The sequence below is a fragment of the Ferrimonas sp. YIN67 genome (assembly GCF_057219095.1).
The window spans coordinates 56,704-172,046 of sequence record NZ_JBXVVJ010000007.1 but is presented as its reverse complement, the minus strand read 5'-3'; the positions used below and the strand labels follow the sequence as shown (position 1 = coordinate 172,046).

The window sequence follows — 115,343 nt, the reverse complement described above, 5'->3', positions numbered from 1 at the left end:
ATGGACATCAATCGCGGTGGTGCCCGGGTACGCCTGCTGGAGAACGGCGCAGTGGCCTTTATTCCTGCCAGTACCCTGAGCGTCGATAAGAAGAAACTGGAGATCAGCGGGGATACCGGGATCGCCAGTTTCGACGGGACCGTGGCGCTGAAGGTGGCCGATCCCATCCAGGTGCAGATCGCCCAGGTGGATGTCGATCAGCGCAGCGTGCTGGCCAAGCCGGTGAGCCTGTTGGGTGCCTAAAGCCCTCACTCAGTCATAGGAAAGGTCGCCGCGTGCGGCCTTTTTTGTTTCCGGCGGGCGGCAAGCGGCAGATTAAGAGCGCGGTAAGCTCCAGGCTCCTGACGACGGGCGACCGCTTGCCGCTTGCCGCTTGCAGCTTGCGGCTTGCGGCTTGCGGCTTGCGGCTTGCGGCTTGCGGCTTGCGGCTTGCGGCTTGCGGCTTGCGGCTTGCGGCTTGCGGCTTGCGGCTTGCGGCTTGGCGGGGCAGGGGGGACGGGTTCTTCTGTCTTATGTGCCCGGTAAGCGCAGCGTCCCATTGGGGTCCAGGCGGGCGGTTGGCCGAATGCGAGTGACAAAAAAAGGCGAAGCCGGAGGGCTTCGCCTTTTTGTTCTTGCATCGAATCAGATCGCGATATCCAGGATCATCGCGGCAAAGCCCAGGTAGATCACCACGCCGGTGGCATCGACAATGGTGGTCACCAGTGGGCCGGAGGCGGTGGCGGGATCCAGATTGACCCGGGACAGCAGGAACGGCAGACACATGCCGATCAGTGAGCCGGCCAGCACTACGCACACCATCGCCAGGGCCACGGTCAGGGCGATCTCCGGACCGCCTCGCATCAGCCCTAAGCCAAACACGGCAAAGGCCATGGTCAGCCCCAGGGAGCCGGCGACAAAGACCTCTCGGCCCAGTACCTTGACCCAGTCCTTCATCTCCACCTCACCGGTGGCCAGGGCGCGCACCATCAGTGCCGCAGACTGGGAGCCGGCATTACCCCCACTGCCCACCAGCAGCGGCATAAAGAACACCAGGGCCACGTGGGACTCGATGATCTCTTCGAAATGGGCGATCCCGGCGCCGGACAGCAGGGCCCCAAAGACCAGTAACACCAGCCAGCCAACCCGTTTGCGGTACAGTTCCCAGGAGCCAACCCGATCCATGGTGGTTTCCAGGGCAGAAACCGAGCCGGCCTTCTGGGCATCTTCGGTGGCTTCTTCGACCACTGCGTCCATGGCGTCATCGTAGGTGACGATCCCGACCAGGCGTTCGGCGCTGTCGAGTACAGGCAGGGCCAGCAGATCATAGTGACGGATCTTTTCGGAGACCTCTTCCTGATCTTCGTCGACCCGGACAAACAGCACCTCGGTCAGCATGATGTCGGCGATCAGGGTTTCCGGGTTACAGAGGATCAACTCTCGCAGGGAGATGGTACCGACCAGGTGGCGATCACCATCGATCACATAGGTCTGGTAGATGGTTTCCTTGTCCGGGGCTTCCAGGCGCAGGCGCTGCAGTGCCTTGCGGACGGTCCAGTGGCTGCGCAGGGTCGCGTAGTCACTGCTCATCATGGCCCCGGCGGTTTTTTCCGGGTAGCTGGCCAGCTTGCGCACGTCTTCCCGCTCCGCCTGGGCCAGCCCAGGCAGCAGGGCTTGCTGCTGCTCTTTACTCAATTGATTGAACAGATCGGCCCGTTCGTCGGATTCCATCTGGGAAAATAGGGCGGCCAACTGATTGCGCGGCATGGTTTCGGCGATGTCCGCCTGCAACTGGTGATCCAGGTAGGCAAACACCTCTGCGTGGTCCGGCAGGGACAGCAGATCCAGCAGCTTGGCTGCAAGGGGGGCGTTAAATTCTTCCACTGCCAACGCAAAGTCAGCGGCGTGCATTTGATCCAACTCGGCGCGAATGGCGCGCTTATCGTTGGCGGTGAGCGCTTGGCTCAGGGCGGCAAAAAGTTGCTCTTTTTGCATACTCCACCTCCGTTAACCGGTGACAGAGTAGCAGGGAGGGTGTCCCTATCGGGTGTGGACTCTGAGCACCAGTTTATGATGTTGATTTGTGTAGTTATTCAAATCCCACCTGGGACTGGGAACGGGGTCCATAAAGGGCTTCCTGTAAAAATTTCCGCCGCGATCTTAGGCGCTTGTCTGGCGCTAAGCAAGACCTAATGAGAAATCCGCTCAAATTTCTCTTTTGCTTTGAACAATTAGCGAAAGTTATTGCTTTTTAGTTAGAATCTGACCAAGTGGAGACAGCCGCATGTCAAAGGATAGACTCTATGAAGCACCCCCTAGCGAGCTTATTGGTCATTTTCTCCCTGGGTTTACCCAGCCAGGCTGCCCAGCCGAAAGTGGATGAAACCGTGGATCCCCCCCGGGGGAGTAGTGAGATCTTGACCCTGTTGCCCGGGCCGTCCCAGTGGCGCGGTGAGCGGATCCTGTTACCGCCGGAGTTTGCCCCTGAGATGGCATTTCGTGGTGTCGAGGAGATGCGTTTTGCCCCGGGCATGTACGATCCCTTGGCCGAGGACTTTTTCACCTACCTGTTTGTGTTCGATCTTGAGCCAGGCCAGCGGCTGACGGCGGATCGGGTGGAACGCTTGCTGCTGGAGTATTACCGGGGCCTGTGTCAGACCGTCGCCGAGGATCGGGAGCACGTATGCCCCGCCGAGGGGGTCTCCCTGGTGCTGGATCCGGTTCTGGGTGGCTACCAGGCCCAACTGGACTGGGTGGAGCCCTTTGTCACCGGGGCGCCCCAGCGGCTCTACCTGGATCTGCAGCCCGGCGAGGTCGATGGCCGTTCACGCCTCTATGGTGTGGTTTCCCCTCAGCCCAGGGATCATGCCCTGTGGCAGCTCCTGCGTCCGCTCCTTAAACACTGAGCCCAAGAGCAAGTGCCAAACGAAAACCGCCCTGTCCATGACAGGGCGCTACAACCTCAGTTGGCAAATGGCGCGGGTCGTGGTGTGTTGCGATTGGAAGGTGGCAGGATCGGCAGGGTGATCTGTGGCTGATCGCCGGTCAGAGTCTTGAGGAAGGCGGCGATCTTCTCGGCGTCTTCATCGGACAGAGGCAGACCCAACTGCACCTCCTGCATCACCTTGACCGCTTCGGTCAGATCCCACACCGAGCCGTCGTGGAAGTAGGGGTAAGTCAGCTCGATGTTGCGCAGGGTCGGCACCTTGAACACCATCTTGTCGCTCTCCTTGCCGGTCACGTTGTAGCGACCCTGCTCCGGGTTGTCGGTGAGGTAGTCCTTCACCAGACCCATCTTCTGGAAGGAGGTGCCCCCCACAGCAGGGCCGTTGTGACAGGCGCTGCAGGCGTTTTGATTAAACAGCTCGTAGCCTTCCTTCTCAAACGCAGTGATAGCCTTTTCATCGCCCTGCAGGTACTGGTCAAAGCGGCTGTTGGGGGTCACCAGGGTCTCTTCGAACACGGCGATGGCGTCGGTGACGGTCTCCATGGTGATCCCCTGATCGCCGTATACGGCGGCAAACTCATCCTGATACTGGGGAATGGAGCGCAGTACTTCCAGGGCAATATCGTGGGGCAGGGCCATCTCCTTCGGGTTTTCGATGGGGCCAGCCGCCTGCTCCTGCAGATCGGCGGCGCGGCCATCCCAGAACTGGGCCAGCATGTATTTGGCGTTCAGCACGGTGGGGGCATTGATCGGGCCTTCCTGCCAGTGGTGGCCGATGGAGGTGGGGATCGCATCCACGCCACCCAGGCTCAGGTTATGGCAGCTGTTGCAGGAGAGGAAGCCGGACTGGGACAGGCGCGGTTCAAAGAACAGCTTTTTCCCCAGCTCAACCTTCTCCGGCTCGGTGATCACCGCCGGCTCGATGATCTGGATCGGGCTGGCAGTGGCCAGACTGGAAGCCAGCGCGGCAGCGATGGCGGTCAGGGTAACGGTGGTATTCATCAGCAGATCTCCCTCAAGAATTGCGCACAGGGTAGTGCGAAGAAAATTCACTGAAAAACCGATAGTTAAGATGGTCCCCATCGGTGTGCCAGATGCCTGATCTGTGACCTGCGACCTTGTTTTTGCAGAACTTTCAGCAGGGAGACGGAGTGTCTTCAGTGGGCATAAATTAAAACGCCCCGCAAATGCGGGGCGTTGTTTTATTCCTGTGAACCTAGGGATTACTCCGGCGTCACCACGATCATCCGGATGGCGTCCAGCTGGATCTGGGCACGGCCCAGGTGGGCGCGGGCCATATTGATCTGTTCGCTGATGGCATCGAGTTCGGCATCCCGAATGTTGGGGTTGACCGCCTTGAGGGCCTTGAGACGCTCCAACTCACCCCCCAGTTCGCGCTCCATCTTCTGCTCGGCGCTCTTGACCAGTTCGGCGAGCTGCTCGGCGACCTGGGTTTCGGCGGCGGCGATCAGTGGATGCAGCACGCTCTGGGAGGCATTGACCAGCTTGGAGCCGGTATGGCGGTTGATGGGACTCAGTTGACGGTTGAAGGCATCGAAGCTGATGTTTTGTCCCAGATCTTTGCCTGTCTTATCCATCAGCAGACGGATTGGCGTCGGCGGCAGGAAGCGGCCCAGCTGTACTTCGGCTGGGGCGATCGCTTCGGCGATGTAGATCATCTCCAGGAACAGGGTGCCGGCGGGCAGGGCCTTGTTCTTGAGCAGGGACACACCGGTACAGCCGGTTTCCGAGCTGGTGATCAGATCGATGCCAGCAGCCACCATGGGGTGGGCCGGAGTGATGAACTGGAAGTCATCCCGGGACAGGGCAGTGTCCCGATCAAAGGTGACGGAGACACCGTCATCAGGCAGACCCGGGTAGGAGTACAGCATCTGTTCGGTGGGACGCAGCACCACGGCATTCTCACCGCGATCGTCCTGATGCACGCCGAGTACGTCCCAGAGCTTGAGCATGAAGCTGATGAAGTCGGTGTCATCGTCCGCCTGATTGATGGCCTCGACCAGGTGATCGGCGGCTTTTCCGCCGTTGGAGTTGATCTCCAGCAGGCGGTCTCGACCGGCTTCCATGGCGGCCTTGTGCTCGGCGGCCCGTTCTGCGGTCTGGGCGATCAGCGGAGCCAGGGCATCGATCTCCCCCGCCAGCACGTCGATCAGCGTATCGGCAAATTCACCGTGCAGCAGATGGCCACCGGGACAGTTGTGTTCGAAGGCGTCCATTCCCTTATCGAACCAGTCAAGCAGGTGCTGTTGGGCGCTGTTTTCGATATAGGGGACATGGATCTGTACGGTTTGGGTCTGTCCGATCCGGTCCAGTCGGCCGATCCGCTGCTCGAGCAGATCCGGGTTTTGTGGCAGATCGAACATCACCAGATCGTGAGCAAACTGGAAGTTACGGCCCTCGGAGCCGATCTCTGAGCAGATCAGCACCTGGGCGCCGCCCTCGGCCTGGGCGAAGTAGGCGGCCGCCTTGTCCCGCTCCAGGATCGACATGCCTTCATGGAACACGCTGGCGGCGATCCCTTCACGGGTGCGCAGGGCCTCTTCCAGTTGCAATGCCGTAGCGGCCTGGGAGGCGATCACCAGTACCTTCTTGCTGCGGTTGCTCTTGAGGAAGTCCATCAGCCAGTCGATGCGGGGGTCGAACTGCCACCAGCTGCCGCCACCACTCTCCCCTTCAAACTGCTGATACAGTTTCTCCGGGTAGAGGTTATTCATCACCTTGGTCGCCGCCGGGACGGTACCGCTGCCAAACATGTTGTTGACCTTGATGGCGGTGGCATATTGCTTAGGCAGCGCCACGGGATGACGATTGAGTTTGCGTTCGGTGAAGCCGGTCACCCCGGCACGGGTGTTACGGAACAGCATGCGGCCGGTACCATGGCGATCCAGCAGATCCCGCAGCAGCTTGTCCCGGGCGGCCTCGTCACCGGCCTGGATCGCCGTGAGCTGCTCCCGAATGTCCCGCTCGGCCAGCAGGGCGGTCAGTGCCGAGATCTCCGGCTCAGAGAGGGCGTGCTGTTCCAGCAGGGACTCGGCGGCATCGGCCACCGCCTGGTAATCCTGCTCCTCCTTGAGGAAGGCTTCGTAGTCGTAGAAGCGGTCGGGATCCAGCAGACGCAGGCGGGCGAAGTGGCTCTGGTGGCCGAGTTGATCCGGGGTGGCGGTCAGCAGCAGGACGCCGGGTACCTCTTCAGCAAGGGCCTCGACCACCTGGTAGGCGCGGGAGGGCTTATCTTCGCTCCACTCCAGGTGATGGGCTTCATCCACCACCATCAGGTCCCAGGGGGCTTCGACAACCTGATCGAAGCGACGCTTCTTGCGCAGCAGATCCAATGAGCAGATCACCAGTTGTTCCGTTTCAAACGGGTTGTCGCAGTCGGCCAGGGCTTCGATGCAGCGCTCTTCATCAAACAGGGCGAAGCGCAGATTGAAGCGGCGCAGCATTTCGACCAGCCACTGGTGCTGCAGGGTTTCCGGTACCACGATCAGCACGCGTTCGGCTCGCCCGGAAAGCAACTGTTGATGGATGATGTGGCCCGCTTCGATGGTTTTGCCCAGGCCCACTTCGTCGGCCAGCAGGACGCGGGGAGCATGGCGGCTGCCCACTTCGTTGGCGATGTAGAGCTGGTGCGGGATCAGGCCGGCACGTGGGCCCTGCAGGGCCCGCAGCGGATTTTGCTGCATGGCGTGACGCTGCTGCTGACACAGATAACGGGTGACGAAGTGCTCCATGCGATCGATCTGACCGGCAAAGAGGCGATCCTGTGGCTTGTTGAAGCGGATCTGGTGATCCAGCATGGTTTCCCGAATAAAGGCTTCGTTGCCATCTTCGCTGTGGGTACCAAAGTAGGTGATCAAACCATTGGTTTCTTCCGTATCGGTGACCACCAGTTTCCACCCTTCGGCGGAGGTGATCTCATCCCCCTGGTTGAAGATCACCCGGGTCAGCGGGGCCTCATTGATGGAGAACAGACGGTTATCGCCGGTGGCGGGAAACAGCACGGTGACCATGCGGCCTTCCAGCGCTACGACGGTACCGAGGCCAAGATCCGATTCGGTATCACTGATCCAGCGTTGACCCAAAGCAAAGGACATAGAAATCACGACTCCTGAAGTGAAGCGGTAGGGCGGAAAAAGGCGCGTATATTACAGCAAATTACCCCTGTGAACACCTGCCCGGAACAGACAGAAAGTGGGCTGGTCAAAGCCTGTTCGATCTGTCATGTTAGAACTGCGAGGGGCGCATGAGTCGCCCTAGCCAATGGCGACAGATGTTGCCCCCGCCTGACGTATCTGAAGGTCAAGCATAGCGGAGGTGCCATGGTCCAGGTGGAGAAAAAATTGTTCGTGCTCGATACCAATGTATTGCTGCATGAACCCCTCGCCATCTATTCATTTGACGAGCACGACGTGGTGGTCCCCATGACCGTGCTGGAGGAGTTGGACCAGATCAAAGACCGCAAGAAGGACGTCTCCCGGGATGCGCGTGTTGCCATTCGCGCACTGGAAGATGCCGTCAGCGGCGCTTCACCGGAGCAACTGCTGTCAGGGGTCCCCCTCAGCGGCGTTGATCCTGACCAGCCGGCCGGAACCCTGGCCATATTTCCCGATCATCAAGTCGAATTTGACAACCGGGTGGCCCTGCCCGGTAACAGCAACGACAACGACATCATCAATTCTGCGCTCTACCTGCAAAAGACTCAGGGTGACAAAGCCGTGGTGCTGGTCACCAAGGACATTAATATGCGGATCAAGGCCAAGGGGGCCGGTCTGCGCCATGTGGAGGATTACCGGAGCGATCAGCTGGTGGATGATATCCGCTACCTGGCCAAGGGGTTCGCTGAACTGGAAGGGGAGTTGTGGCTGCGGGTCGGGGAGGTGGAAAGCTATCAGCATGGTCGCTTTACCGAGCATACCCTGGAGCGCTCACAGTTGGGTGAGGAGAGCCTCTACTTGAATCAGTATCTGATCGATGAGGGCGAGGACTTTTGCGGCCAGGTGAAAGCCCTGTCGGAGAGCAGTGTGACCCTGAGGGATCTGGGGCGGGATCGGCTGATGGGATACCATGCCTGGGGGATCTCACCCAAGAACATCTACCAGGGGATGGCGCTGCAGGCCTTGATGGATCCTACTATTGACCTGGTGATCCTGACCGGGCCGGCGGGCTCTGGGAAGACCCTGCTGGCCTTGGCTGCGGCACTGGAGCAGGTGGTGGAGCAGCGGCGCTATGATCGAGTGCTGGTGACTCGAAATACGCCGGAGATTGCCGAGTCCATAGGCTTCCTGCCGGGCACCGAGGAGGAGAAGATGATGCCCTGGCTGGCGGCGGTGACCGACACCCTGGAGGTACTGCACAAGCATGATGAGAGTCCCGCTTCCAGCCTGCAGTACATCATGGATAAGGCCAATATCCAGTTTAAGTCCGTCAACTTTATGCGGGGACGCTCAATCCAGAACAGCTTCGTGCTGCTGGATGAGTGTCAGAACCTCACGCCCAGCCAGGTAAAAACCATCATTACCCGGATGGGCGAGGGGACCAAGTTGGTCTGCTCAGGTAACCTGGCGCAGATCGACTCCAACTATATGACGGCGGTGACCTCGGGGCTGACCTATCTGGTGGAGCGCTTCAAGATGTTTGATGGCAGTGCCAACGTCTACCTCAATGGGGTGGTGCGCTCACGCCTCGCTTCCTTTGCGGAGGAGAATCTGTAGCGACGAGGCGCCGGGTAACAAGAAACTGCCGGGAAACGGGGGCTGTGAGGGAGCCCCCGTGTTTTGCTCCCCGTGAGCGCAGCCTCCTGGATCCGGCGGATCCCGGTGCTCGGGGCCAGATCGAGCATCAAGGACTGGCTTTTCCTAGCCCCTGAACGCCTGTTTTTTGTGCCCAGCCCCCTGGATGGCGCCGGGTCTCCCGCTGGGTATCTCGTTTTACCACCGGGTTTTTCGCCCGGTGGATTTGTTTTGATACACTGGCCCCACACCGAGAATCAACGGATATATAACCCTCGTGAAGTTGCCGATCCTACGCCGATACAACAAGGCCGTCTTTTCCACCTATCTGGTGGTCGTCCTGCTTTCCCTGCTGGTGGTCTGGTTTGTGTATGTGGGACAAAAAAATACCCTGCTCGCCGAGAAGCATGCCGATATCACGCGCCACAGTCAGCAGATCGAGATGTTGCTCGAGGCCAGTATCCGTGCCTTGGAATCCCTGAGGGATTTTGCTACCACCCATATGACCCTGGGTGAGGTAAGCAGTATCGACCGCTTTCCGGCCATCGGCCGTTTTGATGAAACCGGCAATTATTTCGCCCTCGAGCCGACGTACAAAGACACGGGTCTCAGCTTTGAAGCCATGGGCCGGATCAGCGGCTATGGCAAGCTCGAAAACCGTCAACTCTCCTTCTACCATGAGCTGGAGATGCTCTACCAGATGTCGATGTCTTTTCCGGTGGCCAAGCGCATGGCACCGAAGGCCTCTCAGATCTACTACATCTCCCAGAAACGCATGATGTCGGTGTTTCCCTGGCCGGAAACCGATGACAACTTCAATCGACGGATCCTCAATTCCCCCCTGTTCAAGCACGCCAAGCCGGAGAACAACCCGCACAGGGAGCTGTTCTGGACCGAGGTGCGGCGCAATGCCAAGGGGGAGCTGATCACCACCCTGGGGTTGCCGGTCTACTTCAACGATCAATTTATCGCATCTGTGTTCCTGGATCTGGAACTGGCGATGCTGGCACAGCAGATCGAACGCTACTTCGAGGTGCCAGGGACCGTGCTGCTTCTGGATGAAGACAACAATATTTTGACCTACCCGGATATGCACCTGGAAGGCCTGCCCCGTACCTACCAGCTGAGCCAGAAGATCCCCCCGGCCCTGCATAACCTGCCGGTGGAGAAACTGTTGGAGGCCACTGACGGGCGTCTGCTCAACGAGCACTATGTGCGCAGTGTGGTGTTGGAGAACGCTCCCTGGCGTCTGCTCTATATCCAGTCTGAGCAGGATCTGGTCAACGACGCCTGGGATAAGCTGGAGATCACCTTCCTGATGGTGATCCTGGCGCTGTCGGTGCTGGTGACGGCGGTGCATTACCTGACCCGCCGCGCCTTTGTCAGCCCAGCCGCCCGTCTGCTGCATCACCTGGAACTCAGTGCCCAGCATCCACAACCTCCGCCAAAGAAGCTTCAGTCGGGCTGGGAGCCATGGTTTGAGCTGATCTCGAGGATCTTCGAAGAAAATCAGCAGTATACCCACCATTTGGCGGAGCAGAATCGACGCCTGGATAAACTGGTGGCGAAGCGAACAAAACGACTGCGCCTGGCTAACGAGCGACGTGAGCGTGATTTTTCCCTGATGCGCAGCCTGATCGATGCCATCCCCGAGGCGATCATTTTCAAGGATACTCAGGGCCGCTATCTGGGCTGTAACAAGGCTGCGGAGCGGATGCTGGGTCATTGTGAGTCCGAGATCATCGGCTGCACGGTCACCGAGCTGGATCCGTCGGCACGGGCGGCACGGATCGCCCGGGAAGATAGGCGCCTGCTGGAGGAGCGCACGCCTGAGCGTTATCAGGAGCGACTGGATATCGAGGGTAAGACCCTGTTGCTGGACTCCCTGAACCTGCCCTTCTACAACCGCCGTGGAGAGTTGCTGGGGTTGATCTCCGTCTCCCGGGATATTACCCGGGAATCGGAGCAGCAGGAGCAGATCAAACGTTCCGAGGAGCGCTACCACCTGGCCATGGACGCGGTGGAAGATGGCCTTTGGGACTGGTACCTGGATTCGAATCAGCTGATCTGTAACCCGGCCTACTACACCATGCTGGGTTATCAACCCGATGAGTTTCCACTGCTGATCGACACTTACTACGAACTGATGCATCCGGATGACTGTCAGCGGGTAGAGCGCTATATCGACAACTATCTGGACCATCCCGACCAGGCATTTACCATCGAGTTTCGCCTGCGGGGCAAGGGCGGCGAGTACCACTGGATCCTTTCCCGGGGGCGGGCCGTGGAATTTGATGAACTGGGTGAGCCGCTGCGCCTGCTTGGGACCCATAAGGACATCACTCGGCAAAAAGAGAATGAAGTGGCGCTGTTGGAAGCCAAGCAGGACGCCGAGTTGGCTAACCGGACCAAGAGCGAGTTTCTGGCCAACATGAGCCATGAGATCCGTACCCCAATGAATGCGGTACTGGGGATGCTGCAGTTGACCCTGCGTACTCAGCTCGATGAGCGGCAGTCCGATTACGTTGATAAGGCCCGCCTCAGTGCCGAATCCTTGCTGAGGATCATCAATGACATCTTGGATTTCTCCAAGATCGAAGCGGGCAAGCTGGAGCTGGAGCAGACGGAATTTGCCCTGGACAAGGTGCTTGAGCATGCCCTTTCCATCAACGCCATCAGGGCACAGGAGAAGGGGGTTGAGCTGTTGTTGTATGCCCCGGTCAGTGCCGGCTTGCACCTGGTTGGGGATCCCCTGCGGCTGGGACAGGTCCTGGTTAACCTGCTCTCCAATGCGGTGAAGTTCACCAACGAAGGTGAGGTGGAACTGGGTTGCGAGGACATCAAGGAGGAGAAGGGGCGGATCACCCTGAAGTTCTGGGTCAGGGATACGGGGATTGGGATCTCGCCGGCTCAGAAGCGTCGGTTGTTTGATGCCTTTAGTCAGGCGGATGGCTCCACCACTCGCCAGTTTGGTGGTACCGGCCTGGGTCTGTCCATCTCCAAGCATCTGGTGGCCCTGATGGGGGGAGATATCGAAGTGGAGAGCACTCCGGGGGAGGGCACCACTTTCAGTTTTACCATCGACGCCAAGAGGGTGGCGGCGCCGGAACGTACCCTGCCAGCCCTGCCTGCCAACATTGGTGAGTTGACCGCTCTGGTGGTGGACGACAACCACAGCGCACTGCAGATATATTCCACCTTCCTGCGGGATTTCCGTTTCCATGTGGAGACCGCGGAAACGGGTCAGGCTGCCCTGGCAATTATGACTCAGCTTCAGCCCGATCTGGTGCTGCTGGACTGGATGATGCCGGGCATGGATGGCCTGGAGGTGGTCAGTGCCATCGATGACCTGGTTGACGAGGGCAAGTTGGAGCGCAGGCCGCAGATCGTCATGATGACGGCCTATTCCGGCCAGCCGGTGATGGAGAAGGTGCAGCAGGGGGAGATCGCCGCCCTATTGCAAAAGCCTTTCAAGGCCTCGGCCCTCTACGACGAGGTGGTCAATGCCTTTGCCGGTGAGATCAGCTCAGCCCCGGAGGCTCCGCAACCCGTGGAAGAACAGCCAGTGGCGGGTGCCCGACTCCTACTGGTGGAGGACAACCTGATCAACCAGCAGGTGGCCACCGAACTGCTCAAGAGTGCCGGCTACGAAGTGACCGTCGTTGATAATGGCCTGGAGGCGGTGAATATCATAGACCGAGAGGCGTTTGATCTGGTGCTGATGGATATCCAGATGCCGGAAATGGATGGCCTGGAAGCCACACGCACCTTGCGTCAGAAAGGGGTGACCCTGCCCATCATCGCCATGACGGCTCATGCCATGACCGGCGATAGGGAAAAGAGTCTGGCGGCGGGCATGAACGATCACATCACCAAGCCCATCGATCTGCTCCAGTTGTTTGATACGGTGAAGCGCTGGTTGACGGCGGATCAGGAGCGGTCGTCGTGACGGCGCCACTGCCTAAACAGGCCGGGATGGTCCGGGGCCCCCTGCGCTATCTGCTGCTCGCTGTGGGTTGCCTGGCCGTCGGCCTGGGGACCCTGGGTGTCTTTGTTCCTTTGCTGCCGACCGTGCCTTTTCTGCTGCTGGCCACCTTTTGTTTCAGTCGTTCATCGGCACGCATGCAGATCTGGCTGTTCAATAACCGGCTGCTGGGCCCATACCTGCGTAACTATCTGCAACGTAAGGGGCTGACTAAGCGTCAGTTGCTCTCATCGTTGTTGAGCATGTGGGCGGGGATGGCCTTGGCCATCTATATAGCTCCGGTGATTCCGGTAAAGATAGGCCTGGGTTTTATCTGCGCGGGAGTGACCATTCATTTGCTGCGGATGAAGCGAATTGAGGAGAACGAGGCCTAGGTTCTAGGGAAAAGCCTGGGCTCTAGGGTAAAGCTTGGTAAGCTCTTACCCAGCACCCAGCACCCAGCACCCAGCACCCAGCACCCAGCATCCAGCACCTAGAATCCAGCACACAGCGCCCAGCTCCTAGCGCCCAGTGCTCTTCCTAGTACCTGGCACTGCCCTTCCTAGGACCTAGTACCTGCTCTTCCTAGCGCCCAGCGCCTAGCGCCCAGCACCCAGCAGCTAGGAGCTAAGGAAGGGCCAAGGCGCTTGCCCATAGAACCTAGCAGGGCGTAGCCCGCCCTAGGCTCCTTCCTCGCAGGCCGAAAGGCCGCTCTAGCCCTTAAAGCGCAGCAGGCTTTTCATGGGGCAGCGGCGCACCTTGCCACCGTCATTGGCGGCCCCCACTGCATCAGATTTGAAACCACTGATGGGGCAGGCCTTGGGCACTTCCTGCTGCTCGGCATGGGCGGCTTCGACCACCTCTGCCGGGCACTCGGTCTGTGTGTCCGTTTTCAGCTCGAATGTGGTGCTGGTGTCATTCGGCAGCAGGGAGCCGTTGTCGATGTTGTCGCGCTGATCTGCGGCCATAAACTCGCTCTCCAGCGCATGGAATTTGGCGACCTGATCGGCCAACAGTTGACGTTGGTCATCACGGCCCAGGTAGATCTTGAAGCTACACTGGCCCTTGTCGTCAAACAGCCAGATGGAGCGGGTGTCCATGCGCATAAAGGGGCGCTGACAGAAGGCGATCTTGGCCACGGCCTTGGGGTTTAAGTGGCCGCGCAGGTGCTCGCCCTTGAGGTTATAGAAACCATGGCCATAGCTGCCTTCCGGGAAGCCCCCCTTGTATTCCAGGATCTGGCCCGCTACCTCGATCACCGTGGTGGTGGGGCCAAAGTCGGTCAGGGCCGCCATCAGGCGGTCGAAGTGACGGCCATCGACCACGCGGGCCTCCTCAAACGGCAGAGACTGGATGGTGGCCAACTCGGAAAGACCCAACTGACGACCCACCTGGGCCAGGGAGGACATAGGCTGCTTCTTGGACAGGGCGTTGATCTGATTTAAAAGGTCATTCATGGCTTGGGCTTGCTCACTCTCTTTGCTTTTCAGCTGGTTATCCAGGTAGGCGGTGATCGCCTGCTGCAGGTTGATGTTCCAGAATTGACCCGCCTGGGTCAGATTGAGGTAGCGGCCATCCCTTCGGATCAGGCCGTTGTGCTGCCAGGCCTCGAACAGGGGGGCGGTGCGGGTATGCAGATCCGTGTCGGTGCTGTTGGCCAGTTTATCCATGTCCAGGTAACCCAGATCGAAGCCGCCGCCAAGGGCGAAGCGCAATGCCTGCTCCGGGTGGGGACGGGTCATCATCACCAGCGGCTTTTCTCCGGCAGTGATCCGATCCAGGTAGTGGCACAGCTTACGTTCGGTCATCACGCCATGACCGGCAATGCGCCCGCCCGCCCCGGAGCCGAAGGGGATCAGATCGGCACCGGCTTTTGACAGATGGTTGTAGCGGTTGCGCTCGCGGCGATCCCGCCCCCAATGGCTGACCGACAGGCGATTGAAGTGATGCCGGCTCAGGGTCTCAACGCCCGCCTTGAACATTTGCGCCTTCTCTTCGGTGCCCGGTGGCGGTGTCACCAGCCCCTTGTTGACGCCACGGCCCAGTTTGCTCTCTGGCAGCAGGATCAGTTGATAGAGATCCGCGCCACCGACACCTGTATCGACCAGGGTGTCCAGATCGTCCTGCCAGTGTTGTACCGTCTGGCCCGGCAGGCCATAGATGAGATCGGCCACGATCACCGCGCGGTCCTGTGCCGTAAAGTGCTCCAGGCGTCGCCGAACGGTATCGCCGTCGTCGATGCGACCCAGCCGTTGACGTAGCTCGGTATTGAAGCTCTGCAATCCCAGGGAGAAACGATTGAATCCCGCGTCCAGACAGGCACTGAAACGGTCGTCGTCAAAGCCGTGGAAACGTGCTTCGAAGGTGATCTCCGCATCGGTCTTCAGTGGCAGCACATCCTGGATCGCCTCCCCCAGGGTGAGGATCTGCCGGGGAGACAGGTCGCTGGGTGTACCGCCACCGACGTAGATCCCATCAAAGGGGGCACCGACGATCCCCGGACTGTCCTTGGCCATGGCCAGTTCGGCCAGCAGGGCCTTGAGGTAACCGTCGATCTTCTCGTCGCTGGAACGGTTCTGGAAAAATGCACAGTAGCTGCAGCGAGTGCGGCAAAACGGAATATGGATATAGGCCAGGCGTGGCCCCGCCTGAGGGGGCTGCTGGCACAGGCTATTCCACAGGCCCGCTTGATCATCCGGCAACACGGGGGAGCCCATCACCTGGATGTGGGCGGTTTCTTTGCGGGTGAAGGCCCCAACCATGGGCTCGTTGCAGTGTCGTCCGGTGATCTGCTCAGTCAGTGATACAGGCGGCATTTTATAGAATCGCAATGGTAATGAGAATAACTATTAATTAGAATTGCACTTGTGAGGATGTGTGTCCGTGATAGAGATCGAAAACATGAAGGTGAAATGCGGTGATTGTGGGGCTAACTGCCTCGATGTTGACGAAAGGTTGATGAATGGGGGCGGGCTGGTACCCCCCTTGTTACGGCCCGTGCTGATCGGACTCGGTGGGCTTTCCATCGTGCTGGGCAGTATCGGGATCTTCGTGCCCATGTTGCCAACCGTGCCTTTTCTCCTGTTGGCCGCCTGGTGCTTCAGCCGAGCCTCACCCGAGTTGCGGGCCTGGTTGTTTAATCATCCACGGCAGGGACCCTACCTGTGCAACTTCCTGCAGCGAAACGGACTGACCCGAACCCAGTTGCAACGCTGCCTGATCGGCAAGTGGCTGGGGATCGGGCTGGCGATCTATCTGGCCCCGGTGCTGGCTGTCCGCATCGGCTTATTGCTGATTGCAGTGGCGGTCACTCTCTATCTGCTTCGCATGGATCGTCTGGAGGACTCGCTTGGCGATGTTGGCGAGGAGCCCAGAGGATAGGGACCAACATGCAGACGCAGGTGCGAAGTCGAGGATCGTCGGTGGGCGTGGAACTTTCGGTTCGCTCAGGATTTATCCTCTTGAGTCTATGGCTCTTGCCCAGTAGGTTGGAGCGAACATTGTCAAAACCGGGTCATTCCAATGGATTGGAAACCACTGTATCGCACCCTGCTGGGCATCACTCTCTTGCTGTGTGCCACATCGCCAGGTGCCAAGGAGGGCAGGGAGCTCTCTGCGTGGCTGGATTGGCGGTTGGATCGGGATGGGCAACTGACGGCTGCACTGCCGCCACTCAACACCCCGATGTTGCTGGTGAGCAGCCTGCCGTCGGGCCTTGGTTCCAATGAGATAGGGTTGGACCGGGGGCAGCTGGGTACCCGGCGTCTGGTGCAGTTCGAGCGTCATGGCGAGCGTCTGCTGTTGCGTCAGCTCAATAGCGATTTTCGGGCGGTCTCGAAGGAGGCGGCGACGCGGGAGGCGGTCTACCGCGCGTTTGCCGAACCTGTGCTGTGGATCGGTACCATCGATGATGAACGGATCGATCTGACCGAGCTGGTGATGGCGGACTGGCACGGGATCATCGAGCGCCTGGCCCAGACCGAACAGGGGCATTTCCGTCTCGACCGTGAGCGCTCGCTGATCCTCCATGACGGCGTTAAGGCGTTTCCCCGCAACGCCGATGTAGATGTGTTGCTGACCTTTGTCGGGGCGGATCCGGGGGGGGCGCTGCGCAGTGTGGCGGTAGACCCGACCCTGGTGAGCCTGCAGGTCCGTTATTCCCTGGTGGCGCTGCCTGAGGAGGTAATGGCACCTCGGCCATTTCATCCCGAGTCTGGTTACTTTGCCTATGACTACCTAGATTTCGCTCAGCCACTGGAGCGATCGATGCAGGTGCGTTACCTGCCTCGCCACCGACTGGAGAAGATCACCCCCGGATCTGAGCCCTCCAAGGTACGGCAGCCCATTGTCTATTACCTGGATCCCGCCACTCCGGAGCCCATGCGCAGTGCCTTGCTGGAAGGGGGAAACTGGTGGCGTGAGGCCTTCGAAGCGGCAGGTTTCCTAGACGCCTTCCGGGTCGAGATGATGCCAAAGGGGGTGGATCCCCAGGATCTGAGATACAACACCATCGCCTGGGTGCACCGCAGCACACGGGGCTGGTCCTATGGCGATACTCTGATCGATCCTCGCAGTGGCGAGATCTTAAAGGGACATGTCACCTTGGGAGCGCTACGGGTACGTCAAGATCACCTGATCTTCCGGGCCTTGACCGCCGGTTGGCCGGACAGGGCTGAGGCACGCAGGGCGACGGAGCGGGCGGCCCTGGATCGCTTACGGCAATTGGCGGCCCATGAGCTGGGCCATACCCTGGGTCTGGCCCATAACTTTGCCGCCTCCATGAGCGGTGATGCCTCGGTCATGGATTATCCCCATCCCGATCTGCGTTTGCGAGACGGGCGAGTCGAGCTGAGCCAGGCCTATGGCGAAGGGCTCGGTGACTGGGACCGGCACGCCATCGCCCTGGGTTATGGCGAGGATCACTCCCAAGCCGCCCTGCTAGCCCGGATCGAGCAGGCCCGGCGTGCAGGGCTGGTTTTTCTCTCGGATCCGGACGCCCGGGGGCTGGCCAGTGCCCACCCTTCGGCCCACCTTTGGGATAACGGTGGGGATCCATTGGCGCGCCTGACTGAGCTGCTGAAGATCCGCCGCAAGGCTCTGAGCGAGCTGGGTCCCCAGGCGCTGCTGGCGGGGGAGCCGGCCAGTGCCCTGGGGGCATTGCTGGTGCCTGTTTACCTGTTACCTCGTTATCAAATCGAAGCGGTCAGCAAGATCCTCGGTGGCGTGGAGTACGATTACCAGGGGCTGGGGCAGCATGTCCTGGCTCCTGAATGGCAGGAAGCGGCATTGCAGGCGTTACTGGCGCTACTGCAACCTGAGGTGATGCGTCTTCCGGAGCGCCTGCAACGGATCTGGGTGCCTCTGGCATACGGTGAAAGTGGGCACTCCGAGCGGTTTGCCGGGCGCCAGGGAGTGGTGGCCGATCCCTTGGGGCTGGCGGAGATCTTTTCCCAGGCAGTGTTGCAGGCCCTGTTGACCCCCGAGCGCCTCAACCGGCTATGGACGCAACGCTGGGTTGATCCAGAGCAGCTTGGAGCCCAGGAGTTGCTGAGTGCCCTGTCGGAGCAGGTGCTGCTTGGGGAGCAGGCGCGGGATCTGGACGCCGCCCTCCAGGCCAGGGTGCGTTCGGTCTTGGTGGACACCTTGTTGGCTTGTTACCACGATGATGCGCTGGCTCCGGAAGTTCGAGGGGTGATCCGAGCGCGCCTGTTGGCCGACGCCGAACAGTTGGAGCGGCGTGCCCGCCGGGTTGATGACCGCTTGGGGGCGCATCTTTTAATGCTGGCAAACGTGGCTCGCTCTGGATTGGAAGATGCCACGATCCGCATGATCCCGACCCCCTTGCCGATCCCGCCGGGGGGTCCTATCTAATGCCTTTGGCGGCGTCGACGAGGGCGGTTCATGTGCAGCCGCCGGGCTCGGCCTGCCAGTCATGCCGCCTGGGATCTTTGGGGTAAAAGCGAGGTGGTTGGCTGGCCTGGAATTCGAAGCGTCGGGTGTTCTTAAAGGGCAGCTTCATAAAGCCGGAGACGCCAAGATCCTCGATCTGACTCACCTGGGCCAGGATCCGTTCCAGGCAGGCGCGAAACTCCCTCTCCTTGCGGTGGTTAAGCAGCCTCAAGTAGGAGTGGATCTTCATATGATCCGGCAGTACCTCGAAGATGATGCAGCCGGTGTGGTGGATCAGGTTGAGCTTGGCCAGCTCGTTGAGGATCCCCGGAGGCAGGCGCAGATTTTCATCGGGATCCCGGCCATCCTCGAAGTAGGAGTGCAGTCGACTCCTGTCTTCGTGGCCGGTATCTGGCCCCAGTTCAAAGGTAAGTTGCTGTTGGGGAGTGGGCACAAAGGGAGTGTTGGGATCCTTACGCTCCAGGTGCAGGGTGGTACGAGCATCGAAGAAGCAGGCCTTGAATACGGCTTGGCTGTCTTTGGGGGTCAGGGCGCGGGCCAGTTGTACCAAGGTGTTGATGGCTTGGATCAGCGAGGCGCTCAAGGTCGGATCCTGCAGGTTCAGGCTGGAGTCGATCTCCACGCCCCCATGTCGCCAATGCAGTGCAAGCCCCCCCAGCAGGGGATAGTGACCCAGGCGGTTGACGGCGATCACGAAGGCTTTCTCCTTGTCGCCCATTCCCTCGAGAAAGTCCCGGTAGTAACGGGCAATCTGCAGATCCTGCTGGCGTTCGGCCGTGAGGGGGCGAGCCTGATTCTCCCTCAGGAAGGAGCGACGCGAGCTGTAGGTGACGGTTTCCACGGCACGGCTTGCTGGCTGATCCCCCAGGGGCAATAGCGGGGCCAGGGCCGGCAGGGGAGGAGGCAGCAACAGCCAATGGCGACTCTGTGGCAGGGTTTGCAGGAAATGGTCGCCTCCCTGGCGCTGGGTGAGGGGATCGTCCGACAGCATGGCGTCCAGGATCTCGGCCAGTGGGCGGGGCAGGCCAAGGCTGCTGGCTGGCAGGATCCCCTTACCAAAACGGCTATCCTGGCCCGACGCCAGGGCATAGAGGGTGGCGGCTGCGCCCTGTTCATCGAACCTGGGACTGGATGGCGCACCGCGAAGCTGTGCCTGGCCGAGGAAGTAGACATCTCCCATGCGGGCGTTGGAACCCTGGTCTCCGTCACACAATCCCAGCACCGAACCGACCGGATGGTCATTATGGTCACGTTGAGCCAGCACCGCCGAGCCCCAGTCCACCAGGGAAAGGTGGTCCGAGTCGGGATCGAACATCAGGTTTGAGGGTTTAATGTCGCCGTGCACCACCGGGTGAGGGAGTCGTCTCAGATAGAGCAAGAGTTCCGCAAGTTGTGCGGCGATGGGGACAAGCCAGGTCACGGGCAGCGGGCCATGCTGCCGCGCCAGTTGGGACAGGTCCTGGCCAGGAGCACGGGCCATCTGCAGTATGGGTTGGCCCGAGGCAAGGACATAGTGGGAGAAGGCGGGGATATGAGGGTGGTCCAGCCTGGCCAGGATCTCGGCCTCCTCCGCCAGGCGTTGCTGTAAGTGTGGGGGCAGGGTGCGTCGGCTGAACTTAAACACCTGTTCAGAACCGCCGGAAAATCCTGAAAAAACAAAGCCAAAAACACCACTTCCCAGATGCTCTACTCGGCGATAGCCCAACCGGTGCAGCTGCGCTCGGCACAGCGACAGCCACTGCCGCAGCTTACGGGCATCATCCTGTTTCAACAGGTAAATGGATTGCTCTTCGGCGATGTAGAAGTGTTGCAGTGTGCCGGCTCTGTCCACCCTGTTCCCTCCCGATTTTACCTCAGCATACCCCATTCTTTGGGGAGGGTGGAGAACGTGATCCAATCCACATTCGCTTGATCTTGGTCATGGGCAAGCCCTCAACTTATGACAGACTAGCCCTATCCTGAAGCGCCCTGAGGTAAAACGGATGCAAACGCAAGAGTTGTTAACGGACAAAGCCAAGCTGGCCGAGTTGCTGGCCTATCCTCGTCGAAAAATGCGCGACAATATGGACGTGCGTTTCTGTCCCCATGCGGTGTTTTATAACCCGGTGGATGAGCGCTGCCTCTACTGTCAGCAGGATATGGAGTGCAAGTGGCTTAATCACAACGACGAAATGGTTGCGACACAGGACAAGTCACTGGCGGACCTGCGCCGTGAACTGACCAAGGCGATGGATTATGTCGAAGCCCAGTTGACCGCCGCGCACCTCAACCGTCGAGCCTGTGGCTGCGACAACTGCGCCTGGCTGAACGAGGTGCGTCTTGCCCTGGCCGTCAGTAACTGAGCATCCATTCCGGCTCCCCAAAGCCTGATCCCTTTGCCGCAGCGCCTCCTCCCTTTTTTGCTGCGGCAGTGATCCCGTCCGAACACTTTCCCCCTTTTTATATTCCACTCGGCAATTAACCTGTGAGTAAGGCCGGCTTGGTTGTGCTCAAATTGATTCAAAAATAACTTGAGGTCGGGAGCTATATCACGATTTCTTTATTCTTTTATTAATGATCGTGATCAATGTGGATGAAGATTAAGCAAAGTATGGTGATGGCCAAGTTCACTTAATATACCTAAATCGAGTGAACCAGAAAGACAGCGGTTAAGTAATGTTCCAAACATCCAAATATCAAATAATGACAAAGGAGTTGTGATGATGAGTGGGCGATCGTGTGGTCAATTGGCAGGTGTGTGCGCGGTTATGGCTATGGGCTCGGCAGGAGCCTGGGCGGCGACAGCGGACGTGGACAGCCAGTTTTATGGTTCACTGCGTTTAGGCGCAGATTATGTGGATGCCGGCAGCAGTAACGATGCCTGGAATGGCCGGGACTTCGTGAGTTATTTGGGCATTCGGGCCAGCGCTGAGATCAGCGATAACCTTCGTGGGTTCGGTACCATCGAATACGGGATGTCGGAGAATGAGAACTTTACCGACATCGATCGGGGAACCGCCCCGGAGCTGCGCAAGCTGTTTGTCGGCCTGGAAGGGGGCTGGGGTAAGGTGAGCTATGGTACCCAGCGTACTCTGTTCCACCAGTACGTGCGCGGTGCCTACTTCTCCGACGGCAACGACTCCATGCGCCAGGGCTCGCTGATCGACAGTGATCTGCTGCACTATGAATTTGCTGGCCAGGCCTGGAAGCTGGCGGCCGGGCTGCAGACCAAGAACCAGGATGGCGACTCGGTGGATCAGTACTCCGTGGCGGGTCAATACGTGATCGGCCCGGTGAAGCTGCAGGCGGCTACCATCTTCGATCAACGCGGCGACAACAACGGTAACCTGTACGGGGTACGGGGCTGGTACGAGATTGGCGATGCCATCACCCTGTCGGCCTTCTACCACCTGGCCGAGGAGGACTTCGATATCTACGGCGGTAACTCCAGCGGCAATGTGGTGGGAACCGGCGATGACGGTGAAACTGTCAAAGGGGTGACCTCGTGCACCAGTGAGGAGCGCTCCACCGCGGCCTTCTACGCCAGCTGGCAAAGTGGCGCCCATCAGATCCACGGGCGCTATGCCCTCAACAGCTGTGATCTGTCCGGCGACACGGATTCCATCAAGGTGGAATATGTCCACTCCCTGACCAAGCAGATGCAGTTATGGACCTCTTACGAAGTCCTTAACAGTGATGCGGGTCGTACGCCAAGTACCGGTGAGGACTTGTCAGAAATTCAGCTCGGTGTGCGTTTCGATTTTTAATGTCGTCAGTTGAGACATGATATAAAAAAGGGAGGATGTTGCCTCCCCTTTTTATATCTATCAGGAAACTTTAGTCGATGATGGATATATTCTATTTAATGGCATTTAACTAAATTGCCTTGGTTTTAAAATGTATTTTTACAATCCAGGCCATAACAAAAGTCTCCGGCAAGCATGGAGGGGCTTTGTTGTTTATTCTCGGCTATTGGGTTTGCCTCTCGGTCTTGCTAGCCTGTCACCCATCAACCGGTAGAGATGGGCTGTTTTATGGAACCACAGTTTTGGCACGATAAATGGGAAGCCGACCAGATCGGTTTTCACCTTCCTGAGCCCAACCCCCTGCTAGTGCAGCACTGGTCCCACTGTGGTCCCGATGGCGGGCGGGTGTTGGTGCCCCTGTGTGGCAAGAGCCGGGATCTGCCCTGGCTGCTGCAGCAGGGCCATGGGGTGTGTGGCAGCGAACTGGATGAGCGGGCGGTTCGGGCCCTGTTTGCCGAATCCGGGTTGGTACTGAGCCAGAGCCGGGACGAAGGCCATCAGCGCTTCGAGTGCGGTGAGCTGGCGATCTGGCAAGGGGACTTCCTGACCCTGACGGCTCAGCAACTGCCCTTGTGCACCGGCCTGTACGACAGGGCGGCGTTGATCGCCCTGCCGCCGACGATGCGTCGAGCCTACGCTGCGCAGCTGGCGGCTCTGCTTCCGTCAGGGGCGAAAGGCCTGCTGATCACCCTGGAATATCCCCAGTCGCAGTTGGCGGGTCCGCCCTTTGCAGTCTTGCAGGGCGAGGTACAGCAGCTACTGGGCGACCACTTTGAGATAGAGCTGCTTGAACGCACCGATGTGCTGGCGGGTAATGGACGCTTTAAAGCCAGGGGGGTGACCTGGTTGCATGAGGTGGCTTACCGACTGGTGCGGCGTTAACTTCAGCCCTGTGGAGGCGGTGTGCTCCAGGAGCGCCTGCCCCAATTTTTGCTCGCTTCCTTGATGTGGTGGCGACCACCCATGGCCCATAGGAAGGTGGGGCTGGTATACTCCGTCGGTTTTCTCGGCCTGAGGTGGTAATGAACGAACAGTATCTGCAGCGATTTGGCGGCATCGGCCGTCTCTATGGCATGACGGCCCTGACGGCGTTTTCGCGGGCACATGTCTGTGTGGTGGGGATCGGCGGGGTTGGCACCTGGGCGGCGGAGTCTCTGGCTCGCTCCGGGATCGGCCAGATCACCCTGATCGATCTGGATGATATCTGTACCACCAACACCAATCGGCAGATCCACGCCCTGAGCAATACCGTGGGCCAGTCCAAGGTGGCGGTGATGGCCGAGCGGATCCGGGCCATCAATCCGGACTGTCGGGTCAACGAAGTGGAGGAGTTCGTCGATCTGGATAATCTCGATGAGGTGTTGCCGGCAGGCCTGGATTACCTGGTGGACTGCATCGATGCGGTCAAGCCGAAGGCCGCGCTGATCGCCCACTGTAAGCGGCGCAAGATCCGCATCGTCACCGTGGGCGGCGCGGGTGGCCAGCTGGACGCGACCCGGGTACAGGTGGCCGATCTGGCCAAAACCTACCAGGATCCCCTGGCGGCCAAGGTGCGTAACCTGTTGCGCCGGGAGTACCACTTTTCGAAAAACCCCAAGCGTCGCTTCCAGGTGGAGTGTGTCTTCTCCGACGAGCAGTTGCGCTATCCGGGTGCCGATGGCACGGTTTGTCTGGCGAAGTCCGGCGCCGAGGGCCCCAAGGCGATGGATTGCTCCAGTGGCTTTGGTGCGGTGACTCATGTGACCGGTGCCTTTGGGTTTGCCGCCGCCAGTCGGGTGCTGCTCAAGCTGTCGGAAGCCGCAGCGCGGGCCACAGATCATGGCGCTCAGCAGGACGCTTAGATCCTAGGGAAGAGCCCAGGTTTTGGGGAAGAGCCCAGGTTCCAGGGAAGAGCCTGGGTTCCAGGCAAGAGCCTGGGCTCGAGGAAAAGCCGATGTCTTGATGCTCTACCTAGCACCTAGCACCTAGCACCTAGCACCTAGCACCTAGCACCTAGCACCTGGCACCAGCGCCCAGCACCTAGCCCCCAAAGCAAACAGGCCACGCATGATGCGTGGCCTGTTTCGTTCCGACGGTTGGACTCAGCGGCCCAGGAAGGATTTGGACTGCTGCTTGCGCAACTCCTTCTCGTCGGACCACTCAAGCAGGCCGCTCTCCAGATCCATCAGGTTCATGGTCATCTTGTAGTAGACATCCTTGGTGGAACCGTTTTGCTTCACGATGGAGGAGAGGTTGCCGTACAGCATGTACTGGGCACCGACCTGGCGACCGAACTGGATCGCCTTGCTGGGATCCACCAGGCCAGCGCTGTTTTGATAATCCAGCTGTTTGCGGACGGCATCCACTCGGGTCATGTCGATAAAGCGGAACTTGCCGCTGCGCAGTAGGCGGGTACGTATGGTATCCGTGATGGACTCGGTGTCGATGTGTTCGGAGGTCTTATTGGTGATCCGGTCCACAAAGACAATGGGGCGGTCATCCGCGGTCAGGGTCATGACCGAGGGAGTGGTCAGCATGGAGTCCACCATCTTGCTGGCGACGGCCTGCAGATCGCTGGAGCCAAAGCTGACGTCAACCGTTTCTACCTCGGTGGCATCCCGGTACTCGATCTTGGACTGACAGCCAGCCAGGATCAGTGCCAACGACAGTGGTAACAGGTATTTCAATGATTTCATCGGTGATCCCTCGTCAGATCGGTTAAATCAGTATGGTTCGAATTTGCTGCACGCCGCCCTGGCGGGCGATCCAGATCAGTGTGGTCTGTCCTGCGCTGAGTGTGAAGGCCGTTGCCTGGCCATCCAGGTCGAATTGGTACTCGCCCGGTGTCATGTAACCGCTCCAGGCCTGAGCCTGGCGGGGGAGGCTGAGCCAGCTGCGTCGGTCGGCCTGCTCCGTCACCAGGTTGAACAGTTGCATGGAGATGGCGCCCCAGTCTCCCCCTTTGCGCTGTGCCCAGTCATTGGCATTGTGCTTGGTTGTCAGTCTAATCCCCTGGCGGATCAGGATAAAGGGATACTGCTCCCGCAGCGAGCGGGCAGCCATCTGATCCAAGTCGGCCAGCGGCTCGGTGATCAGCTCTTGGCCGCCCACCTCCAGAGTCAGGGGGGCGGGTACGGGACGATTGTCTCGATAGGTGGGCAGGGCGATCTGCTGAATATAGCCATCCCAGCTGAAGGGAACCCGGATCTCCTGGCGAGGCGGCAGGGTGCCGGTTTCATACAGCACCACCAGGCGGCCCTGGCTGGCATCGACCGGATCCGCAGGCCCAAACTGGCGCCGGGCACCGTCACAGTCGATCCGCAGTTGGCAGGCTAGACGGACGGTTTCCCGTTGCAAGAGACGGTTTTCCGGCCTCAGCTGCAGCGCCTTGCGTACGTCGATCAGCGCATCGTTGGGCTGGCCAGCCGCTTCATAGAGGACGGCGTTGGAATAGAGCACATAGGGGTTGATGAAGGAATCCGGTGCGTTGCCCGCCTGGCGATCCAGTTCCGTCAATTCGGCATCGATGGTGGCGTTGCTGATCGCCCGTTGCGACTTGAGGCTGGCCCGGTAGGCGGCCTGAGCCTTTTGCTGGGCCTGATCGGCACGGCGCACCTCGATCAAGGCGCCCTCCATATTGCCTTGCCACAGGTAGTTGAGGGACTGCTGCTGGTGCAGCATGACCCGCTCGAATCCCTGGCCACGATAGGGGATCAGGTTGTCCGACACGGTGGCGCCGCCCAGCTGGGCACCGATATCGGTCAGGGAAACGACGGCTTTCCAGTCGTAGCGTTCGTACTCGGCCATGGCCTGTTGGTAATAGCGCAGGCTGGCGTCCGTATCGCCGATCAGGGCGGCCACTCTTCCCGCTTCCTGGGCGTAGAGCAGGCCGTCGGCACCGTCGATGTGGCGGCTCAGCTGTTTGAGTGCCGCCTGCTCCTTGCCCTGTTTGAGTGCCGTCACGACCTCGGCGATGCGGCTGGGGTAGGAGACAAACAGGTTGCTGCCAGCACAGCCGGTCAGCAGGCTCAGCAAAACGGCGCCGAACAGGACACGGAGGCATCGGCTGGGGCTGGGCATACGCAAACGCCTTTGCCCCTGGGATGGGAACCGGGTTAGCCGGCCTGGCATTGGCGCTCCCAGACGGTGTTGGCCATCAGATCGGCCGGGCTGCGGACGCGGTCGAGGAAGGTGCGCCCCTCCAGGTGATCCAGTTCGTGCAGGAAGATCCGGGCAACAAAGCCGGAGAAGGCCCGCTCCTGCCACTCCCCCTTCAGATCCTGAAAGCGCACCGTTACTTCGCTGCGGCGGCGCACCCGGCCACGGATCCCCGGGACCGACAGGCAGCCCTCCCAGGCGTCACACTCGGGGCCGCCTTCACTCAGCAGTTCAGGGTTGACCAGGATCAACGGGGCCATCTGGGGCGCATCTGGGTAGCGGGCATTGGTGCGAGAGGCGATGATCAGCACCCTAAGGGGGACGAAGAGCTGCGGCGCAGCGATCCCGACGCCATTGGCCTGTGCCATGGTGGTCAGCATCTCCTGGGTGAGTGTGGTCAGTCGGGCATCAAATTCGGTGACTGGCTGGGCGATACTGGCCAGCACGGCTTCACCCAACTGGGCAATGGCGACGCTCATAGGGCACTCCTTGTCATCCTGGTGTTGGGTTAATAATGCGGGGGCGGTGCTTCGTCGCTGTTGTCGGCCACGCCGGCCTGGGGCAGGCTTTTGACCCGCTCGGCCAATAAGCGCAGCTGCTCAGCCTGCTTGGTCACCAGGGCATTGAGCCGGGTCACCGTATCGTTAAGTTCTTCAATGGTGCTGTCCTGGTAGGCCACTTTGGTCTCCAGTTCCAGCAGGCGTTCGCCGTGATCGCTCATGCGACTCCTTAGTGGGTTTGGTGGGAAGTTTCCCTAAACCCTCAGTCTACCAAAGAGGGCTGGAACTGGACTAGGTTTCAGAAAGGCGATCCGGTCACAGCTTGGTGGCACAGATCTGAGCTGGGCCCCAGCTTTAGCGTTACACTAATGAACGTTTTTCAAAAATTAACAGAGCAAGAGAACGATGGAGTTTGAATTTCGCCGCGATCTGGGTGGGGTGCCCGTAGCCCTGCTCTCCATGGGCCACGAAGCCTTGGGACGTTTCCTTCAGGATGAGTTGCAACAACCGGCCACCATCGCTTTAGTACAGGCGGGGCTAGCCCGTGTGCTCTCCGGAGAGCAGGCGCGTTATTGTCTGCAGGGCAGTGAGCAGACCCTGTTGGCCGAGGAGGATGAGGTGCTGGTGCAGGATCATAGCCTGCATCATGGCGGCGAGGAGCCAGAAGAGAGCGAGCTGTCGCTCTATGATGCCGAAGCCATGGCCGTTTGTGGCATTGAGGATTTCGCGCATCTTTTGAGCCGCTGGCTGCTGTTTATCCAGGGACGGTGAATTTGTCATACCACCAAAGTGGTATATTAGAAGCATCAAATTGATCGCAATCAATCTTTGCTTAATTGTTGCCGGAAGGTTTTGAACTGGTAACTTGCTCCGCTTTAAACTAGCTTCGTCTGATAATAATTCACCGGTATTGCCGGAAATGGGAGACACAGGATGATGAAGTTCAAAGGACGGTTGGCAACGGCGTTAGCCTTGGCGCTGCTCTGCACAGGCGTTTCGGCGGCGGGCAAGATCACCGAAGCCGACAGCAGCAAGTTTAAGAAGTTTAAGCGTCAATATGAAAGCTGGCATGCCACCAGTGAGAGCAGCGAGGTGGTGGATGCGCTGGAAGAGGATCCGAACCTGGTAGTGCTCTGGGCCGGTTACGGTTTTGCCAAGGATTACAATAAGGCCCGTGGTCACCACTATACGGTTACCGATCTGCGTAACACCTTGAGAACCGGCGGTCCTACCGGGCCGGACGATGGCCCCATGCCCATGGCCTGCTGGTCCTGTAAGTCACCGGATGTTCCCCGTTACATCGAAACCAACGGCGAGAAAGAGTATTTCACCGGTAAGTGGGCCAAGGGCGGCCCAGAGATCACCAATGAGATCGGCTGTGGCAACTGTCACGACAACAATACCCGCCTGCGCCTCTCCGTGCCCTTTGCCCAGCGGGCCATGGATACCATTGGCTGGAAATGGGATGACGCCAGCAAGTCGCAGAAACAGTCCATGGTGTGTGGCCAATGTCACGTGGAGTACTACTTCACCAAGGGCGATGTTTTCGTGAAATTCCCTTGGGATAACGGCCTGGCGGCTGAGGACATGGAGGCCTACTACGACAACATCGACTTTGCCGACTGGACCCATGCCGTGTCCAAAGCCAAGATGCTCAAGGCTCAGCACCCCGGCTTCGAAACCAGCCTGACCGGTCCTCACGGACGAAACGATGTGTCCTGTACCGATTGCCATATGCCTCGGGTAACGAACGAGGAGGGGCGTAAGTACACGGATCACAACGTGGGTAATCCTTTCGATCAGTTCGAATTTACCTGTGGTCGTTGTCACGAGCAGGATAAGGCCGAACTGGAGTCCGTGGTTGCCAACTACAAGAAGATGGTCACCGAAGCCAAGCTTAAGGCCGAGAAGCAACTGGTACATGCCCACTTCGAAGCCAAGGCGGCCTGGGATGCCGGTGCCAGCGAAGCTCAGATGGCCGAGGCCCTGACCGCCATTCGCCACGCCCAATGGCGCTGGGATATGGCCATCGCCTCCCACGGGATCCATGCCCACAACCCATCGGAAGCCCTGCGTTTATTGGCCTCCTCACTGGAGCGCAGTGCCGATGCCCGTGCCAGCCTGGCCCGTGTACTGGCAACGAACGGGGTGACCGAGGTGGTTGCCATTCCGGATATCTCCACCAAGGCCGCCGCTCAGGCTGCCCTGGGGATGGATATGGAGAAGATGGAAGCGGACAAGGCGACCTTCCAGAAGAACCTGGTGCCCGAGTGGGATAAGGCCTACAACAAGAAGTATGGCGGTGATAAGCAGTAACCCTGTTTGACCATTAAATCACGGCGCCTTCGGGCGCCGTTTTTTTTGGCTGTGTCCCGAATAACGGCGCCCTGAACGAGCCTGCAGCGGTTTATAGACTTAGCCATGACCCTACTTGTCGCGTGGGCGACAGCAACCCAAGGGGCCTCGTCCCGGTTGGGTGTCCCGCTCAGACTCTTCGTTTTCCTCGGCAAACCTGAATTGGGGGCGATACGGGATACGAATTTCCGTCTTTTGCCCCTCTCCTGTCTTCGCGCAGCCTGGTGATTACGTGCAGGCATCCTCCTCGAAGTCGACGAAGATACCGAGTGGGGCATGGAGTTTTAGCTTTTTTTTCAAAAACGTTTAGCCGCACCAGCCAGTGAGGAATGGCCTTTTGGGGAGTACAACTCAGGGCCGTCTGCATACGACAGGAGCCGGCTGCGAGAAGGCAAGGGGGAGGTGTCGCTATGGCTGTGTCGATGGAGCGATGGGAGGTGGCAAGTTGGCGTTTCTCTGCCTTATCGCCTGGCCATGGGGAAAGTTGGTGTCATGTTGCCGAGAGGTTGCACCATTTTGGTGCTTATGAGGGTTTTGTTGAGTCAAATCGGTGCACTCCCTTTCTCGATGAAAGGTGTCACATGGGTAAGTTGTTGTTTTTATTGTGTTTAAAAAGGTGGCACGAGTGTTGATATAGCTATGGCACGAGGAAATCTGTTGGCACGAACCCGTGCATCGATGTGAGGGAGAATGGGATGAAACTGGTCAGCGCAATTATTAAGCCGTTTAAGTTGGATGATGTCAGGGAGGCCGTGGCCGAGCTGGGTGTGGATGGACTCACCGTCACCGAGGTGAAAGGGTTCGGCCGACAAAAAGGCCATACCGAGCTCTACCGTGGTGCCGAGTACCAAGTGGATTTTCTGCCCAAGGTGAAGCTGGAGATCGCCACCGCGACGGAAAACGTGGAGCGATTGATCGAGGTGATCGTTCAGGCGGCCGGGACCGGCAAGATTGGTGACGGAAAGATCTTTGTGACGGATCTGGATCGTGTGGTGCGGATCCGTACCGGCGAGATGGACGCAGAAGCGATTTAAGGGGGATACCATGGAAGAGATCACCAAACTGGGTGCCACGGTCACCGAACTGCGCTTTGCGCTCGATACTTTTTATTTTCTGATCTCCGGTGCGCTGGTGATGTGGATGGCGGCGGGTTTCGCCATGCTGGAAGCGGGCCTGGTCCGCTCCAAAAACACCACGGAGATCCTGACTAAGAACATGTGTTTGTACGCGATTGCCTGTGCCATGTACCTGCTGGTGGGCTATCACATCATGTACGTGGATAACCCTGAAGGCAGCTGGCTGCCGAGCTTTGGTGGCCTGATTGGCACCCAGGCGGATGGGGCGGATCACGCGCTGGAGTCGGATTTCTTCTTCCAGGTGGTGTTTGTGGCAACGGCGATGTCCATCGTCTCCGGTGCCGTGGCGGAACGCATGAAACTTTGGGCATTCCTGGCATTCGCCGTGGTGCTCACCGGCTTTATCTATCCGGTTGAGGGATATTGGACCTGGGGGGGTGGCTTTGTCTCGGAGAAACTTGGATTTGTGGACTTTGCTGGTTCCGGCATTGTGCATATGGCTGGTGCGGCTGCGGCGATCGCCGGGGTGCTTCTTCTCGGTGCTCGTAAGGGCAAATACAACAAAGATGGCAGTGTGAACCCAATCCCGGGCTCCAACATGCCACTGGCGACCCTGGGTACCTTTATCCTCTGGCTGGGTTGGTTTGGCTTCAACGGTGGCTCTCAGCTGTTGGTCTCCGACGCGGAAAACGCCACGGCTGTTGCTAAGATCTTTGTCAACACCAACTCTGCAGCCGCCTTCGGTGCCATCGCCGCCCTGGTGGTCTGTAAGCTGACCTGGGGCAAGGCCGACCTGACCATGATCTTGAACGGCGCCCTGGCTGGCCTGGTGGCCATCACGGCAGATCCGCTGTCACCGTCACTGAGTTTGGCCGCTGCAATCGGTGCGGTCGCCGGTAGCCTGGTGGTGTTCTCCATCGTCGCCTTGGACAAGATCAAGCTGGATGACCCTGTGGGTGCCATCTCGGTGCACGGTGTCTGTGGTCTGCTGGGTCTGGTGCTGGTACCTGTCTCCAATGCCGATGCCACCCTGTTTGGCCAGTTGTCTGGTGCCGCAGTGATCTTCGGTTGGGTCTTTGGTGCGAGCTTCGTTACCTGGGCCATCCTCAAGGCGGTGATGGGCATTCGCGTCACGGAAGAGGAGGAGTACCAAGGGATGGACGCTTCCGACTGTGGTATTGATGCTTACCCAGAGTTCATTACAGTAAAAACTGGCAGCTGAAGATCCCAGTTTTTGCAAAACAAGCCCCCTTTTGGGGGCTTTTTTGATCTGGCTCCATTGCGAGACCGGGTCGAAGTGAGTACCCTTTAACTGCTAAAAGGAATTATTCTCATTACGCAACCCGGAGAGACTATGTATCGTTCTTTGCTTGCTGCCGTTATGGTCCTGCTCAGTGGTGCTGCCCTGGCCCAAACCGTGACCGTATACTCCTACCGTCAGCCGTTCCTGGTAGAACCTATGCTGGATATGTTCACCGAGCAGACCGGGATCAAAACCCGGGTGGTGTTTGCCCAGACCGGACTGGAGGAGCGCCTACAGCGTGAAGGCCGCCTGTCACCGGCGGACGTTGTACTGACCACAGATATCTCCCGCCTGGCGGCTCTGGTGGAGATGGGCTTGACCCAGCCGGTGCAGAGCGAGCTGCTCAACGCCAACATTCCGAGCCAGTACCGGGCCCCGGATCACCACTGGTTTGCCCTGACCTTGAGGGCGCGTAATGTCTACAGCAGCAAGGAGCGGATCGGCCCTGTGGCCCTGAGCTACGAAGACCTGGCCAAGCCCGAATACCAGGGTAAAATTTGCATGCGCTCCGGGAAGAACGCCTATAACGTTGCCCTGATCTCGTCCATGATTGCCCATCACGGTGAGGCCCAGGCCAAGAGCTGGCTCGAAGGGGTGAAGGCCAACCTGGCCCGCAAGCCACAGGGCAATGACAGGGCCCAGATCACCGCAGTGGCGGAAGGCGTTTGTGATTACGCCATCGGCAACAGCTACTACTTTGGCAAGATGCTCGAAGATCCCAAGCAGCGGCCTTTTGCCGAGCAGGTGGTGATCAACTTCCCCAACCAGGCCGATCGCGGTACCCACATCAATGTATCCGGTGCGGTGATGGCCAAGCATGCCAAGAACGTCGATGGCGGCAAGGCCCTGATCGAGTTCTTGTCCGGGCCTGAGGCTCAGGCGGTGTATGCCGAGCTCAATGCCGAGTATCCGGTGCATCCCGAGGTGGCTCCGTCTGAAATGGTGGCTTCCTGGGGCGAGTTCAAGGCAGATGAACTGCCGGTGTACCAACTGTCCGTCCACCACGCGACGGCGATGAAATTGCTTGATGAAGTAAGGTTCGATCTTTGATCCAAACGTTATCCCGACGCTGGAGCCTGGGCGGTTACCTGACGGTAGCCGTCCTGTTGTTGCCTCTGGCTGCCCTGATCTTCCAGTCCCTGGATCCGGATCAGGCGGTGTTCGAACACCTCAAACAGACGGTGCTGGCCGATTATGTGATCAACACTGTCCTCCTGATCACCCTGGTGGCCCTAGGGGCCCTGCTGTTTGGCTTGCCGGCGGCCTGGCTGGTGGCCATGTGCCGCTTCCCCGGGCAGAGGGTGTTCCAGTGGGCCATGTTGCTGCCCCTGGCGATGCCCGCTTACATCGTGGCTTATGTCTATACGGATCTGCTCGATTACGCCGGACCGGTCCAGCGCACCTTGAGGGCGCTGATGGGGTGGGAAAGCCCGGCGGACTACAGCTTCCCCGCAGTCCGCTCTTTGGGCGGCGCAGCCCTGATGCTGGCCCTGGTGCTGTTCCCCTATGTCTTTATGTTGGCCCGTACCGCCTTTCTGGAGCAGGCCAGCAACCTGATCCAGGCCAGCCGTACCCTGGGCTGTACCCCGGCCCAGAGTTTTGTTCGTCTCAGCCTGCCCCTGGCGCGCCCGGCCATCGCGGTGGGGCTGTCACTGGTGGCGATGGAGACCCTGGCGGATTTTGCTACCGTGCACTATTTTGCCGTCAATACCCTGACCACGGCGGTGTATGACACTTGGCTGGGCTTTGGCAGCATGGCCAGTGCCGCGCGTCTGTCGACCCTGATGCTGCTGGTGATCGCCGTGCTGATGTTTGCCGAACGCTTCGCCCGTTCCCGCCAGGAACGATTCCAGAAGGCCGAGGGCAAGAGTGAGGACTACTTCTACAAGCTATCCGGCTGGCGTGCCTGGGGGGCCTCGCTCTACTGCGGGCTGTTGCTGTTTTTCTCCTTCCTGCTGCCAGCCCTGATCCTCCTCGATTACGCCTGGCACTATTTTGATCCGACCGCATTGAGCCGATTTGGTCAGTACAGCCTCAACAGCCTGATGGTCTCCTCCCTGGTGGCCCTGGCCTGCGTGTTGATCGCCCTGGGGTTACAGTACCTGGCGCGGATCAGCCCGCGACGCTGGGATCGCCTACCGGGACAAGTGGCCGGTTTCGGCTATGCCCTGCCCGGTACCGTCCTGGCCATCGGCGTCCTGATCCCACTCATCGCTGCCGACTTTGCCATCAATGATCTATTCGAATGGTTTGGCCAACCCCTGCCGGGGCTGATCCTTTCCGGCTCCATGCTGGCCCTGGTGTTTGGTTACACGGTCCGCTTCCTGGCCGTGGCCCTGGGGGCGGTGGAGAACAGTTTTAAGCGGATCAGTCCTTCTCTGGATATGGCTGCCGCCACCATGGGACAAGGTCCTTGGGGGATCTTGAAGCGGATCCATCTGCCCCTGGTGCGCCGAGGGATGCTGGCGGCGGGCCTGATCGTCTTTATCGAGGCGATGAAGGAGCTGCCCGCGGCCCTGTTGCTCAAGCCCATCGGCTTTGAGACCCTGGCCACCTATGTCTATCAGTTTGTATCCGACGAGATGCTGGAACTGGGTGCCCTGCCGGCCCTGGTGATCGTGGCGGTTGGATTGGTGCCGGTGATCTTTTTGAACCGGAGCCTGGAGCAGGCACATTAGCCTGAAGTAAAAAGATGTCGAAATTACAGATCCGGGGCCTGGCCTGTGAATACCAGGGCAAACCCATCCTCCAATCACTCGAGCTGAACCTGGCTGAAAATGAGATTTTGGCCCTGCTGGGCCCGAGCGGTTGCGGCAAGACCACCCTGCTGCGTACCATCGCCGGCCTGTTGCCCATCAGTGACGGGGAGATCGTGCTCGATGGCCACTGTCTCTCCAGCGCCAAGCAGTTGGTCCCCACGGAGCAGCGGGGGATCGGCGTGATCTTTCAGGATTACGCCCTGTTTCCCCATTTGACGGTGGCGGACAACATAGGTTTTGGTCTCAGTGGCTGGGACCGTGCCGAAACTCGTGAGCGGGTGGCGGAGATGATCGCCCTGGTGAAGCTGGATGGGCTGGAGGATCGCTACATTCACCAGCTCTCCGGCGGCCAGCAGCAGCGGGTGGCCATTGCCCGGGCCCTGGCCTATAAACCTCGTCTGCTTCTGCTGGATGAGCCCTTTTCCAATATCGACAGCCAGGTGCGAGGCGATCTTATGCTGGAGATCCGCCAGATCCTGCACTCCCAGGGGATCAGTGCCATCTTCGTGACCCATGCCAAGGAGGAGGCGTTTGCCTTCGCCGATCGCATGGCGATCCTGCACGAGGGCGCGGTGGCCCAGGCGGGGCGCGCCGAGGAGCTGTACTATCGTCCCGCCAGCCGCTTTGTCGCGGACTTCCTCGGCGGCGGCAACTATCTGCCCGCCACCGTCGCCAGTGACCACGAAGTGCATACCGAGCTGGGGGCGATCCAGAGTGCCTCGGCCCTGAGTTACCCGGCTAAATATGAAGGCACCCTGCTGCTGCGTCCTCAGCAGTTGGCGTTGGAACCGGACAGTGCGGGCAGTGGTGTGGTGACTCAACGTCGTTTTGCCGGCACCTACTGTGATTACCAGGTGAAGGTGGGTCCGGTGGATCTGGCGGTACGCTCGGGTCACACCGAATTGGCCCTGGGTCAGCGTGTGGCGGTGGCGGCCCTGCCCCATGCCCTGGTGTTGTTTTAAGAATTTTGTTCGCTTGGCCCGCTTACCCTTTGATGCTCGACAAATTTTGCCGCGCAAGTGCTTGTCACCGGCGTCCTGGCTGCGCACACTTGTGGCTGGATTGAATTGAGGATGATGCGCACAATGGCGTCTGAAAAACACAATAAGGACAATACTATGCCAAGGGAGCAGGGCGGGATCTGCGCGGAAGGAAATCTGCACGGACTGTACTTGATGTTTAATGCCTGTGAGGGGGGCGAAGCGGCCCTGCCTCAGGCATTAGCCGGGCTGGCGGCCTGGTTGCAGGGATCGGCGGATCGCAACGCCGACTGCGCCTTCAGCGGCTTTGTCGCCATTGGTGCCAACTACTGGGATACCCTCTACCCCGAGGCGCGACCTGCGCAATTGGCCCCTTTTCCTCAGTTCGAAGCGGAAGATCGTCAGGCACCCAGCCAGCCGGTGGATCTGTTTGTCCAGATCCGCAGTGATCGCCTGGACGTCAACCATGTCGCGGCCATGGAGGTGTGTCGACGCCTGCGCGGTCTGGCCGAGCTGGTGGAGGAGGTGCGGGGCTTCCGTTACCTGGACAATCGGGATCTGACCGGCTTTGTCGACGGCACGGAAAATCCGGCAGGAGCGAATCGACGAGCGGTGGCTCTGGTGGGTGACGAAGATCCCGTGTTTAAAAATGGCAGCTACCTCCACACTCAGCGCTATGTCCACAACATGGCCCTGTGGGAGCAGCAGTCACTGAAGACCCAGGAAGACACCATCGGCCGTACCAAGATGGACAACGTCGAGTATGCCAGTGATGCGAAGCCAGCCTTTGCTCATATCAAACGAACCAATCTGAAGGATACGCAGGGGCGTAGCATGGAGATCCTGCGTCAGAGCATGCCTTACGGCAATATGCAGGAGCAGGGGCTGTTCTTCATCGCCTGCTGTAAGACCCCAACCCACTTCACCGAGCAGCTGCGCTCCATGGTGGTGGGTGAGGGGGGGCATTATGATCACCTGCTCAAGTACACCCAGGCGGTGACCGGTGCGGCGTATTTCGCCCCTTCCATTGATTTCCTAGAGCAGGCAGCTCAGCTGTAATCGACTTGCGTGCTGAATCGGCCCGCCCCTTTTGGGGCGGGCTTTTTTGGGTTTGAATTCGGCGTTTGGGCTCTATGGAGCGCTGCTGGCGCCCGCGGCCAGTGGGGCCTGAGTGGGCGTTCAACGTCCCGTGGGTTCACAGGTTGGGGCCGAAGGTGGTGCGTGAAACAGGCAACGCCACTCCTGGCTGGGGGAGCTGGCGATCACCTGCAGGCCCCGCTTTTTAAGCTCTAGGCTGATGATGCTGGCCTGAAATGTGGGGCGATCGAGTTCCAGTGGGCCAAATTTGCACACTTCGTGGATCTGCTCCTCGAGTTGCAGAATGAGGCAGGGACTCTCGGGGCCGACATGGGCGATCAGATCCTGCTGCTGGGTGAGGGGATCGATCCGGCTGACATAGTGGAGCGGCGGCTCCGCCGCGCTGGCCCAAGTTGGGAGGGCCACGGTAGAAAGCAGGAGCGGAAGAAGCCATTTGATGAGCGCGTTCATGGTAAACCTCATAAGAAGGGTAGCGGGAAGACCCGGATCACCTCTCTAAGTCGACCAGCTGACGACCAGGATGTGATCCATTCCGTGGTTCGAACGCGAATCAAGCCGGTGCCAGATGGTCGGGTCAATACGCATGTGACTGAAAGGTTACATTTCTTTGCGCTTTGTGTTGTATGGCGTTGCTTTCGTTACCGATAGAATGGCAGCGGACTGCTTCAATCTGGCGCAGGGCTGGAAGTGGAATGAGTGGGCTCTGATGGTAGGAGGAATGCAGTAGAGATAGCCTTCAACTGGAGATCTACCCCTATGAGAAAGACCCCGCTGTACCTTGCCATGGTGCTGAGCAGTGCCGCTGCCTTCGCAGCGCCCAGGCCCAATATTATTATCGTCAGTATGGATGACGCCAATCAGGAGCACTTTAGCGCCTTCGGCAACAGCGAAACGTTGCCGAACCCTTTGGCAGAGCGAACGACCCCGACCCTGGATCAACTGGCCCAGGATGGCATGGTTTTCACCAATGCCCACGTGGTGTCGGCCAACTGTGTCCCCTCCCGTAATGCCACCCTCACCGGGGCCTATCCTCACCAAAATGGTGTGGACGGCTTTAAGCAGGTGTACCGCTCCCGAGCCCAAACCCTGGCCGAACTGCTTCGGGATGCAGGCTACCATACCGGGATCCTCGGCAAGGAGGAGCACCAGTCGCCCTATATCCCCTACCCGTTATGGGATGAAATTGGTGAGAAGAACAAGTCGCCTGAGATGGAGCAGGTGTACAGTTGGTCACTGGCGGCCTTCGAGAGTGCCAAGACATTAGAAAAACCGTTTTTCTACGTGCTCAATACCCATGATCCACACCGGGCGTTCTGGGGCCTGAAGGGCGATTTGACCATCAATGAGAGTGCCACGCCCCGCCCCTCCTATGTCTATGAATTGGAGGATGTGAAGATCCCCCCCTCCATGGCGGAGCACCCGGATATCCGGCTGGAGGTGAAACACTATATGGCCAGCCTGCGCCGAGGGGATGACTACATCAACCAGATGCTGACGGCACTGGAGGATGCCGGCGTGGCCGACAATACCCTGGTGGTCTTTTACGCCGACCATGGTTGGGGCTTCCCTTTTGCCAAGGCCAATGTCTACAACGCCGGGACGCTCACCCCGCTCATCGTCCATTGGCCCGGGGTGATTGAGCCGGGCAGCATAAGCGATGGCATGGTGAGCATGCTGGATATCTTCCCTACCGTGTTGGATGCCGCGGGGGTGGAGTATCCCGAGCTGGTGGCGGGCACCTCCATTTTGCCACTGCTCAAGGGCGAGCCGGATCTGGAGGATGATCGGACCCTGGCGTTCAGCGCCTACTACGAAAATTCCGGCTCCCAGCGGCGGCCGATGCGCTCGGTGAAATCTCAGCGCTACAACTACATCTTCAATCCTTGGGCCAATGGCACTCGGGAGATGAGCTCGGCGGCGATGACCAATGCTTCTTTTGCCGCAATGGAGTCGATGGCGCAAACCGATCCGGCGATGCAGGCACGGGTCGATCTGCACCGCTACCGGACCATGGAGGAGCTGTTTGATCTGGAGCAGGACTTTTATGAACTGGACAACCTGATCGCGGATCCGGGTCATCAGGGAGTGCTGTCCGCTCTACGAGCCCAGTTGTTGCAATGGATGGTGGAGACCGATGATCCGGCCTTGGCCGCCATGCTCTACCAGGATAATGAAGCCTTTATGGAATACTGGATTGGGCAGCAGGAATTCGAAGGCAGCAAGATGAAGGACAGTAACCTGGGAGGCCATAGCCTGGGGCGGGGCAACCTGAATCCGGCTTTCTTCCTCACCCGCAACGATTACTACAACCTGTGGCAGGGAGAGGCGCTCGATCTCAGTGAGCGACTGGGGGTGCTGGGTAATGACTACTTTGCCGCAGAGGAGCTGGGCTTGACGGCGAGCCTGGTCCGGGATGTCAGTGGGGGCGTCCTGCAGTTGCAGTCCGATGGCAGCTTTACCTATCGGCCCGATCCGGAGTTTTATGGTATCGACAGCTTTGTCTATGAAGCCAGTACAATCCAGGGCGGCAAGTCGGAACAGGTCGAAGTGTTCCTGACCGTAGTGGGGCCCAGCGAGCGTCAGCAGGTGCTGATGTTCGATCCCTTAGATGGCGAGTCGCTGGCCCAGTGGCAGCTTAATAACGAGAACTGGGTCAAACTGCACAGCGATGGGGCGTTCGCCGGGGATACCGGGGCCATGCTGCAGAAGGGCGGAGAGATGACTCGCGCCTTTCCGCTGCAAGGCGAGCAGGGCATAGAGCTGCAGTTTATGGCGCGCAATGAGATCAAAAATGACGCAGAGTGGGCGCAGCCCGAACTGAATGTCGCCTGGTCGATTAATGGCGTGGATTACGTGCCGCTGAAGACCATTTCGGACACTCGCTGGCAGCGTGTTGCCCTGCCGTTGCCTCCGGAAGCCGAACAGGCAGGCACTGTGTGGCTGCGTTTTAGCACCAATAGTACCCTGTGGAATCAGCGCAGCTATGTGGATGAGTTGGCGTTGGTTGGCAGTGCCTCTTCAATTGCAAACAGCTCGCCGCTGTTTATGACGCCGACGCTGAACAAGTCTGGCGCTGAGGCGGGCCAGCTGTGGACCGATTCGTTGCGATTGGATGCCTACGATCCCGATATGACGGACCGACTGGTCTTTACCAAGCTGGAGGGGCCGGACTGGTTGACACTGCTGCCGGATGGTCGACTGCAAGGCACGCCAAGTCACGGAGGCAGTCATGAATTCCTGGTGCAGGTAACGGATCCCCAGGGGGCCTCCTCGTCTGCGACGCTATTGCTCGCCGTCGACGGCGAGCCCGATATCAAGACGGCTTTCTTTGTGGATGATTTCGAAGGGGAGGCGCTCGTAGGCTGGGTGGCCAATCTGGAAAACTACGCAGATATCCATGGAGCGAGTACATTCACCGGCAACAGTGCACTGCGGATGCGTAAGGAAGCGGTGGTCGAGCAGGTATTTGATCTGACGGGTCGAAGCAATGTGTCCGTTCAATATGCGCGGCGGGTGGACAACAAGTCCACAGAGCCCTTCCCGGGGCTGGCCTTGTCGGTGCACTGGTCTGTCGATGGTGAGCAGTGGGAACTGCTGGAAACCACCGAGGATACCGATTGGCTTCTAAAGCGCTTTGATCTGCCTGCCGCCGCGGATGGGGCTCCGAGCCTGAGGATACGCTTTTCGAAAAATGGGAACCTATGGAATCACAGGGCCTTTGTGGATGACTTCAGTCTGCTTGCACCTTAAATCTTAATCGCTCATCGCGACTGAGAAGGGTCGGTACCGATGCCCCGGTTCAACGGGGCATCGTTAGTCCCTCCTGGTGGCAGACTTGATCCCTTGCCGCTCTCTTCTAGCAGGCCCTGATCGCGCTGGCTGCGTTTGCGGGGATCGATAGGGACGGTCCGGTTTGGACTTTCACTGCCGGTTATCAGGGCGAAAAAACGGATGACCCATTCAATGTTCAGGATATCGCTGCGGACTTCTTATTGCTCGGTGTCGTGCGATGACAGCCCCATCCCTCAGGTAGGGAGAGTGACGAGCACCCTGGTAGCGTATCGCTGATGCCGGCCTGATAAGCCCCAAAGCCTGTCAGAAGAGGCATCAATCGTGGAAAAACAACCATCGCAACTAGCTTGGTGCTGGTCGACCGTACCTCTGTGACCAAGGACGGCTCGCCGTTGTTTATGATGCGACACGGCAGACATTCGGCGTCGAGACGGATGTGAGCCGGATCGGAGGGTTCGATGGACCTTCGTCAAAATCAGTGGACTGGATGGGTTGGTGGGGTTGGTCGATGCCGTTTGCAGGGAACCTCTCCCTGCTCGGAGGAGCCGTTATTCCGGTTTCAGGCCGCGCCCCTCAGGGCGTGAGTTCGGAGGTGATCTTTACTGTCCAGGTGGAGGGCAATGTTTGGCCGCCAGAGGGCGGGATGGATCCGTCGCCGCAAGAGGGAGGCGGTGGTGAGCATGAAGAAGAGCAACAAGCCGGTAAAGAGGCAATACCTTTGGGAACGGATGAAAACACCGAATCTGGAGATCTCTTCGGTAGTGTCTTGGGCTGGCTCGCCCTTGGGGTGATATGGGAACGACGTCGCCATCAAAGAGCCCGCAGGGGACTTTAAGTGTCATGAATTGGTGCTCTGATCCGCGACTTCGGGAAGCTCACTGCACTGGGGTAGGCTTAGGTTCGAGTGGTGCAGTCAGAGATAAGTTGATGTACTTTGCAGTAGTTATATATTCTTTATATTCAGTCACTTGTAGTGAGTCTGCGCCAGATGGCATTCGACCCAACTTCAACGGCGTTTGCCCATATCTGAACAACTTTTGACAGGCTATCCTCTTCGTACATTTAAGGAGGATAACCATGATCTCAATGATATTGGCCTTGGGCCTGATCGAAATGGAACCCGCCGTGGTTCAGTCCATGCTGCATCGATACGATCTGTCTTGCCGTGGCGATGTAAAGGTCGTGCCGAGAAACGTCAGAACGGAAGTTCGGTGTCACGGCGACCGTTATCAGATCTGGCGCGAAGATCGTTACATCAAGGTGGAAAATCAGGATGGACAGATCATCCTGCTCGCCGTGGACTGAAGTCAAAATCGATATACAGGTTCAGCCGTGCTAGGTGAAGGGAGTCACTTGTTTTCTCATGGTGGTGAAGGGGACCCGCTCCAGCACGCCGTAGCCGTCGAGCTGTCGTGCCTTGAGTTTCGTGAGCCAGGGGCTTGGCAGACCGGCGAGGAAACGGGCCGCCAGGGTGGCGCTCAGGGGATGGCCAAGCTCCCGCTGCAGTTTTTCCCGTAATGGCGCCAGCCAGTGTTGCAGCTGCTCGGCCGTAGGCAGGGCTGGCGTATTGGGTTGGGGCAGGACGGCGGCCTGGCCGCGACAGGCGGAGCAGTGGCCGCAGTGCGCGGGTGCATTGGCATCGCCGAAGTAGTGGGCCAGGGCGTGGCTGACACACTGATCGGTTTGCAGTAGTGCCAGCATCTGCTCGATACGGGCGACTTCGCTGTGTTCCTTTTGCTCAAACTGAGCCAGCAGTTGGTCGGTCAGTACGGCCAGGTCCGGCAGAGGCTGGGCGACTTGATACACCTCGGTCATCTGCTTGCTCTGCAGTTCAATCAGTTTCTGATCGGCCAGGTATTCCAGTGCGGTCAGGGCCCGGCTGCGCTCACTGCCGTAAGCCTGATGCAGTGCCTCAAAGTCCGCCTGGTACCAGGTGCGCCCCTTGGGGCTATTGGCCAGCAGGGCATCAACAAAGGCTCGCCGCTCACCCTGGAAGCGACCCAACAGCTCACTGTCACTCACCAGCAGCTTGAACTTGATCTCGGCGAAGTAGCTGTACTGAGGGGCGATCAGCCCGGCCATCTCCAAATACACCAACAGGGTACGCAGGGGCAGAGGACGGATATTGCTGGCGGTGGAGAGGGCGTTGCCCATCAGCTCCCATTGCGGCCCGGCCTGGGCGATCTCACCCAGTACCGTCTCGATCCCACTGCGCTCCGGCGTGTCGCCAAAGACGAAATTCTCCAGCACGCTGCGGTTGGCCTGGTTGGCCATCACCAGGCACTCGCTGCGCTGGCCATCCCGTCCGGCACGGCCGATCTCCTGGGAGTAGTTCTCCACGGATTTCGGCAGATCGTAGTGGATCACCTGGCGGATATCCGCCTTATCCACCCCCATGCCGAAGGCGATGGTGGCGACGATGGTATTGAGCCGTCCGGCCATAAAGCCCTGCTGGATCTGCATCCGGCGTTCATGATCCATGCCTGCGTGATAGGCGCAGGCACTGTGGCCCCCCTGCACCAGGCTATCGGCCACGGTTTCGGCGGTCTGCTGCTGGGTGACGTAGACGATGGTGGGTTGATCGCGGCGGCTGTCCAGGTATTCGGCCAGGCGGCCCAAACGCTGGTGGGGGGCGACGGCTTCGACGCTCAGATCCAGGTTGGGCCGGTAGAAGCCTGTGGTGGTGATATTGGGCTCCGGGATCTGGAATTTGGCGGCCATATCGCTGATCACCTGGGGCGTAGCCGTGGCGGTGAGCAGCAACACCTGGGGAATGCGAAACTGATGGCAGTAGGCGGGCAGCTTGAGGTAATCGGGGCGGAAGTTGTGGCCCCACTCTGAGATACAGTGGGCCTCATCCACCACCAGCAGGGAGAGCGGCACCTGTGCCAGGAAGCGGCGGAAGCGTTCGTTCTTGAGGCGCTCGACGGAGATCATCAGCACCTTGATCTGACCGTCACGCACCTGACGCATCACCGCCTGGGCTTCGTCATAGGTCTGGGTCGAGTCGATGGTGGCGGCAGGGATCCCTTTGTCCTTGAGGAACGCCAGTTGATCCTGCATCAACGCCAGCAGCGGCGAGATCACCAGAGTCAGGTTGGGCAGTGCCAGCGCCGGGAGCTGATAACACAAGGACTTGCCTGAGCCGGTGGGGAAGATCGCCGCGGCGCTTTGGCCCGCCAGCAGGGTGTGGATCACCGCTTCCTGGCCAGGACGAAATTCAGAAAATCCAAAGTGTTGTTGTAGCAGGGCGTGGGCTTGAGTCATGGGAGCCAGAGTCTGGGAAGGGGATGGAAGGAGTCTGAAGCAGAGCGCCCCACCCTGTCAAAGTGGGGCGTGTGAAAAGGGGGTTAGTGTGGCAGCAGGGTCAGAAGGGGCTCGATCTCGCGCAGCGCCAGGTAGCCGCTGAGCAGGCCGGTGATCATGGCGGGGATCCCATCTTTCCAGGTGTCGAACCTTAGGTGACAGAGCAGGGCGCCTGCCGAAACCCCCATCAGCAGCAGGGCGCCCAGTGGCACTGCGACACTGTGCTGAAACCAGAGGGCCGTGGCCCCAAGGAGCTCCGTCGCCCCCACCAGGGCCATGATGGTGCGGTTGAGGCCATACAGATGGAAGAATTCCAGCTGTTTGGTAAAGATGGCTTTTTGCCAGCCCAGCAGCTTGATGGAGCCGGCAAACAGGAAAAAGGCCGACAGCAGGAGAGTCAGAAACATAATAGATACCTCAATGAACTGGTTCTTAGCCTAGCCCTAGGTCATTATGATTAAAAATGATGACTCTTCATGGTTGGTATGAGTGATATCGATAACTTGATGGGGCTGGATCTTAACCTGCTCAAGTCACTGAATGCGTTGCTGGAGGAGGAGCATGTCGGGCGTGCGGCGGTGCGCATGCACGTGAGCCAGTCGGCGATGAGCCACACCTTGGCCCGCCTCCGGCAGAGCTTTGATGATCCCCTGTTTGTTCGCACTGGCCGGGGGCTGAGCCCGACCCCGAAGGCACAGGCGCTGAAGCAGCCCCTGTGCCAGGCGTTGGCACAACTGAGCGCGTTGCTTAAGCCCACGATCTTTGCACCGCAGCAGTGGCAAGGCCAGCTGCGTATCCATAGCCATGACTTCCTGGTGGCCGGGCCGTTGGGCAAGGCGCTGGTGCTTCTGCAGCAGGTGTCGCCACAGATGAGGCTAAAGGTCGGAACCCTGAGCTCGGAAAGCTACCAAATGCTGGACCGCGGAGAGTTGGACCTGATTGTGGCCGCAGGCCATCGGGCGCCCGGGCGTTTGTATGCGCAGCAGTGGGGAGAGGAGTGCTTGTGCTGCCTGATGGACTCTACCCATCCGGCCCTCCATGAGTGGCAGGAGGAGGCCCTGTTCCGCTATCCCCAGATCCGCTTAGGCCTAGTGGGCGAGGCGTTGGATCCGATCGCGCTTCGGGCAGTGCAGTCGGGTCGGTCAGCCCCGGTGATCCAGACCGAGGTGGGCAGTCTGGCCATGCTCCCGGCGCTGATCAAGGGCAGCCCATTGATTGGCCTGGTGCCCCTGTCGTTGGCCCAGCAGGCACAGCATCAGTATGGCCTCACCCATCGTGCCTGTCCCTTTCCCGTGGCGGATTTGCCTTTGATGGGGTTATGGCATGAGAGGCTGCATGCCGATCCCGCTCAGCGTTGGGTTCGGGCGCAACTGGCGCGGGCCTGGGACGAGCCTGACGTCCCTTGATGGCCCAGGCGAAGAGGGTTGCCCTTGAGCGCTGCTGGAACTGGATGGCGGAGTTGATCGATATAGATCAGCCCGATCTCTACTATTTTGATTGGGGCGAATGCCAGGAGCGGACGCCATGGAGCGGCACCGCAGCAATCTGATTGCCTCAAGGCGGAGCATGGTGAAGGGAGGCGGCGTTTATAGGACAGTGCAGAAGGATGGGGTAATACCAGCCTCTGTGCCAACAAGATTGAACTAGGCTTTGGGGGGCGGGCCCAGTGCCAGCTGGGTTCCGGATGTGAAGAGCCTGCTTCGCAATGCAGGGATCGCTCGTACAAGGAAGGAAATCATAATGGTTGCATTGACCACAGCTGCCGTGGCGGCTGTCTCCGTGGTGGAGACACTAAACGAACTAAACCAGTTGATTAATAGCCAAGACCCTCTGCTGGTCCGCTTCAATAATCTGACGAAGGAGATTGGCGTCAAATTTGGCGCCGTGACGGTTAGGAACAATATCGAGCCGCACGCAATGCCGGCTCCATGGATCGCACCCGGAGCCTCCAGTGATGGTCACTTTGGTGCCAGCAGTTGGACCGATGCCACACTGCGCCTGGAGTACTGGTTTGATCATCAGGGAAAGGGCTACAACCTGTTCCTCCATTATAATTGGGTCAGTAAAAACGTTGCCAACTACACCTTGCGTTTAGAGGGTAATGAGGGATCAGGGGCGCCTATGGAGTTGGTTAGTATGATAGAAGGTAACGCCTTTCGGACAGCAACCCTGATTGGCCATGGCTTCGACATCCACATCCATGCCAGCGGTAAAGTCATTGAGATGACGATGATAGAGACGACTTAAACCCCTTCAGCCAGGATCACGGTTCAGTGATCAGGACGATTGCCCCTGCCATCCATCTTGGGCCGCTCCTAAATAGCCAGGCCCCGTCATACGGCGGGGCCTGGCTATTTATCGAAAGGAAGCTTTTTGCCTGACACGAGTTCTGAGAGAAGCCCGTTCGTGTATTTGTCGTAGCAGCCGGGCCCCGTCTCGCACCAAAGTGCCATCTACTTGTTTTTGAATGCCTAGTGTTACTGACCTTGGCGCTGAGAAGCCAGCCCAAGACCATCAGTCACTGGAGAACAAGGAGCGTACTATGGGGGTCTATCAACTCAACCTGCTTCCCTCGGCCGAGCCTGGCGGGGAGGAGATCTTTCAATGGAAGCCAGGGGCGATGCCGCCCTCGGATGGGCTGCAGCCGGGGGATGTTCTGATCGTCAATGCGGAGTTTGGAAACTATTCCGGGGTGTCCGTAAATAAATATGCTCCCCTGTCGGTGGGGATCTGTGCGCCGGGGCAGCAGGGGTCGATGAAGCAACGCCTGGATGCCCCGACGACGGACAGTGTGGGTCGCCTGATCAACATCACTCCGGCTCCGGCGGCGGGGCCCAACGACTACTTCAGTCAGGCCCAGCAGTTTTCGACACAGCTGGATCGGGCAGGGCAGGTGGCGGCAAAGACCCAGCGGGTATCCATGGTGTATGCACCGGGGGACAATGTGGCGGATCAGCCGTTTGAGCTGGTGGCAGACTACGGCGATCCCCATTGTGGACAGGTACGGATCAAGGTGCGGGCAAAGGCAAAATAGCACCGCTTGTGGTCATCGGCCGGTAGATCCTGCGCCCGTCAGGTCCTACCGGCCTTATTGTTATCTTGAGGGTTAGCGTCATTCTTTGGCTTCCATCGGAAGCGTACCTCCTCACCTGTGTCTCCCTCTTGCCATGGGGAGAGCGTTAGTCGCCGAAAGCGGATCTATACTGTCGGCTCGGAGGTCGAGATCATGTGGCCAACTCTCAAGCGTGTTGTTCTGGTGATCCTGGTTGCCCTGTGTGCGTTATGGGGCTGGGGTAAGTACCAGTTTTACAGCCATCCCTATCGTAAGCACCAGGTGGTGGAACTGCCTGAGTCCGTTAGCAAAGCAAGCATTCTGGCCATGGAGCGGCATATCGCCCTGAGTCCAAGGCCGGACGATCCCTACGACTACCCTATCCCCCTCGGTGAGGTGGGTCCTGTGACCCCCCTCTATGCCGGTAACCCCCAGTACCCCTTCTTCTGTATGACCTTGTTTTCCGGCCTGGGCCAGCCCCTGGTGGACAACCTGCAGGGAGAAGGGGTGGCCGTATACCAAGAGCAGGACGGGGAGGTGGGGGATACGGTGATCGGCTACTCCAAGGACTGCCTGTTACCAACCCGATTGCATTACTACTACGCCGATGAAGCCGGCGTCATCCAGCCCCTGCCCAAAGGCGCCTTGCCGAAGGGGCTCGCCTGGCTGGAGCTCAATGGCAACAAGATCCCCGAGATCTACCGGGTAGAGAGTGGCACCATCAATCGATACCCCTATTACATCGTGATGTTAGCCACCCCTGAGCTTGAGCGTGAACAGGCCCCATACTGGGATCGACGTCTGATCTACCAGTTCCACGGTGGCAGTGGTATCGGCTTTCGTCAGGGCAGGTTGAAGGCAACCAAGGTGATCGCGAAACGTCGCGACCAGTTGATCCAGGGGGCGGCAGTGATCACCTCCACGGGCAATAAAACCTCTTACACCTACAACATGGTGCTGGCGGAGGATACGGCCAGGCGGGTCAAGCAGCAATTTGTCAGCCTCTATGGTGCACCACGCTTTACCATAGGGATCGGCGGTTCTGGTGGGGGGCTGGCCCAATACCTGCTGATGCAGAACGGAGCTGAGGTGATCGACGGGGCCCTGGCCCTCTATGCTTACCCGGACATGCTGAGCCAGACCCTGTATGGCCTGGATTGTGATCTGCTCAATACCTATTACGCGTTCCGGGCTCGGGATCCCGAACGCTGGCAGGACTTTGAGCGACGCAGTGAACTCGAGGGGCTCAATGCGATGGCGGGCTTTGCTCAACGCGCCCCCTTCCTTGAGCCGCTCAACCAGTTGCTGCGGGGGCGCTGGCCCAGTTGGCCGACGGGGTCCAGCGAATGCATCAATGGCTGGTTCGGGCTCTCCGCCCTGATCCACAACCCGCATCAGGGTTACTTGCGTCCCATGTTTTCCGAGGCGGTGCAACAGCAGACTCACTGGAGTTACTGGGAAGATCTGCATCAGGTGCTGGGACGAACCGAGGAGGGCTTTGCCCGTTCGACCTGGGATAATGTCGGGGTTCAGTATGGGCTGGTCGCCTTGCGTCGGGGGGAGTTGACGATCCCCGAATTTCTTCACCTGAACCGTCGCATCGGTGGTTGGGTGGCAGCGCCCCAGATGGCCCCGGAGTCGATCTGGGCCCCCCTGGGCAAGATCCTGCCCCTATGGCTGACCCTATGGGGACACCATAATGTCAGTGATGGCCCCCTGGCCCCCAGGACGCAGGGGGATGAGATCGCCATGGAGCGGGCCTACCGCACTGGCCAGATCTTTCTTGGACGCAACCCCTTACCTGTGATCGACTTGCGCCACTACCTGGAAGATAAGCTGGATATGCACCACCTGTCCGCCTCCTTCGAGGCGCGCTCACGGATCGATGAGTGGCATGGCCACCATGATAACCAGCTGATCTGGGTCTCCGACTATGACTATACGCCGCTGGAGGAAGCCTTCCTGGCGATGGAGCAGTGGCTCGACGCCAGGCAATTGGGGCAAGCCAGGCCGGATCATCTGGATGATCGCTGTTTTGGTAAAACGGGGCAGATCATCGCTCAGGGCGAAGGGGTATGGGACGGTGCCTGGAATGGGCGGCCTGAGGGGGAGTGTGCCAGGGTGTTCCCCAGCTATACCAACTCGCGGATCCAGTCCGGCGGCCCCTGGGCTGGTGCCATCTTCCGCTGCCAGCGGATCCCGGTCGCCCGGGCAGTTGCCTCCGGCGTTTATGGTGAGCTGGATATGCACCCCTGGTTGGCGGAGCTGGAGCGTATCTTTCCCGACGGGGTCTGTGATTACGCGGCCGGGGATCAGGCCCGGCCCGGGGATCTGGCGCCGGGGGCGTTTTAGCCAAGTGGCATGAGTAAAAAGGCCCAACCGCTAAGTCGGTTGGGCCTTTTTATTCCTGTGCGAGTGGCGGGGCAGTTAGCCGTAGCGCTTACCTGCGTAGGCCGGAGCGATCAGGTTTTGCACCGAGAAGATCTCATCGAGCTGGGCTTCGGTCAGCAGGCCGCGCTCCAGCACCACCTCCCTGACATTGCGGCCGGTCTCGGCGCAGATCTTGCCGACGATGTCGCCTTCGTGGTGGCCGATGATGGGGTTGAGATAGGTGATGATCCCGATGGAGCTGAAGACATGTTCGCGGCAGCGTTCGGCATTGGCGGTAATGCCATCGACACACTTGCTGCGCAGCGAGGCGCTGGCGCTGCGCATCAGCTTGATCGACTCAAACAGGGCCTGGCCGATCACCGGCTCCATGACGTTGAGCTGCAGCTGGCCCGCTTCGGCGGCCATGGTCACCGTCATGTCGTTGCCGATCACCTTGAAGCACACCTGGTTGACCACTTCCGGGATCACTGGATTGACCTTGGCGGGCATGATGGAGGAGCCGGCCTGGCGCTCGGGCAGGTTGATCTCCTTGAGGCCGGTGCGGGGGCCGGAGGAGAGCAGACGCAGATCGTTACAGATCTTGGACAGCTTCACCGCGGTGCGTTTGAGCGCCGCCTGCAGCATCACAAAGGCACCACAGTCGGAGGTCGCCTCGATCATGTTATGCGCCTTGATCAGCGGGCGGCCGGTGATCCGGGCCAGATGGCTGATGGCCAGCTCGCTGTAGCCTGCCGGGGTGTTGAGCCCGGTGCCGATGGCGGTGGCGCCCAGGTTGACCTCGTTGAGCAGGGCGGCGGTGTGCTTGAGGTTTTTCACCTCTTCGCGCATCAGTTCACCGAAGGCGGTGAACTCCTGCCCCAGGGTCATGGGGACGGCATCCTGCAGCTGGGTACGGCCCATCTTCAGGACATCGGAGAACTCGCCCCCTTTGGCCATAAAGGAGTGCTGCAACAGCTCAAATTCGGCCACCAGGGTGTCGATCCCCTCCAGCAGGGCGATGCGAAAGCCGGTGGGGTAGGCGCAGTTGGTCGACTGGCTGTGGTTGACGTGATCATTGGGGTTGATGTGCTGATATTCGCCTTTGGCATGGCCCATCAGCTCCAGTGCCAGGTTGGCCACCACTTCGTTGGTGTTCATGTTGACCGAGGTGCCTGCCCCGCCCTGGAACAGATCCGTCGGGAACTGATCCATACAGACTCCCTTATCGAGGATCTTATCGCAGGCGGCGATGATATGGTTGGCGACCTCGGTGGGGATCGCCAGCAGGTCCCGATTGGCCATGGCGGCGGCCTTTTTCACCTGGACCATACCCCGAATAAATTCCGGCACATCGTTGATGCTGCTGCCGGAGATCTGAAAGTTGTCCATCGCCCGCAGGGTGTGGATCCCGTAATATTGGTCGTTACAGACCTCTCGACTGCCCAGCAGATCATGTTCGATGCGGTAGCTTGGGGTGGGGGCGGTGATCTCGGGGGACAGTTCAACAAGGTCTTGCATGCAGGGATCTCATGGTGGTGACGGTGCCGTCGTAGCGCCGTCGGGCGGAGGAATTTTGTGAGGATTATAGAGAGGGGACCGTACGTCTCAGCGATCGGGATCACAAACTTGTTGTGCAAGGGGTGGGAGAGTTCCAGGATCAATCACTTGCAAAGCCATATCTGGCAGAGGATGATCCGGCCATGACTGCTGACCGCCCCCTACTGCATAAAGCCTTCTATCGTCGTGGACCGGATTACCGCCATGGCGATGACGTGACCTTCCGTGATATCAAGACACAGTTTGGTTTCGGCGGGATCACCATAGGTGCCTGGGTGACCCGGGATGAAAAGCAGATCGCCGCCAACCGGTTGTTTGATGCCCTGGCCGATCTGGCCTTTCTGCTCAATCTCTCTCCTCAGGTACTGGGTTTACGCGGGAAGCTGGATCTGGCGTTTGGCACGGGGGGACAGAAGGGGGTTCAGGCCCACTATGCACCCGGCTCTCGAACCTTGGCGCTGGCCAAGAATGCCGGGGTGGGCGCTCTGGCTCACGAGTGGTGGCACGCCTTCGATCACCATATCGCTCCCCATCTGTACCCCGCCGAGGCTACTGATCGCGGGTTGATGGCCATGGCCAGCAGCCAGTTCCTCGACGGTCGTCGGGCCATCGCCCATCCCCTCAACCGTCGACTCGAGGCTTTGATGGCCACCGTGATGCTCAGCGAGGATGGCCAGGATCGACACGATTTCGTGTGTCGCAGTGTCGCCTTGGATAGGCGCCTGGGGCGACGCTACTACAGCCTGCCCACCGAGATGATGGCTCGGGCGTTCGAGGCGGTGATCCAGGCCGATCCCCGGATCAAAAACCACTACCTGGTCAGTGGCACTCAACAAAGCGAGGCCGCCAAGGCCGGAGCGTTTCCGGAGACAGAGCATAGGGAGCGGATCCGTCTCGCCTTGCTGGCCTATTTTGAACCCCTGGGCAGGGCCGTGGGTTAAGGGCCTGGCGGCTCGGTCGGGTCGGAAGATAAATCCGGTCGCGGGGGCGAGATCAGCAAGCCGGAGCGAGGGCTCCGGCTTGGTATTCAGGCAACAGGCTTGCTGCTTGAAGCCTGTGGGTTTGTCGTCCCGTTATGCCGCCTGGGTGGGGATCTCGCCCCCGATCCCTTTCATGTTGTTTTGCGCATCCAGATACACCAGGTCGGGTTTATGCTGGCGGGCTGCCTCATCGGACAGGCCAACATAGGCACAGATGATCACCCGGTCGCCAGGGCTGGCCTTGTGGGCCGCCGCGCCGTTGACCGAGATGATCTTGGAGCCACGCTCACCTGAGATGGCGTAGGTGCTGAAGCGCTCGCCATTATCGATGTTGTAGATCTCAATCTGTTCGTACGGCAGGATCCCCGCTGCGTCCAGCAGATCCTGATCGATGGCACAGGAACCTTCGTATTCCAGCTCGGCGTGGGTGACCCGCGCCTGGTGTAATTTGCCTTTCAGCAGTGTGCGTTGCATTCCTAACTCCCGTAGATCGGCATCCGCCCACCAGGGAACGGATGTTAACAAGTTGTTTTGCGCGGTAGGGTACCAAATTAACGAGTAAGATCCACCGTCCGGTTGTCGATCAGGCGTGCTCGGCCCAGTTGAGCGGCCGCCAGGATCACCAGTTTCTGGTCGTCGGCCTGGGCAGGCTTCAGGGTGTCGGCATGGCAGATCCGGATAAAATCCGGTTCCAGGCCCGACTCCTGTAGCTGTGCTGCTGCCGCCTGTTCCAGCTTGGCGGACGAGCCGGCGCCTTCGGCCTGCAGCCGCTCGGCCAGCCACTCCAGGGTGCGCTTCAGGGCGGGTGCCCGGGTGCGCTGCTCCTGGGTGAGGTAGCCGTTGCGCGAACTCATGGCCAGGCCGTCGGCTTCTCGAACGGTCGGAACGCCGATCACCTCCACGGGCATATTCAGATCCCGCACCATGGCTCGGATCACCGCCAGTTGCTGATAATCCTTTTCACCAAAGCAGGCCAGATCCGGTTGCACCAGGTTGAACAGCTTGCAGACCACGGTCGCCACCCCGCGGAAGTGACCCGGGCGGCTGGCACCACAATGGATATTGGAGATCTCGGGAACCTCCACGAAGGTTTGTGCCGACAGGCCGCCGGGATAGAGCAACTGGGCCTGCGGGGTAAACAGCAGATCACAGCCCGCTTCGGCCAGGCGGGTGCTATCGGCTTCCAGGGTACGGGGATAGGCATCCAGATCTTCCCCCTCCCCAAACTGCATGGGGTTTACGAAGATACTGCTCACCACCTTATCGGCGCGCTGACGGGCCTGTTTGACCAGCTCAATATGGCCAGGGTGCAGATTACCCATGGTGGGGACAAAGCCCACGGTCAGGCCATCACGGCGCCATTGGCGGATCATCTGGCTCAGGCAGGTTGGGTCGGTAAAGGTTTGCATCGCGCCTCCTTTAGCTAAAGCTGTGCTCGGGCCCGGGGAAGCGGCCATGTTCCACCTCTTCGACGTAGGCGGCGACGGCGGCACGGATGTTGCCCGTGGCTTCCAGGTAGTTTTTGGAGAACTTGGGGATGTAGCCCGAGCTGATCCCCAGCAGGTCGTGCATCACCAGGATCTGACCGTCGGTGTGGGGGCCGGCACCAATGCCGATCACCGGGATGGTCAGGGCATCGGTGATCCGCCGGGCCAGTTCGGTGGGAACGCATTCCAATACGAGCAAGGCCGCACCGGCCTCCTGCAGGCGCAGGGCCTGGTCATAAATGGCCTGGGCCGCCTCGGCGTTGCGCCCCTGGACCTTGAAGCCGCCAAAGACATGAACCGATTGGGGGGTCAGCCCCAGGTGGGCACAGACAGGCACGCTGCGCTGAGTCAGGCCCTTGACCGTTTCCAGCAGCCAGTCGCCGCCCTCCAGCTTGACCATCTTGGCGCCGGCGCGCATCAACTGGCTGGCACTGTCATAGGCCTGCTCAGGCGTGGCGTAGCTCATGAATGGCATGTCGGCAATGACGAGGGCATTGGGGGCGCCGCGGGCGACGCAGCGGGTGTGGTAGGCGATATCGTCGACCGTGACCTTGAGGGTGTCGTCATGGCCCTGCAGCACCATGCCCAAGCTGTCACCGATCAGCAGGACTGGCACGCCCTGCTCTTCAAAGGCGGCGGCAAAGCTGGTGTCATAGGCGGTGAGGGAGGCAAATTTGCGACCTTCCTGTTTAAAGCGGATCAGTGTGGATGTAGTAATGCTTTCCATACAAAACGGGCCTCCGATTCAGGAAGCCCGTTATATGACAAAGTACCGACCGATTTCAATGTCCAAATGGAGGGGGAGCGTTTTTAGCTCGCCTCTCTGTTGGAGCGACCAGGCCCACTGGCCAGTGATATTGAGATAGAAGCCGCTCGCACAGGGAGGGATCGCGACTCAGCTCAGCCGATAGAGTGGCTGAGGGGGACACTGGGCCACCAGGGTCGCCAGGTGTCGACCGTCGGGAAGCACCAGTTGAGGGGCCAGCTCGAACATGGGCAGCAGGACGAAAGCACGCTCGGCCATACCGTAGTGGGGCACGGTCAGGCGTTCGCTCTCGAGCACTTGCTCACCGTACAGCAGCAGATCCAGGTCCAGGGTGCGTGCGCCCCAGCGCTCATGACGTTCCCGGCCCAGGGCGAACTCGATGGTTTGCAGGGCATCGAGCAGGCCAGTTGGCGTCAGCTCCGTATCGATGATGGCCACCGCGTTGGTGTAGTCCGGCTGTTCCATGCCCGCCATGGGAGGGCTGGTATAGAGGCCGGAGCGGTCAATCAGCTCCGTCTCAGGCAGTTCTCGCAGGGCGGCCAGGGCCCGGGCCAGGGTGGCCGGGCCGTTGCCCAGATTACTGCCCAGGCCGATAAAGCAGCGGTTCATCGCTTACTCGCCCTGGCCGCTACGTGGGCCGGAAGGCTTGCGGCGGCGGGGGCGACGGCGACGACGGTTGCCGTCACTGCCCAGGGCACGCACCATTTGGCGTTTGGCCTGCTCGTCACACTCCTGGAAGCGGGTCCACCAGCGGGCCAGCTCCAGCAGTTCGTCGTCCTGCTCCGCTTCGGCACGCAGCAGAAGGAAGTCATAGGCCGCGCGGAAGCGTGGGTGCTCCATCAGGCGGAATGCTCGAGCACCGCTGCGCTTGTCCAGACGGCCTTGTAGCTGCCAGATCTCCTGAGCCGGCGTTGTAAAGCGGCGTGGCAGAGAGACGGTTTTGCACTGCTTGCCAATGGCTTCGCCACAGGCTGCGGTGAGGGCATCGAACGGGGCAACGCCGCGCTGGCGCTTGGCCTCGGCCATCTCTTCGACCACGTACCACAGCAGGGCGGCGTAGAGAAAGGCCGGGGTGACCGGCTTGTCGGCATTGACTCGATCGTCAGTGCTTTGCAGCATCGCTTCGATCAGGCGCTCCATCTTGCCGCCGGGATCCTTGGCCAGCAGTTTCTCCTGCAGCGGGAACATGGGTTCCCACAGGCCAAACTCGCGCAGCATGCGGAAGTTGGCTTGTCCTTTACCGGACATCAGCAGTTTGAGGGTTTCCTCAAACAGGCGTGCCGGTGGGATGGTGCCCAGCAGATCGGCCATTTTCGGGATCGGCTTGGCCGCACTCTTATCCAGGGTGAAATCCAGCTTGGTGGCGAAGCGGATGGCACGGATCATCCGTACCGGATCTTCCCGATAGCGAGTGGCCGGATCTCCGATCAGGCGCAGTCGGCGGGCCTTGAGATCTTCCATGCCACCGAAGTAGTCACGGACGCTGAAATCGGCAATGTCGTAGTAGAGACCGTTGACGGTGAAGTCTCGGCGTTCGGCATCTTCATCGATGGAGCCGTAGACGTTATCGCGCAGCAGGCGACCGCTGTTGTCCTGCTTGCTGTGCTGGCCGGTTTCCTGGTGGTGACCCCGCAGAGTCGCGACCTCGATGATATCCCGGCCAAACAGAATATGGGCCAGGCGGAATCGGCGGCCGACCAGGCGCGAGTTGCGGAACAGCTTGCGCACCTGCTCTGGGGTGGCACTGGTGGCGATATCGAAGTCTTTGGGTTGGTGGCGCAGCAAGAGATCGCGTACCCCGCCGCCCACCAGGTAGGCTTCAAAACCTGCTTTATGCAGGCGATAGAGGACTTTCAGCGCATTTTCGCTGATGTCGTCGCGGCTGATCCCGTGTTTTTTGCGGGGGATCACGGCTAATTGGGCTTCGTTGGCCGCCGTTGTATCGTTACCGATAAGGCGTTTAGCCAGTTTTGTCAGGCGCTTAAGAATGGGACACCTCGTCAGTTTCTGCCTGGTTCTGAACGCGCAGGGTAATATGTGAAAATAGGCGCGTTGATTCTGGCGCGCAATGATATACCAAGGCTGGTTAAATGATAAGCCGGATTGCGTTGTCAGCCCCAGATCATGAGGGGTTCCGGCAAGTCCGTCTCAGCTTAGCGGTGAGATCCCCGGGGCCAGCAGGTGGCGCTGCCTCGGGATCGAATCGAGCCGAAAGTGGGCAACGGCGTAGGCGAGCTGCTCCTGAGCTGGTGCTGTCACCAGGGACTCGGGCAGGGGCTGGCCAAGGAATGTCAGGGCTTGAGCCAGTTGGGTGCTGACGGCCCTCGGTGCCAGGGCCGGGGCATGGTTCTGCTTTGAGAGCTTTTGCCCGTCGGCCTGCACTGCCAGGGGAAGATGGAGAAAATCTGGTGCTGTCCACCCCAGCTGGCGGTAGAGTGACACCTGACGCACAGTGGCTTCCAGCAGATCGTTGCCGCGTACCACTTCGGTGATCCCCTGATCATGATCATCCAGCACCACGGCCAGTTGGTAGGCGTAAAGACCGTCCCGTCGCTTGAGAATAAAGTCTTCGGCGGCGAAGGCAGGATCTGTGCTGATCTCGCCCAATAGGCGATCATTGAAACGCGCCTGGGCCACCTGGTTCTTGAGGCGAATGGCGCTTCCTTCAGCATTCAGGCACCGGTTACGACAGTGGCCGTCGTAGATCCCACCGATCCCCTTGATCCGCTTCCGGGTGCAGTCGCAGTAATAGCAGGTGTTTTGCGCCAGCAGCTGGGTCAGCACCTGTTCGTAACGATCATGGCGCTGGCTCTGGTAGAGCACACTGCCATCCCAGTGGAGGGCAAAGCGCTCCAGGGTGCGCAGGATCTCATCGGCGGCGCCGGGGACCTCCCGGGGCGGATCCAGATCCTCCATCCGTACCAGCCACTGTCCACCCTGGTGGCGGGCGCGCAGGTAGCTGCCGACGGCGGCGACCAGGGAGCCGAAGTGGAGTGGGCCGGAGGGGGAGGGGGCAAAACGGCCGATATAGGCCGACTCTTGGGTGGTGGACACGATCAGCTTCCGTGGTCTCTGGATGGTTCGGCATCTAAGGTGCCAGGTGTGGATCAAAAACGGGAGGCACAGCCTCCCGTTTTACACTCCAGGGTGGGATTAACCCACCATCTGTTTTTCTTTGATCTCAGCCAAGGTCTTACAGTCGATACACAGATCGGCAGTGGGACGAGCCTCCAGGCGACGGATCCCGATCTCAATTCCACAGGAGTCGCAGAAACCGAAATCGTCTTCCTGGACTTTCACCAGGGTTTTTTCAATCTTCTTGATCAGCTTGCGTTCCCGATCTCGGGTACGCAGTTCCAGGCTAAACTCTTCTTCCTGAGCAGCACGGTCGACCGGATCCGGGAAGTTGGCCGCTTCATCCTGCATATGGTGCAAGGTGCGATCCACTTCTTCACGGAGCTGGTTGCGCCAGGCTTCCAGGATGGTTTTGAAGTGAGCCAGTTGCTTCTCGTTCATGTATTCCTCACCGGCACTTTCGCGGTAAGGCTCCACGTTGGCGTAGGCCAATACGCCGATTTTCTTTGTCTTGCCCTGCGGCATCAGGCGTCTCCTGTTACTAAATACGAGAGGCAATCCTCTGATTGGGGCGGTATCTATATCAGATGGATCCCGTTTGCGCAAATCCTTGCAAGCCAGATTGCTAGCTAGAACAAACCCGGGCTGCTGTATAGCACGTGGTGGGTGTTCAAACAATCTTACTTGAGTCGGTTGTGGCGCGTTGTTCGGCCGACTATTCCGAATTAAGCCGTACGGGCAGCCGGACCGTTGGCGTGATCGCTTCTGAACTCATCTCACAGCTCAAGGCATAAAAGGCGACGCCAGCCTGGGCGGCCTGTTGGCACAATTGTGCGTATTGAGCATCGATATGCGCCGCCGGAGCCACACTGCGGATCCCACTGTGAGGTACGATAAACAGGATCGCCGCCCTGTGACCCTGGGCTACCATAGCCATCAACTCCCGAAGGTGTTTTTGTCCCCGGCTGGTCACGGCATCGGGGAAATACCCCTGACCACCGTCACCCAGTAAGGTGACACTTTTCACCTCTACGTAGCAATCCTGCTGATCTTTATCTGTTAATAACAGGTCGATACGACTGTTCTCCTCACCGTAACGCACTTCCCGGCGGATCGTCTGATAGCCCTCCAGTTCGGGCAGCAGCCCCGCCCGGATCCCCTCCTCGGCCAGATCGTTGGCTCGAGTGGTGTTCACCATAATACGGTGACCGGCCTGGGTCTGGATCCATTCCCAGGTACAGGGATATTTTCGCTTAGGATTCTTGGAGTCGGAATACCACGCGATCCCTCCTGGCTCTGCACAGCCTGTCATGGCGCCCGTGTTGGGGCAGTGCAGGGTGATCTCTTCGCCGTCGGACAGACGGATGTCAGCCAGGAAGCGCTTGTAGCGCTTGAGCAAAGTGGCGGATTGCAGGGGAGGAAATTTCATTGCTTCTCTTCTTCGTACCGCAGGGGAGGTCACTCTAGCACAGGGGGCAGGGCACCGCGTTGGCCGCAAAGGAAAAGGGAGGGGACAGGATGCTGTGCTGACAGAAGACAGAAGACAGAAGACAGAAGACAGGACGCTGCGCTGGCAGAATACAGAATACAGGAAGAGCGAAGCGCTGCTTTTCCTGCCTTTCTCTGTTCCCTTAATTGCAGAAGACAGGACGCTGCGCTGACAGAATACAGGAAGAGCGAAGCGCTTCTTTTCCTGCCTTTCCCTGTTCCCTGCTTTTTCTGTTCCCTGTTCCCCGGCGCCCCGGCTCTGTCTCCCGCACTCTGTCATGAGGGTGGTACACTCCATGGCATAGCAAAAGAAGACCATCAAGGAGATGAGATGAGCAGTCGACTGAATGTTGCACTGAGTGATGAGCGTGCCGCGGCCCTATGGGGCAAGAGCAAGATCAGCTATGTCGGGGAAACCGCCACCCTGCACCTGGCCCAGGTGGATGATTGGGGACGGGCAATCCAGGCGGCGGCACGTAAGTTGACCACTCAGGGGATCCGTGACGTGAGACTGACCGGCGAAGGTTGGACCCGTCAGTTGCAGTGGCGTTTTGCTTGTGGCTTTGGCGAAGCGATGGAGCCGGGCACCATCGAGTGGGCCAGTGATGCCGAGCAGTTGGAGGCACAAAGGGATGCCGCGTTGTGGCTCAAGTCCCTGACCCATGCCAGCCCCGAGGCGCTCAGCCCGGAAGTGTTGGCCGATGAGGTGGCCGAACGCCTCTCCGCCTTGGCGCCTGAGCACATCACTTCCCGACGCATCGTCGGTGATGCCTTGCTGGCGGCCGGTTGGGTCGGGATCCACGGTGTGGGCCGTGGCAGCGATCGTCCTCCCGTGCTGCTGGAGCTGGATTACAACCCGACCGGTAAAGCGGATGCGCCGGTGTCCGTGGCCCTGGTGGGCAAGGGGATCACCTTCGATTCCGGCGGTTACTCCCTCAAACCCTCGGCCGGCATGGTGACCATGAAGTGTGACATGGGCGGAGCGGCGACGGTGGCTGCGGCGCTCAAGCTGGCGATCCGCCGGGGCCTGACCAAGCGGGTCAAGCTGTTCCTCTGTTGCGCCGAGAACCTGGTCTCCGGTCACGCCTACAAACTGGGCGACATCCTGCACTATAAGAACGGCACCAGCGTGGAGATCGTCAATACCGATGCCGAGGGGCGGTTGGTGCTGGCCGATGGTCTGTTGGCGGCGAACGAGGCCGGTGCAGAGCGGATCATCGATGCGGCGACCCTGACCGGTGCCGCCATGACCGCCGTGGGCAGTGACTACAATGCGCTGTTTTGTGCCGATAACGGGGCGGCCAACGAGGCCCTGGCAGCGGCCGAAGCGGTGGATGAAGGGCTGTGGCGTCTGCCCCTGGCCCCCTTCCATGCCGATAAATGCAGCTCGGTCTTTGCCGATACGGCCAACAGTGTGTCACTTAAAGGTGGCGGTGCCGGGGGGGCGTCCAATGCGGCGGGTTTCCTCAGCCGCTTCGCTGGCACCCCGGCCAAAGGTTGGATCCACCTGGATCTGGCGGGCAGTTATGTCGGGGCCAATGGCCTCAACCATGAAGGGGCCACCGCTTTGGGCATGCTGACCGTGGCGGAGCTGCTGCGCCACGCCTAACCGCCCGCGTAAGATTGAAACGCCGGAGCCTCGCTCCGGCGTTTTTGCGTTGATTGCCTCGCTCTTTAGCGAGTAAAGGGCGGTAAGCTTCAGACCGCAAGCCGTAAGCGGCAGGCCGCAAACCGCAAGCTACAAGCTGTAGGCCGTAAGCCACAAGCCACCTGTCGCTTCTGGCTTGTCGCCTGTCGCCAGTGCCGCTTCCCGCCTGTCGCTTATCTCAGGGCCGCCAGGCCCGTACCGCGCTCTTAGCTTGCCGCCTGACGCTCGTCGCATGTGGGATGTCAGATTACGTCGCTGCGCGACTAATCTAACCTACGGGGCTTGTCGCTTGTGGGATGTCAGATTACGTAGCTGCGCGACTAATCTAACCTACGGGGCTTGTCGCTTGTGGGATGTCAGATCACGTCGCTGCGCGACTGATCTAACCTACGGAGCTTGGGGATCGTCGCTTGTCGCCTGACGCTCGTCGCATGTGGGATGTCAGATCACGTCGCTGCGCGACTAATCTAACCTACGGAGTTTGGGGTTCGTCGCCTGCCGCTGGCCGCCAGCCAGGCGTCGTTAACGCCGCTGCGTTCTCGTCGGATACTAGGTTTTTTTCCACCGTTTCAGACAGTGGTATTCCACCCCGCCGGGGCCCGCCTCCGAGAGCATCAGTTCGACACAGGGAGGCGTCAGGACGATGGGGGAGTCCAGCTGGGGTGGGGAGGAAGGCAGACCGTTTGCTCGGCGAAACAGGGTGAGGTGAGGCCTGAACCCAAGGCGGCTGCTATGCAGGCCGTGTTGGTGCGCATCCTGCTGCAGCGCCGTGGCCAACCGGCCCAGGGCGATCGGCGTACGACGGGCGGCCAGGACAATGGCGCCGGGCTTAGGCCAATACTGCAGGGTGTCCAGCTCGAGATGCAGAGCCGGCGGGGTGAGATCCGCCCAGCGAGCCAACAGCTGGGCCTTCTGTGCGGCGGTCACCGGGCCAAGAAAGGCCAGGGTCAGGTGCAGGTTGGCCGCGGGTACCATGCGGCCCACCACGCCGGCCTGGGCCAGTTGGCTCTGCAGTTTTAGCAGGGCCAGCTGGGTGGTGCGGGGCACCGGCAGAGCAAAGAACAGTCGTTGTGCCATGTGAACCGAGTCTCCTGTGCCGATCTGAGCGTGGGGGAGTGGGAAGATTGGACTGGGCGGATCAGGCCAGTAAACTGTCGGCCTGTTTGATTGAATGAGCCCGCATCTTGTCCACTTTGCCCATTGAAGATCTGTTTGATCCCATACGTCACGCGCTGAAAAGCCATAACCAGCTGATCTTACAAGCTCCGACCGGTGCGGGGAAGTCTACTGCCCTGCCCTTGGCGATGCTGGGCTGGTCGCAGATCGACGGCAAGATCCTGCTGCTGGAGCCAAGGCGCCTGGCGGCCCGCATGATCGCCCGCTACCTGGCGGCCCAGTTGGGGGAGAAAGTGGGGCAAACCGTGGGCCTGCGGGTGCGTGGCGAGACCCAGGTGTCGAAACAGACTCGATTGGAGGTGATCACCGAAGGGGTGCTGACCCGAATGATCCAGTCCGATCCCGAGCTGGAAGGGGTGTCGCTGATCCTGTTCGATGAGGTGCATGAACGTCACCTGGCAACGGATCTGGCCCTGGCCCTGGCCTTGGAGGTGCAGGGGGGGCTGAGGGAGGATCTGAGCCTGATGCTGATGTCGGCCACCCTGGAGGGGCAACCCCTGGCCCAGCTGTTGCCCGAAGCGGCGTTGCTGGAAAGCCAGGGGCGCAGCTACCCGGTGTCGGTGGAGTATGTGGCTCCGGCCAACCAGCAGTTCTGGCTCAATGATCTGGTGGCCCAGGTGCGGCGTCAGCTGGCAACACGGGAGGGCAATATTCTGGTGTTTCTTCCCGGCATGGGGGAGATCCGTCGCGTCGCCGAACTGCTGGCCCAGGGGCTGCCTGCCAAGGTTCAGGTGTGTCCCCTCTATGGTCAACTGGCCCCGGCGGAGCAGGATGCGGCGGTACAGCCGCCCCCGGCCGGGCAGCGTAAAGTGGTGCTGGCCACCAATATTGCCGAGTCCAGCCTGACCATCGAGGGGATCTCCGTGGTGGTGGATGCCGGGCTGCAGCGCCGGGCGGGTTACAACCTGCGCACCGGCCAGACCCGGTTGGAAACGGCACGGATCAGCCGGGCGGCGGCCGCACAGCGCGCTGGCCGGGCAGGGCGACTGATGCCGGGCCACTGTGTCCGGTTGTGGAGTGAAGCGATGCAGCAGGGGCTGGCGGAGAGCGAGACGGCGGAGATCCAGCGTGCCGATCTCACCGCCCTGGTGCTCGAGCTGGCGGCCTGGGGCAGCAGTGCGGCGGAGCTGGCCTGGCTGACACCGCCACCGGATAACGCCCTGGGCAAAGCCCAGCAACTGCTGGGCCAGTTGGGACTGCTGGATGACAAGGGGCAGATCACCCCGCTGGGCCGTCGCGTCCACGAGCTGGGGGCGGATCCCCGTCAGGGTCTGATGCTGCTGAGGGCAGCCGAGTTGGAGGGGGAGCTTCCCGGGGCCCTGAAGCTGGCCTGCCTGGTGGCGGCGGTGATCGAGGAGGGGGATCCCCTGCGCGGCCGGGATCTCGGGGCGGATCTGGGCCGTCGGCTGAGTGCCGCCGATTCCGGTCGCCACGGCCAGATGGCGCAAAAGTGGTTCCGTCAGTTGTCGTCCCGTTGCCGGGCGCGGCCGGTCGCCGCACACCACAGTGAGGCTGGCCTGCTGCTGGCGTTGGCCTATCCGGATCGTATCGGCCAGTGTCGGGATCAGGGCTTGCGTTATCAGTTGTCCAACGGCAGCGGTGCCACCCTGAAGGAGCAGGATCCTTTGCTGGGCACCCCCTATCTGGCGGTGGCGGATCTGAGTGAGCGGGCCGGTCGCAGTGATGGCCTGATCTTCCTGGCGGCCGAGCTGGATCTGGCCGCCCTGGAGCGGGTGGCTCCCCACCTGTTCTCGCGCCACAGGGAGGCCAGGTATGATCGCAACAGCGGGGTGCTGCGGGCCGAGCGGCAGAGTCGGTTGGGGGCCCTGGTGGTGGCTCGAGAGGCGCTAACGGATCTGCAGCCGGAAGATCATTTGTCGGCGCTGCTGGCGGAGATCCGCCGTCGAGGGCTGGATTGCCTGCCCTGGACAGAGCGGAGTCGCGCCCTGCAGAAGCGAGTGATGCTCGCCAGGCACTATCTGGCCGATCAGGCCTGGCCGGCTCTGGATGATGCCAGCCTGCTGGCGTCTCTGGAGGAGTGGCTGGCGCCCTATTTGACCGGCATTACCCGGTTTGCCGCGCTGACCAAACTGGACCTGTATAACTTATTGAAAAACCAAATTGATTGGTGTCTTCAAGGGGTGCTGGATGAAGAGTTGCCAGAGCGGTTGACGGTACCGACGGGATCACAACTGGCATTGCAGTACCAGGAGGAAGGCGTCAGACTGGCGGTCCGAGTGCAGGAGATCTATGGCCAGAGTGCCACGCCGAGACTGGCTCGGGGCCAGTTACCTGTGACCCTGGAGCTCCTCTCTCCGGCCCGTCGGCCTTTGCAGATCACCGAAGATCTGGCCGCTTTTTGGCAAGGAGCCTGGCAGGAAGTGAAAAAGGAGATGCGGGGACGTTATCCCAAGCATTTATGGCCGGACGATCCTGCCAATACCCAGCCGACCCGAAGAATCAAGAAACACAGCTAAGAGAGTTTGACGTCGATGGCAAAGCGCCCTTCCGCGGAGAAGCCCAACTCCTCCAAAACACGCAAGGCTAAAGGAAAGGCCCCGGCGAAGCGCAAGGCAGCAAACAAGCGCTTCGGTGCCCTGCGTCCCCTGTTGAAGCTGGGGGCTAAACTGATGCTGGTGTTGCTGGCGGCCATGGCCCTCTATGGGGTCTACCTGGACAGCCAGATTGCCCGTAAATTTGAGGGGCAGAAATTTTTCCTTCCGGCTCAGGTGTTTGCTCGACCGATGTCGATCTACCCCGGCGCCCCCATCACCCATGGCCAGCTGAAAGATGAACTGGCGCTGTTGGGGTACCGCAATACCGGACGAGTCAGCCGTGAGGGGGACTTTGGTGTGGCGGTGGATCGCATCGAGATCTTCCGTCGGGCCTTTGATGGGCCCAATGGTTTTGAGGGTGCCAACCGGATCATGGTGCATTTCGATCAGAACCGGATCAGTCGCGTTGTGCGGGTGGCGGATCAGCGGGACATGGGCTTTGTTCAGCTTGAGCCCCTGTTGCTGGATCGGATCCTGACCGGTGAGACCGAAGATCGCCTTTTTGTGCCCAGAGTGGAGATCCCCGAAACTCTGGTCGCGGCGCTGCTGCGTACCGAAGATCAGGAGTTTTATCATCATCACGGGGTCTCCGTCAGTGGGATCCTGCGGGCGGCTGTGGTTAACCTGCGGGCCGGGCGCACGGTGCAGGGGGGCAGTACCCTGACCCAGCAGCTGGCCAAGAACTTCTTTCTGACTCGGGATCGCACCTACATCCGCAAGGCCAACGAGGCCTTGATGGCGCTGATCATCGATTTCCGTTACCCCAAGGATGAGATCCTTGAGGCCTACCTCAATGAGGTCTACATGGGCCAGGATGGGGCGATCGCCGTGCATGGTGTCGGCCTGGCGGCCTGGCACTACTTTGGTACCCCGCTGGATGAACTCAATCTGGCCCAGCAGGCGCTGCTGGTGGCGATGATCAAGGGGCCCAGCTACTACAACCCCTGGCGCTACCCCAAGCGTGCCGAGCAGCGAAGGGATCTGGTGCTCAAGCTGATGCTTGAAGAGGGGATGATCAGCGCCAGCGACTACGAGGATAACGCGACGTTGGGTTTGCAGCTGCGGGATCCCAACTGGCGCCAGCGTCATAAGCTGCCGGGGTTCCGTACCCTGATGCAGCGGGAGCTGGCCGACCGTTTTGGCGACAATGTGCTTCACGAGTCCGGCCTTCGGGTTTACACCACCCTGGATCCCCTGGCTCAGCAGGCGGCCGAAACCGCGGTGCGTGAGGGGATGGCTCAGCTGGGCCAGGCTCGTCAGGACGATCAGTTGCAGGCAGCCATGGTGGTGGTGGATCGCTACCAGGGTGGGGTGTTGGCCGTGGTGGGGGACAAGGATCCCAACTACAAAGGGTTCAACCGGGCGCTGGATGCCCGTCGGCCGGTGGGCTCTGTGCTCAAGCCCCATGTCTACCTGACGGCCCTGGCCGCGCCGGAGCAATATAACCTGAGGACGTCGCTTAAGGATGAGCCCATCAGTATGCAGAGCAGTGCCGGTCAGGTGTGGGAGCCGCAAAACGTCGACAAGGCGTTTCGTGGCGAAGTCCCCCTGATCGACGCCCTGGTCCACTCCTATAACGTGCCCACGGTGAACCTGGGCATGGAAGTTGGGATGGATGCGGTGATCTCCACCCTCTACAAGGCGGGCTGGCAGGACCGCCTGCGGCCCAACCCGGCGCTGCTGCTCGGCGCCCTGGGTGCCAGCCCACTGCAGGTGGCCCAGCTGTACCAGACCCTGGCCGACGGGGGGCGCTACCGTGAGCTGTATGCCATTGGCCATGTGCTCAACCGCGAAGGGGAACGACTGGTAGAGCAGAAGCCACCCTCTGAGCAGGTGCTGTCCGCTTCCGCGGCCTGGCTGACCAACCACGCCCTGGTGGAGGTGGTGAAACGGGGAACGGCGGCGCGACTGCAGCGCCAGTATCCCCGCATTACCCTGGCGGGCAAGACAGGGACCACGGGGGAGGGCCGGGATGCCTGGTACGCCGGGTTTGACGATAGGGACGTAGTGGTGACCTGGGTGGGGCGTGACGACAACAGTGCCGCCGGGCTTTACGGCAGCTCTGCAGCGCTGCCGCTCTACCAGCGTTACCTGGCCGAGCGTGAGCCCCTCTCCCTGGTGCTGACCCCACCGCCTCAGATCACCGAGGGCTACTTTAATGGCGCCGGTGAGCCGGTGGCGTCGCGCTGTCGGGGAGCGGTTGCTGCGCCAACCGACCGGCAGAGCTGGCCCGATCCCTGGGGCTGTGGCAGTCGCACCTCCGACAAGCCAGGTGAAAAAAGAAACTGGTTTGAGCGGGTGCTGGGATTGTAAAAATGGGGCCGAAAGGCCCCTTTTTCTATCGCGATACCGGTTGATGTCAGGATGAGCGGTGGACGCCCTCCTTTCTATGGCTATGTTCTGTTTCTTGTTGTTTCTCAGCTCCGAATGCCTGTCCCTGTTTCTGTCCCTTGCCCTTGCCCTTGCCCTTGCCCTTGCCCTGCCCCTTGCCCCGGTGCCGTTTTCGCCTTTCTCAATCATGGATTCAACTCAGGATTTTTCCATGCACTCAAATGGCGCATAGGCCTGTGCATCCGCACGCTTTTGGTGCTTGGCTCAGGAAAGTTTCGCGTCATTTTTGAGCGTGGCTATAGAGCAGAGAGGAGCCGAGCATGGTCGTTCTGGGTTTCTGTGGCAGGGGAGCTTAGGTTGGACAGGTTCTGCGGACAGTGTCGAACGGTGGCGATGTTGTGATTATGTTGTTGTTTTTTAATGTTGTCTTTTGCCGTTGGGGTTGAGCGTGCGGACCCAGCCTGCATGACCGTCTGGGTCTGGTGCAGGGCTCTGCACCGAAATGGTTTTCGCGCTTGGGAGAGAGTTGGTCTGAGTTTTGCTCAGTTGCTCCGACACAGAGCCCAGATACAGAACAAAGAGGTCCAGACTCAGGGCATTAAAGCCAACTGGCCTCATTGACAAAGGGGCCCTTGGGACATGGAAGCGGTAAGCGAAAGAGGACAGTAGTGGAAAACATCAATAATGCAGTAGCAACTCTGGTTCAGAGCTCCAATACCCTGTTTATTCTATTAGGCGCCATTATGGTGCTGGCGATGCACGCCGGGTTTGCCTTCCTGGAGGTGGGCACGGTGCGCCATAAGAATCAGGTCAATGCCCTGGTCAAGATCATCACGGATTTTGCCGTTTCAACCCTGGCCTATTTCTTTATCGGCTACCAGATCGCCTATGGCATCGACTTCTTCTCCAGTGCCGCAGATCTGACTCAACACCATGGCTATGAACTGGTGAAGTTCTTCTTCCTGCTGACCTTTGCGGCGGCCATCCCCGCCATCGTCTCCGGCGGTGTTGCCGAGCGCGCGAAATTTTATCCCCTGCTGATCGCCTCGGCCCTGATCGTGGGCCTGGTTTATCCCCTTTTTGAAGGGATGATCTGGAACGGTAACTATGGCTTCCAGGCTTGGCTGGAGGCGCAGTTTGGCGCCCAGTTCCATGATTTCGCCGGCTCCGTGGTGGTGCATGGGGTGGGGGGCTGGATCGCCTTTGCCGCCATTTTGCTGTTGGGCTCCCGTAATGGCCGTTATCGCAATGGTCGTGTGGTCGCCTTCGCTCCGTCCAACATTCCCTTTCTGGCGGCGGGAGCCTGGGTGCTGACCGTCGGCTGGTTTGGTTTTAACGTGATGTCGGCCCAGACCCTGGATGGGATCTCCGGCCTGGTGGCGGTGAACAGCCTGATGGCGATGGTGGGGGGCACCGTGGTGGCCATGCTGGTGGGTAAGCGGGATCCCGGCTTTATCCATAACGGTCCGCTGGCCGGCCTGGTGGCGGTTTGTGCCGGCTCGGATCTGATGCACCCCATGGGTGCCCTGGTGGTCGGTGGGGTTGCCGGAGGCCTGTTTGTCCTGATCTTTACTTTGGCACAAAACAAGTTGCCACGGTTTGACGATGTGTTGGGGGTCTGGCCACTGCACGGCTTGTGCGGTGTCTGGGGCGGCGTGGCCGCCGGGATCTTCGGCTCTGAGGCCCTCGGGGGGCTGGGCGGCGTCTCTCTTGCCGCCCAGTTGATCGGCAGCCTGGCGGGGGTCGTGGTTGCCGTGGTTGGGGGCTTCGTGATCTACGGGGCGGTTCAGCTTGTCAGTGGCCTGCGACTCAGCGCCGAGGATGAATTTCAGGGGGCGGATCTGGCCATTCACAAGATCGGTGCCACCTCCGACGAACGTTAAGTCTCGAGATAGGCTTCCCAAACGGCGCTTCGGCGCCGTTTTTGTTGCGCAGACGGGCATTTTTCAGGAGCATCGCGCCTGACGCCTGTTTGTGATCACGGCATAACCGAGTGCACGACGCTTGGCGAAGCGACGGAAACAGGAAATACTAGTGAGCGGGCCCGTTGCAGCGGGCCGGCTCTTTTTGTTTTTTAGAGGACACGATGGCCAAACGGATCATCTGTATTGATACGGAGCTGAGTTGCTGGGACGATCCCGAGTTCCAGAAGGCTCAGACCCTGGAGATCTTCCAGTTCGGATTGGCGGAGATCGACGTCGACACCCTGACCATCGCCCGTACCGGCAGTTACTACATCACCAATACCCGGCATGAGGTCAGCAAGTTCTGTTACCAGCTGACCGGGATCGGTCAGGCGACCCTGGATAAGCGCGGTATGCCCCTGGATCAAGTGGCCCGGCTGCTCAAGGAGAAGTGGGGGGTGGGTCAGCGCTGGAATGCCATGCTGACCTGGGGTGATGAGCGGGCCTGGATGGAGCCGGACTTTGTCGCCAAGGGGGTCGCGTATCCGTTCCACAACGGCTTGATGAACCTGGCGGATTACTACCGGTTCAGTTTCTGTGCCAGCAAGCGGGAACGCGCTTCGCAAAAGAGTGCGGCCGCCAAGTATGGCGTCGAGCTGGCCCAGCCTCAGCATGATGCCGAGGCGGATGCCATCACCCTGGCCCGGATCACCATCGCCATGATCAAGGCCGGGGAGCTGTTTCCCGCCCTCAAGGGCGATTGAAGGATCGAGATCCGGTTGTTGGCCCATGGGGGCAGCCGGTTCGGCCGCCCGATTTGGGCGCAAAGGCACCGTAAAGAGTTGTGTTCAGGCGGGCGAAGGTCGCCTGGAATAAATTGCCATGGCCAGTCCCTCCATTCTTGATGGGCTGGTGTTTATTTTTTGGGGTAATCAAAGATGTACGATGACCAGCAACGCCTAGCCATTCGGATCTCCCGCTTGGTGGGGGCCCTATCCACCGGCGTTTACGAGCGGGATCGCGCCTTTAAACTCTGTCTGTTGGCGGCGCTGACCGGCGAGAGTGTGTTCCTGCTGGGCCCGCCGGGGATCGGGAAATCCCTGGTGGCACGCCGCATCATGCATGCCTTCGAGGAGGGGGGCGCCTTTGAATACCTGATGAACCGCTTCTCTACGCCGGAGGAGTTGTTTGGCCCCCTGTCGATCCAGGCCCTTAAGGACGAGGGGCGCTATGTGCGTCTGACTGAGGGCTATCTGCCCGAGGCCAGCGTGGTGTTCCTGGATGAGATCTGGAAGGCGGGCCCGGCGATCCTCAACACCCTACTGACCGTGGTGAACGAGAAGGTTTACCGCAATGGCAACCAGACCCTGAAGGTGCCGATGCGCCTGCTGATCACCGCCTCCAACGAACTGCCCGATGGCGACTCCAGCCTGGAGCCACTGTACGATCGCATGCTGCTGAGGGTTTACGCGGATCGGGTGTCCCAGAAGCAGCACTTCAAGGTGATGGTGAACGACAGCGCCGACATGTACGCGGATCCCGTGCCCAGTGATCTGAAGATCACCGAGGCGGAATACGGCGACTGGCAGCAGGGGGTGAAGGCGGTCAGCCTGCCCGACAGTTGCTTCGAGAAGATCTACCAGCTCAAGATGCTGGTGGAGGAGCGCCAGGAGGAGCACCCGGAGCTGGATCTCTATATCTCGGACCGGCGCTGGAAAAAATCGGTCTCGCTGCTCAAGGCCAGCGCTTTCTACAACGGCCGCATGACGGTTTCGCCCACGGATATTCTGATCCTGCGCAACTGTCTGTGGCGGGATCTGCCCACCCGCGAATTGGTGCAGACCGCCATGAGCCAGTATGCCCGGGAGGTCGCGTTCGATCAGAGCGAGATCCGCCAGCAACTGCTGTTCCTGCACGCCGAGCTCGATCGGCTTGGCGCCCTGCGGGCGGATGCCCTGACGCCGCGTACGGTGAAAACCAATGGTCTTCGCGGTGAACGGGTTGAGCTGGATCTCAATGAGGCCAACCTGACCAACCGGGCCGGGGTGGGTGAGATGGTGGTGCTGTTGCCACTGACCGGTCAGAGCCCGATGCATGCCGATCTGGATGAGCCGACGCTGCAGGTGCAGATCGCCGCCAGTGAGCTGCAGAAGCTGGTGGCTCAGGGAGGCGGGACGGTCCCAGGTTTTATCAATGATCACGACAAACAGAGCTATGCCATCAAGGTGGGGTTGGATGCGGAGCATCGTCTGGTGCTCAAGGATGTGGCCAACCGTGAGGTGCTGGTGGCGGCCCTGGGACCCTGGCCGGTCAGTCGCCTGACCCGTCAGGAGTGGCAAGATACCCTGGATGAGATCGGCAGCGCCGTGGGCAAGCTGGAGCAGAAGCTGCAGGAGCAACGGACTCTGTTTAATCGCACCGTGCCCCACAACTTCATCGATACGGATCTGACCGATATGGTGCGGGAGAGCCTGGATGAGCTGGCCGAGCAGATGTTGGCTCTGCGTCAGGGGATGGCCGAGGGCGCACGCCTGTGGGACACCATAGTGAGTGCCTACGATGCCCAGTGAGGCGGGCGGCTTTCAGCCCTCTCCGGTGGATCGCGCCGCGGCCGATCCTGGCCACCAGATCGCCCTGGGCGGTCTGGTGGGACGTCTGGTCAAGGAGCGACGGGATCAGATCCGTAGCCAACTCCAGCAACAGCGACCCGGCCAGAGCAACGGCCTGGTTCGGGCGCTGGATGATGAGCTGAACCGGTGGGGCCATCAGCTTGAAGCGGTGCTCAAGGGGCAGCCTCTGCCTCCCAAGGCGCGTCGGGAGATCACCCTGCTGGAAGTGGCCCGGGATCAGGACGTGGCCCAGTTCCTGGCGGAGCTGGATGCGGTGCGCCTGCAGTTGATTGGACACTCTCCCATGGCTGAGGAGCTCGCCCGCTTTGCCCAGGAGTTGAAGGGATTACCGAGCCACCGTCAGGCGGCGGCCAAGGAAGCCTTTCTGGATCAGTGGCAGAGCAGCCTGGAGCATCGCTATCTGGCGGATCAGCTAGGGATGCTGGACAAGCAGCGTCAGCAACTGCTCGAAGATCTGTACAAGCGGATGGAGGGCGCCGAGGCGTTGAGCGAGCTGATCCCCGTGGATACTCCAGGGGAAGCCGGGCGCCTGTGGGATATGGCCGATGTGGCCCTGTCCCAGCGCCAGCGGCGGGATCTGGGTCAGCTGGCCAACTGGCTCAGCCGCCAGGCGCAGATCCAGACCCTGGCCGCCGAGCTGGGTAAGATGGCTCATGCCGCCAATGCCGGGCGGGTGCGCCGGGTTAAGGAAGCTTCGCCCAAGCGGGAGGTGCGGCCCAGCCCGTTGCCAGAGGAAGTGGTGGGCGTGCAGCAGGGCAAAGATCTGGGGCGCCTGCTGGCGGTGGCCATGTCGCTGCTCTCCACCGAGGAGCTGGAGCTGCTGTTCTACAAGCAGTTGATCGATGCTCAGCTGCTGATCTACCAGATGCGTGGCAAGCAGCCGGTGGCGGGCAAGGTGAAGAACGTGTTTCGTGCCCGGCCCAGCGAGGCGATGGAGCATGGTGGGCCCTTTATTCTCTGTGTCGATACTTCGGCATCCATGACCGGCTATCCGGAGCGCTGTGCCAAGGCACTGGCGTTGGCCCTGGCCAGGCTGGCGGTGCGCGATGGCCGGGAGTGCCGAGTGCTGATCTTCTCCACCCGCGTGGTGTCGTTCGATCTGACCGGAGCCTCGGGCCTGAGTCAGTTGCGGGATTTTCTCGGTTACCAGTTTCATGGGGGCACCGATCTGGGTCCCTGCCTGGATCAGGCTTGTGACAGCCTCAAGGAGAGCCTGTTCAGCAACGCCGATGTGCTGATGGTGTCGGACTTTATCGCCCCCCGCTTCCAGAGCGATCGCCTGGCACGGATCGATCAGGCCCGTCAGGGTGGCACCCGCTTCCATGCCGTGCCCCTGTCGAAACATGGTAACCCCAGCCTGCTGGCCCAGTTTGATCGCCGCTGGCCCATCGATACCAGCCTGGGACAACGCTTCGGCCGCTAGCGCGTTACCACGCCGGGTTCAATGCCTCGGCAAAAGCGATTGACCCAATCGGTCTCACATAATCTCTGTCATTTGTGCGCCCCGTGTGGATAATCCCAGGCAAGTTTCGTTTTGGGGCATGTCCCCCCTCAGGGTCGAAGGAGTACCTATGTCCTGTCATCGCATTGATGAATTGATTGAACTGCTGGAGCCCGTGTGGCAGAAAAACCAGGATCTGAACCTGGCCCAGATGCTGGTCAAGCTGGCACAGGAGTCGGGTTTCGATGGCAAGCTGGAAGAGCTGACCGACGACGTGCTGATCTATCACCTGAAGATGCAGGAAACCGGCGACGGCAAGATGATCCCCGGGATCGCCAAGGACTACGTCGAGGACTTTGACTGGAAGAACGCCATCCTCAAGGCCCGCGGCTTTGAGGAGGGGGAGCGCTAATTCCCCCTCGAAGCACCCGTGTTATCACGCCCCGCCCAGCCATAAGGTTGAGCGGGGCGTTTGTTTCAGTCTTTATTTCCTCGGTAGCTCGGTTCAGTCTTTGCGGCGGTTTCCATGCCATATCCCGACCCGTTAAACCGACTGGCGCTTGAGTCATCCCCCCACTGTGTCGCTATGATGGGTCAATAGCCCAGATTGGATCCCCGTTATGATCAAGGATTACCTCCGCCTCTCCCTGTTTGTCTGTTGTGTGTTGCTCGGGGTGCAGATCCCGGGATTTGTCGATCTCTACCAGCAGAGGTTGGAGGCCCATGTGATCGAGGCGCGACTGGGGCTTCAGGGATTTCAGTCCACGGCGGACCGCTATTTTGCCGGCGATCTGGGGGATCTGATCCTCCACTATAAGCAGAACCCGGATCCCGTGTTTCGTCGGGATGGGGATTCCATCGGGGCCCTGGTGGCCCGGGTGGATACCCTGATCCTGGAGCAGGCGGCCATGTCCCGAGGGCACCTGGCTGCGGTGTGGCACCTGGCCACCGGGGCAGATCCCCAACTGCGCCAGGAGACGCTGATGGGGTACAGCTACCGAGTGATCCTTTCGCCACTGGCCATCGCCTGGGGTCTGGCCCTGGCCCTGTTGCTGAGCCTGGGCTGTGAGAGTGCCGGCCGTTTCTGCTTCTGGTGTTGCCGTCCGCGCAAAACGGCAGAAAGGGCTAAGGCCACGGCAAAGGCCTGATACTCGCCCTCGCCCCCTTTACTCTGGACTTGGCTAAGATCAGGACAGGGCGTTAAAGAAAGAGGGAATGCCATGATCCGGAACAAATTGATTTTCCTGTTGATGGCGGCGGTGTTGATCGCCCTGGTGAGCACCTCGCTGGCAGCTGAGGATGAAAAGAGTCGCTACCTGTCCGGTGCCAAGGCCGGGGTGGTGGAGATCACTCCAGAGCAACTGCGCAGCCGGTTGGCCGGTGAGGCGCCTCCCGTGGTGCTGGATGTGCGCACCTTTACCGAGCGGGAGCGGGGCAGAACCATTACGGAAGAGGAACTGCACCTGCCTCGAGGCTTTCTCGAGTTTAAGGCCTGGGAGATGGTACCGAGGGACGTGGAGGTGGTGATCTATTGTGGCACAGGTGGGCGCAGTGCCCTGGCGGTCAAGACCTTGCAGCAGATGGGCTGGGACAAGGTGGTGAGTTTAAAGGGGGGGATCACCGACTTCTATGAGTCCGTGGGCGAGGAGTGCGGCTGCATCGAGTTGCCCTTTGATAATTAGCCGAGAGCCTGGTGTTCCGATGGGGGCAATCGTGCCGATGGCGGTGATCGGCACTTTCCCTTTATCAGTGCCTTGATACACTGGCGTTTTCTGACTCTTTCTAAAGGAAGCGAGCGCCATGCAAGGCACCCTTTCCAAGATGGCGGTGGCGCTGGGTTGTGATTCTGCGCCCACTACCGCCCAATACGCCCTCCGTGTCGGTGAAGCGAAGCTCCCCCTCAATGCATTGATCGGTCAGCCCCTGACTCTGAACTACACGGGTAAGATCTTCTGTGATGCCTGTGGCCGCAAGACCAGCAAGAGCTACTCCCAGGGTCACTGCTTTCCCTGCATGAAGAAGCTGGCCCGCTGTGACATGTGCATCATGAAGCCGGAAACCTGCCACTATGCCCAGGGCACCTGTCGTGAGCCCGAATGGGGCGAGCAGCACTGCATGATCCCTCACACCGTCTACCTGGCTAATACCTCGGGCCTCAAGGTGGGGATCACTCGGCAGTTGCCGACCCGCTGGCTGGATCAGGGGGCCACCCAGGCCCTGCCGATCCTGCGGGTGGCGACCCGCCAGCTGTCGGGTCTGGTGGAGATCGAGCTGGCCAAGCTGGTGGCGGACAAGACCAATTGGCGCGCCATGCTCAAAGGCGCCGGGGCCGAGGTGGATCTGAAAGCCGAGGCGGCCCGGTTGCTGCCGGCGATCGAAGAGAAGCTTGCCGAGCTGGGTGCTCAGTTTGGCGTGGGCAGCATAGAGCGACTGGATGAGTCTCAGATTGAGATCGATTATCCGGTGGATCAGTACCCGGTGAAGATTGCCTCCCACAACTTTGATAAGGCACCGACCGTGTCCGGAGTGTTGCTGGGGATCAAGGGCCAGTACCTGATCTTCGATACCGGAGTGATCAATATCCGCAAGTTCACCGGTTATGAGGTTGAGGTGACGGCGGGCTAGGCTCTAGGGGAGAGCCTAGGTTCTAGGAAAGAGCCTAGGTTCTAGGAAAAGCCTGGGTACTAGGGAAAAGCCTGGGTACTAGGGAAAAGCCTGGGTACTAGGGAAGCGCCTGGGTACTAGGGAAAAGCTTGGGTACTAGGGAAGCGCCTGGGTTCCAGGAAAAGCCGATGCTTTGATGTTCTACCTAGCACCTAGGACCTGCTCTTCCTCGTACCTGGCTCCTGCTCTTCCTAGAACCTGCTCTTCCTAGTACCTAGCACCTGCTCTACCTGGCACCTGGCACCTGGCACTGAGCCCTTAGCGATCAAACAGGATCAGACCATCCTGGGTGGCGACGCCATCCAGGGGGACATCCCATTCTGCGGCATGGAGTTTATCGACGCATTGGCAGCCGTGTGCCAGGCCGATAAGGGTCGGGCGCTGGGCGGCGGTGTAGCCGCCCAGGGTGCGGTCGTAGAAGCCGCCGCCCATCCCCAAGCGATTGCCATTGTTGTCATAGCCCACCAGGGGCAACAGGATCACGTCCAGTTCCTGCAGCGGGATCATCTCCTGCTTTGAACGAATGGGTTCAGGAATGCCGAACTGGTTTTCCACCATGGGTTGACCCGGCGCGTAGGATTGGAATATCAGCTGCTCATCGTTGAAAGGGTGCATCATTGGCAGGGCCAGGCGTTTGCCACGGGCGTGGAGAACCTCTGCCAGGATATGGGGATCGATCTCCCCGTCGGCGGCCATATAGAGGGCGACCTGGCTGGCGTGCTGGAGCAGGCTGTGGTCCGGCAGGTGAGTGGCCAGGCCAATGGCGGCCTGTTTTTGTTGTTCATGGCTCAGGCTGCGGCGCTTATGGCGCAATTTTTGGCGAAGCGGGTGACGGTGTTCCTTCATACCGGTTCTCTGCTGGCTCGGGATTGGTTAAGAGTGAGACCTGAAGCGAAGAAAGGCAAGGAGGCGTGAAGGGAGGGGGGATCGCCTCGTTGGGTTTGCTGTGTCAGGTCGCTGCGCTGCGCCGAAATGTCAGTTGGGGTGTTAGATCAGGTCGCTGCGCTGAGATGTCAGATCAGGTCGCGCTACTCTGAGGCGTCAGATTACGTCGCTGCGCTGAGATGTCAGATTACGTCGCTGCGCTGAGATGTCAGATTACGTCGCTGCGCTGAGATGTCAGATTACGTCGCTGCGCTGAGATGTCAGATTACGTCGCTGCGCTGAGATGTCAGATTACGTCGCTGCGCTGAGATGTCAGATTACGTCGCTGCGCTGAGATGTCAGATTACGTCGCTGCGCTGAGATGTCAGATTACGTCGCTGCGCTGAGATGTCAGATTACGTCGCTGCGCTGAGATGTCAGATTACGTCGCTGCGCTGAGATGTCAGATTACGTCGCTGCGCTGAGATGTCAGATTACGTCGCTGCGCTGAGATGTCAGATTACGTCGCTGCGCTGAGATGTCAGATTACGTCGCTGCGCTGAGATGTCAGATTACGTCGCTGCGCTGAGATGTCAGATTACGTCGCTGCGCTGAGATGTCAGATTACGTCGCTGCGCTGAGATGTCAGATTACGTCGCTGCGCTGAGATGTCAGATTACGTCGCTGCGCTGAGATGTCAGATTACGTCGCTGCGCTGAGATGTCAGATTACGTCGCTGCGCTGAGATGTCAGATTACGTCGCTGCGCTGAGATGTCAGATTACGTCGCTGCGCTGAGATGTCAGATTACGTCGCTGCGCTGAGATGTCAGATTACGTCGCTGCGCTGAGATGTCAGATTACGTCGCTGCGCTGAGATGTCAGATTACGTCGCTGCGCTGAGATGTCAGATTACGTCGCTGCGCTGAGATGTCAGATTACGTCGCTGCGCTGAGATGTCAGATTACGTCGCTGCGCTGAGATGTCAGATTACGTCGCTGCGCTGAGATGTCAGATTACGTCGCTGCGCGACTAATCTAACCTACGGAGCTATCAGCTATCAGCTATCAGCTATCAGCTATCAGCTATCAGCTATCAGCTATCAGCTATCAGTTCGGGGGGAGTTGCTCTCCAAAGTGCCGCTGCTGTGGTGTAAGGAGTGCCCTTGAACCGCGGGGGTTCGGGAATTGATCGATAGGTAAGTTGCTCTCCAAAGTGCCGCTNGTTGCTCTCCAAAGTGCCGCTGCTGTGGTGTAAGGAGTGCCCTTGAACCGCGGGGGTTCGGGAATTGATCGATAGGTAAGTTGCTCTCCAAAGTGCCGCTGCTGTGGTGTAAGGAGTGCCCTTGAACCGCGGGGGTTCGGGAATTGATCGATAGGTAAGTTGCTCTCCAAAGTGCCGCTGCGGCGTAAAGCCCTTGAACCGTAAGTTCAAGGCGGGAGCCCTATCCGTGCTTTCGGCTTCTCGGTCAGGCCGAGCATGCACAGCCGCACAGTTAAGACACCCTGGGGTTGTAAGCATCGGCCAGGGACATTTGCTACTGGCGAACACCTCAGAGAGCGAATTTGAGTGTAGGAAAAAGCCGGTGCTTTGTCCTAAACGTCGAGATCAGTGTAAGGAGCCTGGGATCCGGGTTCAACCGTTTTTGGTCGAGTTTGCAGTCGTTCGGACAAAGCCTGCTCAATCGTGTCTTGTAACAGATTGATCCTCTGCTGCATTTGTCTTTTATCCAGCTGTTGCTGTTGTTCGTTCTGCATCAGCTCATGGGTCAGGTTCAGTGCGGCCATCACCGCCAGCTGTTCCAGGTTGCCCAGGCCGGTACGCTGCTTGAGCTGGTCCATGCGCTGATTCAGTTGCCCGGCAACGGCTTGCAGCTGTTGGGTCTGATCCGCCGGACAGGCAACGGTAAAGCTTTTTCCCAGAACGTGGATGTCGATTGTGTCTTTACTCATGATGGCACCGCAGTTGCTCTTTCCTGGTGTGTACGCCGCCAGCCTGAAAGGGCCCTGCAGCCGGGCCTTGGTGGAGCGTGTCGCCCCGCCATGATAGCATGTCTGCGACTTATAACCTCGGAACTTCTTGCCATGAAATGCAACACGCCTTTACTGCTCAATAAGCTGCAAACTGCCCTGGACGCGGAGAAAATTGCGGTCCTGCCGGCGGAGATCCACGGTGTCCTCACCGGCCTGGTGTGCGGTGGGGTGGCGGTGGATGGCAAAGCCTGGCAGCAACCTTTCCTGGAGCTGACTAACGATGGCCAGCCGATGTCCGAGCACCTCAGTGGCATCGTACTGGAGCTTTACAAGGATGTGGTCAACTCCCTGGTGGATCCTGAGATGATCTTTGCCCCCCTGCTGGCGGATGAGGACGATCCCCTGTCTGATCGCTTGGAGGCCTTCATCAACTGGACCCAGAGCTTCCTGACCGGTCTGGCCTTTATTCAGCCCGCCCTGGATAAGGCATCGCCGGACGTGAAGGAGTTGATCCAGGATCTGACCGACTTTACTCAGGTGGAGCTGGAGGTGGAGGATAACGAGGAGAACGAAGAGGGCTTTGCCGCATTGGTCGAGCACGCCCGTATTGCGGCCTGGGAATGCCTGCGGGAATTCCGGGGCCTGGATGACGATGAGGAAGCGGCGCCGAAGACGCTGCACTGATAACCCACAATAAGGAATTGCCCCTGATGGATCTTTTTGCCCAACACCGACGCCGTTTGATGGATCAACTGCCCGAGGGGGCAGTGGCCCTGATCCATGGGGCTTCGGAATGCACCCGCTCCAATGACACAGAGTATCGCTTCCGCCAGGACAGCGATTTTTTCTACCTGACCGGTTTTAATGAGCCTGATGCGGTGCTGTTGTTGCGCCCGGGGCAGATCCCGGAGACGGTGATCTTCGTTCGCCCCAAGGATGAACTGATGGAGATCTGGCACGGTCGCCGTCTCGGCGCCGAGGCGGCACCCAAGGTGTTGGGGCTGGAGCAGGCCCATCCCCTGGAGGAGATGGAGGGCCAACTGGTCTCCTTGATCAGCGGAGCTCAGGTGCTGCTCTATCGCCCCGGTCAGTCGACCCAGGAGGATAGCCTGGTGTCCACCCTGCTGACCAAGCTGCGTGGCGGGTTGCGTCAAGGCCTCACTGCGCCGGTAAGCATGCAGGATCTGCGTCTGCCCTTGCACGAGTTGCGCCTGCATAAGAGTGAGACGGAAGTGGCGATCATGGCCCGGGCAGCGGAGATCAGCGCACGGGCCCACTGCCGGGCGATGCAGGTGACAAAGCCTGGGATGTTTGAGTACCAGCTTGAGGCGGAGATCCGCCATGAGTGTGCCATGGCCGGCGCGCCTGAGATGGCCTACGGCACCATCGTCGGTGGGGGGGACAACGCTTGTATCCTGCACTACACCGAGAACCAGGATCTGCTGGAGGAGGGCGATCTGGTCTTGATCGATGCCGGTTGTGAGTTGGGGGGCTATGCCGCCGACATCACTCGGACCTTCCCGATCAGCGGCCGCTTCAGCCCGGAGCAGGCAGCCCTGTACCAGCTGGTGCTGGATGCCGAGCAGGCCGCCATCGCCATGATGAAGCCTGGGGTGTCCATCAAGGACGCCAACGAGGTGGTGCTGGAGATCCTGGTGTCGGGCCTGGTGAAGCTGGGGATCCTGCAGGGCGATGTGGCTGAGCTTATCGCCGAGGAGGCGTACAAGCCCTTCTATATGCATGGCCTGGGTCACTGGCTGGGGATGGATGTGCACGATGTGGGGGACTACCACCATGCGGATCGCCGTCGTCCGCTGTGCCCGGGCATGGTGCTGACCATCGAGCCGGGCCTCTACATCGCGCCCGATGCGGAGGTGGATCCCAAGTGGCGCGGGATCGGCATTCGTATCGAGGATAACGTGGTGATCACCACCGAGGGACACCAAGTCCTGACGGCCGGGGTGCCGACCGAGATCGCCGAGATCGAAGCCTTGATGGCTGGAGCGCGGGCATGAGCGAATGCTTCGATATCGCCATCGTCGGGGGCGCCATGACGGGCGCTACCCTGGCCTTGGCGTTGTCGACCCAGCCTCGTCCCGATGGTGGGCGTTGGCGCATTGCCGTGATTGAGGCGCAGGATCCGGCGAAGCTGGCCCACCCGGGCTTTGACAGCCGGGCCATTGCATTGGCTCAGGGCTCGGTACAGCGTCTGGCGCAATTGGGTCTCTGGTCGGCCATGTCGGCCCACGGTGCTCCCATCACCCGCATTCAGGTGTCCGATCAAGGCCACTTTGGTGGCCTGAGCATGACGGCCGAGGAGTACGGGGTCGAGGCGCTGGGGCAGGTGGTTGAACTGGAGCGGATCGGTCCAGTGCTGTGGCAGAAGCTGGCTGAGCAGCCGGTGAGCCGCTTCTGCCCCGATGGGCTGGCCAGCCTGACGCAACATCAGGACCATGTCCGTCTGACGCTGACTTCGGGCAGGGAATTGACGGCCAAGTTGGTGGTCGGGGCCGATGGTACAGCCTCCGGAGTACGCCAGGCCTTGGGGCTTGAGCTGAGGCGCAGTGCGTATCAGCAGACGGCAGTGATCGCCAATGTGCGGACACAGCATCACGGTGGCGATGCGTTTGAACGCTTCACCCGGCAGGGGCCCCTGGCGATGCTGCCGATGTGTGATCACCGCTACTCCCTGGTCTGGGTGCAATCCTCGGAGGAGGCACAGCGGCGGATGGCGCTGGAGGAGGCGGCCTTTGCCCAGGAGCTGCAACAGGCGTTTGGCTACCGCTTGGGCGCCATCGAGCGGGTTGGTCAGAGGGCCAGTTACCCTCTGGCGCTGTGCAAGGCTGAGGCGATCCGCCACCACCGCTGTGTCTTGGTGGGCAATGCTGCCCAGACGGTACACCCCATTGCTGGCCAGGGCTTTAACCTGGGTTTGCGGGACGTACATACTCTGGCTGATCTGCTCAAGGGCGTATCGGATCCCGGCGCCTTTGGGGTGTTGCACCAGTATGAGCGGCTGCGCAAAGACGATCGTGGCCGAACCACAGGGGTGACGGACCTGCTGGTACGCCTCTTCTCCAATGACTCCCGTGCCATGGCCTTGGGGCGCAATACCGGGTTGCTGGCGATGAGTCTGCTGCCCGGGCTTAAAGCCAGCCTGGCTCATCAAGCGATGGGCTGGCGGGCGGAACGTCGCTAGGCCGAAGCCTAGATACTAGGGAAGAGCCTAGGGTCTAGGGGAGAGCCTGGGGTGTAGGGAAGAGCCTGGGGTCTAGGGAAGAGCCTGGGGTCTAGGGAAGAGCCTGGGGTCTAGGAAAGAGCCTGGGGTCTAGGAAAGAGCCTGGGGTCTAGGGAAGAGCTGAGTAAGCTCCTGCTAGGGTCCAGGCCCTAGCACCTAGCGCCTAGCACCTAGCACCTAGAACCAAAATTAACATTTTCAGAGGTTTGTTGGATGATCCAGACACACTCGGTCGATATCGCCGTCGTAGGGGGCGGGATGGTCGGCATGGCCACGGCGCTGGGGCTGGCCCAGGCGGGTTTCCAGGTGGCGGTGGTGGAGCGGGCCGAGCCCCAGGCGGTCTGTGGTGAGCCTCGCCTGCGGGTTTCGGCCATCAACCGCGCCAGTGAGCGCTGGCTGAAACAGCTGGGAGCCTGGCCACTGCTGCCCCAGGCGCGTTTGTCACCCTACGATGCCATGGAGGTCTGGGATAAGGACAGCCTGGGCAAGATAGGCTTTGATGCGGATCTGCTGGAGCAACCGGATCTGGGCCATATCATCGAGAATGATGCCCTCGCCCACGCCCTGTGGCAGCGTAGCCTGTCCCAGGAGGGGATCCGTCGTTTCATTGCCACGCCCCAGAGCCTGGCCCTGGGAGAGCGGGAAGCCTGGTTGACCCTGGACAGTGGAGAGATGATCACCGCCCGCCTGCTGCTGGCGGCCGATGGGGCACACTCCTGGTTGCGGCAACAGGCGCAGATCCCCCTGGTGTTTCGTGATTATGGCCATCATGCCCTGGTGGCGACCGTGCGCACTCAGCACCCTCATGGGGGGATCGCGCGTCAGGTATTTTTGCCCGAGGGGCCACTGGCCCTGCTCCCCCTGACCGATCCCCACCTGTGCTCCATTGTCTGGTCGCAACCTCCTGCCCAGGCTGAATCAATGAAACAGGCAGCACCCGAGGCATTCTCTGGGGCGTTGACGATGGCCACCGAGGCTCGATTGGGCAGTCTGGCGCTGGCGTCTGAGCGGATCGTTTTTCCCCTGACCATGCGCTACGCCAAGGACTTTGTGCGGCCCCGCCTGGCCCTGCTCGGGGACGCGGCCCACACCATTCATCCCCTGGCTGGACAGGGGGTGAACCTGGGATTGGGCGATGGCATGGAGTTGGTTCGAGTGCTGGGGGAGGCGCGCAATGGCCAATGGGACATCGGCGATGAGCGCCTGTTGCAGCGCTATGGCCGGGCCCGTAAGGCGGCGGCCCAGGAGATGCTGGCGGCTATGGACGGATTCCGCTGGCTGTTTGCCGGCAGCCATCCATTGAAAAAGGGTCTTAGAGATCTGGGTCTGAGTTTGATAAATCAGGCCGGACCGGTAAAAAAATTGCTGTTAAAGAGAGCTTTAGGCTTGGAGGCCAGATAGCGCCTGACTCTCGTTATCGCCCTGTCCTGTGGGAAACTGGCTGAATCTCAGATGATCGCACTAACCAATGGATGAAACGGTATACAGTCTTTTTGTGATGGGTATAATGCGCCTCAAAAGAGTGGCGTGATCCATCTCTCGCTCAGTGGTCAGTGTGTGATGGGTGGGTCGGTCTTGTCAGGGAGTGGATATGTCGAGTAAGACTGTACTGTTTGAGCAGCACCAGCAAGCTGGTGCCAAGCTGGTGGATTTTCATGGTTGGGAGATGCCGCTGCATTACGGCTCTCAGGTTGAAGAGCACCATCAGGTACGCCAGGACGCGGGCATGTTCGATGTTTCGCATATGACCGTCGTGGACGTTGAAGGGGTCGAGGCCAAAGCTTTCCTGCGCAAGCTTTTGGCTAACGATGTGGCCAAGCTTACGACCCCCGGAAAGGCCCTGTACGGGGGCATGCTCAACGAGCAGGGGGGGGTGATAGACGATCTGATCACCTATTACCTGTCTGATACTTCTTACCGATTGGTGGTGAACTCCGCCACCCGGGTCAAAGATCTCGAATGGATGGGCCGCCAGGCCGAGTCCTTCGCGGTTACCCTCACCGAGCGCCCTGGTCTTGCCATGATCGCCGTTCAGGGACCTAATGCCAAAGCCAAGGCTGCCACCGTGCTGAGCGCCGAGCAAAATGCTGCCGTCGAGGGGATGAAGCCCTTCTTTGGTGTACAGGCGGGCCAACTCTTTATCGCCACTACGGGTTATACCGGAGAAGCGGGATATGAGATCGTGGTGCCCAATGAGCAGGCCCCGGCTTTGTGGCAGGCCCTGCTGGAAGCGGGGGTGAAACCCTGTGGTCTGGGGGCGCGGGATACCCTGCGTCTGGAAGCGGGCATGAACCTGTATGGTCAGGATATGGATGAGGGGATCACTCCCCTGGCAGCCAATATGGGTTGGACCATCGCCTGGGAGCCGGCGGATCGTGATTTTATTGGTCGGGGTGCGCTGGAGCAGGCCCGGGCCGAGGGCAGTGACAAATTGGTGGGGTTGGTGATGACCGACAAAGGGGTACTGCGTGGCGGGCTCAAGGTCTTTTTCACCGACATCGATGGCAAAGAGTGCGAAGGGGTGATCACCTCTGGAACCTTTTCTCCCACCTTGGGCCATGCCATCGCCATGGCGCGGGTGCCTTTGGGGATAGGTGAACATGCCGAAGTGGAATTACGTAAGAAGCGGGTGACGGTACAGGTGGTGAAACCCTGTTTCGTCCGTAACGGTCACAAAGCCTTTTGAGCAAGGGGTAGCAAGTCATGAGCAACATTCCATCTGAATTGAAATTCGCCTCCACCCACGAATGGGTTCGCCCCGAGGGGGATGGGATCTTCACCGTAGGGATCTCCGAGCATGCCCAGGAGCTGTTGGGAGACATGGTGTTTGTGGAGTTGCCGGAAGTGGGCGACACCATCAGTGCCGGTGATGATTGTGCGGTGGCCGAGTCGGTTAAGGCGGCCTCCGATGTGTATGCCCCGGTCACCGGAGAGGTGATCGAAGTGAATGCGGAGCTGGAAGATTCTCCCGAGCTGGTCAACAGCGGCCCCTACAGTGATGGCTGGTTCTTCAAGGTGAAGATCAGCGATGAGTCTGAGCTGGATAACCTGATGAATGCTGAAGGTTACCTGGCGTCCATCGACGAGGACTGATCCCGTTTCCCGACAAAGCCCCATTCATTATGGGGCTTTGTGTTTTCTGCTCCGGTGAGGCCCGGGGGAGCCGGGCCTCGCCTCTGTACGAGTGAGATCGAATGAAGACCCTGTTATCCCTACAAAACCAAGATGAATTCCTTCAGCGTCATATCGGTCCGGACGAGGCTGAACGTGCTGCCATGCTCGCTGCCATCGGCGCCGACAGCCTGGATGATCTGACGGCCCAGATCGTACCGGAAGCGATCCGTGCCGCCGAGCCTTTGGGTCTCGCGTCTCCGGTCAGTGAGGTGGATGCTCTGGCGCGCCTGGGGGCAATTGCCCGCAAGAATGAGGTGCGCAAAACCTACATCGGCATGGGGTACTACAACACCCATGTCCCCCATGTGATCCTGCGCAATGTGCTGGAGAACCCGGGTTGGTACACCGCTTATACTCCGTACCAGCCGGAGATCGCCCAGGGGCGCCTCGAAGCCATTTTGAACTTTCAGCAACTGACCCTGGATCTGACCGGTCTTGAGCTGGCTTCAGCCTCCCTGCTGGATGAAGCCACGGCGGCGGCGGAAGCGATGGCTCTGGCCAAGCGGACTTCGAAGAATAAAAAATCCGATCGCTTCTTCGTGGCAGAGGATGTCTTTCCCCAGACCCTGGATGTGGTCAGGACCCGGGCCGAGCAGCTGCATATCGAAGTGATCGTTGGACCGGCTTCGGCCGCGGCGGATCACGATATCTTTGGCGTCCTGCTGCAGTATCCGAATCAACTGGGTGGGGTTGAGGATTATCGGGCATTGGCTGAGGCCGTGCACGAGAAGAAAGGCTTGGTCTGCGTCGCCTCGGATCTGCTGGCTCTGGTGAAACTCAAGGCCCCCGCGCAGTGGGGCGCGGACGTGGTGTTTGGCTCGGCCCAGCGCTTTGGCGTTCCCATGGGGTATGGTGGTCCCCACGCCGCTTTCTTTGCCACTCGGGATGCCTTTAAGCGCTCCATGCCTGGCCGGATCATCGGGGTGTCCAAGGATACCCGTGGCAAACCGGCCCTGCGCATGGCGATGCAGACTCGAGAGCAGCATATTCGCCGTGAAAAGGCTAATTCCAATATCTGTACGGCCCAGGTGCTGCTGGCCAACATGGCGTCATTCTTCGCCGTATATCATGGTCCCGAAGGGCTTGCGAGGATCGCCGAGCGCACCCATCGGATGACCTCCATCCTCGCCGCTGGTCTGATGCAGCGGGGCGTGGCACCGGTGAACAGCAGCTGGTTCGATACCCTGACCCTGAAGGTGACGGATCGCGACGCCGTGCTGGCTCGGGCCGAGGCTGCGGGGATCAACCTGCGCACCGATAGGCCTGAAACCTTGGGGATCAGCCTGGATGAGACCACCACCGTTGCCGATCTGGCTGTGCTGTGGGATCTGCTGTTGGGCGAGGGGCATGGCTTGACCGTGGATGCCGTGGATCGCCAGGTGGATGATGAGGTGCTGGATCCACGTCTGCTGCGTGACACCCCATTCTTGACCCATGAAGTGTTCAACCAGCATCACAGCGAAACCGAGATGTTGCGCTACCTGCGCCGACTGCAGGGCAGGGATCTGGCGCTGGATCACTCCATGATCTCCTTGGGCTCCTGCACCATGAAGCTCAATGCCACGGCGGAGATGATCCCGGTGAGCTGGCCCGAGTTCGCCAATCTGCACCCCTTCTGCCCTCAAAGCCAGGCCCAGGGCTACCGAGAGCTGGTGCAGACCCTGTCCGACTCTCTGCTGGCGATCACCGGCTACGATGCCCTGTGCATGCAGCCCAATTCCGGGGCTCAGGGGGAGTACGCCGGCTTGGTGGCGATCAAAAAGTATCAGCAGAGCCTGGGGCAGGGCCACCGGGATATCTGTTTGATCCCCGCCTCCGCCCACGGCACCAACCCGGCTTCCGCCATGTTGGCCAGCCTCAAGGTGGTGGTGGTGGCCACCGCCAAGGACGGCACCGTGGATATGGATGATCTGCGGGCCAAGGCCGAAGAGCACAGCGAACGGCTCTCCTGCATCATGGTGACCTACCCCTCCACCCATGGGGTGTATGAGGAGCAGATCGGGGCGATCTGCGAGCTGATCCATGAACACGGCGGTCAGGTGTACCTGGATGGGGCCAACATGAACGCCCAGGTGGGGATCACCTCCCCGGGGCTGATCGGTGCCGACGTATCCCATCTCAACCTGCACAAGACCTTTGCCATTCCTCACGGGGGAGGCGGACCGGGTATGGGGCCCATCGGCGTTAAGGCGCATCTGGCCCCCTTTGTTGCCGGCCATGCGGTGGTGAAGACCGGTGGGGAGCATGAAAACAATGGCGCCGTGTCGGCGGCCCAGTATGGCAGTGCCTCGATCTTGCCCATCAGCTGGATGTATATCGAGATGCTGGGCGCCCGGGGCCTGACTGAGTCGACCCAGGTGGCCATGCTCAATGCCAACTATCTGGCCACCGAGTTAGGGCAGCACTATCCCATCCTCTATACCGGCCGCAATGACCGCATCGCCCATGAGTGCATCATCGATCTGCGTCCGCTCAAGGAGGAGACCGGTGTCACCGAGATGGATGTGGCCAAGCGCCTGATGGATTACGGCTTCCATGCCCCGACCATGAGTTTCCCGGTGGCGGGCACCCTGATGATCGAGCCCACTGAGTCGGAAGGGAAGGCCGAGCTCGATCGCTTTATCCATGCCATGGTCAATATTCGCGAGGAGATCGCCCAGGTGGGCCGAGGGGAGTGGCCAGCGGATAACAACCCGCTGTGCAATGCCCCTCACACCCTGGCCGACATTATGGATCCGGACTTCGATACGCGCCCCTACAGCCGCGATCAGGCGGTGTTCCCGGTAGCGGAGCTGCGGGATAACAAGTTCTGGCCGACGGTGAATCGCATCGATGATGTCTTCGGCGATCGTAACCTGTTCTGCGCCTGTGTGCCGATGGAGGCGTATGAGTAAGAGCAGCGGTTAGCTATCAGCTATCAGCTATCAGCGGTTAGCTATCAGCTATCAGCGGTTAGATCAAAACGCCCCGGCCTTTGGCCGGGGCGTTTTGATTACTGGGCGGGCTGGACGTCCGGTGCCGAGTCCTCACAAGGATCAATATGGATCAACACTTCCCGTACCTCCGGGCCGTATTGCAATAGCTGGTGCTCTACGCGGTCGGCGATGTCATGGCCCTGGCGCACGGTTAAATGACCGTTGACGGTGACATGCATGTCGACCATCAGGCCGCCGTGATAACGGGTGCGCAGGCGGTGGATCCCCTGTACCCCCTCAACCGACAGAGCCTGTTCGCGCAACTGATTGCGAACCTCTTCGTCGGCGCCCCGGTCCAGCAGTTCATGCAGGGCAGGCAGGCAGATCTGGATGGCGGCATGGAGGATGAAGAGGGCGATCACCGCGGCGCCGATCAGATCGATCCAGGCCATCCCCGGCAGCAGCATGGCGCCGATCACCGCGATGGCTGCTGGCATGGAGCTGTAGGCGTCACTGCGATGGTGCCAGGCGTTGGCGATCACTGCGGAGGAGCCCAGTCGCTTACCTTCACGCAGGGTCCAGCGGAACAGAAACTCTTTGACGCTGATGGAGATCAGGGCGGCGGCCAGGGCGATCATGCCGGTTTCCCGGACATCGCCTGCGCGCCAGGCCTGGTGGGCGTCGAAGCCGATCCCGATGGCGGCCAGCAGCATCATCAAACCGATAAACAGGGTTACCGCAGTTTCGTATCTGTGGTGGCCGTAGGGGTGCGCGTCATCGGCCGGGGCCGACCAGATGTTGACGCCGATCAGCACGGCGATATCACTGATCAGGTCCGTCAGGCTGTGTAGGCCATCGGCCACCACGGCGCGGCTGTGCCCCAGGGTGCCAGCGATGATCTTCAGCAACGCCAATCCGAGGTTGAGGATGAGCCCGATCCAGGTGATCCGCTGTACGCCTTGTTTGATCTCGTGTTGTTCCACAGTGTCTTCTCTAATCAAGTTGCGCTGCGATTATACGGGGCAAACGCGTGGTGCACAGGGAGAAATCCAGATAAGTGTGCCGTAATTTATCGATTAATCGATGACACCGCGTGTTGGGGCGATTGGGCTTGTCGACGCCCACTTTTGCAGCATCCCCTTGGGGCCGGGGCCGGGCATTTTCCCCTTTTGATGCCCTTTTAGCCTCGATTCGGTGCTTATCCTCGCTCCTGCCCGGTACGGCTGCGTTATCAGCCAGAGTCGCGTGTTAACTTAGCTGCCCCAGCTCCGTCATAATAGAGTGGTTACAGTATGCCTGCGTGCTTGAATCTTCGGTTGCCCCCCCTGTCTCAGCTAGCCTTTCTTGCCCGTATTCTGGGTGGCTCCACTGTCACACCAGAGTGGTGCTTTACGCCTTTAAACCTTAGGCATTTCACCGTGCTCTCTACCGTGCCTCACCCGGCTTTATCTGGACACTTTGCCACGATAGAGATAGGGCTCTAAAGGACCTGGATTACAACAGTGTTTGCATCCCCGCAGAACCGCGATGAAGCATAAAAAAGGCGCCTTGCGGCGCCCTTGGATACGTTTTCAATCTTGCAGGATTTGAATCAGTAGTTGTGGTACTCGGCCATCTTAGTGGAGGAGTGACAGACGACACAGGACTCGTAGATTGGCGCCGGATCGTAGATGTCGTAGAACTGAGGGGCCCCATCTTTGTCTTCGCCCTGGTGCTGTATGACTTCGGCGGCCACAGTGACATTGAAGTCACCGCCCATGGATTCCATGTGGGCTTTAGCTTGTGGTGTGCTGTGACAGCTGGAACACGCGGCGGAGATGGCTGTGATGCCGTAGACCTTGTGGTCTGCGTCGGCATCCAGCACGACCGCTGGAGCAACTTTAGCCAGATCAAATGCACCGGTGTGACACGCTGCACAATCTACCAGGGTGCCCACTGGGGTATCAAAGGCTTTGCTGCCGGTTGGCATCTTGTTCAGTTCACGACGCTCTTTGTAGGCACCAAAGTGCATGCTGTGCACCAGTGGACCCCAGGCCATCACTTCCTGTTCGTTATTTTTCGCCGGTTCGTAGTTGTAGGCCGTGTGACACTGGGTGCAGGCATCGCCGCCCAGTTCGCCACCGCGCTGGGAGCCGTGACCGTCCAGGCCCTCGGTATGACAGGTCAGGCACTTGGCACCGTCAGAGGCGGTGCGGCGAACATCCTGAATGTTGGAAACCGTCATCGGTGCACGTTTACCCCCATCGTAATAAATGCGGCCATCCACGCCACCCACCAGTACCTCACCCTCTTCGTAGGCTACCGCATGGGTGACCACATAGGTAAAGGTGCCGTCGCCGTTGTCGACGATGGACTGGGAGCGGGCGACATGGCCGGCATCACGACCAGGCAGTACAACCTCACCATGTTTAACCACAGAGGCCCAGCCACGTGGACTGTCGGCATTGGTTTCCCCATCCACCGGAACCATATTGGCGAGATCAACGACCTTGCCATTGATGTCAGTGGCCTTGACGGTCACTTCAATGGCGCTAAGGTCATCGCTGCGCTCAATGCTGACCAAGTCGAAGTGGTAGCGGTTAAGGGCCTCGTTACGAGCCGTGCCATTATTGTGGTCGTAGTATTTGAAGGCCCCTTCATTGTGACACCCAGCGCAGGACGCATTATCGTCGTTGGCATGATTACGGCCACCACGCTCGGGATCGCGCAGATCGGTGTGACAGGTTTCACAGCCGTTGATGCTGGCGGTAAATACCACATCATCCAGGTGACAGCTGGAACAGCGGCCCTGATCCATCGAGTAGTTATCAGCCAGATTCGCATGGCCGCGAGCGACGTAACCGCCATTCTTATCGGACATGTAGCCATGGCCAATCATCGCCATGGTGTTGAGTGCCATGGGATCGCCCTCGCCTTCCACATGGGTGTGACAGGTCAGACAGGCATCCATCACAGTCACGGTTTCGCCATCGGCTTCCAGTGCGTGGTGATGCTGGTGCCAGCCCCACGCACTGTTGCCCGGAGCGTCCTCAAAGTTACCGTGGCAGGCAACACATTTGGCATCGTCAGTGGTGGCCTGGCTGGCGTACTGGTCGGAGTCTTTGTTGAACATGATGCGCATGGAGCGTTCGGTCACGATGGCGCCACGACCCGGACGGATGTAACCCACACCGGTGGATTCGGCCGTAACCGCATCCCAAGGCATCGCCAGAGAGTAGATGCCGTCACCTTCATGGGTCAGGGTGCCTTCAGAGCCGGCATCCTCGGTAGCGAAGTACTTATCGATGGATTGGCCCAGTCTGCCATCTTCGTTGGTGATGGTGGCATACAGCTGGACGCGATCCAGGTTCTCGATGGCAACGCCATCCTGGTTCTGAACGGCAAACTCTACCGTTACCAAGCCTTCGGTAAAGGCCCAGTTGTGCACCTGCGCGTCAACGCCAGCGATCACCACGGGTGGCTCCCATGGGGTGCCGTCAGCGCCATCTTTGCCGTCTTCGGCACAACCTGTCAGGCCAATGGCCAGCGAGCCGGCAATCAGCCAGCTCAGTGTGTTTCTTTTCATCATCATCTCATCCCTTGCATTAGGTGCTTTTACAAGCCAAAGAAGCATTGCGCCGATATAGTCGGGCAACAAACAAAAAAAGAGAAATTGGGATGAAAGATGTTTTTTATCCCTGTACGTGATGAAACCGGTCAGGTTGATAGAGGAGAAAGAAATAAATCTTCAAAACCGGTCGGTCGCCGAGCGATAAGGTGAGTCTGAATTCTATGTTGTGCAATTCTGAATTGCCATCATGGGGGCTCGGCCCATAATAGTAACATTGGTTTTTCGGAATAATCGAAGGGTATGAAAAGGAGGGGGTAAAGAGCTTACTCCCTATGGGGTAATTGTGTGACTTTAGCTCCTTGTCGAGATGCTTCTCATTAATCTTTCGTACAAGGATTATCTATGGAAATCATCTTCGGAGAGCCATTAAATGTTATGGCGATGGATGGTGTGTTCGGAGGCTGTTGAATTAATGAAAGATGCTGAGGTGCGATGACCTCAATGAGAAAGGTATCTACATCTGGCCACTCAGTTTATTGTGTGTATCGATGGGTGACCGAAGGCTCCAACCTTTTAGGCGAAGCCTCTTGGTTTAAGAGGGCAGACTCACGTTCTCTTGAACAAATTGTTCTACCTCTTTAATCAACCATTTCGGCAGGTGGTCATCGTCCCGTCGAGTCACTGAGTAGTACTCGGGGCACGGTGCGCGCTGATGCAGCCGAGCGTATTCTACGGAACTCATTTTTTGGGTTTTGAGTCCTGGGAACTGAGCCAGAAAATCGGCAGCACAGTGTGAGCCGATAAAGGTGATGGCATCGGATTCCAGCAGGAACTCGCTGACTTCAGACAAGGCACTCGCTTTGCCCGCCAGGTACAGCTGTTGGCCTTGATCCATGGCGTATAGCTCGAGTGGATCAACTTGATCATTGAAGGCGGTGCATTCGGTGATCAAGAAGGGGTAGCCAATGATGGCTTGGAGCAAGTTATTGGGCGGGCGCAGCCAGATGGGATGGTTCTCTCGAGCGACCACGTAGACTTGCTCGCCCGACGCAATATAGCGCGATTGCAGCTGCTCTTTATCGATGGACTTATAGGTCAGAAGCAGGTCGGTTCGATTCTGAACCAATTCATCGGCGGCATTAGTGGTCAGTGGGCGCACATTCAGAGTCAGATCGAACTCCTGCTCTATGGCCTTGCGTTTCAGGGTTGCGGCAAGGCGATTCGATAAGGTCGGGGGGGCACTGATCACAAAGCTTTGTTTGGCTTGTCGCAGACTCTGGTCGCAGCTCTCACTGGCTTGATTGCACAGGCTTAGGACTTGTTGAAAGTAGGGGTAGAGTTTATCCGCCATGGCCGTGGTTTCGAATCCGTATTGGCGGCGAATAAAGAGTTTATCTCCCATGGCATGGCGAAGTGCAGAGAGGCACCGGCTCACTTTTGACGGGGCAATGTTTAAGCTATTGGCAACAGTAAGTGAATTATGGGATTCATAAACCATGACAAAGATTTTGATTGTAAACAAATTGATTCCATTCAGGCGATCCATTGTGAACAACCCCCCCATATATATACTCCACATTCTGAAAATATATATCCTTTGAAATTTAAATGCGTTTTTTTGGTATCAGAATGACAAGAGTCTTAAGTGCAATATTTCATTTTGCGACCTTGTCGGAAAACTTAGGTGTTATCGAGTAAAGTGTTTGTCCGTTCTTGCGTGTGAAGCTCTCAAATGGCATTCAACAGTTACTGACGGTTGGCTTTACTGTGTAGTTCTTTCCTGCTTGGGTTTTTGAATGGAGTAAAGGGTGTGAAATTAATGTTTAAAGCCGGTGGGTGAATGGCCTCGGTTATATTTATACAAATATAACCGAGGCATGCCCTATGGTGTGGGTGCCTATTAAAGCTGTATCTTCTCGTTGCTTTATCACGGGATCAGGCAGGCCATGAGTTTTGACTCTTTCTGATCTTTCATCCCCTCGTACAGCGGATCCACCCTCTTTCTCCTGGCTTATGCGCTTTGGTCTTTCGAGAAGGGTAAGGAGCCTAGGGCAAACCGCGTGAAGCCGATGCGACTGCGGTTTGCTCAAGGAGTGAACTTGGGTTGTTCAGTGGTTAATAAGGGCCTGGATCTGTGCCTTGGCTTCCTCCCCTCTGACCAACTCGATAAAGAGCTCAAGCTCACGATCGACCACTGCCGACAGATCGGCGGGTCGGGATTGGCGCAGCAGTTTGAGCGAGGCGCTCAGGGCCCGGGGCGGTTGGGCGGCCAGGGCCTGGGCTTGCGCCTGGGCGTGATTGAGCAGTTGCTCGGCGGGCAGCAGTTGATTCACCAGGCCCCACTGGTGTGCCTGTTCGCCGCGAAACGGTTTGCCCTGGAGGATGAGCTCGGCGCTGCGCTGGTAACCGATCAGGGCCGGCAGCAGTGCGCTGGAGCCCGCCTCGGGAACTATCCCCAGATTCACGAAGGGCAGCATCAGTTTGGCATCGGCCGTGGCGTAGATGAGATCGCAATAGAGCAGCAGGGTGGTGCCAATGCCCACGGCTGGACCGGCCACCGCGGCGATCAGGGGTTTGCTGATCTGCGGGAGAAGCCGAATAAAGCGGATCACTGGCGTGTCATCGTCGAGGGTCTCCAGCGACAGGAAGTCACCCAGATCGTTGCCGGCGCAGAAACAGTCGCTTTGTCCCTGGAGCACGATGGCTCGAACGGCGGGATCGTGTTCGGCCTCTGCGAGGTGGCTGGCCAGCAGGGCATACATCTGTTGCGTCAAGGCGTTACGCTTGTTCTGGCGGTTGAGGGTCAGTACCATGACTGAACCGTCCCGGTGGCAGAGGATCGTGTCCATGGGGGCTCCTAGCGTGCTGTTGATTCGACAGTTCCATTGGTTAGTCAGTGTAAGGGAAGCGATATGGGTGTGAAACGTTGGTTTGGATTAGGTGCGGCCCTGCTGTCGGCCCCCTTGATGGCGTCGGTGCTGGTGCAGGCGCCTCATGTTCGGGCGATGCCGCCCGGGGTCCCCAATACGGCGGGTTACCTGACGTTGATCAGCCAAGCACAGGACGATGCCCTGGTGGCGGTGCAGTGTCAGGGCGTGAAGCGCACCGAATTGCACACCATAGTGCATGAGGGTGGCCTGATGAAGATGCGCCCGGTAGCGCGCATTGCACTGCCCAAGGGGGAGCAAGTGGCGCTCACTCAGGGTGGCTATCACCTGATGATGATGGGGCTGGATGCCACGCCGAAAGCGGGTGAACGGCTAAGCTGTACCCTGTCTTTTGCCAAGGCCCAGTCGCAGACGCTGGCGTTTGAGGTGCGGGATCTGAATCAGGCAGAAGAGCATCACCACCATCATCACCATTAACCGAAAGGCGACGGGATACGAGGAGCGGGTATGGAGCGGATCACGGTAAAGCGCGTTGTATGGGCCCTGTTGGGACTGATGTTGTTGAATTATCTGGTGGCGGTCTGGTGGAGCATGGAGCCTGATCCCATAGGTTACCAGCAGCTGCAGCCTGAGGATCGTGAGCCCGTGGTGGGCTATGCCACCACGACGGCTGCCATTCTGGTGGGCACCACCCTGTTGGATAAACCCGGGGGATTCCTCTCCAACGATGTCATGCCGCCCTCGGTATTGATGGACAACATGCCAGCCTTCGAGTTTGGTGCCCTGGAGCAGTTGCGGGATCTGACCCTGGTGCTGCGCCGGGATTTTGCCCGCTCCCAGTCCCAGTCCACCGAGCATAAGGCGCTGCAGCTCGCCCAACCCAAATTTAATATCGATCATCGCAGCTGGATGGTGCCGCGGGCCGAGGCCGAATATCGAGCCGGGATCCGGGCGCTGGAGCGCTACCGGGACGGGATCCTGGATCGGGCCGACGAACAGGCGCAATTCTATGCCCGGGCCGACAATCTGGTGAGTTACCTGGAGATGGTCGAGAAGCGTCTGGGCAGCCTGTCCCAGCGACTGGCCGCCAGTGTCGGCCAGGAGCGCTTCAATACGGATCTGGCCGGTGACGAGGCGGCCCGCCAGTCCACCGGCCAGTCCCTGGAGACCCAGGTGCGTACCAGCTGGTGGAAGATCGACGACGTGTTTTACGAAGCCCGGGGCAATTGCTGGGCGCTGCTGGCCTTTATGCGGGGCATAGAGCAGGATTTTGCCCCGGTACTGGAGAAGAAGAACGCCCGGGTGAGCCTGCAGCAGATCATTCGTGAGCTGGAGTCCACCCAGGAGACGGTCTGGAGCCCCATGATCCTCAATGGCGGGGGCTTTGGACTGGTGGCCAACCACTCCCTGGTGATGGCCAATTACATTTCTCGCGCCAACGCGGCGCTTATAGACCTTAAACAACTGATGACACAGGGTTAATGACAATATGAAGTTGAAGCCGAGCGTATGTGCCGTTGCTTTGGCTGCCGGGCTGGCGATGCCGGCCCAGGCGGATTTTTTGGGTGTAAAGGCGGGGATGGATCTCTTTTTCGTCGCCACCAACGGTGAACTGCAGAGCGCGAGCCAGGATTGGAATGACAAGAGCCGGATCAGCGCCTACGCGGCGTTTGAGCACTTTATTCCGGTGATCCCCAACCTGATGGTGCGCCACAACCAGATGGGCACAAAGGGAGAAGGGGATGAGCTGGATCTGTCCAACACCGATTTCGTGTTCTATTACGAGCTGCTGGACAACCCGGGCCTGGAGCTGGATCTGGGTTTGAACTACCGACTGTACAGTGGTGAGGCGATCGATCGCAGTGGCTTTACGCCAAGCTATAACGATCTGGATAAGGGCGTGTTCATGGGCTATGCCCGTGGCCGCTTTAACCTGGTGGGCACCGGCCTGTTTGCCTTTGCCGACGTCAGCCTGACCAACTACAACAGCAAGGCGATCAGTGACTACCAGCTGGGCATGGGCTTCAGTGTGGGCCTGGTGGCCCTGGATCTGAACCTCAAGGCGGGCTACCGCCAGCATGACTTTGATGTTCGCGGTTTCAACGGGATCACCGCCGACGTGACCCAGGATGGCTGGTTCATGGGGGCCGAGCTGCACTTCTAACTGCGTATTTGAACCATGAAAAAACCCGCCAATTTGGCGGGTTTTTTGTCTCTTGCGCGATCAGCTCCGTAGGTTAGCTTAGCGGCGCAGCCGCGTAAGCTGACGAGGCGACCCGCGGTGTCTCTTACTTTTGATCACCGTCTTTATCAGCTTCGGTCGCGGGACGCAGGCCCTGGTTGATCATCACAATGTCCTCTTCAGACAGGGTGCCGGCGGCCTGTTTCAGAGTCAGCACCGAGAGGATGTAACCGTAGCGGGCATCCGCCAGTCGACGCTTGGCCTGGTACAGCTGACGAGTGGAGTCGAGCACCTCGACGATGGTCCGGGTACCTACCTCAAAGCTGGCCTGGGTTGCTTTCAGGGCACTCTCGGCGGAAACGACTGACTGCTCGTAGGCGCGGATGGAGGTTAGGGACGCATTGATGTTGTTCAGGCTGGCGCGGGTGTTGCGCACGACGGAGCGGTAGTTTTGCTCCAGATTCTGCTGGGCACCCACATAGTTGGCCTGGGCCTGCTTGACCTGGCTGGTAACGCCGAAACCGGAGAAGATCGGCACCGACAGGGTTACCCCGACATTGCCGGTATCGGCGGATTCCCACCCGCCAGGCAGATCGGTGCGGTTTTGACCGACGTTAGCGGTCAGAGCCACGCTGGGTAGGTGGCCGGTCTTGGCCAGGCTGATCTGCTGCTTGGCGATCTCGACGCTGATGCGATTGATCAGCAGTTGCAGGCTGGACTCCTCGGCGATGGACAGCCACTGCTCATGGCCGCTTGGGGTCGGCTTGCTGGGGCTGAAGCGCTGGGTATCCAGGATGTTCAGACGCTCGTGGCTCAACCCGGTGATCTCACGCAGGGCCTCGAAGCGGTTTTCCAGGTTGTTTTCGGCGTTGATCTCGTCAGCGATGGCCAGATCAAACTGGGCCTGGGCTTCGTGCACGTCGGTGATGGCGGTCAGGCCCACGGCAAAACGCTGTTTGGTTTGTTCCAATTGACGTTCGATGGCACGCTTGTTGGCGCGGACGAAATTCAGGTTGTCCTCGGCAGACAGTACGTCGAAGTAGGCGTTGGCCACTCGAACGATCAGCGCCTGTTCGGCCTGGCTGTATTGTAACTCGGCCCGAGCAGCACTCTGCTTGCTCAGATCCAGGTTGACGTAATTTTTATGATCGTAGATGGACTGGTTCAGCCGCAGGTTGGCATTGGTACTATCGTTGCCGGTGTCGCCAAACTGATTGGTGTAACCCAGGGTGGCGTTCAGCTGTGGCAACAGGCTGGCGCGACGCTGGCCGATCCCTTCGTAGGCAGCATCCCGGCTGGCCCGAGCTTGCAGCAGTACGGGATCCTTTTCCAGGGCTTGTTGATATATCTGCAGCAGGTCGTCCGCCTGGGCGGACAGCGAAGCGCAGGCAAGGCCAACGGCCAGGCACACGGAGCGCAGTTTGAGGTTCATTACCAATCCTTAATCAATTACAGAGGTCAACCCGAGGGGGCTGGTGGCATAATTTCGCGGCAAAACGATGCCGACTCCCCTAGACGACCGGATCTTTGCCAGCGATAGTTAACCGAATCCGGGTCTTGTCAGTCAATGTTCAATCAATGGGCAAGTGTAACAGAGTACACTGAACCAAAGCTGTAACTCTTTGTAAAAGGAAACAACATGAAATCTGGGCCACAGAAGTATGGGGGAGCCGCGGTAGAGATTGAGTCTCGACAGACCTTGTTTGAGGGTTTCTTTAAGATGGAGCGTATTTGCTACCGACACCCCCTGTTTGCCGGTGGCAAGAGTGAACGTGTGTGTCGCGAGGTGTTTGAGCGGGGGGATGCGGTGGTGGTACTGGCCTATGATCCCAAACTGGATGCCTTGGTGCTGATCGAGCAGCTGAGGATCCCGGCGCTGCGCACCAGTCAGACTCCCTGGTTGCTGGAGTTGATTGCCGGGATCATCGAGCCCGGTGAATCCCGCGATGAGGTGGCCCGTCGCGAGCTGATGGAGGAGGCCGGTCTTGAGGCGACCTGTTTAACGCCGATCGCCAGTTTCCTGACCAGCCCTGGTGGCACCAGTGAGCGTCTCTATCTCTATCTGGCAGAAGTCGCTTTGCAGGGGGAGGGGGAAGGCCTGTTTGGTCTGGCCCATGAGCATGAAGATATCCGTCGACACATTGTTTCCCGCAGTCAGGCGCTGGCCTGGGTCGAGCAGGGCGTGATAGACAATGCGAGTACCATTATTGGTTTGCAGTGGCTGGCTTTGAATCACGGCAAGTTAAAGGCGGGTTAAGGTGGGCCACCGTCGCTCTGCCCCAAGTCGCTATGCCCCAAGCCTGGATGCCCTGATGCGGGTGTGTGGACGCAACTACGCGGCCTTGAGTCGCTTGCTGTCCACGGCTCGGCAACGGCAGGGCCAGCAGGAAAGGTATTGTTGGCAGCACCCCCAAGAGTCGGTGAAGCTGGAGATTGAGGTGCTGGAGCGGACCCGCTACACGGAAGTGATCCGCCTGCGTCGACAGGCGCCTCCGCTGCCTCTGGTGGACCCTCCCTGCCTGGAGGTGCGTCTTTACCACGATGCCAACCTGGCAGAAGTGCTGGCCGGGCGGCCATTTTTGCGACTGCTGCCTCGTTATGAGTATCCCAATGCAAGGATGCTGCAGCGTGATGAAAAATTTCAGGTTAACCTATTCCTAGCCGAGTTGTTGGCCCAGTTTGTCCAACGGGAATGGCATCTGGTAACCCCAAGCGAGGAGAGTCGCGGACTTTGACCCGGAACCTGGAACATGTGAGCCCCGTCGCCGCCGACGGCAGCGTGCTGCTTGCGCAGTTGAGTGATCCCCACCTGTTTGCCGACAGGGATAATGTGTTTTTGGGGATCAATCCCCACAACAGCCTTTCTGCCGTGATCGCCCAACTGGGGCGCGAGCAGGGGGTGGACGCCGTGCTGGCCAGCGGGGATCTCAGTCAGGATCATTCCGAAAACTCCTACCGTCTGTTCGCCGAGTTGATCTCGTCGCTGAATAAACCTGTCTTTGCCCTGCCAGGCAACCATGATCTGCCCCAGCGGATGGAGGCTGTGCTGGCCCAAACTTCGGTTCATACCCAGCGCCAGGTCCGCCTCGGTGCCTGGCAGATGCTGATGCTCAATTCGGCGGTCACTGGCCTGCCCTCCGGGCATGTTCCCCTGGCGGAGCAGCGCTGGTTAAAAGAGACATTGGAAGCCACACCAGACACGCCGACCGTGGTGGCCCTGCATCATCATCCTGTGCCCACTGGCTGTGCCTGGTTGGATCAACACAGCCTGGATAATGGTGCCGAGTTTCTTGCCCTGATCCGCCGTTATCCCCAGGTGAAGGTGGTGCTGTTCGGCCATGTTCACCAGGAGATGGATGTACCGGAGGGAAATGCCCGCCTGTTGGCGGTCCCCTCCACCAGCATCCAGTTCCTGCCGGGGAGCGCCGGGTTCGTCCTGGATCCCCGTCAGCCCGGCTACCGTTTGCTGCGCCTTTTCCCCGATGGTAGCATCGAAACTCAAGTCAAACGTCTGATCGGCGGCCAGTTTGTTCCCGATCCCAGTGCCTCCGGGTATTGAGCCTTCGTGCTGGCGTACCGCCTTACGTCGATAAGAGTCGATCAGCATGTTGCTATATTTGCACGGATTCAACAGCGCCCCCAGCTCCACTAAGGCACAACAGGTGGCGCACCATATGGCCTGTCATCATCCGGATGAACCCCTGTCCATTCCCCAGCTGGCCACGGGCCCTGCCGAGGCCGTGGCCCAGTTGCTGCCCATTGCCCGTTCGGCGGTGGCCGTCGGTGAACCGCTGCGTCTGATGGGCAGCTCTTTGGGGGGGTATCTGGCGACCTATTTGCTGGAAAGCCTGAGTGAGGCGCACCCCGAGGCCGACATTCGAGCCGTGCTGATCAATCCGGCGATCCGCCCCTATGAGTTGCTCAGCGACTATATCGGTGAGCAGATCAACGACTATACCGGTGAACGTTACCGGGTCGAGCTGCAGCATATGGATGAACTCCAGGCTTTAGAAAAGTCGCTGATCCGTCGCCCCGAGGCCTACAAGGTCTTGCTGCAAGCGGGTGACGAAGTGCTGGACTATCGACAGGCGGTGGCCAAATACCCCCGTAGCCAGATGGTGCTCGAGCCCGGTGGTGATCACAGTTTCGTTGGCTTTGAGAACCATTTGGCCGATGCGCTGACCTTCCTGGGGCTTGAACCCGCCGGTTGAGTCGCGGTTGAACCTTTTCCTCGGGCCTCGCTATGATGGCCCCATTACGCGAAACATTGGATAAGTTGATGAGCAGTCAATACACCTCAGATGCGATTGAGGTCCTCAGTGGTCTGGAGCCGGTGCAGAAACGGCCAGGCATGTACACGGAGACGAGCCGCCCCAACCACTTGGGTCAGGAGGTGATCGATAACAGTGTGGATGAGGCCCTTGCCGGGCATGCCGATGATATCCAGGTGATCCTGCATGCCGACCAGTCGTTGGAGGTGATCGACAATGGCCGTGGCATGCCGGTGGATATCCACCCCGAAGAGGGCGTGCCCGGGGTCGAGTTGATCCTCACTCGGTTGCACGCAGGCGGTAAATTCTCCAACAAGAACTATGAGTTCTCCGGCGGCCTGCACGGGGTCGGGATCTCCGTGGTCAACGCCCTGTCCAAGCGGGTTGAGGTCAAGGTTCGCCGGGATGGCCAGATCTATGAGATGGCGTTCGAGCATGGTGCCAAGGTGGAAGATCTGACGACCACGGGCAGTGTCGGGCGTCGCAATACCGGCACCAGCGTACACTTCTGGCCCGATGCCAAGTACTTTGACTCCGGTAACTTTTCCGCCAGCCGTATGGCCCACGGCTTGCGCGCCAAGGCGGTCCTCTGCCCGGGGTTGCGCATTCGCTTTGAAGACAAGGTGAAAGGCGAAAAGCATGAGTGGTATTTCGAAGAGGGGCTGCGCGACTACCTCACCGATGCGGTGAAAGAGTGGCCCAAGTTGCCGGAAACCCCCTTTGTCGGCAACTACGCCGGCAATAAGGAGGCGGTGGACTGGGCCGTGCTCTGGTTGCCGGAAGGGGGGGACAGCCTCGGCGAGTCCTACGTCAACTTGATCCCCACCGCTCAGGGCGGCACCCATGTCAACGGCTTCCGCCAGGGCCTGCTGGAGGCGATGCGTGAATTCTGTGAGTTCCGTAACCTGCTGCCCCGAGGAATCAAGCTGGGGCCGGAGGATATCTGGGACAAGGCCGCCTACGTGCTCTCCACCAAGATGCAGGATCCCCAGTTCTCCGGCCAGACCAAGGAGCGCCTCTCCTCCCGTCAGGCCAGTGCCTTTGTCTCGGGTGTGGTGCGTGATGCCTTCAGTTTGTGGCTCAATGAGCACACGGATCAGGCCGAACTGCTGGCGGAGCTGTGTATCAACAATGCCCAGAGCCGATTGCGTAAGGCCAAGAAGGTGGCCCGTAAGAAGGTGACCTCGGGCCCCGCCCTGCCGGGTAAGCTGACCGACTGCTCCGGCCAGGATGCCAGCAAGGGTGAGTTGTTCCTGGTGGAGGGGGACTCGGCCGGTGGCAGTGCCAAGCAGGCCCGGGACAAGGAGTTCCAGGCGATCATGCCGCTGCGCGGTAAAATTTTGAATACCTGGGAGGTGGATGCGTCCCAGGTACTGGCTTCCCAGGAGGTACACGATATCTCCGTGGCCATCGGCTGCGATCCGGATTCGGACGATATCTCCGGCCTGCGTTACGGCAAGATCTGCATCCTGGCGGATGCCGACTCCGATGGTCTGCATATCGCGACCCTGCTGTGCGCCCTCTTTATGCAGCACTTCAAGATTCTGGTAGAGCGTGGCCACATCTATGTGGCGATGCCGCCCCTGTTCCGCATCGACATCGGCAAAGAGGTGTTTTACGCCCTGGACGAGTCGGAGAAGGAGGGGATCCTGGATCGGATCGCTGCCGAGAAGAAGCGGGGCAAGGTGCAGGTCACCCGATTCAAGGGGTTGGGTGAGATGAACCCGCCCCAGTTGCGGGAGACCACCATGGATCCCAACACCCGCCGCCTGGTGCAGCTGACGGTGGATGACGCCGAAGCCACCATGGCGTTGATGGATATGTTGCTGGCCAAGAAGCGCTCCGGCGATCGCAAGGAGTGGCTGGAGCGTAACGGCGATCTGGCGGAGCTGGACTGAGCGGTTTCGCACAGCCTTAAGGAGAATCCCCATGCTAAGACGGATCTTGGCACTCGTGCTGCTGACCACATCGGCCCCGATCTGGGCGGCACCGGCGGCGATCACTGCGGCGAAAATGCCCGAGGGCTTTGCCCTTGAGCTCTACGCCGAGGGGATCGACAACGCCCGGCAGATGGCCTGGGGTGAGCGGGGCACCCTGTTCGTCGGCTCCCGCAAGGCAGGGCGGGTGTACGCCGTGCGTCATGTGGACGGGCGGCCGGTGCGGGTGCAGATCCTGGCTTCGGATCTTGTCATGCCTTCGGGCCTGACGGTGCGGGGGGGGACGCTCTATGTGGCGGCGGTGTCACAGATCCTGGCCTATGACGGGATCGAGGCCGCGCTGGTAAAAGGTGAGACGCCGATCCCCAGGGTGGTGATCGACGATCTGCCAGAGGACCGACACCACGGCTGGAAGGTGCTGGCGTTTGCCCCCGATGGACGCTTGATTGTGCCGGTGGGTGCGCCCTGCAACATCTGCGAGCCGGAACTGCCCTATGCCAGTATCCTGGCCATCGAGCTGGAAAGCGGGGAGCGAGAAGTACTGGCCCGGGGTGTGCGCAACTCGGTGGGGTTTGATTTCGATCCCGTCAGGGGCGAGCTGGTGTTCTCGGACAATGGCCGTGACATGCTGGGGGACGATCTGCCGCCCGATGAGATCAACCGGGTGTCGACACCGGGCAGTCATTTTGGTTACCCCTATCGGCATGGCGGGGTGGTGGAGGATCCCCACTTTGTGCTGCCAGGCGCGCTCAAGGACACCTTGGTGGCTCCCATCGCCCGGTTGCCTGCTCATGTGGCGCCGCTGGGGGTGCACTTCTATCAGGGCGAGGATTTTCCCAGCCCCTGGCGCGGTGCGCTGCTGATCGCCGAGCACGGCAGTTGGAATCGCTCGAGCAAGGTGGGCTACCGGATCAGCGCGCTGACCGATCCCCGTGGTGAGGCCGGGCTGGAAAACGCCGGCTACCGGGTGCTGTTGGAGGGCTGGCTTGATGGCGAAACGCCCCTGGCCCGACCGGTGGCGTTTTTACCCCACCCCGATGGTGGGGTGTTGATCAGCGACGATTATCAAGGTCGGATCTACCGTTTGACCTACGCAAACACGCAAGACTGAATTGTATTAACTCCGGCAGTGCCGGCAAGTGAGAACCATGACTGAACTGAGCGAAATGAGCTTAGAGGGCGTCGAACAACAGCCCCTGCGCCAGTTTACTGAGCAGGCTTACCTGAACTACTCCATGTACGTGATCATGGATCGGGCCCTGCCCTTTATTGGCGACGGCCTCAAGCCGGTACAGCGCCGCATCATCTATGCGATGAGCGAGCTGGGGCTGAATGCCACCGCCAAATACAAGAAGTCCGCCCGTACCGTCGGCGATGTATTGGGTAAATACCATCCGCATGGCGACAGCGCCTGCTACGAAGCGATGGTGCTGATGGCCCAGCCCTTCACCTACCGCTACCCGTTGGTCGATGGTCAGGGCAACTGGGGGGCACCGGACGATCCTAAGTCTTTCGCTGCGATGCGTTACACCGAATCCCGCCTGTCCCGCTTCTCCGAGGTCTTGCTGTCGGAGCTGGGCCAGGGCACGGTGGACTGGGGCGTCAACTTTGATGGCACCCTGAAGGAGCCCAAGACCCTGCCGGCTCGCTTGCCGCACATTCTCCTCAACGGCATTACCGGCATTGCCGTGGGCATGGCGACGGACATTCCGCCGCACAATGCCCGTGAGGTGGCCAACGCCTGTGCCCACCTGCTGGAGAACCCGAAAGCCGAGCTTTCCGAACTGATGCAGTTTGTCCAGGGACCCGATTACCCCACCAAGGCGGAGATCATCACCCCCCGCGCCGACATCGAGAAGATGTACCGGACCGGCAAGGGCTCGATCAAGATGCGTGCCGTGTACGAGCTGCAGGACGGCGAGGTGGTGATCTCAGCCCTGCCTCACCAGGTCTCCGGGGCCAAGCTGATTGAGCAGATCGCCGCCCAGATGCAGGCTAAGAAGCTGCCCATGGTGGCGGATCTGAGGGATGAGTCCGATCACGAGAACCCGGTGCGCCTGGTGATCGTGCCACGCTCCAACCGCATCGACACCGAGCAGTTGATGGCCCATCTGTTTGCCACCACCGATCTGGAGAAGAGCTACCGGGTCAACCTCAACATGCTGGGGTTGGACAACCGTCCCATGGTGAAAGATCTGCGCACCATCCTGGCGGAGTGGCTGCAGTTTCGAAGCGAGACGGTGCGACGCCGCTTGCAGCACCGTCTGGACAAGGTGCTGGCCCGCCTGCACATCCTCGATGGTTTGTTGATCGCCTTCCTCAATATTGACGAGGTGATCGAGATCATCCGCAATGAGGATGAGCCGAAGGCGGCATTGATCGCCCGCTTTGGCCTGTCCGAGAAACAGGCGGAAGCCATTCTCGAGATCAAGCTGCGTCAGTTGGCCAAGCTCGAGGAGATGAAGATCCGCGGTGAGCAGGCCGAACTGGCCAAGGAGCGCGATAAACTGGAGCTGATCCTCGGCTCCGAGCGTCGCCTTAAAACCCTGGTCCGCAAGGAACTGCTCGCCGATGCCGAGACCTATGGTGACGAGCGTCGCAGTCCGCTGATGGAGCGCAGCGAGGCCAAGGCTCTGTCTGAGCAGGATCTGACTCCGGCGGAAGCGGTTACCGTGGTGATGTCCGATAAGGCCTGGGGTCGTTGTGCCAAAGGCCACGAGGTGGATCCGGCCGGCCTCTCTTACCGCAGCGGCGACAGCTACCTGTCCCATGCTCGAGGGAAGAGCAACCAGCCGGTGCTGTTCCTGGAAAGCTCCGGCCGGGCCTATGCGACAGAGCCCCATACCTTGCCGTCGGCACGCAGCCAGGGTGAACCCCTGTCCGGCCGCTTCAACCTGGTAGCGGGTGCTCGCCTCGAGCATGTGCTGATGGGGCAAAGCGATGAGTTGTACCTGATGGCCACAGACGCGGGCTACGGCTTTATCTGTAAGTTTGAAGATATGATCAGCCGCAACAAGTCCGGTAAGGCCCTGTTGACGGTGCCGGTTGGCGCCGAGGTGCTGCCACCCCAGAAGGTGGGGGATCAGGGCACTCAGCGTCTGCTGGCGGTCACCACTGAAGGTCGGATGCTGCTGTTCCCACTGGCTCAACTGCCGGTACTGGCGAAGGGTAAGGGCAACAAGATCATCGGTATTCCCACGGAGAAAGCCAAGAGCCGGGAGGAGTACCTCAAGCACCTGCATGTGATCGGTGAAGGCAGCCAGATCACCCTGTGGGCCGGCAAGCGTAAGCTGACCCTCAAGGCCGCCGATCTGGAGCATTACCTGGGTGAGCGGGGCCGTCGCGGCAATAAGCTGCCCCGGGGACTGCAGCGAGTCGATCGGGTTGAGATCGAGTCGTCGGTGGCTCCGTCCGTCGAGCCCACTGACGCCGAATAAGCCGCCCGGTTAAACCTGACATTTTGAACTTCAAGCCTGGGCCTCGGCTCAGGCTTGTTCTTATGGGTGTACGATGATCTATCTGGATCCGCAAGGGTGGCCTCGCCACCAGCAATTTGAGTTCTTCCGTGCCATGGAGAATCCCTACTTCAGCCTTTGTGCCGACGTGGACGTGTCCGCTCTGCTGCGCCATTGCGAGCGAAACGGGATCAGCAGCTACCGAGCCATGGTGTATGCCTTGTTGAGTGTTGCCCAGCAGTTACCCTGGATGCGCTGGCGTATTCGTGGCGAACAAGTGGTGCAACATGAGCTTCTCAGCGCGGGTTTGACGGTGCTGGGGCAGGATGGCCAGGTGCGTTTCAGCCGTACCGCCTGGCAAACGGACTTTGCTGCCTTCGAGGCGGAGTTGAAAGCCAATACCGAGACGGCCGCCGTCAGTGAGACCCTGTTTAATCCTGGTTGCAGCAAGGCAGAGCACGATGCCGATCTCTACCTCTCCTGCCTGCCCTGGGTGCGTTTTACCCAGTTTAATAATCCGATGCCGATGATCCCCGATGACTCGGTCCCCCGGATCGTCTGGGGCAAGTACGACCAGCATGGGGAAAAAACCGTGATGCCGGTTGGGATCCAGGCGCACCATGCCCTGGCCGACGGGTTGCATCTGGGGCAGTTCTATCACGCCTTACAGCACTGCCTGGATACTCCACAACAATGGCTTGCGAGTCAGAATTAACTTCAGCGCACAAGTGTTAACCTGAGGGATTGCGGGGGGGAAATAGCGAGGTATACTGGGCGCCCTTTATTTTCGGAGAGCCGCCGTGCTGAAGTTGATCCGTTCCCTGAGCCTGGGTGTGCTGCTGGTGGGAGCCTTTTTATTGGCCCTGTTGATGTGCTTGCTGCGTCCGTTCCACCGCAATAATGTCTACCATGTCGCCAACTGGTTTGCCAAAGTGAGCCCGGTGATGGGCTTTAAGGTGGTCAAGCGCGGCCAGGAGAACCTGCTGGTGGAGCATCCCGTGGTCTACGTGGGAAATCATCAGAACAGCTTTGATCTCTTTACCCAGAGCGCCCTGGTGCCGCCGGGCACTGTGAGCCTGGGTAAGAAGAGCCTGATCTGGATCCCCCTGTTTGGCCAGATCTACTGGTTGACCGGCAATATCCTGATCGACCGTAACAACCGCAGCAAAGCGATCTCCACCATCCAGAGTGCGGCCCAGAAGATCCGCGATAAGGCCCTGTCCGTCTGGATCTTCCCCGAGGGGACCCGCTCCCGGGGCCAGGGTCTGCTGCCCTTCAAAACCGGTGCTTTTCACACCGCCATCAATGCCGGGGTGCCTATCGTGCCGGTACTGGCCTCTTGCCAGAAGGATATCTGCCTGGGTAAGCGGGATAACGGTGTGGTGATCGTCGAAGCGATGGAGCCTATCTCCACCGAGGGGCTGGGTCGTGAAGATGTGCGCGCCCTGGCACAAGAAGTCTACGATAAGATGAATCAACGGTTGGCTGAGCTGAACGCAGAAGCGCAACAGCTGGCCCTGGCCAAGTAAGGAGCCTGAGACCTGCCATGAACAAAGAACAATTGATTGCCGAACAGCAGATGGAAACCCGCGAGATCGTCCAGGCACTGAAGGACGATGGCTCCGATCCTGAGGGCACCTACAACATCGAGCATCACTTCGCTTCGGAAGACTTCGATGCCCTGGAAAAGGCGGCAGTGGATGCCTTCAAGGCCGGATTTGCCGTGGACGATGCCGAAGAGCTGGAGCTGGATGATGGCAGCGTTGCCTACTGCTTCTCAGCCATGGCCGAGCATTCCCTGGATATTGAGCGTCTGGACAAGGATTGCGAAGCCCTGATTGAACTGGCCCATAAGCACAAGGTGCTGTATGACGGCTGGGGCACCCACTTCGTCGAGCCGACCAAGCAGTGATCCTTGACGGGAACTGAGTGTTAAGGGATCGGCTTAGCATGAAAGACCAAAAGCCAGCGCATTTGCGCTGGCTTTGCTGTATTCAAGGGAGCAGTAAGTCCGTATTGCCCGTTCAGGCGGCCGGATACCGCCCGCCCAGTACCGCAAGGCGGGATGCCCCGGTAACGGCGGGCAGGTTGCCGGGGAGGCCGTTAATGTGGCGCCAGGCCAGCCAGGCGAAGGCGACGCTTTCCACCAGTTGTGGATCCAGTCCCAGCGCTGTAGTGCTGTCGATGCGGTAATTGGGCAGGGCCAGTTTCAGCTGGGAAACCAGCTCGGCATTGGCCGCCCCCCCGCCACACAGGTAAAGCTCACCTCGGTCAGCGTGATCCTGAGTGCAGCGGGCGATGCTTTGGACGGTACAGGCCAGCAGGGTGGCCATCACGTCTTCCAGCGGCAATGCTCCCAGGCTATTGAGGTGGCTGTACAGCCAGCTGAGATTAAACAGCTCCCGGCCGGTGCTCTTGGGGGCGGGCTGGGCAAAATAGGGGTGGGACAGCAGGCGCTTGAGCAGGGCACCATCCACTTTTCCTGAGGCGGCGATGGCCCCGCCCTTATCGTAATTCTGGCCAAAATGCTCTCGTGCCCAGGCGTCCATCAGGGTATTGCCTGGGCCTGTGTCATAGCCTAAGACCTCACCATTCCCCAGATACGTCAGGTTGGCGATCCCGCCGACATTGACGATCAGGCGAGGGATCTCTGCGGTGAACAGGCCGGCATGAAACGCCGGCACCAGAGGGGCACCCTGACCGCCAAGGGCGATGTCCTTGCGACGGAAATCGGCAATCACATCGATGCCGGTCTCCACCGCCAGGGTGTTGGGGCAGCCGATCTGCAGGGTAAAAGCGTGATGGCCTTCGGGGTGGTGGCGGATGGTTTGTCCATGACTGCCGATGGCAGCGACGTGATCGGCGTGGATCCCGGCTTCGTCCAGCAATTCGTTAACGGCGACGGCAAAGGCCTGGGCGACGGCTCGGTCTGCTCGGCCCATGCGATCGATCTCATCATGGCCCGGGCTGCACAAGGTATGCAGTTCGGCCAGTAGGGCGGCGGGGATCGGCACACTGTGATGGGCGACCACCTTGGGGTGTCCCTGCTCGTCGAACTGGGCAAGGACGGCATCGATGCCATCCATCGAAGTGCCTGACATTAGGCCGATGCAATAAGTCATCCTTTGGGCTCCATAAGGAATGCGTGTTACAGCCTTCCAGCATGGCAGCGAAGGGATCCCAAGTCTAATGAGAGCGGGAGGAATTGGGCCTGCTTCGCATTCCAGCCCGTTGCCCTGAGTAAAGAGCGGTGAGGCTTCATTTCGTTACTGCATCGCCAGCAGGATGGCCTGGCGGTGGGCCAGCTGATCCAGCAGTTGCTGGCTTCGCCGTTCAAAGGCTGGGCGCTCTGCATCTGCCAGCGGCTTGGACTGAGGCAGTTTTACCGTGCGTGGATTGCGATGGACACCATTGACCAGGAATTCGTAGTGCAGGTGGGCACCGGTAACCCGTCCTGTGGCCCCCAGGCGGCCAATGGTCTGGCCCTGTTTCACCCGTTGGCCCTTCTTGACGTTACGTTTGGAAAGGTGAAGGTACTTGGTGACATAGGTATTGGAGTGCTGGATAAAGACATAGTTGCCATTGAGCTTGTTGTAGGTGGCCTGGGTCACGACGCCATCCCCGGCCGCCATAATGGGGGTGCCCACGGGGGCAACATAGTCGGTGCCATTGTGGGGCCGGACCCGTCCGGTCACCGGATGCAGGCGACGGGGGTTGAAGTTGGAGCTTACATAGTTGAATTGTACCGGTGCTCGGAGGAAAGCCTTCTTCATCGGCTGACCATTGGGGGCATAGTACTGGCCATCACTGTGGCGTATCGCTTGAAAGATCTCTCCCTGGTTTTCAAACTCCGCTGCCAAAATTTCCCCTTCGCTGACAAACTGGCCATTGGCATAGTTGTCCTGCCACAACACGGCAAAGCGGTCGCCCACCCGAATATCCAGGGCAAAGTCCACGTCCCAGCCAAACAGGCCAGCCAGACGCATGATCTGATTAGGACTCATGCCCGCACCGACCGCGGCATTCCAGAAATTACTGGTGATCGTGGCACTGGCGAAGTGCTCGCGCTGTTCTACCTGCTTGCTTTCAAGTTTCTCACTGAGGGCGTCGCCCTCTTGTGTTACCAGCAAGGTGTCTGTGGCATTGATCTGATAGCGCAGTGCGGCCCACTGATCATCGTCATAACCCAGCTCAATGATCTGTCCCGGCAGGATCCTGATCAGCTGCTTCCCGGAAAGGGGGAGCTGGGTGATGCGATGGACCAGGCTTGCAGAGAGACCTGCCCGGTTAAACAGCTTGGCCAGGCTGTCGCCCGGTGCCACTTCCATGCTGCGCCATCGCCTTGGCTCGGCCACGACGATTGGACCGCTGCTGTGGACGGTGAGGACCAGAGGCAAACGCTGATCCAGCGGAAGGGGCGGGGCCGTGTGCCGGGCCAGTTCGTCGGTTGAGGGAAGAAGCGTCAGCAGGCACAGCAGCAGGGTTAAGCCAGCGATCCCCAACCTGTGGGGCCGCGGTAATCGGTTATAGTGCGCCAAGGCCCGATGAACGAGCGGTTTCGTTTGGCTTTTTTTGATTTTTTTGGCTTGTTGCCCTTTCACGTTCCATGTACCTCTTTGGGATCTACTTGGCCCAACCCCCATCCGGAACACCGGCAGTCTTTCCTTTGCCGAGCCTAACCTTTAACATTATCGCTTTTGCAGAAAGATTCAAACCGTGCGGAGACCCTTGCATGACTGATTTGGAAAAGGCGCTGGCTGAGATCCGCCGTGGTACTGATGAGATCCTGGTGGAAGAGGAGCTCATCGCAAAGTTGAAACTGGGCCGTCCGCTGCGGGTGAAACTGGGTGCCGATCCGACCGCCCCGGATATCCACCTGGGCCACACAGTGATCCTCAACAAACTGCGCCAGTTTCAGGAACTGGGCCATGAGGTGATCTTCCTGATCGGCGACTTCACCGGCATGGTCGGTGATCCGTCCGGTAAAAACTCCACTCGTCCGCCGCTGACCCGTGAGCAGGTGCTGGCCAACGCCGAGACCTACAAGGAGCAGGTGTTCAAGATCCTGGATCCGGCCAAGACCCGTATCGAGTTTAACTCCTCCTGGCTGGGTGAGCTGGGTGCCGAAGGGATGCTGCGTTTGGCGTCACAACAGACCGTGGCCCGTATGCTGGAGCGTGACGACTTTAAGAAGCGTTATGGCAACGGTCAGGCCATCGCCATCCATGAGTTTATGTACCCGCTGTTGCAGGGGCATGACTCCGTGGCGCTGGAGGCGGACGTCGAGCTGGGCGGCACCGATCAGAAGTTCAACCTGTTGATGGGTCGTGAGCTGCAAAAGGCCGCCGGTCAGGAACGTCAGGTGGTGATCACCATGCCGTTGCTGGTGGGTCTGGATGGCGTCAAGAAGATGTCCAAGTCTGCCCACAACTACATCGGTGTGTCCGATGCACCGTCCGATATGTTCGGTAAGATCATGTCCATCTCCGACGATCTGATGTGGGACTACTACGAGCTGTTGTCCTTCCGTCCTTTGGAGGAGATTGAACAGTTTAAGGCGCAACTCGCTGCCGGTGGTAACCCCCGTGATGTGAAGATCCTCCTGGCCAAGGAGATCATCGCCCGGTTCCACGATGACGCGGCAGCCGAATCTGCCCATGCCGAATTCACCAGCCGCTTCGCCAAGAAGCAGATCCCGGATGAGATGCCGGAGTTTGAGTTCGAGGCGGGCGTGGCCATTGCCAACCTGCTCAAGGACGCCGGGCTGGTGAATACCACCTCCGACGCGATGCGGATGATCCGTCAAGGCGGCGCCAAGATCGATGGCAACAAGATTGAAGATACCAAGCTGGTACCGGAAGCCGGTACTGCGGTTTATCAGGTGGGCAAGCGCAAGTTCGCTCGCGTTACACTGAAATAAGCCTGACTGAGCTTGATGAAGCCGCCTTGATGGGCGGCTTTTTTGATCCTCGATGTGGCCGGTAAGCCTCGCGCTTTGACAAGGATGATCCGGCCCAGTCCCACGCCAAGATCGATGGTAACAAGATTGAAGATACCAAGCTGGTACCGGAAGCCGGTACTGCGGTTTATCAGGTGGGTAAACGTAAGTTTGCTCGGGTGACAGTTAAGTGAGTTGATCGCTGAAATTGCTCACATTGATAAAGCCACCTATCGAGGTGGCTTTTTACTGTCGGTTGAAAAACCCCGAACTTGGCGATTTCGAGCAGAATTGGCTTAAATAACTCTGCAATGTACTCTGTTAAACTATTATATGCAGCTATTAGCTTCAAATCTAAAATCAAAGGATGATGTACTAACAATGTCTTCTTTCACGTTCTTAAATAGAGGGTATGTTTTATTCATGTCAGCTATTGCCACGTCTAATATACTTTGGTCAAAACAGCTAATTGATTCTGTTAGCAAGGAAGTGTTTTTCCATATATTATGAAGTTTATCTTCCGTGATACTAGCCCAACTGTTGAATGCTCGTGAATAATAGACCTTTTGAGTGTCGTTTGACTTAATGTCAAACCTGATAGATGAGCCAAGTCTGCGGCCAAATGCTATATGTCCCCAGCTGCCTGCCCCAGAGATGAAATTGTTTGTGAAGTCATAAGCCATAATCACATACTTGTAATTATTTACGCCTTCTAACTCCTGCCATGGAGTAGCAAGTGATGGTAAGAAACCAATTAACTCTATATTTGCATTTGACTGAGAAAGTAGAGTGTCAGCAATGAACCTATTTCTATCTGTCGCGACTTGTTTTGAGTCATTTTCATTAGAAAAAACAGTTACTCCTTGATGGTAATGCTGAACTTTACTAGAGGCTATTACGATTAAACCGATAGTATCATCATTCTCCATTTCAAGTGGAGTGATGGAGGCGCAACCTGTGATTGTAAATGATAGTGCAAGCCACTTTATATATTTCATCTGAGGCGTTCCTTGCTTTTGTGATTTCAATGGGTGGTGGAGTTATATGGTAAGTTGATATGATATTCAGAACAAGTAGTCAGGCTGGACCAGAGGCGGCCAAGAGATCAGAGTGGGCTGGAGAGTGCAGGTATACGTCACATGGAGAGAGACTGAATATCCATAACGGGTAAGCTGCCACTGATGTTTGATAGCTCACCCGTACGTTCGCCAATTTTGAAGCAGTTCCTGTAGATCCTGTTCTCGCTGTGTTTGGGCCTCCCTGCCCGGTAGACGCATTTATTAAGTAAACAGTATTGACCCAGAAAGGGGACCGTCATCTTGTGAACTCTTGGGATATTGGCCGGGCTCAGGCGATGGGGGCTTTCCACCGCGCGGGCCGGTAGGCCATCAGGTAGCGCAGGGCAACATAGGTGACCACTGTCGTGGCGATCAGCAGTTCGAGATCGGCCAACCGTTTGAGCAGTTGATGCTGGCTGAGGCCCCAGCGTTGAAACAGCTCTGCGCAGTGATACAGGGCGCTGGCCCCGATCACCATGGGAAAGGTGAAGGCGGCATAGCCGGGACTGAAGGGCAGGCGCATCAGGCGGAAGAATGCCAGGTAGATCAGGGTCGTCATCAGCAGGGCGATCCCCAGCAACAGGGCGATCACCAGGGGATCGGGCTGGACCGTCAGGCTTAGGTAGCCGACCAGTGAGAGGCTGGCGGGGGCGGCCAGGATCGCTACGGTGGGCTGAGCGGCAGCGGGGATCTCACCATGAAACAGCAGGCGATAGAGCATCAGTGGCAGCAGCAGGGCATAGGCGCCCATCCCCAGATGGAGCAGGGCGGTTGCCGGTGTGGTCATGGCACCACCAGGGCAGGTGACGGCGGCGACGATGATCCCCACAGGGGGCACAAACCAGCTGGGGATCATCCGTGACCACTGAAATTGGCGAAACTGTCCGATGGCAAAGCACAGCAGCAATGACAGGTGCAGTCCGACGGCGAGGGTCCAGAGTAGGGATCCCAGGCGCGGTGAATGGGTCACTATGCTGGTTGAGATCACCATGGTTGCCATGGCAAAGGTTGGTGCCACGCTGCCGAGCACGAAATGGTTGAGGTCCTGACCTAGTTGGCCGGGATGGCGCAGGTATTTCAGCAGGATGGGCAGGAGCATCAGGCCGGCTATCAGGGCCAGATAACCCTGCAGGGGGGCCAAGGTGGGGAAGCGTTGGGCCAGGGTGACGCCGAGGCTGGCGATGCCAAGAGCCAGGCCCGCCATGGGGGTCGGGACGCGCAGCAGAGGGTGAGGCATGGAGTGCCCTCCAAGGGAAAAGACCCGCCTATTGTTTCCTGTCAGGCCATTTAATAATATCGAATTAATGTGCGGCACCCGTGTAGAAAAACTAAATGGCTAGGCTCTCCCTTCATCAGCTCAAGATCTTCACTGTGGTGGCGCAAACCGGCAACCTGGGTGTCAGTGCAGATGCCTTGTGTCTGAGCCGTGGGGCGATCTCTCAGGCAATCAAAGTGCTGGAGGCGACGCTCGGGGTTCCCCTGTTTGATCGGAGGCAGCAGCGGCTCCTCCTGAATGCTCAGGGGCGTTTGTTATTGCCTCGGGCTCAGCAGATGTTGCAGCTGGAGCAGGGCGTGTTGCATCTGTTTCGGGAGGGCGCCGATCTGGCCGGTTTGAGATTGGGGGCGAGTCACTCAATCGGCAATTATCTGCTGCCGAGTTTGCTCGCAAGCTGGGCTCAGGATGGCTTGCCTCAGATCAGCCTGGCCAACAGTCAACAACTGCAACGGCACCTGTTGGACTATGAACTGGATGCTGCCCTGATCGAAAGTGAACGGATCGACGCTACCCTGGTGCGCCTGATCTGGCGACAGGATGAGATGGTGGTGATAGCGCCTAAGCATCACCCCTTGGCGGATCAACGGGTTGATTGGTCACGGTTGGTCGGGGAGTCCTGGGTGCTGCGCGAAGCCAATTCCGGCAGCCGGGAGCAGTTCGATCATCATATCGCGCCCTATTTGTCCGACAGTCGGATCGTGTTGGAGTTGGGCAACCTGGAGGCGGTGATGCGCTCGGTTGCCGCAGGCCTGGGGTTGTCTCTGGTGTCACGGTTGGCCTGTGAGGAGGCGTTGGCGGCGGGGGGGCTGGCCCAGGTGCACCTGCCGGTGGTGATCAAGCGCCGTTTGTCCTTAGTGTATCCCAGAGGCAGTGCCGGGCTTCCGGCTCTGCGTCGACTATGCCAACGCTTGCTGATCGATGCAACCTGTGAGGCTGGGGGTGTCAGCCCATGCGGGTAACCCCTGGTGGGTCAATTATGATAAAGCTTTAGCTGGTCTTTCATGCTGGCGTAGTCGAGCAGGTCAATATGCTGATTGATCCGCTGTTTTTCCAGGTCGACCCTCAGGGTGGTGACGCCGGGAAGGGAGAATAGGATGGATTCGCCGGGAAAACCAAACAGATCCCCCCTGGCCTTGTAATAATAGCTGCCAATCATGACCACCAGGTTGCCATTGAAGAAGGTGTGATCGGAGACGAATTCGTATTGCTGGGTGTAGGTATGGACCCGTCGCTGGAAGGCCAGGATCTCCCGGCGTCCTGTGATCCTCTTTCCTGCCGTCTGATCGTGCAGCACCGTATCCCTGTGATAGAAGCGCGACAAATGACTGTAGTTTCGTGCTGTCAGGGCCTGCATATAGCGCTGAGCCAACTCCAACTGGGGGGCTAGTTGGGTCTGTTGTGGGCCAGTTTGATCGTCCGGTTGTGCCTGAATGGGTAGGGCGGTCACTAGGGCCAGGATTAAGGCAAACAGAGGCGTACGCACAGGCTTTCTCCTTGGGAAGATTAACGTTGGGACGGAGTGTCCAGGGCAAAGGCAGGCAGGGACAGGCCGGTGAAGATCCCGAACAGGCGTAGGGCCAGGGTACCCGCCATGGCGACCAAGGCGGAGAGCACCGGGGCAACCGACAAGGCCAGTGCGCCGGTATAGAGCACGCCACCCACAATACAGGCGGTGGCATAGATCTCGGTGCGCAATACCAGTGGGACTTCTCGGCATAGGAGATCGCGGATCATGCCACCCATGACGCCGGTCATGGTGCCCATCATCACGGCGATCAAGGGAGAGGCACCAAAGGCCAGGGCCTTTTGCACGCCAATCACGGTAAACACAGCCAGGCCAAAGGCATCGGCCACCTGAAAC

At 59.4% G+C, this 115,343-nt stretch carries 95 protein-coding genes and 1 other RNA gene (2 of these 96 only partly in view); 60 read left to right on the top strand and 36 right to left on the bottom strand.

What is annotated here, in order from left to right:
* Window positions 1-243, top strand: the 3' portion of a protein-coding gene (locus AC2D8U_RS15265) for an exoribonuclease II (RefSeq protein ID WP_484619938.1). 1,713 nt of this gene lie to the left of the window's left edge; the window shows 243 of its 1,956 coding nt (coding positions 1,714-1,956); its start codon lies beyond the left edge, outside the window; its stop codon occupies window positions 241-243.
* Window positions 244-624: 381 nt separating this feature from the next.
* Here the strand turns inward: AC2D8U_RS15265 and mgtE are convergent, their stop codons facing one another.
* Entirely contained in the window at window positions 625-1,974 is a 1,350-nt protein-coding gene (mgtE, locus tag AC2D8U_RS15260) for a magnesium transporter (protein ID WP_484619937.1), read from the bottom strand.
* Window positions 1,975-2,282: 308 nt separating this feature from the next.
* Here mgtE and AC2D8U_RS15255 point away from each other — a divergent pair, with 308 nt between their 5' ends.
* Window positions 2,283-2,885: a hypothetical protein gene (locus tag AC2D8U_RS15255; protein ID WP_484619936.1), complete on the top strand. Its 603-nt coding sequence runs from the start codon at window positions 2,283-2,285 to the stop codon at window positions 2,883-2,885.
* Between the two features lie 56 nt (window positions 2,886-2,941).
* On the opposite strand, the gene AC2D8U_RS15250 is transcribed toward AC2D8U_RS15255, so the two are convergent.
* Complete coding sequence (locus AC2D8U_RS15250) at window positions 2,942-3,928, bottom strand: cytochrome-c peroxidase (RefSeq protein WP_484619935.1); 987 nt, start codon at window positions 3,926-3,928, stop codon at window positions 2,942-2,944.
* A gap of 221 nt (window positions 3,929-4,149) precedes the next feature.
* Window positions 4,150-7,041 (bottom strand): RNA polymerase-associated protein RapA, encoded by a 2,892-nt coding sequence (rapA, locus tag AC2D8U_RS15245; RefSeq protein ID WP_484619934.1) that lies wholly within the window; start codon window positions 7,039-7,041, stop codon window positions 4,150-4,152.
* A 225-nt stretch (window positions 7,042-7,266) separates the two neighbouring features.
* On the opposite strand from rapA, the gene AC2D8U_RS15240 reads away from it, so the two are divergent.
* From AC2D8U_RS15240 to AC2D8U_RS15230, 3 genes are all read left to right on the top strand, one after another.
* Complete coding sequence (locus AC2D8U_RS15240; RefSeq protein ID WP_484619933.1) at window positions 7,267-8,658, top strand: PhoH family protein; 1,392 nt, start codon at window positions 7,267-7,269, stop codon at window positions 8,656-8,658.
* A 295-nt stretch (window positions 8,659-8,953) separates the two neighbouring features.
* Window positions 8,954-12,625: a response regulator gene (locus AC2D8U_RS15235; RefSeq protein ID WP_484619932.1), complete on the top strand. Its 3,672-nt coding sequence runs from the start codon at window positions 8,954-8,956 to the stop codon at window positions 12,623-12,625.
* The gene (locus AC2D8U_RS15230) at window positions 12,622-13,035 is read left to right on the top strand and encodes a YbaN family protein (RefSeq protein WP_484619931.1); all 414 of its coding nucleotides are present in this window, start codon (window positions 12,622-12,624) and stop codon (window positions 13,033-13,035) included. The genes AC2D8U_RS15235 and AC2D8U_RS15230 overlap by 4 nt, the downstream gene beginning before the upstream one ends.
* 318 nt (window positions 13,036-13,353) lie before the next feature.
* Here AC2D8U_RS15230 and hutW read toward each other — a convergent pair whose 3' ends face one another.
* Window positions 13,354-15,456, bottom strand: coding sequence for a heme anaerobic degradation radical SAM methyltransferase ChuW/HutW (gene hutW / locus AC2D8U_RS15225; RefSeq protein WP_484619930.1), 2,103 nt, complete (start codon window positions 15,454-15,456; stop codon window positions 13,354-13,356).
* A 142-nt stretch (window positions 15,457-15,598) separates the two neighbouring features.
* Here hutW and AC2D8U_RS15220 point away from each other — a divergent pair, with 142 nt between their 5' ends.
* Together AC2D8U_RS15220 and AC2D8U_RS15215 are read left to right on the top strand one after the other, a co-directional pair.
* Complete coding sequence (locus AC2D8U_RS15220) at window positions 15,599-16,021, top strand: YbaN family protein (RefSeq protein WP_484619929.1); 423 nt, start codon at window positions 15,599-15,601, stop codon at window positions 16,019-16,021.
* Window positions 16,022-16,162: 141 nt separating this feature from the next.
* Window positions 16,163-18,511, top strand: a complete 2,349-nt coding sequence (locus AC2D8U_RS15215) for a zinc-dependent metalloprotease (protein WP_484619928.1) — start codon at window positions 16,163-16,165, stop codon at window positions 18,509-18,511.
* A 28-nt stretch (window positions 18,512-18,539) separates the two neighbouring features.
* Here AC2D8U_RS15215 and AC2D8U_RS15210 read toward each other — a convergent pair whose 3' ends face one another.
* Window positions 18,540-20,381: a protein kinase domain-containing protein gene (locus AC2D8U_RS15210; protein WP_484619927.1), complete on the bottom strand. Its 1,842-nt coding sequence runs from the start codon at window positions 20,379-20,381 to the stop codon at window positions 18,540-18,542.
* A gap of 151 nt (window positions 20,382-20,532) precedes the next feature.
* Between AC2D8U_RS15210 and AC2D8U_RS15205 the strand changes: the two genes are divergently transcribed.
* The 4 genes from AC2D8U_RS15205 (at window position 20,533) to tcdA (ending at window position 24,176) form a co-directional block, all read left to right on the top strand.
* A complete protein-coding gene (locus tag AC2D8U_RS15205; protein ID WP_484619926.1) occupies window positions 20,533-20,892 on the top strand; it encodes a hypothetical protein in 360 nt (119 codons plus the stop codon).
* A 360-nt stretch (window positions 20,893-21,252) separates the two neighbouring features.
* Complete coding sequence (locus AC2D8U_RS15200) at window positions 21,253-22,296, top strand: porin (protein ID WP_484619925.1); 1,044 nt, start codon at window positions 21,253-21,255, stop codon at window positions 22,294-22,296.
* Between the two features lie 267 nt (window positions 22,297-22,563).
* Window positions 22,564-23,217 (top strand): thiopurine S-methyltransferase, encoded by a 654-nt coding sequence (locus AC2D8U_RS15195; RefSeq protein ID WP_484619924.1) that lies wholly within the window; start codon window positions 22,564-22,566, stop codon window positions 23,215-23,217.
* Between the two features lie 140 nt (window positions 23,218-23,357).
* Window positions 23,358-24,176, top strand: coding sequence for a tRNA cyclic N6-threonylcarbamoyladenosine(37) synthase TcdA (tcdA, locus tag AC2D8U_RS15190; RefSeq protein WP_484619923.1), 819 nt, complete (start codon window positions 23,358-23,360; stop codon window positions 24,174-24,176).
* Window positions 24,177-24,416: 240 nt separating this feature from the next.
* Here the strand turns inward: tcdA and lpoB are convergent, their stop codons facing one another.
* From lpoB to AC2D8U_RS15170, 4 genes are read right to left on the bottom strand one after another with little or no spacing between them, the layout of a single operon-like run.
* Window positions 24,417-25,010 carry a penicillin-binding protein activator LpoB gene (gene lpoB, locus AC2D8U_RS15185; RefSeq protein WP_484619922.1) on the bottom strand — a complete coding sequence of 198 codons (594 nt, stop codon included), beginning with the start codon at window positions 25,008-25,010 and terminating at the stop codon, window positions 24,417-24,419.
* A 22-nt stretch (window positions 25,011-25,032) separates the two neighbouring features.
* Complete coding sequence (locus tag AC2D8U_RS15180) at window positions 25,033-26,394, bottom strand: COG3014 family protein (protein WP_484619921.1); 1,362 nt, start codon at window positions 26,392-26,394, stop codon at window positions 25,033-25,035.
* Between the two features lie 35 nt (window positions 26,395-26,429).
* Window positions 26,430-26,951: a peptide deformylase gene (def, locus tag AC2D8U_RS15175; RefSeq protein ID WP_484619920.1), complete on the bottom strand. Its 522-nt coding sequence runs from the start codon at window positions 26,949-26,951 to the stop codon at window positions 26,430-26,432.
* Between the two features lie 29 nt (window positions 26,952-26,980).
* A complete protein-coding gene (locus tag AC2D8U_RS15170; protein ID WP_484619919.1) occupies window positions 26,981-27,193 on the bottom strand; it encodes a SlyX family protein in 213 nt (70 codons plus the stop codon).
* A gap of 184 nt (window positions 27,194-27,377) precedes the next feature.
* Here AC2D8U_RS15170 and AC2D8U_RS15165 point away from each other — a divergent pair, with 184 nt between their 5' ends.
* From AC2D8U_RS15165 to AC2D8U_RS15130, 8 genes are all read left to right on the top strand, one after another.
* Window positions 27,378-27,743: a YacL family protein gene (locus AC2D8U_RS15165; protein WP_484619918.1), complete on the top strand. Its 366-nt coding sequence runs from the start codon at window positions 27,378-27,380 to the stop codon at window positions 27,741-27,743.
* Window positions 27,744-27,908: 165 nt separating this feature from the next.
* A complete protein-coding gene (nrfA, locus tag AC2D8U_RS15160; protein WP_484620044.1) occupies window positions 27,909-29,288 on the top strand; it encodes an ammonia-forming cytochrome c nitrite reductase in 1,380 nt (459 codons plus the stop codon).
* 734 nt (window positions 29,289-30,022) lie between these two features.
* Window positions 30,023-30,361 carry a P-II family nitrogen regulator gene (locus AC2D8U_RS15155; protein WP_484619917.1) on the top strand — a complete coding sequence of 113 codons (339 nt, stop codon included), beginning with the start codon at window positions 30,023-30,025 and terminating at the stop codon, window positions 30,359-30,361.
* A 10-nt stretch (window positions 30,362-30,371) separates the two neighbouring features.
* Entirely contained in the window at window positions 30,372-31,625 is a 1,254-nt protein-coding gene (locus AC2D8U_RS15150; RefSeq protein WP_484619916.1) for an ammonium transporter, read from the top strand.
* A 132-nt stretch (window positions 31,626-31,757) separates the two neighbouring features.
* Complete coding sequence (locus tag AC2D8U_RS15145; protein ID WP_484619915.1) at window positions 31,758-32,756, top strand: Fe(3+) ABC transporter substrate-binding protein; 999 nt, start codon at window positions 31,758-31,760, stop codon at window positions 32,754-32,756.
* The gene (locus tag AC2D8U_RS15140; RefSeq protein ID WP_484619914.1) at window positions 32,753-34,384 is read left to right on the top strand and encodes an ABC transporter permease; all 1,632 of its coding nucleotides are present in this window, start codon (window positions 32,753-32,755) and stop codon (window positions 34,382-34,384) included. Before AC2D8U_RS15145 ends, AC2D8U_RS15140 begins: the two co-directional genes overlap by 4 nt.
* Window positions 34,385-34,398: 14 nt before the next feature.
* Window positions 34,399-35,427, top strand: coding sequence for an ABC transporter ATP-binding protein (locus AC2D8U_RS15135; RefSeq protein WP_484619913.1), 1,029 nt, complete (start codon window positions 34,399-34,401; stop codon window positions 35,425-35,427).
* A 156-nt stretch (window positions 35,428-35,583) separates the two neighbouring features.
* Window positions 35,584-36,504 carry a Dyp-type peroxidase gene (locus tag AC2D8U_RS15130; RefSeq protein WP_484619912.1) on the top strand — a complete coding sequence of 307 codons (921 nt, stop codon included), beginning with the start codon at window positions 35,584-35,586 and terminating at the stop codon, window positions 36,502-36,504.
* Between the two features lie 120 nt (window positions 36,505-36,624).
* Here the strand turns inward: AC2D8U_RS15130 and AC2D8U_RS15125 are convergent, their stop codons facing one another.
* Window positions 36,625-36,993, bottom strand: coding sequence for a hypothetical protein (locus AC2D8U_RS15125; RefSeq protein ID WP_484619911.1), 369 nt, complete (start codon window positions 36,991-36,993; stop codon window positions 36,625-36,627).
* A gap of 306 nt (window positions 36,994-37,299) precedes the next feature.
* Between AC2D8U_RS15125 and AC2D8U_RS15120 the strand changes: the two genes are divergently transcribed.
* Window positions 37,300-40,293 carry a sulfatase-like hydrolase/transferase gene (locus AC2D8U_RS15120; protein WP_484619910.1) on the top strand — a complete coding sequence of 998 codons (2,994 nt, stop codon included), beginning with the start codon at window positions 37,300-37,302 and terminating at the stop codon, window positions 40,291-40,293.
* Window positions 40,294-41,412: 1,119 nt separating this feature from the next.
* Window positions 41,413-41,640 carry a hypothetical protein gene (locus tag AC2D8U_RS15115; RefSeq protein ID WP_484619909.1) on the top strand — a complete coding sequence of 76 codons (228 nt, stop codon included), beginning with the start codon at window positions 41,413-41,415 and terminating at the stop codon, window positions 41,638-41,640.
* A gap of 30 nt (window positions 41,641-41,670) precedes the next feature.
* Here AC2D8U_RS15115 and AC2D8U_RS15110 read toward each other — a convergent pair whose 3' ends face one another.
* Both AC2D8U_RS15110 and AC2D8U_RS15105 read right to left on the bottom strand, forming a co-directional pair.
* Window positions 41,671-43,602 (bottom strand): RecQ family ATP-dependent DNA helicase, encoded by a 1,932-nt coding sequence (locus AC2D8U_RS15110; RefSeq protein WP_484619908.1) that lies wholly within the window; start codon window positions 43,600-43,602, stop codon window positions 41,671-41,673.
* A gap of 83 nt (window positions 43,603-43,685) precedes the next feature.
* A complete protein-coding gene (locus AC2D8U_RS15105; protein WP_484619907.1) occupies window positions 43,686-44,048 on the bottom strand; it encodes a DoxX family protein in 363 nt (120 codons plus the stop codon).
* Between the two features lie 69 nt (window positions 44,049-44,117).
* Here AC2D8U_RS15105 and AC2D8U_RS15100 point away from each other — a divergent pair, with 69 nt between their 5' ends.
* The 5 genes from AC2D8U_RS15100 (at window position 44,118) to AC2D8U_RS15080 (ending at window position 49,045) form a co-directional block, all read left to right on the top strand.
* Complete coding sequence (locus tag AC2D8U_RS15100) at window positions 44,118-45,047, top strand: LysR family transcriptional regulator (protein WP_484619906.1); 930 nt, start codon at window positions 44,118-44,120, stop codon at window positions 45,045-45,047.
* On the top strand, window positions 45,047-45,190 hold the full coding sequence (locus AC2D8U_RS15095; RefSeq protein ID WP_484619905.1) for a hypothetical protein: 144 nt from the start codon (window positions 45,047-45,049) through the stop codon (window positions 45,188-45,190). The genes AC2D8U_RS15100 and AC2D8U_RS15095 overlap by 1 nt, the downstream gene beginning before the upstream one ends.
* A 191-nt stretch (window positions 45,191-45,381) precedes the next feature.
* Entirely contained in the window at window positions 45,382-45,888 is a 507-nt protein-coding gene (locus AC2D8U_RS15090; RefSeq protein ID WP_484619904.1) for a hypothetical protein, read from the top strand.
* Between the two features lie 295 nt (window positions 45,889-46,183).
* A complete protein-coding gene (locus tag AC2D8U_RS15085) occupies window positions 46,184-46,675 on the top strand; it encodes a hypothetical protein (protein WP_484619903.1) in 492 nt (163 codons plus the stop codon).
* 192 nt (window positions 46,676-46,867) lie between these two features.
* A complete protein-coding gene (locus tag AC2D8U_RS15080; protein ID WP_484619902.1) occupies window positions 46,868-49,045 on the top strand; it encodes a DUF6351 family protein in 2,178 nt (725 codons plus the stop codon).
* Between the two features lie 75 nt (window positions 49,046-49,120).
* On the opposite strand, the gene aspA is transcribed toward AC2D8U_RS15080, so the two are convergent.
* On the bottom strand, window positions 49,121-50,581 hold the full coding sequence (gene aspA / locus AC2D8U_RS15075) for an aspartate ammonia-lyase (protein WP_484619901.1): 1,461 nt from the start codon (window positions 50,579-50,581) through the stop codon (window positions 49,121-49,123).
* A 182-nt stretch (window positions 50,582-50,763) separates the two neighbouring features.
* Between aspA and AC2D8U_RS15070 the strand changes: the two genes are divergently transcribed.
* Window positions 50,764-51,561: a CLCA_X family protein gene (locus tag AC2D8U_RS15070; RefSeq protein ID WP_484619900.1), complete on the top strand. Its 798-nt coding sequence runs from the start codon at window positions 50,764-50,766 to the stop codon at window positions 51,559-51,561.
* 132 nt (window positions 51,562-51,693) lie between these two features.
* Here AC2D8U_RS15070 and panD read toward each other — a convergent pair whose 3' ends face one another.
* The 8 genes from panD to sfsA form a co-directional block, all read right to left on the bottom strand.
* Complete coding sequence (gene panD / locus AC2D8U_RS15065) at window positions 51,694-52,074, bottom strand: aspartate 1-decarboxylase (RefSeq protein ID WP_484619899.1); 381 nt, start codon at window positions 52,072-52,074, stop codon at window positions 51,694-51,696.
* Between the two features lie 77 nt (window positions 52,075-52,151).
* Window positions 52,152-53,009 (bottom strand): pantoate--beta-alanine ligase, encoded by an 858-nt coding sequence (panC, locus tag AC2D8U_RS15060; RefSeq protein WP_484619898.1) that lies wholly within the window; start codon window positions 53,007-53,009, stop codon window positions 52,152-52,154.
* Window positions 53,010-53,019: 10 nt separating this feature from the next.
* Window positions 53,020-53,814, bottom strand: coding sequence for a 3-methyl-2-oxobutanoate hydroxymethyltransferase (panB, locus tag AC2D8U_RS15055; RefSeq protein ID WP_484619897.1), 795 nt, complete (start codon window positions 53,812-53,814; stop codon window positions 53,020-53,022).
* 168 nt (window positions 53,815-53,982) lie between these two features.
* Window positions 53,983-54,462 carry a 2-amino-4-hydroxy-6-hydroxymethyldihydropteridine diphosphokinase gene (folK, locus tag AC2D8U_RS15050; RefSeq protein WP_484619896.1) on the bottom strand — a complete coding sequence of 160 codons (480 nt, stop codon included), beginning with the start codon at window positions 54,460-54,462 and terminating at the stop codon, window positions 53,983-53,985.
* A gap of 3 nt (window positions 54,463-54,465) precedes the next feature.
* Window positions 54,466-55,761 (bottom strand): polynucleotide adenylyltransferase PcnB, encoded by a 1,296-nt coding sequence (pcnB, locus tag AC2D8U_RS15045; protein ID WP_484620043.1) that lies wholly within the window; start codon window positions 55,759-55,761, stop codon window positions 54,466-54,468.
* A gap of 240 nt (window positions 55,762-56,001) precedes the next feature.
* Window positions 56,002-56,907, bottom strand: coding sequence for a tRNA glutamyl-Q(34) synthetase GluQRS (gene gluQRS, locus AC2D8U_RS15040; RefSeq protein ID WP_484619895.1), 906 nt, complete (start codon window positions 56,905-56,907; stop codon window positions 56,002-56,004).
* A gap of 99 nt (window positions 56,908-57,006) precedes the next feature.
* On the bottom strand, window positions 57,007-57,453 hold the full coding sequence (dksA, locus tag AC2D8U_RS15035; protein ID WP_484619894.1) for an RNA polymerase-binding protein DksA: 447 nt from the start codon (window positions 57,451-57,453) through the stop codon (window positions 57,007-57,009).
* A 190-nt stretch (window positions 57,454-57,643) separates the two neighbouring features.
* Window positions 57,644-58,357 carry a DNA/RNA nuclease SfsA gene (sfsA, locus tag AC2D8U_RS15030; protein ID WP_484619893.1) on the bottom strand — a complete coding sequence of 238 codons (714 nt, stop codon included), beginning with the start codon at window positions 58,355-58,357 and terminating at the stop codon, window positions 57,644-57,646.
* A 390-nt stretch (window positions 58,358-58,747) separates the two neighbouring features.
* Between sfsA and pepB the strand changes: the two genes are divergently transcribed.
* On the top strand, window positions 58,748-60,025 hold the full coding sequence (gene pepB / locus AC2D8U_RS15025; RefSeq protein WP_484619892.1) for an aminopeptidase PepB: 1,278 nt from the start codon (window positions 58,748-58,750) through the stop codon (window positions 60,023-60,025).
* Between the two features lie 588 nt (window positions 60,026-60,613).
* Here the strand turns inward: pepB and thpR are convergent.
* A complete protein-coding gene (gene thpR, locus AC2D8U_RS15020; protein ID WP_484619891.1) occupies window positions 60,614-61,141 on the bottom strand; it encodes an RNA 2',3'-cyclic phosphodiesterase in 528 nt (175 codons plus the stop codon).
* A gap of 107 nt (window positions 61,142-61,248) precedes the next feature.
* Here thpR and hrpB point away from each other — a divergent pair, with 107 nt between their 5' ends.
* The 10 genes from hrpB (at window position 61,249) to AC2D8U_RS14970 (ending at window position 74,726) form a co-directional block, all read left to right on the top strand.
* Complete coding sequence (gene hrpB / locus AC2D8U_RS15015) at window positions 61,249-63,717, top strand: ATP-dependent helicase HrpB (RefSeq protein ID WP_484619890.1); 2,469 nt, start codon at window positions 61,249-61,251, stop codon at window positions 63,715-63,717.
* Window positions 63,718-63,732: 15 nt separating this feature from the next.
* Complete coding sequence (gene mrcB / locus AC2D8U_RS15010; protein WP_484619889.1) at window positions 63,733-66,108, top strand: penicillin-binding protein 1B; 2,376 nt, start codon at window positions 63,733-63,735, stop codon at window positions 66,106-66,108.
* A 686-nt stretch (window positions 66,109-66,794) separates the two neighbouring features.
* The gene (locus tag AC2D8U_RS15005; RefSeq protein WP_484619888.1) at window positions 66,795-68,009 is read left to right on the top strand and encodes an ammonium transporter; all 1,215 of its coding nucleotides are present in this window, start codon (window positions 66,795-66,797) and stop codon (window positions 68,007-68,009) included.
* A gap of 203 nt (window positions 68,010-68,212) precedes the next feature.
* Complete coding sequence (locus AC2D8U_RS15000; protein WP_484619887.1) at window positions 68,213-68,794, top strand: 3'-5' exonuclease; 582 nt, start codon at window positions 68,213-68,215, stop codon at window positions 68,792-68,794.
* A 174-nt stretch (window positions 68,795-68,968) separates the two neighbouring features.
* Complete coding sequence (locus AC2D8U_RS14995) at window positions 68,969-70,600, top strand: ATPase RavA domain-containing protein (protein WP_484619886.1); 1,632 nt, start codon at window positions 68,969-68,971, stop codon at window positions 70,598-70,600.
* Window positions 70,590-72,083, top strand: a complete 1,494-nt coding sequence (locus AC2D8U_RS14990) for a VWA domain-containing protein (protein WP_484619885.1) — start codon at window positions 70,590-70,592, stop codon at window positions 72,081-72,083. The genes AC2D8U_RS14995 and AC2D8U_RS14990 overlap by 11 nt, the downstream gene beginning before the upstream one ends.
* Before the next feature lie 148 nt (window positions 72,084-72,231).
* Window positions 72,232-72,513 carry a YihD family protein gene (locus tag AC2D8U_RS14985; protein WP_484619884.1) on the top strand — a complete coding sequence of 94 codons (282 nt, stop codon included), beginning with the start codon at window positions 72,232-72,234 and terminating at the stop codon, window positions 72,511-72,513.
* A gap of 208 nt (window positions 72,514-72,721) precedes the next feature.
* On the top strand, window positions 72,722-73,249 hold the full coding sequence (locus tag AC2D8U_RS14980) for a DUF2937 family protein (protein WP_484619883.1): 528 nt from the start codon (window positions 72,722-72,724) through the stop codon (window positions 73,247-73,249).
* A 72-nt stretch (window positions 73,250-73,321) separates the two neighbouring features.
* Window positions 73,322-73,783: a rhodanese-like domain-containing protein gene (locus tag AC2D8U_RS14975; protein WP_484619882.1), complete on the top strand. Its 462-nt coding sequence runs from the start codon at window positions 73,322-73,324 to the stop codon at window positions 73,781-73,783.
* Between the two features lie 118 nt (window positions 73,784-73,901).
* Complete coding sequence (locus AC2D8U_RS14970; RefSeq protein ID WP_484619881.1) at window positions 73,902-74,726, top strand: DUF2797 domain-containing protein; 825 nt, start codon at window positions 73,902-73,904, stop codon at window positions 74,724-74,726.
* Between the two features lie 297 nt (window positions 74,727-75,023).
* On the opposite strand, the gene AC2D8U_RS14965 is transcribed toward AC2D8U_RS14970, so the two are convergent.
* From AC2D8U_RS14965 to AC2D8U_RS14955, 3 genes are all read right to left on the bottom strand, one after another.
* Entirely contained in the window at window positions 75,024-75,611 is a 588-nt protein-coding gene (locus AC2D8U_RS14965) for a 5-formyltetrahydrofolate cyclo-ligase (protein WP_484619880.1), read from the bottom strand.
* A gap of 1,399 nt (window positions 75,612-77,010) precedes the next feature.
* Window positions 77,011-77,189: non-coding RNA, 6S RNA (gene ssrS / locus AC2D8U_RS14960), on the bottom strand.
* A 33-nt stretch (window positions 77,190-77,222) separates the two neighbouring features.
* The gene (locus AC2D8U_RS14955) at window positions 77,223-77,579 is read right to left on the bottom strand and encodes a cell division protein ZapA (protein ID WP_484619879.1); all 357 of its coding nucleotides are present in this window, start codon (window positions 77,577-77,579) and stop codon (window positions 77,223-77,225) included.
* Between the two features lie 132 nt (window positions 77,580-77,711).
* On the opposite strand from AC2D8U_RS14955, the gene AC2D8U_RS14950 reads away from it, so the two are divergent.
* The 7 genes from AC2D8U_RS14950 to gcvP all read left to right on the top strand — a co-directional run bounded on the left by AC2D8U_RS14950 (window position 77,712) and on the right by gcvP (window position 86,906).
* Window positions 77,712-78,284 (top strand): UPF0149 family protein, encoded by a 573-nt coding sequence (locus AC2D8U_RS14950; protein ID WP_484619878.1) that lies wholly within the window; start codon window positions 77,712-77,714, stop codon window positions 78,282-78,284.
* 26 nt (window positions 78,285-78,310) lie between these two features.
* Window positions 78,311-79,615, top strand: coding sequence for a Xaa-Pro aminopeptidase (pepP, locus tag AC2D8U_RS14945; protein WP_484619877.1), 1,305 nt, complete (start codon window positions 78,311-78,313; stop codon window positions 79,613-79,615).
* Window positions 79,612-80,799 carry a 2-octaprenyl-6-methoxyphenyl hydroxylase gene (ubiH, locus tag AC2D8U_RS14940; protein WP_484619876.1) on the top strand — a complete coding sequence of 396 codons (1,188 nt, stop codon included), beginning with the start codon at window positions 79,612-79,614 and terminating at the stop codon, window positions 80,797-80,799. Before pepP ends, ubiH begins: the two co-directional genes overlap by 4 nt.
* 252 nt (window positions 80,800-81,051) lie before the next feature.
* A complete protein-coding gene (locus AC2D8U_RS14935) occupies window positions 81,052-82,239 on the top strand; it encodes an FAD-dependent oxidoreductase (RefSeq protein WP_484619875.1) in 1,188 nt (395 codons plus the stop codon).
* A gap of 190 nt (window positions 82,240-82,429) precedes the next feature.
* Window positions 82,430-83,524: a glycine cleavage system aminomethyltransferase GcvT gene (gene gcvT / locus AC2D8U_RS14930; RefSeq protein ID WP_484619874.1), complete on the top strand. Its 1,095-nt coding sequence runs from the start codon at window positions 82,430-82,432 to the stop codon at window positions 83,522-83,524.
* Between the two features lie 17 nt (window positions 83,525-83,541).
* Window positions 83,542-83,931 (top strand): glycine cleavage system protein GcvH, encoded by a 390-nt coding sequence (gcvH, locus tag AC2D8U_RS14925; protein ID WP_484619873.1) that lies wholly within the window; start codon window positions 83,542-83,544, stop codon window positions 83,929-83,931.
* A gap of 101 nt (window positions 83,932-84,032) precedes the next feature.
* Entirely contained in the window at window positions 84,033-86,906 is a 2,874-nt protein-coding gene (gene gcvP, locus AC2D8U_RS14920; protein ID WP_484619872.1) for an aminomethyl-transferring glycine dehydrogenase, read from the top strand.
* A 98-nt stretch (window positions 86,907-87,004) separates the two neighbouring features.
* On the opposite strand, the gene AC2D8U_RS14915 is transcribed toward gcvP, so the two are convergent.
* The 4 genes from AC2D8U_RS14915 to AC2D8U_RS14900 all read right to left on the bottom strand — a co-directional run bounded on the left by AC2D8U_RS14915 (window position 87,005) and on the right by AC2D8U_RS14900 (window position 93,326).
* On the bottom strand, window positions 87,005-87,910 hold the full coding sequence (locus AC2D8U_RS14915) for a cation diffusion facilitator family transporter (RefSeq protein WP_484619871.1): 906 nt from the start codon (window positions 87,908-87,910) through the stop codon (window positions 87,005-87,007).
* Window positions 87,911-88,518: 608 nt separating this feature from the next.
* Complete coding sequence (locus tag AC2D8U_RS14910) at window positions 88,519-90,492, bottom strand: multiheme c-type cytochrome (RefSeq protein ID WP_484619870.1); 1,974 nt, start codon at window positions 90,490-90,492, stop codon at window positions 88,519-88,521.
* A 577-nt stretch (window positions 90,493-91,069) separates the two neighbouring features.
* Window positions 91,070-92,023 carry a LysR family transcriptional regulator gene (locus AC2D8U_RS14905; RefSeq protein WP_484620042.1) on the bottom strand — a complete coding sequence of 318 codons (954 nt, stop codon included), beginning with the start codon at window positions 92,021-92,023 and terminating at the stop codon, window positions 91,070-91,072.
* A 562-nt stretch (window positions 92,024-92,585) separates the two neighbouring features.
* On the bottom strand, window positions 92,586-93,326 hold the full coding sequence (locus tag AC2D8U_RS14900) for an enoyl-CoA hydratase (RefSeq protein WP_484619869.1): 741 nt from the start codon (window positions 93,324-93,326) through the stop codon (window positions 92,586-92,588).
* Window positions 93,327-93,395: 69 nt separating this feature from the next.
* Between AC2D8U_RS14900 and AC2D8U_RS14895 the strand changes: the two genes are divergently transcribed.
* Genes AC2D8U_RS14895 through AC2D8U_RS14885 form a run of 3 tightly spaced genes read left to right on the top strand, consistent with a single transcriptional unit; the run spans window position 93,396 to window position 95,529 of the window.
* Window positions 93,396-93,842: a copper chaperone PCu(A)C gene (locus AC2D8U_RS14895; protein WP_484619868.1), complete on the top strand. Its 447-nt coding sequence runs from the start codon at window positions 93,396-93,398 to the stop codon at window positions 93,840-93,842.
* Window positions 93,843-93,872: 30 nt separating this feature from the next.
* A complete protein-coding gene (locus tag AC2D8U_RS14890; RefSeq protein WP_484619867.1) occupies window positions 93,873-94,847 on the top strand; it encodes a DUF2333 family protein in 975 nt (324 codons plus the stop codon).
* Window positions 94,848-94,854: 7 nt separating this feature from the next.
* Window positions 94,855-95,529 (top strand): TIGR04219 family outer membrane beta-barrel protein, encoded by a 675-nt coding sequence (locus tag AC2D8U_RS14885; RefSeq protein WP_484619866.1) that lies wholly within the window; start codon window positions 94,855-94,857, stop codon window positions 95,527-95,529.
* Window positions 95,530-95,653: 124 nt separating this feature from the next.
* On the opposite strand, the gene tolC is transcribed toward AC2D8U_RS14885, so the two are convergent.
* Window positions 95,654-96,979, bottom strand: a complete 1,326-nt coding sequence (gene tolC / locus AC2D8U_RS14880; protein ID WP_484619865.1) for an outer membrane channel protein TolC — start codon at window positions 96,977-96,979, stop codon at window positions 95,654-95,656.
* Between the two features lie 207 nt (window positions 96,980-97,186).
* Between tolC and nudF the strand changes: the two genes are divergently transcribed.
* The 10 genes from nudF to rraB all read left to right on the top strand — a co-directional run bounded on the left by nudF (window position 97,187) and on the right by rraB (window position 107,122).
* Window positions 97,187-97,804, top strand: coding sequence for an ADP-ribose diphosphatase (nudF, locus tag AC2D8U_RS14875; protein ID WP_484619864.1), 618 nt, complete (start codon window positions 97,187-97,189; stop codon window positions 97,802-97,804).
* Between the two features lies 1 nt (window position 97,805).
* Entirely contained in the window at window positions 97,806-98,282 is a 477-nt protein-coding gene (locus tag AC2D8U_RS14870; protein WP_484619863.1) for a DUF1249 domain-containing protein, read from the top strand.
* Window positions 98,279-99,106 carry a 3',5'-cyclic-AMP phosphodiesterase gene (gene cpdA / locus AC2D8U_RS14865; protein WP_484619862.1) on the top strand — a complete coding sequence of 276 codons (828 nt, stop codon included), beginning with the start codon at window positions 98,279-98,281 and terminating at the stop codon, window positions 99,104-99,106. The genes AC2D8U_RS14870 and cpdA overlap by 4 nt, the downstream gene beginning before the upstream one ends.
* A gap of 46 nt (window positions 99,107-99,152) precedes the next feature.
* On the top strand, window positions 99,153-99,758 hold the full coding sequence (locus AC2D8U_RS14860) for a YqiA/YcfP family alpha/beta fold hydrolase (protein WP_484619861.1): 606 nt from the start codon (window positions 99,153-99,155) through the stop codon (window positions 99,756-99,758).
* Between the two features lie 68 nt (window positions 99,759-99,826).
* Window positions 99,827-101,716: a DNA topoisomerase IV subunit B gene (gene parE / locus AC2D8U_RS14855; protein WP_484619860.1), complete on the top strand. Its 1,890-nt coding sequence runs from the start codon at window positions 99,827-99,829 to the stop codon at window positions 101,714-101,716.
* 31 nt (window positions 101,717-101,747) lie between these two features.
* Window positions 101,748-102,866, top strand: coding sequence for a PQQ-dependent sugar dehydrogenase (locus AC2D8U_RS14850; RefSeq protein ID WP_484619859.1), 1,119 nt, complete (start codon window positions 101,748-101,750; stop codon window positions 102,864-102,866).
* 37 nt (window positions 102,867-102,903) lie between these two features.
* On the top strand, window positions 102,904-105,192 hold the full coding sequence (gene parC, locus AC2D8U_RS14845) for a DNA topoisomerase IV subunit A (RefSeq protein ID WP_484619858.1): 2,289 nt from the start codon (window positions 102,904-102,906) through the stop codon (window positions 105,190-105,192).
* Window positions 105,193-105,265: 73 nt separating this feature from the next.
* A complete protein-coding gene (locus AC2D8U_RS14840) occupies window positions 105,266-105,925 on the top strand; it encodes a CatA-like O-acetyltransferase (RefSeq protein WP_484619857.1) in 660 nt (219 codons plus the stop codon).
* Window positions 105,926-106,010: 85 nt separating this feature from the next.
* Window positions 106,011-106,739: a 1-acylglycerol-3-phosphate O-acyltransferase gene (locus AC2D8U_RS14835; protein ID WP_484619856.1), complete on the top strand. Its 729-nt coding sequence runs from the start codon at window positions 106,011-106,013 to the stop codon at window positions 106,737-106,739.
* Window positions 106,740-106,756: 17 nt separating this feature from the next.
* A complete protein-coding gene (gene rraB / locus AC2D8U_RS14830; RefSeq protein ID WP_484619855.1) occupies window positions 106,757-107,122 on the top strand; it encodes a ribonuclease E inhibitor RraB in 366 nt (121 codons plus the stop codon).
* A gap of 112 nt (window positions 107,123-107,234) precedes the next feature.
* Here the strand turns inward: rraB and AC2D8U_RS14825 are convergent, their stop codons facing one another.
* Window positions 107,235-108,332, bottom strand: coding sequence for an anhydro-N-acetylmuramic acid kinase (locus AC2D8U_RS14825; RefSeq protein WP_484619854.1), 1,098 nt, complete (start codon window positions 108,330-108,332; stop codon window positions 107,235-107,237).
* A gap of 144 nt (window positions 108,333-108,476) precedes the next feature.
* On the bottom strand, window positions 108,477-109,748 hold the full coding sequence (locus tag AC2D8U_RS14820; RefSeq protein ID WP_484619853.1) for a peptidoglycan DD-metalloendopeptidase family protein: 1,272 nt from the start codon (window positions 109,746-109,748) through the stop codon (window positions 108,477-108,479).
* A 194-nt stretch (window positions 109,749-109,942) separates the two neighbouring features.
* Here AC2D8U_RS14820 and tyrS point away from each other — a divergent pair, with 194 nt between their 5' ends.
* Window positions 109,943-111,130, top strand: a complete 1,188-nt coding sequence (gene tyrS, locus AC2D8U_RS14815; protein WP_484619852.1) for a tyrosine--tRNA ligase — start codon at window positions 109,943-109,945, stop codon at window positions 111,128-111,130.
* Between the two features lie 347 nt (window positions 111,131-111,477).
* On the opposite strand, the gene AC2D8U_RS14810 is transcribed toward tyrS, so the two are convergent.
* Both AC2D8U_RS14810 and AC2D8U_RS14805 read right to left on the bottom strand, forming a co-directional pair.
* Entirely contained in the window at window positions 111,478-112,146 is a 669-nt protein-coding gene (locus tag AC2D8U_RS14810; protein ID WP_484619851.1) for a hypothetical protein, read from the bottom strand.
* Between the two features lie 349 nt (window positions 112,147-112,495).
* Complete coding sequence (locus AC2D8U_RS14805; protein ID WP_484619850.1) at window positions 112,496-113,443, bottom strand: TDT family transporter; 948 nt, start codon at window positions 113,441-113,443, stop codon at window positions 112,496-112,498.
* A 95-nt stretch (window positions 113,444-113,538) separates the two neighbouring features.
* Between AC2D8U_RS14805 and AC2D8U_RS14800 the strand changes: the two genes are divergently transcribed.
* Window positions 113,539-114,441: a LysR substrate-binding domain-containing protein gene (locus tag AC2D8U_RS14800; protein ID WP_484619849.1), complete on the top strand. Its 903-nt coding sequence runs from the start codon at window positions 113,539-113,541 to the stop codon at window positions 114,439-114,441.
* Window positions 114,442-114,452: 11 nt separating this feature from the next.
* Here AC2D8U_RS14800 and AC2D8U_RS14795 read toward each other — a convergent pair whose 3' ends face one another.
* Window positions 114,453-114,965, bottom strand: coding sequence for a nuclear transport factor 2 family protein (locus tag AC2D8U_RS14795; RefSeq protein WP_484619848.1), 513 nt, complete (start codon window positions 114,963-114,965; stop codon window positions 114,453-114,455).
* Window positions 114,966-114,985: 20 nt separating this feature from the next.
* Window positions 114,986-115,343, bottom strand: partial view of a trimeric intracellular cation channel family protein gene (locus AC2D8U_RS14790; RefSeq protein WP_484619847.1) — the 3' portion only. Its footprint extends 272 nt past the window's final position; the window shows 358 of its 630 coding nt (coding positions 273-630); its start codon lies beyond the right edge, outside the window — the gene reads right to left on this strand; it ends in the stop codon at window positions 114,986-114,988.

What these genes read in the sequence shown, in the direction of transcription:
- mgtE (WP_484619937.1), bottom strand. Translation starts at nt 1,974, where the DNA reads ATGCAAAAAGAGCAACTTTTTGCCGCCCTGAGCCAAGCGCTCACCGCC.
- AC2D8U_RS15255 (WP_484619936.1), top strand. Translation starts at nt 2,283, where the DNA reads ATGAAGCACCCCCTAGCGAGCTTATTGGTCATTTTCTCCCTGGGTTTA.
- AC2D8U_RS15250 (WP_484619935.1), bottom strand. Translation starts at nt 3,928, where the DNA reads ATGAATACCACCGTTACCCTGACCGCCATCGCTGCCGCGCTGGCTTCC.
- rapA (WP_484619934.1), bottom strand. Translation starts at nt 7,041, where the DNA reads ATGTCCTTTGCTTTGGGTCAACGCTGGATCAGTGATACCGAATCGGAT.
- AC2D8U_RS15240 (WP_484619933.1), top strand. Translation starts at nt 7,267, where the DNA reads ATGGTCCAGGTGGAGAAAAAATTGTTCGTGCTCGATACCAATGTATTG.
- hutW (WP_484619930.1), bottom strand. Translation starts at nt 15,456, where the DNA reads ATGCCGCCTGTATCACTGACTGAGCAGATCACCGGACGACACTGCAAC.
- AC2D8U_RS15220 (WP_484619929.1), top strand. Translation starts at nt 15,599, where the DNA reads ATGAATGGGGGCGGGCTGGTACCCCCCTTGTTACGGCCCGTGCTGATC.
- AC2D8U_RS15215 (WP_484619928.1), top strand. Translation starts at nt 16,163, where the DNA reads ATGGATTGGAAACCACTGTATCGCACCCTGCTGGGCATCACTCTCTTG.
- AC2D8U_RS15205 (WP_484619926.1), top strand. Translation starts at nt 20,533, where the DNA reads ATGCAAACGCAAGAGTTGTTAACGGACAAAGCCAAGCTGGCCGAGTTG.
- AC2D8U_RS15200 (WP_484619925.1), top strand. Translation starts at nt 21,253, where the DNA reads ATGAGTGGGCGATCGTGTGGTCAATTGGCAGGTGTGTGCGCGGTTATG.
- AC2D8U_RS15195 (WP_484619924.1), top strand. Translation starts at nt 22,564, where the DNA reads ATGGAACCACAGTTTTGGCACGATAAATGGGAAGCCGACCAGATCGGT.
- tcdA (WP_484619923.1), top strand. Translation starts at nt 23,358, where the DNA reads ATGAACGAACAGTATCTGCAGCGATTTGGCGGCATCGGCCGTCTCTAT.
- lpoB (WP_484619922.1), bottom strand. Translation starts at nt 25,010, where the DNA reads ATGAAATCATTGAAATACCTGTTACCACTGTCGTTGGCACTGATCCTG.
- AC2D8U_RS15180 (WP_484619921.1), bottom strand. Translation starts at nt 26,394, where the DNA reads ATGCCCAGCCCCAGCCGATGCCTCCGTGTCCTGTTCGGCGCCGTTTTG.
- def (WP_484619920.1), bottom strand. Translation starts at nt 26,951, where the DNA reads ATGAGCGTCGCCATTGCCCAGTTGGGTGAAGCCGTGCTGGCCAGTATC.
- AC2D8U_RS15170 (WP_484619919.1), bottom strand. Translation starts at nt 27,193, where the DNA reads ATGAGCGATCACGGCGAACGCCTGCTGGAACTGGAGACCAAAGTGGCC.
- AC2D8U_RS15165 (WP_484619918.1), top strand. Translation starts at nt 27,378, where the DNA reads ATGGAGTTTGAATTTCGCCGCGATCTGGGTGGGGTGCCCGTAGCCCTG.
- nrfA (WP_484620044.1), top strand. Translation starts at nt 27,909, where the DNA reads ATGAAGTTCAAAGGACGGTTGGCAACGGCGTTAGCCTTGGCGCTGCTC.
- AC2D8U_RS15155 (WP_484619917.1), top strand. Translation starts at nt 30,023, where the DNA reads ATGAAACTGGTCAGCGCAATTATTAAGCCGTTTAAGTTGGATGATGTC.
- AC2D8U_RS15150 (WP_484619916.1), top strand. Translation starts at nt 30,372, where the DNA reads ATGGAAGAGATCACCAAACTGGGTGCCACGGTCACCGAACTGCGCTTT.
- AC2D8U_RS15145 (WP_484619915.1), top strand. Translation starts at nt 31,758, where the DNA reads ATGTATCGTTCTTTGCTTGCTGCCGTTATGGTCCTGCTCAGTGGTGCT.
- AC2D8U_RS15135 (WP_484619913.1), top strand. Translation starts at nt 34,399, where the DNA reads ATGTCGAAATTACAGATCCGGGGCCTGGCCTGTGAATACCAGGGCAAA.
- AC2D8U_RS15130 (WP_484619912.1), top strand. Translation starts at nt 35,584, where the DNA reads ATGCCAAGGGAGCAGGGCGGGATCTGCGCGGAAGGAAATCTGCACGGA.
- AC2D8U_RS15125 (WP_484619911.1), bottom strand. Translation starts at nt 36,993, where the DNA reads ATGAACGCGCTCATCAAATGGCTTCTTCCGCTCCTGCTTTCTACCGTG.
- AC2D8U_RS15120 (WP_484619910.1), top strand. Translation starts at nt 37,300, where the DNA reads ATGAGAAAGACCCCGCTGTACCTTGCCATGGTGCTGAGCAGTGCCGCT.
- AC2D8U_RS15115 (WP_484619909.1), top strand. Translation starts at nt 41,413, where the DNA reads ATGATCTCAATGATATTGGCCTTGGGCCTGATCGAAATGGAACCCGCC.
- AC2D8U_RS15110 (WP_484619908.1), bottom strand. Translation starts at nt 43,602, where the DNA reads ATGACTCAAGCCCACGCCCTGCTACAACAACACTTTGGATTTTCTGAA.
- AC2D8U_RS15105 (WP_484619907.1), bottom strand. Translation starts at nt 44,048, where the DNA reads ATGTTTCTGACTCTCCTGCTGTCGGCCTTTTTCCTGTTTGCCGGCTCC.
- AC2D8U_RS15100 (WP_484619906.1), top strand. Translation starts at nt 44,118, where the DNA reads ATGGTTGGTATGAGTGATATCGATAACTTGATGGGGCTGGATCTTAAC.
- AC2D8U_RS15095 (WP_484619905.1), top strand. Translation starts at nt 45,047, where the DNA reads ATGGCCCAGGCGAAGAGGGTTGCCCTTGAGCGCTGCTGGAACTGGATG.
- AC2D8U_RS15090 (WP_484619904.1), top strand. Translation starts at nt 45,382, where the DNA reads ATGGTTGCATTGACCACAGCTGCCGTGGCGGCTGTCTCCGTGGTGGAG.
- AC2D8U_RS15085 (WP_484619903.1), top strand. Translation starts at nt 46,184, where the DNA reads ATGGGGGTCTATCAACTCAACCTGCTTCCCTCGGCCGAGCCTGGCGGG.
- AC2D8U_RS15080 (WP_484619902.1), top strand. Translation starts at nt 46,868, where the DNA reads ATGTGGCCAACTCTCAAGCGTGTTGTTCTGGTGATCCTGGTTGCCCTG.
- aspA (WP_484619901.1), bottom strand. Translation starts at nt 50,581, where the DNA reads ATGCAAGACCTTGTTGAACTGTCCCCCGAGATCACCGCCCCCACCCCA.
- AC2D8U_RS15070 (WP_484619900.1), top strand. Translation starts at nt 50,764, where the DNA reads ATGACTGCTGACCGCCCCCTACTGCATAAAGCCTTCTATCGTCGTGGA.
- panD (WP_484619899.1), bottom strand. Translation starts at nt 52,074, where the DNA reads ATGCAACGCACACTGCTGAAAGGCAAATTACACCAGGCGCGGGTCACC.
- panC (WP_484619898.1), bottom strand. Translation starts at nt 53,009, where the DNA reads ATGCAAACCTTTACCGACCCAACCTGCCTGAGCCAGATGATCCGCCAA.
- panB (WP_484619897.1), bottom strand. Translation starts at nt 53,814, where the DNA reads ATGGAAAGCATTACTACATCCACACTGATCCGCTTTAAACAGGAAGGT.
- folK (WP_484619896.1), bottom strand. Translation starts at nt 54,462, where the DNA reads ATGAACCGCTGCTTTATCGGCCTGGGCAGTAATCTGGGCAACGGCCCG.
- dksA (WP_484619894.1), bottom strand. Translation starts at nt 57,453, where the DNA reads ATGCCGCAGGGCAAGACAAAGAAAATCGGCGTATTGGCCTACGCCAAC.
- sfsA (WP_484619893.1), bottom strand. Translation starts at nt 58,357, where the DNA reads ATGAAATTTCCTCCCCTGCAATCCGCCACTTTGCTCAAGCGCTACAAG.
- pepB (WP_484619892.1), top strand. Translation starts at nt 58,748, where the DNA reads ATGAGCAGTCGACTGAATGTTGCACTGAGTGATGAGCGTGCCGCGGCC.
- thpR (WP_484619891.1), bottom strand. Translation starts at nt 61,141, where the DNA reads ATGGCACAACGACTGTTCTTTGCTCTGCCGGTGCCCCGCACCACCCAG.
- mrcB (WP_484619889.1), top strand. Translation starts at nt 63,733, where the DNA reads ATGGCAAAGCGCCCTTCCGCGGAGAAGCCCAACTCCTCCAAAACACGC.
- AC2D8U_RS15000 (WP_484619887.1), top strand. Translation starts at nt 68,213, where the DNA reads ATGGCCAAACGGATCATCTGTATTGATACGGAGCTGAGTTGCTGGGAC.
- AC2D8U_RS14995 (WP_484619886.1), top strand. Translation starts at nt 68,969, where the DNA reads ATGTACGATGACCAGCAACGCCTAGCCATTCGGATCTCCCGCTTGGTG.
- AC2D8U_RS14990 (WP_484619885.1), top strand. Translation starts at nt 70,590, where the DNA reads ATGCCCAGTGAGGCGGGCGGCTTTCAGCCCTCTCCGGTGGATCGCGCC.
- AC2D8U_RS14985 (WP_484619884.1), top strand. Translation starts at nt 72,232, where the DNA reads ATGTCCTGTCATCGCATTGATGAATTGATTGAACTGCTGGAGCCCGTG.
- AC2D8U_RS14980 (WP_484619883.1), top strand. Translation starts at nt 72,722, where the DNA reads ATGATCAAGGATTACCTCCGCCTCTCCCTGTTTGTCTGTTGTGTGTTG.
- AC2D8U_RS14975 (WP_484619882.1), top strand. Translation starts at nt 73,322, where the DNA reads ATGATCCGGAACAAATTGATTTTCCTGTTGATGGCGGCGGTGTTGATC.
- AC2D8U_RS14970 (WP_484619881.1), top strand. Translation starts at nt 73,902, where the DNA reads ATGCAAGGCACCCTTTCCAAGATGGCGGTGGCGCTGGGTTGTGATTCT.
- AC2D8U_RS14965 (WP_484619880.1), bottom strand. Translation starts at nt 75,611, where the DNA reads ATGAAGGAACACCGTCACCCGCTTCGCCAAAAATTGCGCCATAAGCGC.
- AC2D8U_RS14955 (WP_484619879.1), bottom strand. Translation starts at nt 77,579, where the DNA reads ATGAGTAAAGACACAATCGACATCCACGTTCTGGGAAAAAGCTTTACC.
- AC2D8U_RS14950 (WP_484619878.1), top strand. Translation starts at nt 77,712, where the DNA reads ATGAAATGCAACACGCCTTTACTGCTCAATAAGCTGCAAACTGCCCTG.
- pepP (WP_484619877.1), top strand. Translation starts at nt 78,311, where the DNA reads ATGGATCTTTTTGCCCAACACCGACGCCGTTTGATGGATCAACTGCCC.
- ubiH (WP_484619876.1), top strand. Translation starts at nt 79,612, where the DNA reads ATGAGCGAATGCTTCGATATCGCCATCGTCGGGGGCGCCATGACGGGC.
- AC2D8U_RS14935 (WP_484619875.1), top strand. Translation starts at nt 81,052, where the DNA reads ATGATCCAGACACACTCGGTCGATATCGCCGTCGTAGGGGGCGGGATG.
- gcvT (WP_484619874.1), top strand. Translation starts at nt 82,430, where the DNA reads ATGTCGAGTAAGACTGTACTGTTTGAGCAGCACCAGCAAGCTGGTGCC.
- gcvH (WP_484619873.1), top strand. Translation starts at nt 83,542, where the DNA reads ATGAGCAACATTCCATCTGAATTGAAATTCGCCTCCACCCACGAATGG.
- gcvP (WP_484619872.1), top strand. Translation starts at nt 84,033, where the DNA reads ATGAAGACCCTGTTATCCCTACAAAACCAAGATGAATTCCTTCAGCGT.
- AC2D8U_RS14910 (WP_484619870.1), bottom strand. Translation starts at nt 90,492, where the DNA reads ATGAAAAGAAACACACTGAGCTGGCTGATTGCCGGCTCGCTGGCCATT.
- AC2D8U_RS14905 (WP_484620042.1), bottom strand. Translation starts at nt 92,023, where the DNA reads ATGGATCGCCTGAATGGAATCAATTTGTTTACAATCAAAATCTTTGTC.
- AC2D8U_RS14900 (WP_484619869.1), bottom strand. Translation starts at nt 93,326, where the DNA reads ATGGACACGATCCTCTGCCACCGGGACGGTTCAGTCATGGTACTGACC.
- AC2D8U_RS14890 (WP_484619867.1), top strand. Translation starts at nt 93,873, where the DNA reads ATGGAGCGGATCACGGTAAAGCGCGTTGTATGGGCCCTGTTGGGACTG.
- AC2D8U_RS14885 (WP_484619866.1), top strand. Translation starts at nt 94,855, where the DNA reads ATGAAGTTGAAGCCGAGCGTATGTGCCGTTGCTTTGGCTGCCGGGCTG.
- tolC (WP_484619865.1), bottom strand. Translation starts at nt 96,979, where the DNA reads ATGAACCTCAAACTGCGCTCCGTGTGCCTGGCCGTTGGCCTTGCCTGC.
- nudF (WP_484619864.1), top strand. Translation starts at nt 97,187, where the DNA reads ATGAAATCTGGGCCACAGAAGTATGGGGGAGCCGCGGTAGAGATTGAG.
- AC2D8U_RS14860 (WP_484619861.1), top strand. Translation starts at nt 99,153, where the DNA reads ATGTTGCTATATTTGCACGGATTCAACAGCGCCCCCAGCTCCACTAAG.
- parE (WP_484619860.1), top strand. Translation starts at nt 99,827, where the DNA reads ATGAGCAGTCAATACACCTCAGATGCGATTGAGGTCCTCAGTGGTCTG.
- AC2D8U_RS14850 (WP_484619859.1), top strand. Translation starts at nt 101,748, where the DNA reads ATGCTAAGACGGATCTTGGCACTCGTGCTGCTGACCACATCGGCCCCG.
- parC (WP_484619858.1), top strand. Translation starts at nt 102,904, where the DNA reads ATGACTGAACTGAGCGAAATGAGCTTAGAGGGCGTCGAACAACAGCCC.
- AC2D8U_RS14840 (WP_484619857.1), top strand. Translation starts at nt 105,266, where the DNA reads ATGATCTATCTGGATCCGCAAGGGTGGCCTCGCCACCAGCAATTTGAG.
- rraB (WP_484619855.1), top strand. Translation starts at nt 106,757, where the DNA reads ATGAACAAAGAACAATTGATTGCCGAACAGCAGATGGAAACCCGCGAG.
- AC2D8U_RS14825 (WP_484619854.1), bottom strand. Translation starts at nt 108,332, where the DNA reads ATGACTTATTGCATCGGCCTAATGTCAGGCACTTCGATGGATGGCATC.
- tyrS (WP_484619852.1), top strand. Translation starts at nt 109,943, where the DNA reads ATGACTGATTTGGAAAAGGCGCTGGCTGAGATCCGCCGTGGTACTGAT.
- AC2D8U_RS14810 (WP_484619851.1), bottom strand. Translation starts at nt 112,146, where the DNA reads ATGAAATATATAAAGTGGCTTGCACTATCATTTACAATCACAGGTTGC.
- AC2D8U_RS14805 (WP_484619850.1), bottom strand. Translation starts at nt 113,443, where the DNA reads ATGCCTCACCCTCTGCTGCGCGTCCCGACCCCCATGGCGGGCCTGGCT.
- AC2D8U_RS14800 (WP_484619849.1), top strand. Translation starts at nt 113,539, where the DNA reads ATGGCTAGGCTCTCCCTTCATCAGCTCAAGATCTTCACTGTGGTGGCG.